The organism is Pseudomonas sp. 2(2015) (assembly GCF_000955865.1).
Lineage (GTDB): Bacteria > Pseudomonadota > Gammaproteobacteria > Pseudomonadales > Pseudomonadaceae > Aquipseudomonas.
In genome coordinates, this window is the sequence record NZ_JYOF01000002.1 from 115,343 (window position 1) to 230,685 (window position 115,343).

Annotated in this window: 103 protein-coding genes (2 of these 103 running past the window's edge); 62 read left to right on the plus strand and 41 right to left on the minus strand. The window is 63.5% G+C overall.

Features of this window, described 5'->3' with window-relative positions; translation table 11 throughout:
- Positions 1-232 carry the 3' end of a 16S rRNA (uracil(1498)-N(3))-methyltransferase gene (locus UB48_RS02110; protein ID WP_045193840.1) on the plus strand. It extends 488 nt beyond the left edge of the window, so only the last 232 of its 720 coding nucleotides appear in the window; the start codon falls outside the window, past its left edge; the stop codon is at positions 230-232.
- Here UB48_RS02110 and UB48_RS02115 read toward each other — a convergent pair.
- The 8 genes from UB48_RS02115 to UB48_RS27915 are packed head-to-tail and all read right to left on the minus strand — an operon-like array spanning position 229 to position 10,447.
- On the minus strand, positions 229-846 hold the full coding sequence (locus UB48_RS02115) for a hemolysin III family protein (protein WP_045193841.1): 618 nt from the start codon (positions 844-846) through the stop codon (positions 229-231). The two genes, UB48_RS02110 and UB48_RS02115, sit on opposite strands and share 4 nt — an antisense overlap.
- A 55-nt stretch (positions 847-901) precedes the next feature.
- On the minus strand, positions 902-1,369 hold the full coding sequence (locus tag UB48_RS02120) for a chemotaxis protein CheW (protein WP_045193843.1): 468 nt from the start codon (positions 1,367-1,369) through the stop codon (positions 902-904).
- Positions 1,362-6,674, minus strand: coding sequence for an Hpt domain-containing protein (locus tag UB48_RS02125; RefSeq protein ID WP_045193844.1), 5,313 nt, complete (start codon positions 6,672-6,674; stop codon positions 1,362-1,364). The genes UB48_RS02120 and UB48_RS02125 overlap by 8 nt, the downstream gene beginning before the upstream one ends.
- Before the next feature lie 25 nt (positions 6,675-6,699).
- Positions 6,700-8,745 (minus strand): methyl-accepting chemotaxis protein, encoded by a 2,046-nt coding sequence (locus UB48_RS02130; RefSeq protein ID WP_045193845.1) that lies wholly within the window; start codon positions 8,743-8,745, stop codon positions 6,700-6,702.
- Between the two features lie 15 nt (positions 8,746-8,760).
- Positions 8,761-9,315: a chemotaxis protein CheW gene (locus UB48_RS02135; RefSeq protein WP_082075373.1), complete on the minus strand. Its 555-nt coding sequence runs from the start codon at positions 9,313-9,315 to the stop codon at positions 8,761-8,763.
- Positions 9,312-9,677: a twitching motility response regulator PilH gene (pilH, locus tag UB48_RS02140; RefSeq protein WP_045193983.1), complete on the minus strand. Its 366-nt coding sequence runs from the start codon at positions 9,675-9,677 to the stop codon at positions 9,312-9,314. Before pilH ends, UB48_RS02135 begins: the two co-directional genes overlap by 4 nt.
- Before the next feature lie 43 nt (positions 9,678-9,720).
- A complete protein-coding gene (pilG, locus tag UB48_RS02145) occupies positions 9,721-10,131 on the minus strand; it encodes a twitching motility response regulator PilG (RefSeq protein ID WP_045193849.1) in 411 nt (136 codons plus the stop codon).
- 37 nt (positions 10,132-10,168) lie between these two features.
- Entirely contained in the window at positions 10,169-10,447 is a 279-nt protein-coding gene (locus UB48_RS27915; RefSeq protein ID WP_177329128.1) for a hypothetical protein, read from the minus strand.
- Between UB48_RS27915 and gshB the strand changes: the two genes are divergently transcribed.
- The 15 genes from gshB to UB48_RS02220 all read left to right on the plus strand — a co-directional run bounded on the left by gshB (position 10,446) and on the right by UB48_RS02220 (position 25,385).
- The gene (gshB, locus tag UB48_RS02150) at positions 10,446-11,399 is read left to right on the plus strand and encodes a glutathione synthase (RefSeq protein ID WP_045193851.1); all 954 of its coding nucleotides are present in this window, start codon (positions 10,446-10,448) and stop codon (positions 11,397-11,399) included. The genes UB48_RS27915 and gshB overlap by 2 nt on opposite strands.
- 109 nt (positions 11,400-11,508) lie before the next feature.
- Positions 11,509-12,414, plus strand: a complete 906-nt coding sequence (locus tag UB48_RS02155) for an energy transducer TonB (protein ID WP_038997538.1) — start codon at positions 11,509-11,511, stop codon at positions 12,412-12,414.
- A gap of 84 nt (positions 12,415-12,498) precedes the next feature.
- On the plus strand, positions 12,499-13,482 hold the full coding sequence (locus UB48_RS02160) for an ankyrin repeat domain-containing protein (RefSeq protein WP_052676457.1): 984 nt from the start codon (positions 12,499-12,501) through the stop codon (positions 13,480-13,482).
- Between the two features lie 71 nt (positions 13,483-13,553).
- Complete coding sequence (locus tag UB48_RS02165) at positions 13,554-14,123, plus strand: YqgE/AlgH family protein (RefSeq protein WP_045193852.1); 570 nt, start codon at positions 13,554-13,556, stop codon at positions 14,121-14,123.
- Positions 14,123-14,554, plus strand: coding sequence for a Holliday junction resolvase RuvX (gene ruvX / locus UB48_RS02170; RefSeq protein WP_038997540.1), 432 nt, complete (start codon positions 14,123-14,125; stop codon positions 14,552-14,554). The genes UB48_RS02165 and ruvX overlap by 1 nt, the downstream gene beginning before the upstream one ends.
- Positions 14,555-14,616: 62 nt before the next feature.
- The gene (gene pyrR, locus UB48_RS02175; RefSeq protein WP_010221492.1) at positions 14,617-15,135 is read left to right on the plus strand and encodes a bifunctional pyr operon transcriptional regulator/uracil phosphoribosyltransferase PyrR; all 519 of its coding nucleotides are present in this window, start codon (positions 14,617-14,619) and stop codon (positions 15,133-15,135) included.
- A 12-nt stretch (positions 15,136-15,147) separates the two neighbouring features.
- Positions 15,148-16,152 carry an aspartate carbamoyltransferase catalytic subunit gene (locus UB48_RS02180; RefSeq protein ID WP_010221491.1) on the plus strand — a complete coding sequence of 335 codons (1,005 nt, stop codon included), beginning with the start codon at positions 15,148-15,150 and terminating at the stop codon, positions 16,150-16,152.
- Positions 16,149-17,420 carry a dihydroorotase gene (locus tag UB48_RS02185; protein WP_045193854.1) on the plus strand — a complete coding sequence of 424 codons (1,272 nt, stop codon included), beginning with the start codon at positions 16,149-16,151 and terminating at the stop codon, positions 17,418-17,420. Before UB48_RS02180 ends, UB48_RS02185 begins: the two co-directional genes overlap by 4 nt.
- Positions 17,421-17,597: 177 nt before the next feature.
- Positions 17,598-18,128, plus strand: a complete 531-nt coding sequence (gene hslV, locus UB48_RS02190; protein WP_028945572.1) for an ATP-dependent protease subunit HslV — start codon at positions 17,598-17,600, stop codon at positions 18,126-18,128.
- A 77-nt stretch (positions 18,129-18,205) separates the two neighbouring features.
- Positions 18,206-19,543, plus strand: a complete 1,338-nt coding sequence (hslU, locus tag UB48_RS02195) for an ATP-dependent protease ATPase subunit HslU (protein WP_045193855.1) — start codon at positions 18,206-18,208, stop codon at positions 19,541-19,543.
- A 92-nt stretch (positions 19,544-19,635) separates the two neighbouring features.
- Positions 19,636-20,013 carry a gamma-butyrobetaine hydroxylase-like domain-containing protein gene (locus UB48_RS02200; RefSeq protein ID WP_045193856.1) on the plus strand — a complete coding sequence of 126 codons (378 nt, stop codon included), beginning with the start codon at positions 19,636-19,638 and terminating at the stop codon, positions 20,011-20,013.
- Positions 20,014-20,363: 350 nt separating this feature from the next.
- The gene (phaC, locus tag UB48_RS02205; protein ID WP_045193858.1) at positions 20,364-22,043 is read left to right on the plus strand and encodes a class II poly(R)-hydroxyalkanoic acid synthase; all 1,680 of its coding nucleotides are present in this window, start codon (positions 20,364-20,366) and stop codon (positions 22,041-22,043) included.
- A 60-nt stretch (positions 22,044-22,103) separates the two neighbouring features.
- A complete protein-coding gene (gene phaZ, locus UB48_RS02210; protein ID WP_045193860.1) occupies positions 22,104-22,955 on the plus strand; it encodes a poly(3-hydroxyalkanoate) depolymerase in 852 nt (283 codons plus the stop codon).
- Between the two features lie 119 nt (positions 22,956-23,074).
- Entirely contained in the window at positions 23,075-24,757 is a 1,683-nt protein-coding gene (gene phaC, locus UB48_RS02215) for a class II poly(R)-hydroxyalkanoic acid synthase (RefSeq protein ID WP_045193862.1), read from the plus strand.
- A 13-nt stretch (positions 24,758-24,770) separates the two neighbouring features.
- On the plus strand, positions 24,771-25,385 hold the full coding sequence (locus UB48_RS02220) for a TetR/AcrR family transcriptional regulator (RefSeq protein ID WP_045193863.1): 615 nt from the start codon (positions 24,771-24,773) through the stop codon (positions 25,383-25,385).
- Positions 25,386-25,502: 117 nt separating this feature from the next.
- On the opposite strand, the gene UB48_RS02225 is transcribed toward UB48_RS02220, so the two are convergent.
- The 3 genes from UB48_RS02225 to UB48_RS02235 all read right to left on the minus strand — a co-directional run bounded on the left by UB48_RS02225 (position 25,503) and on the right by UB48_RS02235 (position 27,236).
- Entirely contained in the window at positions 25,503-26,303 is an 801-nt protein-coding gene (locus UB48_RS02225) for a phasin family protein (RefSeq protein ID WP_045193864.1), read from the minus strand.
- Positions 26,304-26,313: 10 nt separating this feature from the next.
- Positions 26,314-26,733, minus strand: a complete 420-nt coding sequence (locus tag UB48_RS02230) for a phasin family protein (protein WP_045193865.1) — start codon at positions 26,731-26,733, stop codon at positions 26,314-26,316.
- 227 nt (positions 26,734-26,960) lie between these two features.
- Positions 26,961-27,236, minus strand: a complete 276-nt coding sequence (locus tag UB48_RS02235; protein ID WP_045193867.1) for a polyhydroxyalkanoic acid system family protein — start codon at positions 27,234-27,236, stop codon at positions 26,961-26,963.
- 124 nt (positions 27,237-27,360) lie between these two features.
- Here UB48_RS02235 and ubiE point away from each other — a divergent pair, with 124 nt between their 5' ends.
- The 10 genes from ubiE (at position 27,361) to UB48_RS02285 (ending at position 35,329) form a co-directional block, all read left to right on the plus strand.
- Positions 27,361-28,131 carry a bifunctional demethylmenaquinone methyltransferase/2-methoxy-6-polyprenyl-1,4-benzoquinol methylase UbiE gene (gene ubiE, locus UB48_RS02240; RefSeq protein WP_045193869.1) on the plus strand — a complete coding sequence of 257 codons (771 nt, stop codon included), beginning with the start codon at positions 27,361-27,363 and terminating at the stop codon, positions 28,129-28,131.
- Complete coding sequence (locus UB48_RS02245; RefSeq protein ID WP_045193870.1) at positions 28,131-28,754, plus strand: SCP2 domain-containing protein; 624 nt, start codon at positions 28,131-28,133, stop codon at positions 28,752-28,754. Before ubiE ends, UB48_RS02245 begins: the two co-directional genes overlap by 1 nt.
- A complete protein-coding gene (ubiB, locus tag UB48_RS02250; protein WP_045193871.1) occupies positions 28,751-30,358 on the plus strand; it encodes a ubiquinone biosynthesis regulatory protein kinase UbiB in 1,608 nt (535 codons plus the stop codon). Before UB48_RS02245 ends, ubiB begins: the two co-directional genes overlap by 4 nt.
- 72 nt (positions 30,359-30,430) lie before the next feature.
- The gene (hisI, locus tag UB48_RS02255) at positions 30,431-30,823 is read left to right on the plus strand and encodes a phosphoribosyl-AMP cyclohydrolase (RefSeq protein WP_038997556.1); all 393 of its coding nucleotides are present in this window, start codon (positions 30,431-30,433) and stop codon (positions 30,821-30,823) included.
- 1 nt (position 30,824) lies between these two features.
- Positions 30,825-31,160: a phosphoribosyl-ATP diphosphatase gene (locus UB48_RS02260; protein ID WP_010222337.1), complete on the plus strand. Its 336-nt coding sequence runs from the start codon at positions 30,825-30,827 to the stop codon at positions 31,158-31,160.
- 25 nt (positions 31,161-31,185) lie between these two features.
- On the plus strand, positions 31,186-31,455 hold the full coding sequence (locus tag UB48_RS02265; RefSeq protein WP_045193875.1) for a twin-arginine translocase TatA/TatE family subunit: 270 nt from the start codon (positions 31,186-31,188) through the stop codon (positions 31,453-31,455).
- 3 nt (positions 31,456-31,458) lie between these two features.
- A complete protein-coding gene (gene tatB / locus UB48_RS02270; RefSeq protein ID WP_045193877.1) occupies positions 31,459-31,842 on the plus strand; it encodes a Sec-independent protein translocase protein TatB in 384 nt (127 codons plus the stop codon).
- The gene (gene tatC, locus UB48_RS02275) at positions 31,839-32,630 is read left to right on the plus strand and encodes a twin-arginine translocase subunit TatC (RefSeq protein ID WP_045193879.1); all 792 of its coding nucleotides are present in this window, start codon (positions 31,839-31,841) and stop codon (positions 32,628-32,630) included. The genes tatB and tatC overlap by 4 nt, the downstream gene beginning before the upstream one ends.
- Entirely contained in the window at positions 32,627-33,334 is a 708-nt protein-coding gene (locus UB48_RS02280; RefSeq protein ID WP_045193880.1) for a 16S rRNA (uracil(1498)-N(3))-methyltransferase, read from the plus strand. Before tatC ends, UB48_RS02280 begins: the two co-directional genes overlap by 4 nt.
- A gap of 78 nt (positions 33,335-33,412) precedes the next feature.
- A complete protein-coding gene (locus UB48_RS02285; protein WP_045193881.1) occupies positions 33,413-35,329 on the plus strand; it encodes a methyl-accepting chemotaxis protein in 1,917 nt (638 codons plus the stop codon).
- Positions 35,330-35,393: 64 nt separating this feature from the next.
- Here the strand turns inward: UB48_RS02285 and UB48_RS02290 are convergent, their stop codons facing one another.
- From UB48_RS02290 to hutC, 14 genes are all read right to left on the minus strand, one after another.
- The gene (locus UB48_RS02290; RefSeq protein WP_038999651.1) at positions 35,394-36,128 is read right to left on the minus strand and encodes an amino acid ABC transporter ATP-binding protein; all 735 of its coding nucleotides are present in this window, start codon (positions 36,126-36,128) and stop codon (positions 35,394-35,396) included.
- The gene (locus UB48_RS02295) at positions 36,121-37,083 is read right to left on the minus strand and encodes an amino acid ABC transporter permease (RefSeq protein ID WP_045193883.1); all 963 of its coding nucleotides are present in this window, start codon (positions 37,081-37,083) and stop codon (positions 36,121-36,123) included. The genes UB48_RS02290 and UB48_RS02295 overlap by 8 nt, the downstream gene beginning before the upstream one ends.
- Positions 37,084-37,159: 76 nt before the next feature.
- Complete coding sequence (locus tag UB48_RS02300; protein ID WP_176794300.1) at positions 37,160-37,960, minus strand: transporter substrate-binding domain-containing protein; 801 nt, start codon at positions 37,958-37,960, stop codon at positions 37,160-37,162.
- 251 nt (positions 37,961-38,211) lie between these two features.
- Positions 38,212-40,785, minus strand: coding sequence for a glucans biosynthesis glucosyltransferase MdoH (gene mdoH / locus UB48_RS02305; RefSeq protein ID WP_045193885.1), 2,574 nt, complete (start codon positions 40,783-40,785; stop codon positions 38,212-38,214).
- Positions 40,778-42,493 carry a glucan biosynthesis protein G gene (locus UB48_RS02310; protein WP_045193985.1) on the minus strand — a complete coding sequence of 572 codons (1,716 nt, stop codon included), beginning with the start codon at positions 42,491-42,493 and terminating at the stop codon, positions 40,778-40,780. The genes mdoH and UB48_RS02310 overlap by 8 nt, the downstream gene beginning before the upstream one ends.
- 261 nt (positions 42,494-42,754) lie before the next feature.
- The gene (gene dtd, locus UB48_RS02315) at positions 42,755-43,192 is read right to left on the minus strand and encodes a D-aminoacyl-tRNA deacylase (RefSeq protein WP_045193886.1); all 438 of its coding nucleotides are present in this window, start codon (positions 43,190-43,192) and stop codon (positions 42,755-42,757) included.
- Positions 43,189-44,160 (minus strand): prolyl aminopeptidase, encoded by a 972-nt coding sequence (gene pip, locus UB48_RS02320; protein WP_045193887.1) that lies wholly within the window; start codon positions 44,158-44,160, stop codon positions 43,189-43,191. The genes dtd and pip overlap by 4 nt, the downstream gene beginning before the upstream one ends.
- 160 nt (positions 44,161-44,320) lie before the next feature.
- Positions 44,321-45,124, minus strand: coding sequence for an N-formylglutamate deformylase (gene hutG, locus UB48_RS02325; protein ID WP_045193888.1), 804 nt, complete (start codon positions 45,122-45,124; stop codon positions 44,321-44,323).
- Between the two features lie 10 nt (positions 45,125-45,134).
- Complete coding sequence (gene hutI, locus UB48_RS02330) at positions 45,135-46,340, minus strand: imidazolonepropionase (protein ID WP_045193889.1); 1,206 nt, start codon at positions 46,338-46,340, stop codon at positions 45,135-45,137.
- Between the two features lie 15 nt (positions 46,341-46,355).
- Positions 46,356-47,759 carry an amino acid permease gene (locus UB48_RS02335; protein ID WP_045193890.1) on the minus strand — a complete coding sequence of 468 codons (1,404 nt, stop codon included), beginning with the start codon at positions 47,757-47,759 and terminating at the stop codon, positions 46,356-46,358.
- 111 nt (positions 47,760-47,870) lie between these two features.
- The gene (hutH, locus tag UB48_RS02340) at positions 47,871-49,403 is read right to left on the minus strand and encodes a histidine ammonia-lyase (protein ID WP_045193891.1); all 1,533 of its coding nucleotides are present in this window, start codon (positions 49,401-49,403) and stop codon (positions 47,871-47,873) included.
- A 67-nt stretch (positions 49,404-49,470) separates the two neighbouring features.
- Complete coding sequence (gene hutU / locus UB48_RS02345) at positions 49,471-51,150, minus strand: urocanate hydratase (RefSeq protein ID WP_045193892.1); 1,680 nt, start codon at positions 51,148-51,150, stop codon at positions 49,471-49,473.
- A gap of 298 nt (positions 51,151-51,448) precedes the next feature.
- Positions 51,449-52,018 (minus strand): HutD family protein, encoded by a 570-nt coding sequence (locus tag UB48_RS02350; protein ID WP_045193893.1) that lies wholly within the window; start codon positions 52,016-52,018, stop codon positions 51,449-51,451.
- Positions 52,015-52,725: a histidine utilization repressor gene (gene hutC / locus UB48_RS02355; RefSeq protein ID WP_176794301.1), complete on the minus strand. Its 711-nt coding sequence runs from the start codon at positions 52,723-52,725 to the stop codon at positions 52,015-52,017. The genes UB48_RS02350 and hutC overlap by 4 nt, the downstream gene beginning before the upstream one ends.
- Positions 52,726-52,868: 143 nt before the next feature.
- On the opposite strand from hutC, the gene UB48_RS02360 reads away from it, so the two are divergent.
- Positions 52,869-54,233, plus strand: a complete 1,365-nt coding sequence (locus UB48_RS02360; protein ID WP_045193895.1) for a formimidoylglutamate deiminase — start codon at positions 52,869-52,871, stop codon at positions 54,231-54,233.
- 91 nt (positions 54,234-54,324) lie between these two features.
- On the opposite strand, the gene UB48_RS02365 is transcribed toward UB48_RS02360, so the two are convergent.
- Both UB48_RS02365 and UB48_RS02370 read right to left on the minus strand, forming a co-directional pair.
- Complete coding sequence (locus UB48_RS02365; protein WP_045193896.1) at positions 54,325-54,900, minus strand: lipocalin family protein; 576 nt, start codon at positions 54,898-54,900, stop codon at positions 54,325-54,327.
- Positions 54,897-55,151 carry an outer membrane protein assembly factor BamE gene (locus UB48_RS02370; RefSeq protein ID WP_010222308.1) on the minus strand — a complete coding sequence of 85 codons (255 nt, stop codon included), beginning with the start codon at positions 55,149-55,151 and terminating at the stop codon, positions 54,897-54,899. The genes UB48_RS02365 and UB48_RS02370 overlap by 4 nt, the downstream gene beginning before the upstream one ends.
- 234 nt (positions 55,152-55,385) lie before the next feature.
- On the opposite strand from UB48_RS02370, the gene UB48_RS02375 reads away from it, so the two are divergent.
- The gene (locus UB48_RS02375) at positions 55,386-57,278 is read left to right on the plus strand and encodes a methyl-accepting chemotaxis protein (RefSeq protein WP_045193986.1); all 1,893 of its coding nucleotides are present in this window, start codon (positions 55,386-55,388) and stop codon (positions 57,276-57,278) included.
- 98 nt (positions 57,279-57,376) lie between these two features.
- Here UB48_RS02375 and UB48_RS02380 read toward each other — a convergent pair whose 3' ends face one another.
- The 3 genes from UB48_RS02380 to UB48_RS02390 all read right to left on the minus strand — a co-directional run bounded on the left by UB48_RS02380 (position 57,377) and on the right by UB48_RS02390 (position 61,580).
- The gene (locus UB48_RS02380; RefSeq protein WP_045193897.1) at positions 57,377-57,973 is read right to left on the minus strand and encodes a DUF924 family protein; all 597 of its coding nucleotides are present in this window, start codon (positions 57,971-57,973) and stop codon (positions 57,377-57,379) included.
- Positions 57,974-57,976: 3 nt separating this feature from the next.
- Entirely contained in the window at positions 57,977-58,987 is a 1,011-nt protein-coding gene (locus UB48_RS02385; protein WP_045193898.1) for a class 1 fructose-bisphosphatase, read from the minus strand.
- Between the two features lie 142 nt (positions 58,988-59,129).
- Positions 59,130-61,580, minus strand: coding sequence for a glycogen/starch/alpha-glucan phosphorylase (locus UB48_RS02390; RefSeq protein ID WP_045193899.1), 2,451 nt, complete (start codon positions 61,578-61,580; stop codon positions 59,130-59,132).
- A 145-nt stretch (positions 61,581-61,725) separates the two neighbouring features.
- Between UB48_RS02390 and UB48_RS02395 the strand changes: the two genes are divergently transcribed.
- On the plus strand, positions 61,726-62,187 hold the full coding sequence (locus tag UB48_RS02395; protein ID WP_177329132.1) for a YkgJ family cysteine cluster protein: 462 nt from the start codon (positions 61,726-61,728) through the stop codon (positions 62,185-62,187).
- 155 nt (positions 62,188-62,342) lie between these two features.
- Here the strand turns inward: UB48_RS02395 and typA are convergent, their stop codons facing one another.
- Both typA and thiI read right to left on the minus strand, forming a co-directional pair.
- A complete protein-coding gene (gene typA / locus UB48_RS02400; RefSeq protein ID WP_045193901.1) occupies positions 62,343-64,163 on the minus strand; it encodes a translational GTPase TypA in 1,821 nt (606 codons plus the stop codon).
- Positions 64,164-64,291: 128 nt separating this feature from the next.
- Positions 64,292-65,746 carry a tRNA uracil 4-sulfurtransferase ThiI gene (gene thiI, locus UB48_RS02405; RefSeq protein ID WP_045193902.1) on the minus strand — a complete coding sequence of 485 codons (1,455 nt, stop codon included), beginning with the start codon at positions 65,744-65,746 and terminating at the stop codon, positions 64,292-64,294.
- A 330-nt stretch (positions 65,747-66,076) separates the two neighbouring features.
- On the opposite strand from thiI, the gene glnA reads away from it, so the two are divergent.
- The 4 genes from glnA (at position 66,077) to ntrC (ending at position 71,290) form a co-directional block, all read left to right on the plus strand.
- The gene (gene glnA, locus UB48_RS02410) at positions 66,077-67,483 is read left to right on the plus strand and encodes a glutamate--ammonia ligase (RefSeq protein WP_038997584.1); all 1,407 of its coding nucleotides are present in this window, start codon (positions 66,077-66,079) and stop codon (positions 67,481-67,483) included.
- A 144-nt stretch (positions 67,484-67,627) separates the two neighbouring features.
- Positions 67,628-68,515, plus strand: a complete 888-nt coding sequence (locus UB48_RS27180) for a chorismate mutase (RefSeq protein WP_082075374.1) — start codon at positions 67,628-67,630, stop codon at positions 68,513-68,515.
- A 256-nt stretch (positions 68,516-68,771) separates the two neighbouring features.
- On the plus strand, positions 68,772-69,857 hold the full coding sequence (gene glnL / locus UB48_RS02425; RefSeq protein ID WP_045193903.1) for a nitrogen regulation protein NR(II): 1,086 nt from the start codon (positions 68,772-68,774) through the stop codon (positions 69,855-69,857).
- Entirely contained in the window at positions 69,854-71,290 is a 1,437-nt protein-coding gene (gene ntrC / locus UB48_RS02430) for a nitrogen regulation protein NR(I) (RefSeq protein WP_045193904.1), read from the plus strand. The genes glnL and ntrC overlap by 4 nt, the downstream gene beginning before the upstream one ends.
- Positions 71,291-71,592: 302 nt before the next feature.
- Here the strand turns inward: ntrC and UB48_RS02435 are convergent, their stop codons facing one another.
- Positions 71,593-72,030 (minus strand): hypothetical protein, encoded by a 438-nt coding sequence (locus UB48_RS02435; RefSeq protein ID WP_045193905.1) that lies wholly within the window; start codon positions 72,028-72,030, stop codon positions 71,593-71,595.
- On the opposite strand from UB48_RS02435, the gene UB48_RS02440 reads away from it, so the two are divergent.
- A complete protein-coding gene (locus UB48_RS02440) occupies positions 72,029-72,484 on the plus strand; it encodes a tRNA (cytidine(34)-2'-O)-methyltransferase (protein ID WP_045193906.1) in 456 nt (151 codons plus the stop codon). The two genes, UB48_RS02435 and UB48_RS02440, sit on opposite strands and share 2 nt — an antisense overlap.
- A 50-nt stretch (positions 72,485-72,534) precedes the next feature.
- Here the strand turns inward: UB48_RS02440 and secB are convergent, their stop codons facing one another.
- From secB to UB48_RS02455, 3 genes are read right to left on the minus strand one after another with little or no spacing between them, the layout of a single operon-like run.
- Positions 72,535-73,026, minus strand: coding sequence for a protein-export chaperone SecB (gene secB / locus UB48_RS02445; RefSeq protein ID WP_045193907.1), 492 nt, complete (start codon positions 73,024-73,026; stop codon positions 72,535-72,537).
- A gap of 40 nt (positions 73,027-73,066) precedes the next feature.
- Positions 73,067-73,321 (minus strand): glutaredoxin 3, encoded by a 255-nt coding sequence (grxC, locus tag UB48_RS02450; protein WP_045193908.1) that lies wholly within the window; start codon positions 73,319-73,321, stop codon positions 73,067-73,069.
- Position 73,322: 1 nt separating this feature from the next.
- On the minus strand, positions 73,323-73,739 hold the full coding sequence (locus UB48_RS02455) for a rhodanese-like domain-containing protein (protein ID WP_010222286.1): 417 nt from the start codon (positions 73,737-73,739) through the stop codon (positions 73,323-73,325).
- 217 nt (positions 73,740-73,956) lie between these two features.
- On the opposite strand from UB48_RS02455, the gene gpmI reads away from it, so the two are divergent.
- The 4 genes from gpmI to UB48_RS02475 all read left to right on the plus strand — a co-directional run bounded on the left by gpmI (position 73,957) and on the right by UB48_RS02475 (position 79,142).
- Entirely contained in the window at positions 73,957-75,492 is a 1,536-nt protein-coding gene (gene gpmI / locus UB48_RS02460; protein ID WP_045193909.1) for a 2,3-bisphosphoglycerate-independent phosphoglycerate mutase, read from the plus strand.
- A gap of 152 nt (positions 75,493-75,644) precedes the next feature.
- Positions 75,645-76,931, plus strand: a complete 1,287-nt coding sequence (locus UB48_RS02465) for a murein hydrolase activator EnvC (protein WP_045193910.1) — start codon at positions 75,645-75,647, stop codon at positions 76,929-76,931.
- Between the two features lie 87 nt (positions 76,932-77,018).
- A complete protein-coding gene (locus UB48_RS02470; RefSeq protein ID WP_045193911.1) occupies positions 77,019-78,347 on the plus strand; it encodes a S41 family peptidase in 1,329 nt (442 codons plus the stop codon).
- A 9-nt stretch (positions 78,348-78,356) separates the two neighbouring features.
- The gene (locus UB48_RS02475) at positions 78,357-79,142 is read left to right on the plus strand and encodes a divergent polysaccharide deacetylase family protein (RefSeq protein ID WP_045193912.1); all 786 of its coding nucleotides are present in this window, start codon (positions 78,357-78,359) and stop codon (positions 79,140-79,142) included.
- Between the two features lie 7 nt (positions 79,143-79,149).
- On the opposite strand, the gene UB48_RS02480 is transcribed toward UB48_RS02475, so the two are convergent.
- The 3 genes from UB48_RS02480 to betT form a co-directional block, all read right to left on the minus strand.
- On the minus strand, positions 79,150-83,889 hold the full coding sequence (locus UB48_RS02480) for a DUF6543 domain-containing protein (RefSeq protein WP_045193913.1): 4,740 nt from the start codon (positions 83,887-83,889) through the stop codon (positions 79,150-79,152).
- Between the two features lie 79 nt (positions 83,890-83,968).
- Positions 83,969-84,709, minus strand: coding sequence for an ABC transporter substrate-binding protein (locus tag UB48_RS02485; protein WP_045193914.1), 741 nt, complete (start codon positions 84,707-84,709; stop codon positions 83,969-83,971).
- A gap of 128 nt (positions 84,710-84,837) precedes the next feature.
- On the minus strand, positions 84,838-86,841 hold the full coding sequence (gene betT, locus UB48_RS02490; RefSeq protein WP_045193915.1) for a choline BCCT transporter BetT: 2,004 nt from the start codon (positions 86,839-86,841) through the stop codon (positions 84,838-84,840).
- Between the two features lie 422 nt (positions 86,842-87,263).
- Here betT and betI point away from each other — a divergent pair, with 422 nt between their 5' ends.
- From betI to selO, 6 genes are all read left to right on the plus strand, one after another.
- Positions 87,264-87,929, plus strand: a complete 666-nt coding sequence (betI, locus tag UB48_RS02495) for a transcriptional regulator BetI (RefSeq protein WP_045193916.1) — start codon at positions 87,264-87,266, stop codon at positions 87,927-87,929.
- A gap of 31 nt (positions 87,930-87,960) precedes the next feature.
- Positions 87,961-89,433, plus strand: a complete 1,473-nt coding sequence (gene betB / locus UB48_RS02500; RefSeq protein WP_045193917.1) for a betaine-aldehyde dehydrogenase — start codon at positions 87,961-87,963, stop codon at positions 89,431-89,433.
- Positions 89,434-89,609: 176 nt separating this feature from the next.
- Positions 89,610-91,301: a choline dehydrogenase gene (gene betA / locus UB48_RS02505; protein WP_045193918.1), complete on the plus strand. Its 1,692-nt coding sequence runs from the start codon at positions 89,610-89,612 to the stop codon at positions 91,299-91,301.
- A gap of 226 nt (positions 91,302-91,527) precedes the next feature.
- A complete protein-coding gene (locus tag UB48_RS02510) occupies positions 91,528-93,270 on the plus strand; it encodes a potassium/proton antiporter (RefSeq protein WP_045193919.1) in 1,743 nt (580 codons plus the stop codon).
- Positions 93,271-93,309: 39 nt separating this feature from the next.
- On the plus strand, positions 93,310-96,660 hold the full coding sequence (gene mscK / locus UB48_RS02515) for a mechanosensitive channel MscK (protein WP_045193920.1): 3,351 nt from the start codon (positions 93,310-93,312) through the stop codon (positions 96,658-96,660).
- Between the two features lie 58 nt (positions 96,661-96,718).
- The gene (gene selO / locus UB48_RS02520) at positions 96,719-98,179 is read left to right on the plus strand and encodes a protein adenylyltransferase SelO (protein ID WP_045193921.1); all 1,461 of its coding nucleotides are present in this window, start codon (positions 96,719-96,721) and stop codon (positions 98,177-98,179) included.
- Positions 98,180-98,189: 10 nt separating this feature from the next.
- Here the strand turns inward: selO and UB48_RS02525 are convergent, their stop codons facing one another.
- Positions 98,190-98,675: a DUF4265 domain-containing protein gene (locus tag UB48_RS02525; RefSeq protein ID WP_045193922.1), complete on the minus strand. Its 486-nt coding sequence runs from the start codon at positions 98,673-98,675 to the stop codon at positions 98,190-98,192.
- Between the two features lie 109 nt (positions 98,676-98,784).
- On the opposite strand from UB48_RS02525, the gene trxC reads away from it, so the two are divergent.
- Positions 98,785-99,219 carry a thioredoxin TrxC gene (trxC, locus tag UB48_RS02530; RefSeq protein ID WP_045193923.1) on the plus strand — a complete coding sequence of 145 codons (435 nt, stop codon included), beginning with the start codon at positions 98,785-98,787 and terminating at the stop codon, positions 99,217-99,219.
- Here the strand turns inward: trxC and UB48_RS02535 are convergent.
- The gene (locus tag UB48_RS02535; RefSeq protein WP_038997609.1) at positions 99,216-99,989 is read right to left on the minus strand and encodes a ParA family protein; all 774 of its coding nucleotides are present in this window, start codon (positions 99,987-99,989) and stop codon (positions 99,216-99,218) included. The genes trxC and UB48_RS02535 overlap by 4 nt on opposite strands.
- Positions 99,990-100,306: 317 nt before the next feature.
- Here UB48_RS02535 and UB48_RS02540 point away from each other — a divergent pair, with 317 nt between their 5' ends.
- The 17 genes in view from UB48_RS02540 to UB48_RS02620 are tightly spaced (at most 9 nt apart) and all read left to right on the plus strand, a layout consistent with a single transcriptional unit that may run on beyond the window.
- Complete coding sequence (locus UB48_RS02540; protein ID WP_045193924.1) at positions 100,307-101,023, plus strand: beta-ketoacyl synthase chain length factor; 717 nt, start codon at positions 100,307-100,309, stop codon at positions 101,021-101,023.
- Entirely contained in the window at positions 100,999-101,811 is an 813-nt protein-coding gene (locus UB48_RS02545) for a 1-acyl-sn-glycerol-3-phosphate acyltransferase (RefSeq protein ID WP_045193925.1), read from the plus strand. Before UB48_RS02540 ends, UB48_RS02545 begins: the two co-directional genes overlap by 25 nt.
- Positions 101,786-102,058 (plus strand): phosphopantetheine-binding protein, encoded by a 273-nt coding sequence (locus UB48_RS02550; RefSeq protein WP_010222262.1) that lies wholly within the window; start codon positions 101,786-101,788, stop codon positions 102,056-102,058. Before UB48_RS02545 ends, UB48_RS02550 begins: the two co-directional genes overlap by 26 nt.
- Before the next feature lie 9 nt (positions 102,059-102,067).
- On the plus strand, positions 102,068-102,322 hold the full coding sequence (locus UB48_RS02555; RefSeq protein ID WP_045193926.1) for an acyl carrier protein: 255 nt from the start codon (positions 102,068-102,070) through the stop codon (positions 102,320-102,322).
- Positions 102,319-102,864: a membrane protein gene (locus tag UB48_RS02560; RefSeq protein ID WP_045193927.1), complete on the plus strand. Its 546-nt coding sequence runs from the start codon at positions 102,319-102,321 to the stop codon at positions 102,862-102,864. Before UB48_RS02555 ends, UB48_RS02560 begins: the two co-directional genes overlap by 4 nt.
- The gene (locus tag UB48_RS02565) at positions 102,861-104,540 is read left to right on the plus strand and encodes an acyl-CoA synthetase family protein (RefSeq protein WP_045193928.1); all 1,680 of its coding nucleotides are present in this window, start codon (positions 102,861-102,863) and stop codon (positions 104,538-104,540) included. The genes UB48_RS02560 and UB48_RS02565 overlap by 4 nt, the downstream gene beginning before the upstream one ends.
- Positions 104,533-105,267, plus strand: a complete 735-nt coding sequence (locus tag UB48_RS02570; RefSeq protein WP_045193929.1) for a glycosyltransferase family 2 protein — start codon at positions 104,533-104,535, stop codon at positions 105,265-105,267. Before UB48_RS02565 ends, UB48_RS02570 begins: the two co-directional genes overlap by 8 nt.
- Entirely contained in the window at positions 105,264-106,202 is a 939-nt protein-coding gene (locus UB48_RS02575; RefSeq protein WP_045193930.1) for a glycosyl transferase, read from the plus strand. The genes UB48_RS02570 and UB48_RS02575 overlap by 4 nt, the downstream gene beginning before the upstream one ends.
- A complete protein-coding gene (gene hutH, locus UB48_RS02580) occupies positions 106,183-107,727 on the plus strand; it encodes a histidine ammonia-lyase (RefSeq protein ID WP_045193931.1) in 1,545 nt (514 codons plus the stop codon). The genes UB48_RS02575 and hutH (UB48_RS02580) overlap by 20 nt, the downstream gene beginning before the upstream one ends.
- Positions 107,720-108,145, plus strand: a complete 426-nt coding sequence (locus UB48_RS02585; protein WP_045193932.1) for a thioesterase family protein — start codon at positions 107,720-107,722, stop codon at positions 108,143-108,145. Before hutH (UB48_RS02580) ends, UB48_RS02585 begins: the two co-directional genes overlap by 8 nt.
- Positions 108,142-108,741 (plus strand): outer membrane lipoprotein carrier protein LolA, encoded by a 600-nt coding sequence (locus UB48_RS02590; RefSeq protein ID WP_045193933.1) that lies wholly within the window; start codon positions 108,142-108,144, stop codon positions 108,739-108,741. Before UB48_RS02585 ends, UB48_RS02590 begins: the two co-directional genes overlap by 4 nt.
- Positions 108,731-111,043 carry an MMPL family transporter gene (locus tag UB48_RS02595; RefSeq protein ID WP_045193934.1) on the plus strand — a complete coding sequence of 771 codons (2,313 nt, stop codon included), beginning with the start codon at positions 108,731-108,733 and terminating at the stop codon, positions 111,041-111,043. The genes UB48_RS02590 and UB48_RS02595 overlap by 11 nt, the downstream gene beginning before the upstream one ends.
- Positions 111,040-112,200 carry a hypothetical protein gene (locus tag UB48_RS02600; protein WP_045193935.1) on the plus strand — a complete coding sequence of 387 codons (1,161 nt, stop codon included), beginning with the start codon at positions 111,040-111,042 and terminating at the stop codon, positions 112,198-112,200. Before UB48_RS02595 ends, UB48_RS02600 begins: the two co-directional genes overlap by 4 nt.
- Positions 112,187-113,434 (plus strand): NAD(P)/FAD-dependent oxidoreductase, encoded by a 1,248-nt coding sequence (locus UB48_RS02605; RefSeq protein WP_045193936.1) that lies wholly within the window; start codon positions 112,187-112,189, stop codon positions 113,432-113,434. The genes UB48_RS02600 and UB48_RS02605 overlap by 14 nt, the downstream gene beginning before the upstream one ends.
- Complete coding sequence (locus UB48_RS02610) at positions 113,431-114,174, plus strand: class I SAM-dependent methyltransferase (protein ID WP_045193937.1); 744 nt, start codon at positions 113,431-113,433, stop codon at positions 114,172-114,174. Before UB48_RS02605 ends, UB48_RS02610 begins: the two co-directional genes overlap by 4 nt.
- Entirely contained in the window at positions 114,171-114,665 is a 495-nt protein-coding gene (locus tag UB48_RS02615; protein ID WP_045193938.1) for a hypothetical protein, read from the plus strand. The genes UB48_RS02610 and UB48_RS02615 overlap by 4 nt, the downstream gene beginning before the upstream one ends.
- Positions 114,662-115,343 carry the 5' portion of a beta-ketoacyl-[acyl-carrier-protein] synthase family protein gene (locus UB48_RS02620; RefSeq protein WP_045193939.1) on the plus strand. Its footprint extends 518 nt past the window's final position, so 682 of the gene's 1,200 nt are visible here — the first part of the coding sequence; the start codon lies at positions 114,662-114,664; the stop codon falls past the right edge of the window. The genes UB48_RS02615 and UB48_RS02620 overlap by 4 nt, the downstream gene beginning before the upstream one ends.

Below are 115,343 nucleotides of genomic sequence, written 5' to 3' on the forward strand. Positions count from 1 at the left end.
CCAGGACCTCAAGCTGGTCCTGCACCCGGTCGCCGAACCCATGGTCAGCCATCAGCAGCCCGCCAGCCTGGCGTTTTTGATCGGCCCAGAAGGCGGCCTCAGCGAGGCCGAAGTCGAGCAGGCCAAGGCCACCGGCTTCCATGCCGCACGCCTGGGCCCGCGCGTATTGCGCACCGAAACCGCGCCAGTCGTGGCCCTGGCCGTCGCCCAGCAGCTGTGGGGCGACTTCTAGAGCACGTAGAAGAACACCGCGATGAAGTGCAGCAGGCTGCCGGCGATCACGAACAGGTGCCAGATGCCATGCCAATGGCGAAAGCGGCTGTCGTAGGCAAAGAAGATGATGCCGATGGTGTAGAACGCGCCACCGGCCGCTAGCCAGGCAAAGCCTGCGGCGCCGAGGCTGGCCAGCAGCGGCTTGACCGCCACCAGCACGATCCAGCCCATCAGCGCATAGATGATGATCGACATGACCCGCGCTTCGGAGCGCGGCTTGATCTCTTGCAGCATGCCGATCACCGCCAGCCCCCAGACCACCCCGAACAGGCTCCAGCCCCAGGGCCCGCGCAGGCTGACCAGGCAGAACGGCGTATAGCTGCCGGCAATCAACAGGTAGATCGACAGGTGATCGAGCTTGCGCATGATCACTTTGGCTTTGCCGCGCACGCTGTGATAAAGGGTCGAGATGCTGTAGAGCAACAGCAGGGTAAAGCCATAGATCGCCAGGCTGACGATCTTCCAGGGGTCGCCTTGCAGGCTCGCCACCACCAGCAGCCAGATGGCGCCGATGCAGGCCAGAACGGCACCGACCAGATGGGTCCAGGCGTTGAAACGTTCACCGTGATACATGCAACAGGATCCTCCTGACTTAAAACAGGTCTCCCATCCTACACAGGCAAATGCTTCAAACCACCCCTGCGTCTACCAACAGTTGCTCCAGCGCGGGCAGGTCCGGCACCCGTGCCACCTGTTCGCCCACCTGTACCGCCGCCAGCTCCAGGCCGGCCAGCGGCACATCGACGTAGTTGAGCTGGCTGTCGAGCTTGCACGAACGCGGAATACCCTGCACCAGCAAGGCGACAAAGCGCAGCGGGCTGTCGCCCAGGGCATTGAGCACGACGATCCGCGCCCGCTCGCCAACCTGCAACTGGCCATCGCAGGCCGACTCGAAACTCAGCAGCGGCAGGCGCTGGCCGCGCCAGTCAATCCAGCCAAGCATCCACTCGGGTGACTCCAGCGCCGGGCTGCCGACCTGAAAGCCGATCAGCTCGGCCACGGCCACGTTGGGCAGTACCAGGCAGCGATCGCTCAAGGGCAGCAGCAGGCCGGTGAGGCTGCTGCGCCGGTTTTGCCGGGCCGGTTGTTCAAGCATCGCGGCGACTCCATTGGGCGATGCTCTGCAGCAGCACCGATTCCTGATAGGGCTTGCCCAGGTAGTCATTGACGCCGATGGCCATGGCCCGGTCGCGGTGTTTCTGGCCGGTACGCGAAGTGATCATGATGATCGGCAGATCCTTGAGCCTGGGGTCGTGGCGGATCTGCGTGGCGACCTCAAAGCCGTCCATGCGCGGCATCTCGATATCCAGCAGGAGAATGTCCGGGCGATGCTCCTGCAGCAGGGCCATGGCATCGACCCCGTCCTTGGCGGTCAGTACGTTCATGCCGTGGCGTTCGAGCAGGCGGCCGGTAACCTTGCGCACCGTCACCGAGTCATCCACCACCATCACCAGCAGCGGCCGTTGCGGCAAGCTGCCATGGCTGTCCCGGCGCAGGCCTTCGCTGCTGTGCTGGTGCAGCGCCAACTGCTGCTGCAAACCGCGCAACTGGCCGAGCAGATCGAGAATCAGCACCACCCGGCCATCGCCCAGCAAGGTCGCCCCGGACAAGCCCTGGACCGCGGCAAACTGCGGCCCCAGGCTTTTGACCACGATCTCGCGGCTGGCCGCCAGGCCATCGACCTGCACAGCGTATTGCTGGTCGTGGGAGTGCACCAGCAGCACCGGCAGCGGCAGGCTCTGGCCCAACAGTTTCGGCTGCGCCGCCCCCTGCAGCAGCTCGCCCAGGTAGCGCAGCTCGTAGCGATGCCCGGCGTACTGGTAATGCGGCGGATCAAGCTGATAGCACGCCTCGAGTTCGGCCGGCGGCACGCGGACGATGCCTTCGATGGTATTGAGCGGAATCGCGTACTGCTCTTCGCCGTAGTGCACCATCAAGCCACGGTTGATCGACACCGTGAATGGCAGGCGAATCAAAAAGCGCGCGCCCTTGCCCGGCTTCGACTCGATCACCATCGAACCTCCGAGCTGCTTGACCTCTTCATGGACCACGTCCATGCCCAGGCCGCGGCCGGAAATCTGGGTGATCTTCTCGGCGGTGGAAAACCCTGGCTGGAGGATGAACTGCATGATCTCGTGGTCACTGAGCACCGCTGCAGGGTCGAGCAAACCACGCTTGATCGCCTTGCGCCGCACGGCTTCCAGCGGCACCCCGGCACCGTCGTCGGTCATTTCAATGACGATGTCGGCGCCTTCATGCAGCAGGTTCAGCGAGATCAGCCCGTGCGCAGGCTTACCCGCTGCCAGGCGCGCCTCGCGCGACTCCAGGCCATGGTCGACGGCGTTGCGCAGCATGTGCTCCAGCGGCGCCATCATGCGTTCCAGAACGCTGCGGTCCATCTCGCCCTCGGCATTGCCGACCACCAGTTCGACCTGCTTGCCCAGCTCGCTGGAGACCTGCCGCACCACCCGCTGCAAGCGCGGCACCAGGCGCTCGAACGGCACCATGCGGGTGCGCATCAGGCCTTCCTGCAGGTCGCTGTTGACCCGCGCCTGTTGCTGCAACAGGCTGTGCGCGTCATGGGCGCGCACGCTCAGGGTTTCCTTGAGGTCGAGCAGGTCGGAGGCCGATTCGAACAACGCCCGCGACAGTTGCTGCAGCTGCGAATGGCGGTCCATTTCCAGCGGGTCGAAATCGTCGTAGGCCTGGCCGTCGCCATCGGCCTGGCGGCTGAGGATGCGCCCCTGGGTTTCGGTATCCAGGCGGCGCAACTGGTCGCGCATGCGCTCCAGGGTGGTTTCCATCTCGTTCAGGGCCACTTGCGCGTCATTGACCTGCTGCTCAATGCGGCCACGGATGATCGAATTCTCTCCGGCCAGGTTGCCCAGGTCATCAAGCAGCTCCGAGGCCACCTTGACCATATCCCCGGCGCCACGCTCAGGGGCGGTCACCGGCAGCTCTGGCGGCGCCGTATCCGGGTGCGCCTGACCAGCAGCGGTATCGGCCAATGCGGCGCTGCTGAAGTTGCGGATGTAGTCGATCAGCGCCGTGGCCGCGTGCAACGGTTGCTGCAGGCGTACTGCATCGAGCATGTGCGCCAGGCGGTCGTGGCAATTCTGCAGCAGGCTGAACAGCGCCGGGCTCGGTTGCAACTGGCCGGCGGCGAGCAGTTCGTAGAGAAACTCCAGTTCATGGGCCAGATCGCCGATCGGCCCGATCTCGACCATCCGCGCACCGCCCTTGAGGGTGTGCAGGTCGCGCAGCAGGTTCTCTACCTCAACGCCATTACGCGGCTCGGCCTGCCAGCGCAGCAAGGCCGCGCTGGAGCTTTCGACCAGGTCCAGGCTTTCTTCGAGGAAGATCTCCAGCAGCTCTTTGTCGCCGGCATCCTGCTGCGCTTCGACGGGTTTATCCACAGGCACCGGCGGCGGCGCCTCATGACGAAACTCGCGCAGCGCCGCCAGCAGCTCTACCTGGGCAGCCGGCACCTGGCCTTGCTGCAGTTGTTCGAGCATCTGCGCCAGTTGCCGGTGGCTGCGCTTGAGCAGGGCAAACAGCTCGGCGCCAGGGCTGAAGCGCCGGTCCACCAAACCTTCGTAAAGCAGCTCAAGCTCTTGTGCCAGCACCTCGAACGCGCCCATGGCGGCCATCTGCGCGCCCCCCTTGAGGGTTTGCAGGTCGCGGGCCAGCGACGACAGCGCCGAGGCGTTGTCGGTATCCAGTAGCCAGCGCGCCAGGGCCTGGTCGGCGCTGTCGAGAATGTCGCTGGCTTCATCGAGAAACAGTTCGAGCATGGCCGGGTCCGGCGCTTGGGCCGCAAGTTCGGCGGTGGCACTGGCAAGCTCGGTGATTGTCCCGCCCTGGCTGCTGACCAGGCCCATGGCCGCTGGGTCGAGGCCTTCGTCAAGCAGCTCGCGCAAGGCCTGCAGGCGTTCCGGACGCGGGTCGACTTCCTGGCCGGCGGCGATCTGGTCGAGCATGTCGATCAGCGCTTCATGGGCGCTTTGCGCCTCGCTGAAGAACCGCGGGCTGACCGCCAGGCTGCTCTCCTCCACGGCGCCATAGAGGTCGAGCAAGGCTTCACAGAGCTCATCCACCTGCCACAGGTCGGCCAGGTGTGCGCTCTGGCCGAGGGTGGTCAGTTCATCAAGCAGGGCATTGAGTTCCTGGCGCTCGCCCGGGTGCTCCTGCCAGCGCAAAAGCAACGATTCGGCGTCGAGCAGGATGTCCATGCCCTGGGCCAGGAAGCTGGCAATCAGTTGCGGGTCGCGCTTGACCCGCAGGCCCTGGCTTGGCGCCTCGAGCAAAGCTTGCAGGCGCGCATCGACCACCTGGTGAATATCGGCGATCAGCGTCGCGGCCCCGGCAATCGGCGCCAGAGGCGCGCTGGAGAGCTGCTGCACGCCACGGCGCAGCAGCGGCTCGGCAGTTTCCAGCAGGTAGATTTCTTCCAGGTCGAAGGCCAGCTGATGGGCCTTGAACTCCCGCGCCAGCAAGTCCAGGGCGCCGGCCAGCTCGGCAATCGGTACTACCCCGGCCATCGCCGCACTGCCCTTGAGGGTGTGCAGGGCACGCTGCAGGTTATCGCTGACCGCCAGCGGCAACTGCTTGTCGGCCTCGTGCAGGAAGGCTTCGAGACTGTCCAGGTGACCCAGGGCTTCGTTGCGAAAGATCTCCAGCAATTGCGGGTCGATGGCTTCGCCGGCCTCGGCCTCGCTGCGCGGATCGTTCATGGCCAGGGCGTGCAGGTGCGCGGCCAGTTGTTCAACCTGCGGATGCGCCGGCGCCAGTGCCTGGGCAAACTCGCCGAGCAAGCCAGGCAGTGTGTCCAGCGCTTGCTGCAAGGCGGCCAGGGGCGCTGCACCGATATCTACCCGGCCCTCGAGCACGCGATTGAGCAGGTGCTCCGCCGCCCAGGCCAGTTCCCCCAGCACCTGGGCGCGGACCATCCGCCCGCTACCCTTGAGGGTGTGCAGACCGCGGCGCAGTTCGATCAGGGCGTCACGATCGGCGCCGTCGGCTTGCCAGCGCGTCCACATCTGATTGAGCAAAGGCAGAAGTTCGTGGGCCTCTTCGAGGAAAATTTCCCGCAGCTCGTCGTCGATTGGTGCTTCTTCATCCGCCGCAACAACAGGCGCTTCCACCAACGCCGGTTCCGGCTCGGGCCGATAACCCAAAGCAGCCAGGCTGTGCTGCGCCGCCTCGAGGAACCGCGAAGGGTTGGCCTGGGGATCGGCAATCAGCCATTGCAGGGAGCATTCACAGGCACTCACGGCCTCGGCCAGGTGGCTCAGGGCTGCAGTATCCGCCAGGGTCTCGCTGCCCAGCAGCTGTGCATGCACGTAGTCGCCGCACTGCCCGATCAACGCCGCTGCGCGCGGCAGCATCAGCATCGCCAGCGCGCCACGCACCTGTTGCAGCAGGCCCGGCACTGGCTGCAGACGCTGCGGCTGCCAGCCGGCGTCGAGGCAATCGCCGATCAGGTCCTTGACCTGCTGCAGCACGGCGAAGGCTTCCTCCAGCACCAGCTGGCGAATCTCCGCCAGGTCGGTGCCCGGCAGCGGGCTCTGGCTGTTCTGCTCCAGCGGCCCGACCATGCCGGCCAGGGTGGCCTCGACATACAACAGCGCGCCGGCGATATCCATCAGCAGCGCATCGGCAGGCTCGCGCTGACCCTGGGCCAGGCTTTGCAGCACCAGCACCTGGTCGATGATCACCCGCCGCGGCTGGCCAAAGCCGAGGACCGCCAGGGTGTCGGCGATCTGGCGCAGCGGCGCCAGTAACGGTTCCAGTTCCTCCAGATGCTGGCGGTCGCCGCGCACGAACTGGTCGAGGCGCTCCTTGACCCGCTTGAGGTCTTCGCACAGGGCGGCGACCACCGAACGCAAGGCATCACGATCGGGCCCGGCCTGCAGGCGATCGCGCCAGGTGCCCAGGTACAGGTCGAGGTTGGCCAGCTCTTCGGCGTCGGCCGGGCTGCTGCTCAGCAGGCTGTCCTGGGCCAGGGCCTGGGCACCGCGCTCGGCACGCAATTGGTTGAGCACTGGCAACACCACCAGCGGCAAGTCGCGGCGGGCGCTGCGCAGGCGCTCCAGGTACAGCGGCAATTGCTCAAGGCCGCGAAACAACGCGCCCAGCGCTTCACCGCGCTGGCTGGCGCGGCCCTGGCGCAAGGCCAGGCCCAGTTGTTCCATTTCTTCGGCGAGCAGCGCCGCGCCGTGCAGTTCGAGCATCAGCAGGCAGCCGCGCACCTGGTGCAGCTGTTCGACAAATCCGTCGAGCACCGCTTCATCGCCGGGCTCGGCGGCAAAGTGTTCAAGGGTCAGGCGTGCCTGGCCCAGGCAGTCGGCGATCGCCCCTCTGACCCAGGCCAGCGCCACCGTATCGTGCCGATCCGCCATAACTGCTCCCATCACCATGATGCCCTCAACGCGGTGGCGTCGGCGGCAGGGTAAAACCGGACACCGAGCGGCGCATTTCACTGGCCATGCGCGCCAGGTTACCGATGCTCTCGGCGGTGGCGGTGGAGCCGGCCGAAGTTTGCGAGGTGATCTGCTGGATCACCGACATGGTATGCGAGATCTGCCCGGCCGAAGAGGTCTGCAGCTGGGCGGCGTCGGAGATACTGTGAATCAGGTCGGCGAGGGTCTGCGACACGCCTTCGATTTCGGCCAGGGCGACCCCGGCATCCTGGGCCAGGCGCGCACCGCGCACCACTTCGGCGGTGGTCTGCTCCATGGAGATCACCGCTTCGTTGGTGTCGGCCTGAATGGTACGCACCAGCGCTTCGATCTGCCGCGTGGCCGACGATGAGCGTTCGGCCAGGCGCTGTACTTCGTCGGCAACCACGGCAAAACCGCGCCCGGCTTCACCGGCCAGCGAAGCCTGGATTGCCGCGTTGAGGGCGAGGATGTTGGTCTGGTCGGCAATGTCGTCGATCAGGCTGACGATATCGCCGATCTCCTGGGACGACTCGCCCAGGCGCTTGATCCGCTTGGCGGTGTCCTGGATCTGCTCGCGGATGTTGTCCATGCCGTTGATGGTGTTGTGCACCACCTCGTTGCCCTTGTTGGCGATAGCCACCGAACGCTCGGCCACCTTGGCCGATTCGTAGGCGTGGGTGGAAACGCGGTCGATGGATTCAGCCATGTCGCCCACCGCCACCGAGGCATCGCTGATCTGCTGGGCCTGGTGCTCGGAGGCCTTGGCCAGTTGGCGCGCGGTGTTCTGGGTGTCTTGCACGGCGGCGGCAACTTCCTCGGCGCTGAGGTTGATGGTCGCCACCAGGTCGCGCAGCTGGTCGATGGAGTAATTGATCGAATCGGCAATGGCGCCGGTGAAGTCTTCGGTCACCGACACGGTTACGGTCAGGTCGCCGTCAGCAAGGTCTTCAATTTCGTCGAGCAGGCGCATGATCGCCTGCTGGTTGCGCTCGTTCTTCTCGGCAGTTTCGTGCAACTGGCGGTGGGTGGTGCGAACCATCACCAGGCCGATGAGAATGATCGACGCCAGCGCCAGCAAACCCAGTACATAGCCGCCGACGGTATCCAGGGTTCGGCCGCCAGCCAGGTTTTCAAACCCGGTGGCCAGGCGCGAGGCTTCATCGAGCAGGGTTTGCGACAGGCCGAAGATGCTCCCGGCGGCTTCGCGCACACGGAACAGCTCAGGCGAGGTTTCAAGAATTTCGTCGACGGAGCCTGCGACAAACTGGAACAGCTCGGCGATCTCGCCCAGGCGCGCGCGGGCGTCCGGATCCTGCACGCGGGTAACCTGGATCGCTTCGTTACCGCCGAGCATGGCCTCGAGTACCTGGCCGAAACGGCTGGCGTCGCGGCCGAAGGCATCGGCGGCCTGCACAGCGGTGTCGTCGCCGGCCAGTACGGTATTCACCGAGCCAAGAATACGCTCGGCCAGCAACGACTGGCGCTGGGCCACGGCCACCTGGCTGGCCGGCGCACCGCTTTGCAGGAGGATCTCGACGACCTTCTCGTATTCCACCTGCAACTGCGGCACGGTTTCGGCCAGGGTCGCGGCGACCTGGTGCAACGACAGCACGGTCTGCTCGCTGGCCAGGATGGTGTCGGTGTTCTTGCGCAGGTTTTCCCAGTCACGCAGCACTGCGTCCATTTCCTTGCGCACCGCCGGCGGCGCAGCGGGCAGGCCGGTGCTGGCATCGCCCTTTTTCAGGTAGCCCCAGCGCTGTTCGAAGTCGTTGCGCGCCTCGCTCAACAGGCGGAAGGCCACGGCCTTGCCGGCCGCCGCTTCAGTGGCGTTCTTGGCGATGCGCTGGGACAGCACCCGCAGTTCGCCGGCATGGCCGATGTACTGCTTGTCGTAGTTGGCCTGGGTGTTGAGGTAGGCGAAGTTGGCGAACAGCAGGATGATCGACAGGATCAGCACCACGAACAGCGCCGCGATCTGCGCGCTGCTGCGGGAACCCTGGGGCGATGGAGCCGTCTTGGTCGTGGTCACGGAGGTGGCATTCCTTTACAGCGCGACATCAAGGAAACCCGGCGCCTGGGCCAGGGCGAAGGGGCTGAAGATCGCCCAGCTGCGCTCACGCTGGAAATGACCCTGGACGAAGGGCGCGGCCGCACTGAGCAACGGCGTTGGCGGCGACAGGTCGAGACTGTGCAGCGGGAAATGCTGCAAACCCAGCACTTCATCGACCAGCAAGCCGGCAAACAACTCGTCATGGTCGAGCACCAGCACTCGTCGCTGCTTGCGCGGTGCCGACAGGCCCAGGGCGAAGAAACCGCAGAGGTCCATCACCGGCAGCAGCCGGCCACGCAGGTTGGCGACACCGCTGACCCAGGGCTTGACCCCGGGGATGCGGCTCAGGCGCGGCTCGTGCAGCACTTCGGCGACTTCGCCCATGGGCGCGACGAACCACTGTTCGGCAATGCGAAAGCCGATGCCGCTCCAGCTTTGCAGGCGGGTTTCCTGCAACGGCAGGTCGGCGGCCAGCAGCCGGCAGCGCCGGTCGATGTCCAGCAGCAGCTCGAAGGCCGTCAGCGACTCGCCCATGGGCTGGGTGGTCAACCTTTGAGCACGTCGTTGAGCTTTTTGATCAGGGTGTCTTCGTCCACCGGCTTGGTCAGGTAGTCCTTGGCGCCCTGGCGCTGGCCCCAGACCTTGTCGGTCTCCTGGTCCTTGGTGGTGACGATGATCACCGGGATATGCGCGGTTTCCGGGTCTTTGCTCAACTGGCGGGTAGCCTGGAAGCCGTTGACCCCGGGCATGACGATGTCCATCAGTACCGCATCGGGCTTTTCGTGGCGGGCCAGGGCTACGCCATCGGCGCCGTTTTCGGCCTTGAGCACTTCATGCCCGTGCTTTTCGAGCATACCGGTCAGTTTGTACATTTCGGTCGGCGAATCGTCGACGATCAGAACTCGGGCCATGCTGTTCCCCATAAGGAATAGACGCCTGCGCGGCGGCGCAACGTCAGGGTGCGTGTTGTTCTTCTGCGGCGAATCCGGGCACATGGGCCTTGATTGCGTCCAGCAGCTCTTCCTTGCTGAAAGGTTTGGTCAAAAATTGATCAGAGCCGACGACACGGCCACGGGCCTTGTCGAACAGGCCATCGCGGGACGACAGGAGAATCACCGGCGTGTCCTTGAAGGTGCTGTTCTGCTTGATCAGGGCGCAGGTCTGGTAGCCGTCCAGACGCGGCATCAGCACGTCGACGAAAATGATCTGCGGCTGGTGGTCGATGATCTTGGCCAGGGCATCGAAACCGTCGATGGCCGTGATGACCTCACATCCTGCTTCACCGAGCAATATCTGGGCGGTGCGGCGAATCGTCTTGGAGTCGTCGATCACCATCACCTTCAATGCCGCGCCGGGCTGTTCCATAATTGCTCTACCATCGCTGCTCGCTATGAGCGGCAAGCTACAAGTTTCTGGCGGCAAGAAAAAGCAGGGTGAACGCGGCGTGCTTTTTCTTGTGGCTTATGGCTTGTGGCTTGCAGCTGGAGACGGCCGTGCAGGCCACGTGCCAGGCCTTTTTAGCACACTCTGGGGGGTGCATTCCATCGGCCCGCGCCGACGCCCGGCGCAGCGCCGCCCAGGATGCGTTTTTCCCTTGACCGCCAGCGCTGCGAGCGCCACCCTGACGCCACTTTTCATTCGAGCCAATGCGGCCCATTGCCGCTGAGAGGATTTTGCCCATGAGCGTTCGCCTCGGGATTGTCATGGACCCCATTGCGCGCATTTCCTATAAAAAGGACAGCTCGCTGGCCATGTTGCTGGCCGCCCAGGAGCGCGGCTGGTCGCTGTTCTACATGGAGCAGCAGGACCTCTACCAGGGCGCCGGCCAGGCCCGCGCACGCATGCGCCCGCTGAAAGTGTTCGCCGACCCGGAGCACTGGTTCGAGCTGGACGCCGAGCAAGACAGCGCCCTGAGCGAGCTGGACGTGATCCTGATGCGCAAGGATCCACCGTTCGACATGGAGTTCGTCTACAGCACCTACCTGCTGGAACAGGCCGAAGCCGCCGGCGTGCTGGTGGTCAACCGCCCGCAGAGCCTGCGCGACTGCAACGAAAAGCTGTTCGCCACGCTGTTCCCGCAGTGCACGCCACCGACCCTGGTCAGCCGCCGCGCCGATATCCTGCGCGAATTCGTCAACCAGCAGGGCGACACCATCCTCAAGCCGCTGGACGGCATGGGCGGCACCTCGATCTTCCGCCATCGCCCGGGCGACCCGAACCTCTCGGTAATCCTCGAGACCCTGACCGGCAACGGCACCCAGCAAATCATGGCGCAAGGCTACCTGCCGGCCATCAAGGACGGCGACAAGCGCATCCTGATGATCGACGGCGAGCCGGTGCCCTATTGCCTGGCGCGCATTCCGGCCTCGGGCGAAACCCGTGGCAACCTCGCCGCCGGCGGCCGTGGCGAAGCCCGCCCGCTGACCGACCGCGACCGCTGGATCGCCGCACAGGTCGGCCCGACCCTGCGCGAGAAGGGCCTGCTGTTCGTCGGCCTGGACGTGATCGGCGAGCACCTGACCGAAATCAACGTCACCAGCCCGACCTGCATCCGCGAGATCGACAACGCCTTCGGCACCCAGATCGGCGTGCAGTTGATGGATGCCATTGATCGCAAGCTCAAGGCGCGCTGACAGCCGACGCGGAGCAACCGCGCAGAGTGGGGTATCATGCCGGTCGTTTTTATGACCTGGGCACCTGCTCTGCCGGTTCCCCCCGGTCTTTGCAGCTGCTGGATACCTGATGACGCTTCCTGCTGACATCCCTGCCGACTTCTCTCCACCCCGCGTACGCCCGGTGGATCGCCTGGGTTTTACCCTGTTCCTGGCAGCGCTGCTGCACCTGGCGCTGATTCTCGGTGTCGGCTTCACCTTCGCCAAGCCCGAAGAAATCCGCCGGACCATGGAAATCACCCTGGCCACCTTCAAAAGCGAGAAAGCGCCGCAGAAGGCCGATTACCTGGCCCAGGACAATCAGCAAGGCAGCGGCACCCTGGACAAGAAGGCGGTGCCGAAAACCACCGAAGTAGCGCCCTTCCAGGACAGCAAGATCAACAAGGTCACCCCGCCGCCGGCCGCCAAGCCCGAAGTACAACCGCAACCGACGCCGCCCAAGGCAGTAGTGGCGACCAAGGCGCCGAAGCCGGAAAAGGTCGAAACCCGACCCAAGGAAGCCAAGCCGCAGCCCAAACCCAAGGCCGCGACCCCGGACTTCGACAGCTCGCAGCTGTCCAGCCAGATCGCCAGCCTCGAAGCCGAACTGTCCAACGAGCAGCAGCTGTACGCCAAGCGCCCGCGCATCCACAGGCTTAATGCCGCCTCGACCATGCGCGACAAGGGTGCCTGGTACAAGGACGAGTGGCGCAAGAAGGTCGAGCGTATCGGCAACCTCAACTACCCCGACGAAGCCCGGCGCCAGCAGATCTACGGCAGCCTGCGGCTGATGGTGTCGATCAACCGCGACGGTTCGCTGTATGAAGTGCTGGTGCTGGAGTCCTCCGGCCAGCCGCTGCTCGACCAGGCCGCCCAGCGCATCGTGCGCCTGGCCGCACCGTTCGCGCCGTTCACCGGCGACCTGGCCGATATCGACCGGCTGGAGATCATCCGTACCTGGCGTTTCGCCCGCGGCGACCGGCTGCAGAGTAATTGATCTAAGGCTCCGCCTGATGGCAAAACAATAGCCATTTTGCGATGATGCGCGCCCGTATATCCCCCTCAAGAAAGGATTCTGTTGATGTCGCGCATCAATTTCGCCCGCAAAACAGCCGCCCTCGGCCTGGCCCTGGCAGCCTGCGTCCTGCCTGCTGCTGCCTTCGCCGACGCCGCCGAGCTGTCGCAGAAGCTGTACAACGAAGTTGGCGAGTACAAGTACGACGAAACCCCGGCGCGCCTGGCCAAGATCCAGGCCTTGCTCGACCAGGGTGCCGATCCGAAAGGCCAGCCAATGTTCCTGGCCGCCTCCTACAAGATCGTCGCGCCGTTCGAGCTGTTCCTGCCAAAGATCGGTGACGTCAACACACCGATCCAGGAAAACGGCGAAACCCTGCTGCTGTTCGTCCTCAACCAGGCCGAGCAATCGAAGGCCTCCGAGGCCGACCTGCGCATGGTCAAGGGCCTGATCAAGGCCGGCGCCGACGTCAACGTGCTGGCCCAGGGCGATTCCGCCACGCCGCTGAACACCGCGGCAGGCAAGGGCTCAGCCGAACTGATCAAGCTGCTGCTGGCTTCTGGCGCCGATGCCAAGGCCGTCCGGCCGAACGGCTTTACCCCATTGACCGGACCGGGTGCCTCGAACCTGGAGGTGATCAAGCTGCTGGTCGCTGCCGGCGCCAATCCCTACCAGGTAACCCTGACCGGCACGACGCCGCTGCACCATGTTTGCGAACGCGCCTTTGAGATGAACGGCCAACCTGACCCACAAGCGGCCGAGCGCATTGCCCTGCTGCTGAAAAAAGGCAGCTCGATCGATGCCTACCACGAGCAGCACGGCACCTTCCCGGTCGGTACGCCGCTGGAAGAAGCCGCCCGCACGGACAACCCAGACTGCGTCGCCGCGCTGATCAAGGCCGGCTCCAGCCTCAAGGCCCCGGCGTTCCCGGAGAGCTACCTGGCCAAGTACCCGCAGGCCAAGCAGCAAACCGTCCAGGAGTACGTGCTGTCGGCCGCTGAAGAGTCGCCAACCCTGTACACCGAAGAAGTGGTCAAGCTGTTCAAGTAACCCCGCAGTAAAGCTGACAAGGTGACGCCAGCACCTTGTCAGCGTGGCCACTCACCGCCACACTATCAGGCATGAAGAACCTCAGCCCGGATTACCTCAAGCATCAGTTCCTGATTGCCATGCCACACATGGCCGACCCGAACTTCGCGCAGACCTTGACCTACATCGTCGAGCACAACGCCAATGGGGCGATGGGGCTGGTGGTCAATCGGCCACAAGACCTCAACCTGGCCGATATCCTCGAACAGCTGCGCCCGGACGTCGAACCGCCGGCCAGTTGCATTCATGTACCAATCTATATGGGCGGCCCGGTGCAAACCGACCGCGGCTTCGTCCTGCACACCAGCGAGCGCAGCTTCCAGGCCACCGTCGAACTCGACGGCCTGTCGCTGACCACCTCCCAGGACGTGCTGTTCGCCATCGCCGACGGCCTGGGCCCGAAACAGAGCCTGATTACCCTCGGCTATGCCGGCTGGGAAGCCGGGCAGCTGGAAGCGGAGCTGGCCGACAACGCCTGGCTGAACTGCCCGTTCGACCCCGAGATCATCTTCGGCATGGCCTGTGAGCAGCGCCTGGCCGCTGCGGCGGCAAGCCTGGGGATCAACCTCAGCCTGCTGACCAGCCAGGCGGGGCACGCCTGATGGCCGAAGTACGTCTACTGCTGGGCTTTGACTACGGCAGCCGCCAGATCGGCGTCGCCGTCGGCCAGGTGATCACCGGCCAGGCCCGCGAGCTGTGCACCCTCAAGGCGCAGAACGGCACGCCGGACTGGGCCCAGGTGGAAAAACTGATCAAAGAGTGGAAACCCGACGCCCTGGTGGTCGGCCTGCCCTTGAACATGGATGGCAGCCCCAGCGAGATGAGCGAGCGCGCAGAAAAATTTGCCCGCCGCCTCAATGGCCGTTTCAACCTGCCGGTCCACACCCACGACGAACGCCTGACCACTTTCGAAGCCAAGGGCGAGCGCATGGCCCGTGGCGGCCAGCGCGGCAGTTACCGCGACAATCCGGTGGATGCCATTGCCGCCGCCTTGCTGCTGCAGGGCTGGCTGGAGGCCAATACCGGGGCCTGAGACCCGATCATCGCATTCAAGCCGGGCCAGCGCACCGCTCCCCGGCCTCTTGAGGAGCAAGCATGAGCCTACCCAATCCCGCCGAACTGATCCGGCAGATGGCCGTCGACCTTCGCGCCCATCTGGCCCGCCGCGCCATTGCCGAGCCGCGTTTCATCGGCATCCGCACCGGGGGTGTCTGGGTCGCCCAGGCCCTGCTCGAAGAGCTGGGCAGCGACGCCGCCCTGGGCACGCTCGACGTTTCCTTCTACCGCGACGACTTCAGCCAGAACGGCCTGCACCCGCAGGTGCGCCCGTCCGACCTGCCGTTCGAGATCGAAGGCCAGCACCTGGTGCTGATCGACGACGTACTGATGAGCGGGCGTACCATCCGCGCCGCCCTCAACGAGCTGTTCGACTATGGCCGCCCGGCCAGCGTGACCCTGGTCTGCCTGCTCGACCTGGATGCCGGCGAATTGCCGATCCGGCCGAATGTGGTCGGCGCCACCCTGTCGCTGGCTGCCCATGAACGGGTAAAATTGACCGGACCCGCACCGCTCGCCCTCGAGCGCCAGGACCTCGCCTCCGCTTCCGCCCTTTAAGAGTCCCCCGCGATGACGCCAATCGACGCCAAGCGCCCGCTGCAGCTCAATGATCAGGGCCAGCTGCGCCACTTTCTCTCGCTCGACGGTTTGCCCCGCGAACTGCTGACCGAAATCCTCGACACCGCCGACTCGTTCCTCGAAGTCGGCGCCCGGGCCGTGAAGAAGGTCCCGTTGCTGCGCGGCAAGACCGTCTGCAACGTGTTCTTCGAGAACTCCACGCGCACCCGCACCACCTTCGAACTGGCCGCCCAGCGGCTGTCGGCCGACGTCATCACCCTGAACGTGTCGACCTCTTCGACCAGCAAGGGTGAAACCCTGTTCGACACCCTGCGCAACCTCGAAGCCATGGCCGCCGACATGTTCGTCGTGCGTCATGCCGACTCGGGCGCCGCGCACTTCATCGCCGAGCACGTGTGCCCGGAGGTGGCGATCATCAACGGCGGCGACGGCCGCCACGCCCACCCGACCCAGGGCATGCTCGACATGCTCACCATTCGTCGGCACAAGGGCGGCTTCGAGAACCTCTCAGTGGCCATCGTCGGCGACATCCTGCACTCGCGGGTGGCGCGCTCGAACATGCTCGCGCTGAAAACCCTGGGCTGCCCGGACATCCGCGTGATCGGCCCGAAAACCCTGCTGCCGATTGGTATCGAGCAGTATGGGGTGAAGGTCTACACCGACCTCGAGCAAGGCCTCAAGGACGTCGACGTGGTGATCATGCTGCGCCTGCAGCGTGAGCGCATGGCCGGCGGCCTGCTGCCCAGCGAAGGCGAGTTCTACCGCCTGTTCGGCCTGACCACCGCGCGCCTGGCCGGGGCCAAGCCGGATGCCATCGTCATGCACCCGGGCCCGATCAACCGCGGCGTCGAGATTGAATCAGCGGTGGCCGACGGCGCCCACTCGGTGATCCTCAACCAGGTCACCTACGGCATCGCCGTGCGCATGGCGGTGCTGTCCATGGCCATGAGCGGGCAGACCGCGCAACGTCAATTCGAGCAGGAGAACGCCCAGTGACCCTCAGTATTATCGGCGCCCGGGTCATCGACCCGCTGAGCGGCCTGGACCAGACCACTGACCTGCACATCGATGCCGGCAAGATCATCGCCATCGGCGCCGCCCCGGCAGGCTTCAAGCCGGCGCGCAGCATCGACGCCCAAGGCCTGGTAGCCGCCCCCGGCCTGGTCGACCTCAACGTCGCCCTGCGCGAGCCCGGCTACAGCCGCAAGGGCAGCATCGCCAGCGAAACCCGCGCTGCCGCTGCCGGTGGCGTCACCAGCCTGTGCTGCCCGCCGCAGACCAAGCCGGTGCTGGACACCTCGGCAGTGGCCGAGCTGATTCTCGACCGCGCCCGCGAAGCCGGGCACAGCAAGGTCTACCCGATCGGCGCCCTGAGCAAGGGCCTTGAAGGCGAGCAGCTTGCCGAGCTGATTGCCCTGCGCGACGCCGGCTGCGTGGCCTTTGGCAACGGCCTCAATGCCTTTGCCAACAACCGCACCCTGGCCCGCGCCCTGGAATACGCCGCGACCTTCGACCTGACGGTGATCTTCCACTCCCAGGACCGCGACCTGGCCCAGGGTGGCCTGGCCCACGAAGGCGCCATGGCCAGCTTCCTCGGCCTTCCGGGCATCCCGGAAACCGCCGAGACCGTGGCCCTGGCGCGCAACCTGCTGCTGGTCGAACAGACCGGCGTGCGTGCGCACTTCAGCCAGCTGACCAGCGCCCGCGGCGCGCGGCTGATCGCCCAGGCCCAGGAACTGGGCCTGCCGGTGACCGCCGACGTGGCCCTGTACCAGCTGATCCTCACCGATGAAGCGCTGCGCGACTTCTCCAGCCTCTACCACGTGCAACCGCCGCTGCGCACCCGCGCCGACCGCGACGGCCTGCGCGAGGCGGTGAAGTCCGGGGTGATCCAGGCGATTTCCAGCCATCACCAGCCCCACGAGCGGGATGCCAAACTGGCACCGTTCGGCGCCACCGAGCCGGGCATCAGCAGTGTCGAACTGTTGCTGCCGCTGGCCATGACCCTGGTGGAAGACGGCCTGCTCGATTTGCCAACTTTGTTGCAACGTTTGTCTGCAGGCCCTGCAGCAGCGCTGCGCCTGCCAGCGGGCGAGCTGAAGGTAGGCAGTGCCGCAGACCTGGTGCTGTTCGACGCCAAGGCCTCTACCCTGGCCGGCGAGCAATGGCGCTCGAAGGGCGACAACTGCCCGTTCATCGGCCACTGCCTGCCGAGTGCGGTGCGTTATACCTTGGTCGATGGGCATATCAGTCACGAAGCCTGAGTTTGCGCTGCTACATCGCGGGTCAAGCCCGCTCCCACAGGATTTCACCCATCTCTGTGGGAGCGGGCTCGACCCGCGATAGCCATTACCACTCATCCTGCAAGGTTGAAATCCTTCCCACCACCCCCATATGAGTCTGCATCAGGCATTTTCGCCCCGCTGCGTGGAGACTCTCCCTTGACCACCATCGTTTCAGTTCGCCGCCACGGCAAAGTCGTCATGGGCGGCGACGGCCAGGTTTCTCTCGGCAACACCGTGATGAAAGGCAACGCCAAGAAAGTCCGCCGCCTGTACCACGGCCAGGTCATCGCCGGTTTCGCCGGTGCCACCGCCGACGCCTTCACCCTGTTCGAACGCTTTGAAGGGCAACTGGAAAAACACCAGGGCCATCTGATCCGCGCCGCCGTGGAGCTGGCCAAAGAGTGGCGTACCGACCGCTCCCTGAGCCGCCTGGAAGCCATGCTGGCGGTAGCCAACAAGGACGCATCGCTGATCATCACCGGCAACGGTGACGTGGTCGAACCCGAAGATGGCCTGATTGCCATGGGTTCCGGTGGCGCCTACGCCCAGGCCGCCGCCCGCGCCCTGCTGCAAAAGACCGACCTCTCGGCCCGCGAAATCGCCGAGACCGCGCTGAACATCGCCGGTGACATCTGTGTGTTCACCAACCACAACCTGACCATCGAGGAGCAGGACCTGGCCGAGTAATTCAGCTGTTCTGGCGCCCGGCCCCGGTGGCCGGGCTTTTCCACGCTGACTTATCGAGCCCAAGGACCATCACTATCATGTCCATGACCCCCCGCGAGATCGTCCACGAACTCAACCGCCATATCATCGGCCAGGACGACGCCAAGCGCGCCGTCGCCATCGCCCTGCGCAACCGCTGGCGGCGCATGCAGCTGCCGGCCGAGCTGCGCGTTGAAGTGACGCCGAAGAACATCCTGATGATCGGCCCGACCGGCGTCGGCAAGACCGAAATCGCCCGGCGCCTGGCAAAGCTTGCCAACGCCCCGTTCATCAAGGTCGAAGCGACCAAGTTCACCGAAGTCGGCTATGTCGGCCGTGACGTCGAGTCGATCATCCGCGACCTCGCCGATGCGGCGATCAAGATGCTCCGCGAGCAGGAAATCATCCGCGTCGGCCACCGCGCCGAAGATGCTGCCGAAGAGCGCATCCTCGACGCCCTGCTGCCACCGGCGCGCACCGGCTTCAACGAAGACCAGGTCGCCAGCCAGGACTCCAACACCCGCCAGCTGTTCCGCAAGCGCTTGCGCGAAGGCCAGCTGGACGACAAGGAAATCGAGATCGAAGTGGCCGAGGCCGTGGGTGTCGATATTTCCGCGCCGCCGGGCATGGAGGAGATGACCAACCAGTTGCAGAACCTGTTCGCCAACATGGGCAAGGGCAAGCGCAAGAGCCGCAAGCTCAAGGTCAAGGAAGCGCTCAAGCTGGTGCGCGACGAAGAAGCCGGGCGCCTGGTCAACGAAGACGAGCTCAAGGCCAAGGCCCTGGAAGCGGTCGAGCAGCACGGCATCGTGTTCATCGACGAAATCGACAAGGTTGCCAAGCGCGGTAACGTTGGCGGCGCCGATGTTTCCCGTGAGGGCGTGCAGCGCGACCTGCTGCCACTGATCGAAGGCTGCACGGTGAACACCAAGCTGGGCATGGTCAAGACCGACCACATCCTGTTCATCGCCTCCGGTGCCTTCCACCTGAGCAAGCCGAGCGACCTGGTGCCCGAGCTGCAAGGTCGCCTGCCGATTCGCGTCGAACTCAAGGCCCTGAGCCCGGAAGACTTCGAGCGTATCCTCAGCGAACCGCACGCCTCGCTCACCGAGCAATACCGTGAGCTGCTGAAAACCGAAGGCCTGAACATCGAGTTCGCCGCCGACGGCATCAAGCGCCTGGCCGAGATCGCCTGGCAGGTCAACGAGAAAACCGAGAACATCGGTGCCCGTCGCCTGCACACCTTGCTCGAGCGCCTGCTCGAAGAGGTGTCGTTCAGCGCCGGCGACCTGGCCAGCGCCCACAGCGAAGCGCCGATCCGCATCGACGCCGACTACGTCAACAGCCACCTGGGCGAATTGGCGCAGAACGAAGACCTGTCTCGCTACATTCTGTAGCTCAGCGGCAAGCGGCAAGCTATAAGCTACAAGCTGGACACCGGTGTCTTGTAGCTTGTAGCTTGCAGCTTGTAGCCCAAGAGCCCTTATCCATGACCAGAATCCCCACCGGCATCAACCTGCACAAAGCCTCCAAGACCCTTACCCTGACCTACGGGCCAGGCGAGGTGTACAACCTGCCCGCCGAATTCCTGCGCGTGCACTCCCCTTCCGCCGAGGTCCAGGGCCACGGCAATCCGATCCTCCAGTACGGCAAGCTTGGCGTTGGCTTGAGCGGGCTGGAACCTGCCGGCCAGTACGCACTGAAACTGACCTTCGACGACGGCCACGACAGCGGCCTGTTCACCTGGGAATACCTTGAGCAGTTGTGCCTGCGCCAGCAGGAACTCTGGGATGACTACCTTGGCGAGCTGAAAAAAGCCGGCAAATCCCGCGACCCCAACGAGTCGATCGTCAAGCTGATGCTCTAGCTCGGGCCCCTCAGGGTTTAGAGCGCATTTTCTAATTCTATTTGCTTGAATGCCTGCACCACGGCCAATGAGTGGCCGTCTTGCGCTATACCAAAAAGTCGGGTAACCAATGGATCTGGCAAGTTCCCTGCATCGGATTTAATGCAGGGTCGGGCTGGTATGTAGAGGTCGCGAGCGAAAGCAGGCAGTCTTCTCACGCAGAAAAAACCCGCATGGCTCATCGTCGTTTGCATCCGGCCGCAGGACCGCAGTTCGTTATCACTGGTCACCCGAGCAGCAGTACCGGGCGTTCGTCTGTGTAACGCGCACAGTCAAACCGGTACTCGTCTCAGGACAACGGAGCGTCGTAGATGAGTAACAAGAATAACGATGACCTGCAGCGCCAAGCCTCGGAAAACACCCTGGGTCTGAACCCGGTGATCGGCTTGCGCCGCAAGGATTTGCTGACATCTGCTCGAATGGTCCTGCGTCAGGCCATTCGTCAACCGCTGCACAGTGCCAAGCATGTCGCCCATTTCGGCATGGAGCTGAAAGATGTGATCTTCGGCAAGTCGAGCTTGCAGCCCGAGGGCGACGACCGCCGTTTTCACGACCCGGCCTGGAGCCAGAACCCGCTGTATCGCCGCTACCTGCAGACCTACCTGGCCTGGCGCAAGGAACTGCACGACTGGATCGATACCAGCAACCTCTCCGACCAGGACATCAGCCGCGGCCACTTCGTCATCAACCTGATGACCGAGGCCATGGCGCCGACCAACACCGCAGCCAACCCGGCGGCGGTCAAGCGCTTCTTCGAAACCGGTGGCAAGAGCCTGCTCGACGGCCTGTCGAACCTGGCCAAGGACATGGTCAACAATGGCGGCATGCCCAGCCAGGTGAACATGGACGCCTTCGAGGTCGGCAAGAACCTCGGCACCAGCGAAGGCGCGGTGGTGTTTCGCAACGACGTGCTGGAACTGATCCAGTACCGGCCGATCACCGAGCAGGTGCTGGAAAAGCCGCTGCTGGTGGTACCGCCGCAAATCAACAAGTTCTACGTCTTCGACCTCAGCCCGGAAAAGAGCCTGGCGCGTTTCTGCCTGCGCTCCAACGTGCAGACCTTCATCGTCAGCTGGCGCAACCCGACCAAGTCCCAGCGCGAATGGGGCCTGTCGACCTACATCGACGCGCTCAAGGAAGCGGTCGACGTGATCCTGGCGATCACCGGCAGCAAGGACCTGAACATGCTCGGCGCCTGCTCCGGCGGTATCACCTGCACTGCGCTGGTGGGCCACTACGCGGCGCTGGGCGAAAAGAAGGTCAACGCCCTGACCCTGCTGGTCAGCGTGCTCGATACCACCCTCGATACCCAGGTGGCCCTGTTCGTCGACGAGCAGACCCTCGAGGCGGCCAAGCGCCATTCCTATCAGGCCGGTGTGCTCGAAGGCCGAGACATGGCCAAGGTATTCGCCTGGATGCGCCCCAACGACCTGATCTGGAACTACTGGGTCAACAACTACCTGCTGGGCAACGAGCCGCCGGTGTTCGACATCCTGTTCTGGAACAACGACACCACGCGCCTGCCGGCCGCCTTCCACGGCGACCTGATCGAAATGTTCAAAAACAATCCACTGCTGCGCCCCGATGCACTGGAAGTGTGCGGTACGCCGATCGACCTCAAGCAGGTGACCACCGACATCTTCAGCGTCGCCGGTACCGCCGATCACATCACCCCGTGGCAGTCATGCTACAAGTCGGCGCAGCTGTTCGGTGGCAAGGTCGAGTTCCTGCTGTCCAACAGCGGCCATATCCAGAGCATCCTCAACCCGCCGGGCAACCCCAAGGCGCGCTACATGACCAACAGTGAAATGCCCGCCAGCGCCCTCGACTGGCAAGAGAACTCGACCAAGCACACCGATTCCTGGTGGCTGTACTGGCACACCTGGCTGGCCGAGCGTTCGGGCAAGCTGAAAAAGGCCCCGGCCAACCTTGGCAACAAGGCCCATGTGGCCGGTGCCGCAGCGCCAGGGACTTACGTTCACGAGCGTTGATAGCGAACACCGCCGCAGCTCGCAAGGGCTGCGGCGTTTACAAACCACAGGGCTTCGCGCATGCCGCAACCGTACATTTTCAGGACCGTCGACCTGGATGGCCAGACCATCCGCACCGCCGTCCGACCCGGCAAGCCGCACTTGACGCCCTTGCTGATCTTCAATGGCATCGGCGCCAACCTGGAGCTGGTGTTCCCGTTCATCCAGGCCCTGGACCCGGACCTTGAGGTAATTGCCTTCGACGTGCCGGGGGTCGGCGGTTCATCGACCCCGCGCCACCCCTACCGTTTTCCGGGCCTGGCCAAGCTTACCGCGCGCATGCTCGACTACCTCGACTATGGCCAGGTCAATGTCATTGGCGTGTCCTGGGGCGGGGCGCTGGCCCAGCAGTTCGCCCATGACTACCCCGAGCGCTGCAAGAAACTGGTGCTGGCTGCCACCGCCGCTGGCGCGGTGATGGTGCCGGGCAAGCCCAAGGTGTTGTGGTTGATGGCCAGCCCCCGGCGCTACGTGCAACCGTCCCATGTGATCCGCATCGCCCCGCAGATCTACGGCGGCGCCTTTCGCCGGGACCCGGACCTGGCCCTGTCGCACGCGGCCAAGGTGCGCTCAGGCGGCAAGCTCGGTTACTACTGGCAACTGTTCGCCGGGCTTGGCTGGACCAGCATTCACTGGCTGCACAAGATCCAGCAGCCGACCCTGGTGCTGGCCGGTGACGATGACCCGTTGATTCCCTTGATCAACATGCGCCTGCTGGCCTGGCGAATTCCCAATGCCCAGCTACACATAATCGACGACGGCCACTTGTTCCTGATCACCCGGGCCGAGGCCGTCGCCCCGATCATCATGAAGTTTCTCCAGCAAGAGCGCCAACGCGCCGTCATGCACCCTCGGCCCGCCCCCAGCAGCTGAGACGCCTGCCACACCCGAGCCCATGGCAGGATGCCAGGCACCCCGGGTGCGCGGCGTGAGGTTGGTGTCGCTCTTGCATTGATGTGTTTGTTGATGGCCTGACGACGGAGTGTTGCCTGATGAAAGACAAACCCGCTAAGGGATCGCCACCGGTCCCCGCCACCTATATGAACGTGCAGAGTGCAATCAGCGGTCTGCGCGGCCGCGACCTGCTCTCGACCTTGCGCAGCGTCAGCCGTCATGGCTTGCGCCATCCGCTGCATACCGCCAAGCACATGCTCGCCCTGGGCGGTCAGCTGGGCAAGGTGCTGCTGGGTGAAACGCCCTACCAGCCCGGCCCTCGCGACAACCGCTTCAAAGACCCCGCCTGGAGCCAGAACCCGCTCTACAGTCGCGGCCTGCAGGCCTACCTGGCGTGGCAGAAGCAGACCCGCCTGTGGATCGATGAAAGCCAGCTGGCACCCGATGATCGCGCCCGCGCACACTTTCTGTTCACCCTGCTCAACGATGCCGTGGCGCCGAGCAACTCGTTGCTCAACCCGCTGGCGGTCAAGGAGCTGTTCAACTCCGGCGGCCTGAGCCTGGTGCGCGGCATCAACCACCTGCTCGATGATTTGCGCCACAACGACGGTCTGCCGCGCCAGGTCAATCCGCAGGCCTTCGAAGTCGGCCGTAACCTGGCCACCACGCCGGGCTCGGTGGTGTTTCGCAACGAGCTGCTGGAACTGATCCAGTACAAGCCGATGAGCGAAAAACAGTACGCCAGGCCCTTGCTGATCGTGCCGCCGCAGATCAACAAGTTCTACATCTTCGACCTCAGCCCGGCCAACAGCTTCGTCCAGTACATGCTCAAGAACGGCCTGCAGACCTTTATGATCAGCTGGCGCAATCCTGACCCGCGCCACCGTGAGTGGGGCCTGTCGAGTTATGTCGAGGCGCTGGAGGAAGCACTCAACGTGTGCCGGGCGATCACCGGCAGCCGCGAGGTCAATCTCATGGGCGCCTGTGCCGGTGGCCTGACCATGGCGGCGCTGCAAGGCCATTTGCAAGCCAAGCGCCAACTGCGCCGGGTCAGCAGCGCCACCTACCTGGTCAGCCTGCTCGACAGCCAGATCGACAGCCCGGCAAGCCTGTTCGCCGACGAGCAGACCCTCGAAGCGGCCAAGCGCCGTTCCTACCAGCAAGGCGTGCTCGATGGCCGCGAGATCGCCCGGGTGTTCGCCTGGATGCGCCCCAACGACCTGATCTGGAACTACTGGGTCAACAACTACCTGCTGGGCAAGGCGCCACCGGCGTTCGACATCCTTTACTGGAACAACGACAACACCCGCCTGCCGGCGGCGCTGCACGGCGACCTGCTGGACTTCTTCAAGCACAACCCGCTGGCCCGCGCCGCAGGCCTTGAGGTATGCGGCACGCCGATCGACCTGCAGAAGGTCAACGTCGACAGCTTCAGCGTCGCCGGCAGCAACGACCACATCACCCCCTGGGATGCGGTGTACCGCTCGGCGGCACTGCTCGGCGGCGACAAGCGCTTCATCCTTGCCAACAGCGGCCATGTGCAAAGCATCATCAACCCGCCGGGCAACCCCAAGGCGCACTACGTCGACAACCCGCGCCTGAGCAGCGACCCGCGGGCCTGGCTCTACGATGGCAAGCAGGTCGACGGCAGCTGGTGGCCGCAGTGGCTGGAGTGGATTCAGGCACGCTCCGGCGTGCAGCGCGAAACCCTGATGGCCCTCGGCAACCAGAACTACCCTCCCATGGACCCCGCGCCCGGCAGCTACGTGCAGGCGCGCTGAACAAGAAGAACGGATGAAAACCCGCGACCGTATCCTCGAATGTGCCCTGCAACTGTTCAACCGCCAGGGCGAGCCGAATGTCTCGACCCTGGAGATTGCCAACGAAATGGGCATCAGCCCGGGCAACCTCTACTACCACTTCCACGGCAAGGAGCCGCTGGTGCTGGGGTTGTTCGAACGCTTCGAGGACGAGCTCACGCCGCTGCTCGACCCGCCGCTGGAAGTGCGCCTGGATGCTGAGGACTACTGGTTGTTCCTGCACTTGATCGTCGAGCGCATGGCCCAGTACCGGTTTCTGTTCCAGGACCTGTCGAACCTGACCGGGCGCCTGCCCAAGCTGGCCCGCGGCATGCGCAACCTGCTCAACGCGCTCAAGCGCACCCTGGCGGCGCTGCTGGCCAGCCTCAAGGCCCAGGGCCAGGTGCTCAGCGATACGCGGGCGCTGGGGCAACTGGTGGAACAGATCACCCTGACCCTGCTGTTCTCGCTCGATTACCAACGGGTGCTGGCTCGCGAAGGTGAAGTCGGAGTGGTGGTCTACCAGGTGATGATGCTGGTGGCGCCGCACCTGGAGGCGGGGTCGCGGTATGCGGCAGAGCAGTTGGCCTTGAGGTATCTGGATGGCTGACCCTAGGACTGCTTCGCAGCCCGTTCGCCGGCAAGGTCGGCTCCCACAAACCCGGTGCAACACCCATAATGAAAACGCCCGGCACAAGGCCGGGCGTAGACTGACAGCCGCCTGAAATCAGGCCTGGCTGGTCGGGCTTGCCGATGGCGACGACGCCGGTGCGACCGCTGCAGCACTGGCTGCTGGCGCCGGGCTTGGCGACGGTGCAGCGCTGGCCGCAGGGGCCGCCGGCTTCGCCGCTGCAGGTTTAGCTGCTGGCTTGGCCGCTGGCTTTTTCACTGCCGGCTTCTTCGCCGCAGCCGGTTTGGCTGCAGGCTTGGCTGCTACCGGCTTGGCTGCTGGCTTGGCCGCAGGTTTAGCCGCTGCGGTTTTCGCCGCTGGCTTGGCTGCAGGTTTTGCCGCTGCAGTTTTCGCCGCAGGCTTGGCTGCAGGCTTGGCCGCAGGTTTCGCTGCAGCCTTGGCCAATGGCTTGGCTGCGGTCTTGCTCGCTGCCGGTTTCTTCGAGATAGGCGTAACCGATGCACCGGTCAGCTTCTCGATCTGCTTGGTCAGCGTATCGACCTTCGAATGCAGCGCCTTGACCTCACTGCGGCTCGGCACGCCAAGGCGCGAGATCGCACTGTTAAGGCGCTTGTCGAAAGCACCTTCGAGCTCGTCCCACTTGCCCAGTGCGCGGTCCTTGACGTCGCTGATGCGCGAGGTCGCCGACTTGGCGGTTGCCTTGGCGGAGTCGACAGAGCCCTTGGCGAGTTTTTCAGCTTTCTCACCCTCCTTGACCAGGTTGTCAAACACCTTGCTGCCATCCTGATCGATCTTGGAGTAGATACCCAAACCAGCCAGCCAGATCTTGCGGGAATACTTCTCGATCCCCCCGACCCAGGAGCTGCCTTCTTTTTCAGTATTCTTCTTGCCAGCCATCCCGCTCTCCTTATTGTTTACGTGCGACACGTTCAAGCAATGCCGTGAGCTCATCGAGCTTGACAGAGAGTGTCTCCACGTCATGTTTAGACGGAATGCCGATGCGATTCAAGGCGCTCGCGACCCGTGTGTCGAAAGCCTTTTCGATTTTGTCGAGTTGAACCTCGACCTTGCCCTTCACGCTGCTCAGTTCGCCCTTCACCGAATCGATCTCGGAGTTGGCGGCATCGACCTTGGCATCGAGCTTTTTCTTGCCGCGTTTTTCTACCGATTCACCGGCCTTGACCAGCTCTTTCAGGTAGTCGGCACCTTCCTGGCCGACCCGGGTGTAAGCCCCGAGGCCTGCCAGCCAGATCTTGCGCGCGTAGCTGCGCACTTCACCCAACGTGCGCTGGGCGTCGTCTTTTTTCTTCAGGATAACTTTGGCCATGCTCTGCACCTCACGCTCTGAACGGAAATGGAGGAACTGCCCAGCGAAGTTGGGCTTGAGCACAAGGTAGGGGGAAAAATTAGAATTGGCACACTAATAAAAGGGGCAGAGACAAGCTTCAAGCTTCAAGCGGCAAGAAAGGCAGCGGTGATCTTGAAACTGTCGTGCCCCTCCCACTCACCGCGAACCACTTGCAGCTTAAAGCTTGCAGCTCCCCCCTTGAGCCGCTAGGCGAGCGCCTTATCCAGCGCCCGCTCGATCTCGCTTTTGATGGTCCCGCTCATCATCGACAGCATCATGCCCAGCTTCAGCTCGACCTTGATGCTGTCCTCGCCAATCTGCACGCTGCCGTTGGCGCCACTGCGCTTGACCTCGACCCTGTCGCCGTTCCAGCTGGCCTTGAGGTCGTATTCGCGGGCCAGCTTGTCGACCAGGGCCTCGGCCTTTTGCCGGGCCGCGTCGCGGCCCAGGCTGTGTTTGCGTTCAACGCTGATCTGGGTCATTCATTCAATCCTGGGTTCGAAGGCATACTTATATTATGCCCGCGCCCCACCTGCGACACACCCCGCCAAGACAAATCCGACCGTACGCCCTAGAATGGCCAGTAATTTTTTCCGGTGAAGCGATATGAACGATCAGCGCAAAGGCGACCACGCCGAACCCACCACCCACTTCGGCTACAAAGACGTGCCGGAAAGCCAGAAGGCCGAGAAAGTCGCCGAGGTGTTCCACTCGGTGGCGGCCAAGTACGACCTGATGAACGATGTGCTCTCCGGCGGCATGCACCGCCTGTGGAAGCGCTTCACCATCGAGCTGTCGGGCGTGCGTCCGGGTAACCGGGTGCTCGACATCGCGGGCGGCACGGGCGACCTGGCGGCCAAGTTCTCGCAACTGGTCGGCCCCACCGGCCAGGTGGTACTGGCCGACATCAACGAGTCGATGCTCAAGGTTGGCCGCGACCGCCTGCTCGACCGCGGCGTGGCCGGCAACATCGAGTTCGTCCAGGCCGACGCTGAAAAGCTGCCGTTCCCGGACAACCATTTCGACTGCGTGACCATCGCCTTCGGCCTGCGCAACGTCACCCACAAGGAAGACGCCATCCGCTCCATGCTGCGGGTGCTCAAGCCCGGCGGCCGCCTGCTGGTGCTGGAATTTTCCAAGCCGACCAACAAGCTGATGTCCAAGGTCTACGATGCCTATTCGTTCGCCTTCATGCCGCTGGCCGGCAAGCTGATCACCAACGACTCGGAAAGCTATCGCTACCTGGCCGAATCGATCCGCATGCACCCTGACCAGGAAACCCTCAAGGCGATGATGGTCGAGGCCGGTTTCGACCGCGTCACCTACCACAACATGACCAGCGGCATCGTCGCCCTGCACCGCGGAATCAAGCCCTGATGCTCCTGGCCGGCCTGCTCGCCAGCGTCGAACACGGCCTCAACCGTGTTTTGCGCCTGGACAGCACAGCGCTGCCGCGCCTGCGCCCGCTCGACGGCAAGGTGATTGCCATCGACTGCCGCCAGCCGGCCCTGCAGCTGTTCATCCTGCCCAGTGACGAAGGCCTGATGCTTGCCACGCACTGGGCCAATGAGGCCGACTGCACCTTGCGCGCGCCGGCCAGCAGCCTGCTGCGCCTGGCCCTGAGCCAGGACAAGAGTGCCATTCTGCACAGCCCGCAGGTCGAGCTTGAAGGCGACAGTGCGGTGCTGCTCGACCTGGTAGCGGTTCTGCAGGACCTGGAGCTCGACTGGGAGTACGAAGTCTCGCGCTGGCTCGGCCCGGTCGCCACGCAACTGCTCAGCGGCCACTTGCGCAGCCGCGCCAACTGGACCCGCCAGGGCCTGGCGGCGCTCAACCAGAACCTTTCCGAGTACCTCGCCGAAGAGGCCCGGACCCTGGTCGGCCAGCGCGAAGCCGAAGCCCGTTTCAGCGAACTCGACACGCTCAAAGTCGATATTGAACGCCTTGAGGCGCGCATCGAGCGCCTTGCCCGATCCCTTGATACCAGCGATAACGCATGAAGCTGCTTGCCGTCCGCCGTCTGTTGCGCATCCAGCGCGTCGTGATCCGTTACCGTCTCGATGACCTGCTGTTCGCCCTGCCCCTGCCCTGGTGGCTGATGGGCCTGCGCTATGCCATGCCCTGGCGCTGGCTACCGCGCAAGGAGCTGCAGCTTAGCCGTGGCGCGCGCCTGCGCCTGGCGCTGCAGGACCTGGGGCCGATCTTCATCAAGTTCGGCCAGTTGCTCTCGACCCGCCGCGACCTGCTGCCCGAAGACATCGCCGACGAGCTGATGCTGCTGCAAGACCGGGTTCCGCCGTTCGATCCGCAAAAAGCCATCGCCCTGATCGAAGAACAGCTCGGTGCGAAGATCAGCGAAGTGTTCAGCCGCTTCGACGTCGAGCCGCTGGCTTCGGCGTCGGTAGCCCAGGTCCACGCGGCCAAGCTCAAGAGCGGTGAAGAGGTGGTGGTCAAGGTCGTGCGCCCGGGCCTCAAGCCGATCATTGCCCAGGACCTGGCCTGGTTGTTCCTGATCGCCCGCGGTGCCGAACGGGTTTCGGCCGATGCGCGCCTGCTGCACCCGGTGGAAGTGGTCAACGACTACGAAAAGACCATCTACGACGAACTCGACCTGTTGCGCGAGGCGGCCAACGCCAGCCAGCTCAAGCGCAACTTCGAAGGCTCGGAGATGATGTACGTGCCCCAGGTCTACTGGGACTGGTGCCGGCCGAAAGTGCTGGTGATGGAGCGCATCTACGGTATTCAGGTCACTGACCTTGCGACCCTGGCCGACCAGCGCACCGACATGAAGATGCTCGCCGAGCGCGGCGTGGAGATCTTCTTCACCCAGGTGTTTCGTGACAGCTTCTTCCACGCCGACATGCACCCTGGCAACATCTTCGTCAGCACGGTCAAGCCGTGGAGCCCGCAGTACATTGCCATCGACTGCGGCATCGTCGGCAGCCTGACCCCCGAGGACCAGGACTACCTGGCGCGCAACCTGTTTGCCTTCTTCAAGCGCGACTACCGCCGTGTGGCGCAGTTGCACATCGATTCGGGCTGGGTACCGGCGCAGACCAAGCTCAACGAATTCGAAGCGGCGATCCGCACCGTGTGCGAGCCGATCTTCGAAAAACCGTTAAAGGATATTTCCTTCGGCCAGGTGCTGATGCGTCTGTTCCAGACCGCGCGGCGCTTCAACATGGAAGTCCAGCCGCAGCTGGTGCTGCTGCAAAAGACCCTGCTCAACATCGAAGGCCTGGGCCGCCAGCTGTACCCCGACCTCGACCTGTGGAGCACCGCCCAGCCGTTCCTCGAACGTTGGATGCGCGAGCGCGTCAGCCCCAAGACCCTGCTGCAGAACCTGCATGGCCAGGTCGAGCAGATCCCGCACCTGGCCGGCATGACCCGCGACCTGCTCGAACGCATGTCGCAGCCGCACCTGGCCGACCCGCCAGCACCCTGGCAGCACAAGAGCGATCACTGGGCCCTGCGCCTGCTCGGTGCCGGCCTGCTTGGCGGCGGCGCCACTCTGGCAGCCGGCGCGGTGAGCCTCAGCGCCCCTGCTGCCTGGCCGGCCTGGCTGATGCTGGCCGCCGGCCTCTACCTGATCGTGCGTCGATAGCCAGCCGGGCCGCTGGCTGGCACACTAACGCAAGGGTTCGGCGAAGGATCGAACCCGGTTTTGGAGTCGAAGATGAAAGACTGGCTGGACGAGATCAACTGGAACAGCGATGGCCTGGTACCGGCTATCGCCCAGGACCACAAGACCGGGCGCGTGCTGATGATGGCCTGGATGAACCGCGAATCGCTGGCGCTGACCGCCGCTGAGCAGCGGGCCATCTACTGGTCACGTTCGCGTGGCAAACTGTGGCGCAAGGGCGAAGAGTCCGGCCACGTGCAAAAACTGCACGAAATGCGCCTGGACTGCGACGCCGACGTGATCATCCTGATGGTTGAGCAACTGGGTCATATCGCCTGCCATACCGGCCGCGAAAGCTGCTTCTACCGGGTCTTCGAGCACGGTGAGTGGAAGACCGTCGACCCCGTCCTCAAGGACCCGAATGCCATCTACAGCGCAGGACACTGACATGAGCGACACCCTGACCCGCCTGGCCGAAGTACTGGAAGCGCGCAAAGGCGCCGAGCCCGACAGCTCGTACGTGGCCAGCCTGTATCACAAGGGCCTGAACAAGATTCTGGAAAAGCTCGGCGAAGAGTCGGTCGAGACCATCATCGCCGCCAAGGACGCCGCCCACAGTGGCGACTGCAGCGATGTCATCTACGAGACCGCCGATCTGTGGTTCCATAGCCTGGTCATGCTCGCCCAACTGGGCCAGCACCCGCAGGCGGTGCTGGACGAACTGGACCGCCGCTTCGGCCTGTCCGGGCACGCCGAGAAAGCAGCGCGTCAGCCGTCGGCCTAACTGAATTATTTCGAGGGATTGCACCATGGGTATTTTTGACTGGAAACACTGGATCGTCCTGCTGGTCGTGGTGGTACTGGTGTTCGGTACCAAGAAACTGAAGAACTTCGGCAGCGACCTGGGCGAGTCGATCAAGGGCTTCAAGAAAGCCATGAACGAAGAAGAGTCCAAGCCGGCCGAGCAGACGCCACCGCCAGTGCAACCGGTCCAGCCCCAGGCCGCTTCGCCGCTGAACCAGCCGCAGACCATCGACGGCCAGGCCCACAAGGTCGAAGAGCCGATCAGGAAAGATTGATCAATGTTCGGGATCAGCTTCAGCGAACTGTTGCTCGTGGGCCTGGTGGCCCTGCTGGTGCTCGGCCCCGAGCGCCTGCCGGGTGCCGCGCGCACCGCCGGGCTGTGGATCGGCCGGCTCAAGCGCAGCTTCAATGCGATCAAGCAAGAGGTCGAGCGCGAAATCGGCGCCGATGACATCCGTCGTCAGTTGCACAACGAGCACATCCTCTCCATGGAGCAGGAAGCGCGCAAGATCCTCAACCCCAACAGCGTCACGCCCGAGCCGCCGGCAACCCCGGCAGCCACCAGCGAAAGCGCCCCGGCGCCCGCCCCGGTCAGCAGCGAACCCACGCCGCCAGCCACCAGCGCGCCCACCGAACCGACACAGCCACCGCGAGCCCCATGAGCGATATTCCGGAAAACGACCAGCCGATGCCGCTGGTTTCGCACCTCACCGAGTTGCGTACACGCCTGCTGCGCTGCGTCGCGGCCATCTTCCTGATCTTCGCCGGGCTGTTTTCCTTCGCGCAGCAGATCTACACCCTGGTCTCGGCGCCATTGCGCGCGCACTTGCCGGCCAACGCGACGATGATCGCCACCGACGTCGCCTCGCCGTTCCTGACGCCGTTCAAGCTGACCATGATCGTTTCGCTGTTCCTGGCCATTCCGCTGATCCTGCAGCAGATCTGGGGCTTCATCGCGCCGGGCCTGTACCGCCATGAAAAGCGCATCGCCATTCCGTTGCTGGTGTCGAGCATCATCCTGTTCTACGCCGGCATGGCCTTCGCCTATTTCCTGGTGTTCCCGCTGATCTTCGGCTTCTTCGCCAGCGCCACCCCGGAAGGGGTGTCGATGATGACGGACATTTCCAGCTACCTGGATTTCGTCATGACCCTGTTCTTCGCCTTCGGCGTGGCCTTCGAGATCCCGGTGGCCGTAGTGCTGCTGGTGTGGATCGGCGTGGTCGACGTGAAGTACCTGAGAAAGATCCGCCCGTACGTGATCATCGGCTGCTTCGTGGTCGGCATGATCCTCACCCCACCGGACATCTTCTCGCAGACCCTGCTGGCGGTGCCGATGTGGCTGCTGTTCGAGATCGGCGTGCTGTTTGGCGGGCTGATCCGCAAGCGCAGCGAGCACCCGCAAGACGCTGCCGACGACCATAACGACCAACCGCCAGCGACCCAGCCGTGAACCTGCTGTTACTCGAAGAAGCCGATTTCATCGCGGCCGACCGTGTGGTGCTGGCTGACCGGCGCTTCACCCACATGCAGGAAATCCACCGTGTGGCAGTGGGCGACAGCCTGCGGGTCGGGCGTATCGGCGGGCTGATGGGCCAGGCCGAAGTCCTGCGCCTGGAAGGCCATGAAGCAGAACTCAAGGTCAGTTTCGACCAGCCGCCTCCGGCCAAACTGCCGCTGACCCTGGTGCTGGCGCTGCCACGGCCGAAGATGCTCCGCCGGGTGTTCCAGACCGTTGCCACCATGGGCGTGCCGAAGGTCATCCTGGTCAACAGCTACCGGGTCGAAAAGAGCTTCTGGCAAACACCGTTCCTCGAACCCGAGGCGATCCGCGAACAGCTGATCCTCGGCCTTGAGCAGACCCGCGACACGGTGCTGCCCGAGGTCATCATCGAAAAGCGTTTCAAGCCGTTTGTCGAAGACCGCCTGCCAGCCATCAGCGCCGGCACCCTCGGCCTGGTTGGCCATCCTGGCCAGTACCCGCCGTGCCCACGCGGGTTGAACGAGCCCGTTACCCTGGCCATCGGCCCGGAAGGCGGCTGGATTCCCTACGAGATTGACCTGCTGGGCAAGGCTGGCCTTGCCCCGGTACAGCTTGGCGAACGCATCCTGCGCGTCGAGACCGCGGTCACCGCGCTATTGGCACGCTTGTTCTGACTTCAGTTTTGCCGCTCCAGGCCGATGCATTGGCACCAGAACAATAATCGCCTCTGCCGATCGCAATGGAGTCCCACCATGTACCGTTGGTTAGCCCAGCACCTGGGTAACGTGAGCGTCAATCTCAAACTCGGCATCGGCTTCGGCCTGGTCCTGTTGCTGACCCTGGCCATTACCCTGACCGGCTGGCAGGGCCTGAACGGCATTACCGAGCGTGGCGACACCCTGGGCGGCATCTCCCAGGTGCACCAGGCCACCCTGGAGCTGCGCATTGCCCGCCAGGGCTTCCAGCTCAAGGGCGACGAGGCTGCAGCGCAGGGCCTGAGCAACGCCCTGGCGGCGCTTGAACGCCAGCTGCAAGCGGTCGACCAACGTATTGTCCTGCCCGAGAACCGCCGCCGTATCGAGCAGCAGCACGACGCCGTGCGCCAGTACCACCAGGCCCTGACCAGTGCCGACAAAGCCGCCCAGCAGCGCGAAGCCGCTCGCGCCGTGCTCGGCAGCAGCGCCGACGAGGCCGCAGCGCTGATCGCCCAGGTCGAGCAACAACTGCTCGGCGGTAGCGACCTGAACCTGTTCAACAGCGTGGTCGGCGCCAGCAAACTGCTGCAACAGGCGCGCTTTCAGGTGCGTGGCTATACCTACAGCGGCAAGCCCGAGTTCCAGCAAACGGCGCTTGAAGCCATCGACCAAGCCACCTCGCAGCTCAAGACCCTGGCCGAAGTGCTGCCGGCCAGTTACACCAGCAACTTCAACCAGGCCGCCCGTGCCCTGGGCAACTACCGTGGCGCGGTGGTCGAGTTCGGCAATGCGCAAAGCGCCTCCGAGCAGGCCGCGCAGCACATGATCGGGCTCGGCCAGAGCCTGATCGAGCAAAGCCAGCAACTGACCACCACCCTCACCGGCCTGCGCGATGCCGAGTCGCAGCATGCCAAGTCGATGCTAGCCCTGGCCACCGTGCTGGCCCTGTTGTTCGGCCTGCTGGCCGCCTGGGCGATTACCCGGCAGATCGTGATCCCCCTGCGCCAGACCCTCAACGCCGCCGACCGCGTCGCCAGTGGCGACCTGCGCCACGACCTCAAGGTCGATCGCCGTGACGAGCTGGGCCAATTACAGCGCAGCATGCAGCGCATGACTGTGAGCCTGCGCGAACTGATCGGTGGCATCGGCGACGGCGTCACCCAGATTGCCAGCGCCGCCGAAGAGCTGTCGGCAGTCACCGAACAGACCAGCGCCGGGGTCAACAATCAAAAGGTCGAGACCGACCAGGTCGCCACCGCCATGAACGAAATGGCCGCCACTGTGCAGGAAGTCGCGCGCAACGCCGAGGAAGCCTCCGAGGCGGCGGTGATGGCCGACCAGCAGGCCCGCGAAGGCGATCGGGTGGTCGGCGAAGCCATCGCCCAGATCGAGCGCCTGGCCAGCGAGGTCAACCACTCCAGCGAAGCCATGGGCCAGCTCAAGGCCGAAAGCGACAAGATCGGCAGTGTGCTCGATGTGATCAAGTCGGTGGCCCAGCAGACCAACCTGCTGGCCCTCAACGCCGCCATCGAAGCCGCCCGCGCCGGTGAAGCCGGGCGTGGCTTTGCCGTGGTCGCCGATGAAGTGCGCAGCCTGGCCCAGCGCACCCAGCAGTCCACCGAAGAGATCGAACAGCTGATCGCCGGCCTGCAAAACGGTACCCAGCAGGTTGCCACGGTCATGGACGCCAGCCGCGGCCTGACCGACAGCAGCGTCGAGCTGACCCGCCGCGCCGGCACCTCGCTGGAAACCATCACCCGCACCGTGTCGTCGATCCAGGCGATGAACCAGCAGATCGCCGCTGCTGCCGAGCAGCAGAGCGCGGTGGCCGAAGAGATCAACCGTAGCGTGATGAATGTGCGCGACGTGTCGGACCAGACCTCGGCCGCCAGTGAAGAGACCGCGGCGTCGAGCGTCGAGCTGGCGCGGTTGGGGACGCATCTGCAGACGCTGGTCGGCAAGTTCCAGCTGTAGAAAGCATCGCGGGTCAAGCCCGCTCCCACATAAGGTGGGAGCGGGCTTGCCCCGCGATGAGGCCCTAGAGCACCTGGCGCAAAAACGCCTGGGCGCGCAGGTCCTTGGGTGAAGTGAAGAACGCCTCCGGCGGCGAATCTTCCAGCAGCTTGCCGTGATCGAAGAACAGCACCCGATCCGCCACTTCCCGGGCAAAGCCCATTTCGTGGGTGACGCAGACCATGGTCATGCCTTCCAGGGCCAGGGTCTTCATCACATCGAGCACTTCGCCGACCATTTCCGGGTCGAGCGCCGAGGTCGGCTCATCGAACAGCATCACCTTGGGGTCCATGGCCAGGGCGCGGGCGATCGCCACCCGCTGTTGCTGGCCACCGGACAAGCGTGATGGGTACTCGTTGGCCTTCTGGGCGATACCAACCTTCTCCAGCAGCGCACGGGCCTTGGCTTCGCGCTCGGCCTTGCCGCGCTTGCGCACGACTTTTTGCGCCAGGCACAGGTTCTCCAGCACGGTCATGTGCGGGAACAGGTTGAAATGCTGGAACACCATGCCGACTTCGCGGCGGTAGGCGTTGACGTCGGTCTTCGGGTCGGCCAACTGCAGGCCGTCGATGGCCACGGTGCCTTCATCGAACGACTCCAGGCCGTTCAGGCAGCGCAGGAAGGTCGACTTGCCCGAACCCGAAGGGCCGAGCACTACCAGCACTTCGCCCTTGGCCACGTCGGTGCTGACGTGATCGACCGCGCGCACCACCTGCCCACGGGTATCGAAGACTTTTACCAGGTCACGGACTTCAATCACTTTGCGCAAGCCTCCGCTCAAGCCGGCTGGCCATGTGCGACAGCGGCAGGTTGATCAACAGGTATAGGCCGGCGACGCAGAACCAGATCTCGAAGGTCGAGAACGAAGTGGTGATCGCCTCGCGACCGCTTTTGGTCAGTTCGGTGATGGCGATCACCGAGACCAGCGAGGTGTCCTTGACCAGGCTGATGAACTGCCCGGCCAGCGGCGGCAGCACGCGCTTGAAGGCTTGCGGCAGCACCACATGACGCATCGACTGGCCAGCGCTCAGGCCCAGCGAACGGGCCGCTTCACCCTGGCCCCTGGCAATCGACTGCACCCCGGCACGGACGATCTCGGCGACGTAGGCGCCGGTAAACAGCGCCAGCGCCGCCACCCCGGCAAACTCCCGGGACAGGTTGAGCACGGTGCCGATGAAGAAGTAGAAGATAAAGATCTGCACCAGCAGCGGCGTGCCGCGCACCAGCTCGACATAGACCGTCGACAGGTCGCGCAATGTCGGGTTGTTCGACAGCCGGCAGAGCCCGGCAAACAAGCCGATCAACAGCCCCAGCACACCGGAGGCGACCGAGATCCATACCGTGGTCCACAGGCCCCAGGCCAGCGGGCCCGCGGCCCAGTGGTGGGTAACGCCGATCAGGTCGCCTTCGGCCACATCGTCGCCGCGCGACAGCTGTACGCTGGCCTGCTCGACCTCGAAGACCTGCTCGCCACCGCTCTCGTCACGTACGGTGACGCTGGCCATGTCGCCCTTGCTGACGATGGCTTCGATGGTGCCGTTTTCACTCACGCGCTGGGCGACTTCGGCCTGGTAGGCGAAATACTGCGGCACCCGGTTCCAGCGCCACTCGTAGGACATCAGCGAGGTCGCGTAATACAGGCTGATCGCCAGGCCGATCAGGACCAGCGCGGTCAGCCCGTGCCAGGGCCACTGGGCTTTGTTGTGTTTGATCACGAGGGTACTTCCGTAAAAGCGAACGCGCAGGACCAGCCTGCGCGTCGGGTTTCAAGCCAGGCGTGGGGCCTTGGCCTTATTCCATGTCCTTGAGCCAGGCGGTGTCCTTGAACCACTTGTCGTGGATTCGATCGTAGGTACCGTCGTGCTTGATCTGGTGCAGGAAGTTGTTGATGAAGTTGAGGCTGTCGTAGTCGCCCTTCTTCAGGCCGAAGGCCAGCGGTTCGAAGGTGAACGGCTTGTCGAGGAACAGCAGCTTGCCAGCGCCAGCCTTGTTCACCGCCACGACGTTGTACGGCGCGTCATAGACGAAGGCGTCGGCCTTGCCGTTGACCACGTCCATCACCGCTTCCTGCTCGTTGTCATAGCCGTGGTACTTGGCTTTGCCGATCAGCTTCTTGGCGACCATTTCGCCGGTGGTGCCGAGCTTGGAGGTCAGGCGGTACTTGTCGTTGTTCAGGTCTTTGTAGGACTTGATCTCGTCTGCCAGTTCCTTGCGGATCAGCAGGGTCTGGCCGACCACGATGAAGGGTTCGCTGAAGTTCAGCTTGAGGTTGCGTTCCTGGGTCAGGGTCATGCCGCTGCCGATCATGTCGAACTTGTCGGTCATCAGCGCCGGGATGATGCCGTCATAAGCGGTGGAAACCATCTCCAGCTTGACGCCCATGGACTTGGCCATGGCCTTGAGGATATCGACTTCGAAGCCGATGATCTCGCCGCGCTTGTTGGTCATCTGGAACGGCATGTAGGTAGGGTCCATGCCGACACGCAGGGTGCCGCGCTTGACCGCGTCATCGATGGCACCAGCCGCCTGCGCGGCACTTACCGCAACCAGCGCCGTGACGCCGACCAGCAGCATCGACAGATACTTCTTAATCATCACCAGATCCCCTAGCAGGAAAGCTCGAATTTTATTTTTGGCGCGAACCGTCCTACAGCGACGGGTGCGAGATATTCGGGGTGGGATGCTAACGCATGAACGGCACGGTACATATAGCCGAAGATGACTTTGTTACGCATTGATACCAGAAAAAGCATCGCCGGCAACACCGGCTCCCCCAAGGTCAGTTGTGCATACAACCCTGTGAGAGCCGGCGTTGCCGGCGATTGCTTGAGCCTGCCAGACGATCAGGCGCTGGCCATCGAAGGCTGCGCCGCAGGCTCTGGATGCAGCGGCAGCAGCGGCGAGTGCGGATCGTTGGCGATCGACTGGCGCCAGACGCCCAGCCAGGCCTCATTCTGCCCATCCCAGACTGCTGTGTGCAGGCGCGCCAGGGCGACCGGGTCGCTGAGCAGGGCCAGGCGGGTGTTGCCGTCCAGGCCGTTCGGGCCGACCTCCAGGGCCTTGGCGATACGCTCGGCACGCAGTGCCTCGATCGGCGCCGCGACACCGTGGCGAGCGGTGGCCAGGGCACAAGCCAGGGCGTTCTGCTGCGGATCGACCACGGCACGTACGAAACCGTCGTGCATGGCATGCCAGCGGTTCTCGTGGGTGTACTGGTCGGTGGCCAGCAGCTCCTGCGGCGTGGCGTATTCCTCAGGGATCAGGAACAGGCTTTCGTCCTTGGCACGCAGGCCCAGGTGCACGCGGCTGGAGATCACCGAGACCGGGATCGACAGCATCAGCGAACCGACGATCGGCACCAGCCACCACAAAAAGCTCGGGTTGAGCCAGGCCACCAGCAGTGCCCAGGCCACGCCCAGCAGGGTTTGTGGACCATGGCGGCGTACCGCTTCGCTCCAAGGAGTGGAGTCGTCGTCACGCTGCGGCGAGTTCCAGGTCGCGGCCCAGCCGAGGAACGCGGCGAGCACGAAGCGGGTGTGGAAAATCATCCGCACCGGCGCCAGGAGCATGGAGAAGAGCATCTCCAGCAGCATCGACACGGTGACCTTGAAGCGCCCGCCGAACTCTTTCGCGCCCTTGGCCCAGATCAGGATGACGCTGAGCAGCTTGGGCAGGAACAGCAGCACGATGGTGGTGGAGAACAGCGCGATGGCTTTCTCCGGGTGCCACTGCGGCCACAACGGGTAGAGCTGGCGCGGTTCGAGGAAGTACTGCGGCTCCATCAGGGTGTTGGTCGCCAGCAACGCGGTCGACAACACCAGGAAGAAGAACCACAGCGGCGCCGACAGGTACGACATCACCCCGGTGAGGAACACCGCACGGTGTACAGGGTGCATCCCCTTGACCAGGAACAGACGGAAGTTCATCAGGTTGCCGTGACACCAGCGCCGGTCGCGCTTGAGCTCATCGAGCAGGTTCGGCGGCAGTTCTTCGTAACTGCCCGGCAGGTCGTAGGCAATCCACACGCCCCAGCCGGCACGACGCATCAGCGCCGCTTCAACGAAGTCGTGGGAGAGGATCGCACCGGCAAAGGCACCCTTGCCCGGCAATGGCGCCAGGGCGCAGTGCTCGATGAAGGGCTTCATGCGGATGATCGCGTTGTGGCCCCAATAGTGCGACTCGCCGAGCTGCCAGAAGTGCAGGCCGGCGGTGAACAGCGGGCCGTAGACGCGGGTGGCGAACTGCTGCATGCGCGCATACAGGGTGTCCATGCCCGAGGCTTTCGGCGCGGTCTGGATGATCCCGGCGTCCGGGTTGGCCTCCATCAGGCGCACCAGGCTGGTCAGGCATTCGCCGCTCATTACGCTGTCGGCATCGAGCACGACCATGTAGCGGTAGTCGCCGCCCCAGCGCCGGCAGAAGTCGTCGAGGTTGCCGCTCTTGCGCTTGACCCGGCGACGACGCCGACGGTAGAAAATCCGCCCGAAGCCCTTGGACTCGCGGCAGACTTCCAGCCAGGCCTGTTGCTCGGCCACGGCGATGTCGGTGTCGTTGGTGTCACTGAGCACGAAGAAGTCGAAACGGTCGAGGTCACCGGTGGCGGCCACCGACTCGAAGGTCGCCCGCAGGCCGGCGAACACCCGTGGCACGTCTTCGTTGCAGATCGGCATGACGATCGCGGTGCGGGCACCGGCCTCGATCGGCTCATTGCCGGCACTGCTGCCGGAGATGCGGTATTTGTCCCGCCCGGTGAGCAGCTCGAGGAAGCCCATCAGCGCGGTCCAGAAACCCGCCGAGACCCAGCAAAAGAGGATCCCGAAGAGAATCAAGATGCTGGTCTGCAGGGCATACGGCCAGACTTGCGTGGCGGTTTGCAGCAGCGGCTGGTGCATGACCTCGTCGAGGTCGACGAACGACCAGCCCTGGTACGGCAGGATGCCCTTCATGTACCAACCGGCGACGATGGTCTGGCCGAGCATCAGCGCCAGCAGGATGTAGCGGCGCATCGAGCCGACCCAGCGCCAGCGTGCCTTGGGCAGCTCGCGTTTTTCCGGGGCCGGGGCGTTGGTGCGGCCGGTCAGGCGGCGCCAGGCGCGGATCAGGATGTTGGTCCGCCACGGCTCGGGGATGACCCGGGTGCGCCGGATCGGCGGCGTGGCCTTCAGGCACACCCGGCCGCTGCCGTCCACCGCGAGCATCTCGGCGTCTTGCAGCTCTTCGGCGCAGGTCACGTGCAGGCGCTCGCCCACCGAGGCCTGGACGGCCTCGGCAGCGTCGGCGCCCGGCTGGGCAGACAGGCGTTGATGCAGCTCGCTGAACGAGGAGCAACGGGCGAGTTCCGCGCGCTGCTCGTCGCTCAGGGGCAGGTGGGCCAGGTATTCGCTGAGCGATTCTGGCCGGGTATGGGCATTACTCATCGGCAGGCAACTGATAGCTCCAGGTCTCGGTCAGCACCTGTTCGGTGGTGGCCGGTGCCCCGGTGGTGGAGGCCGCGTCGGCGGCAGGTTGCTCGGCAGGCTTGTCGGCCTTGGCGTGTTTGGCCGCGGCTTTGTCCTGCTTGCTTGGTTTGGCAGGCTTGGCCGGCTCGACCGGAACGTCACGCAGCAGGGCGGCGCGCATCTCCACGGACTTGCCCGGATCCTTGATCTTCAACCGCAGGGTCAGGCGCCAGCCCTTGATTTCCGGGTTGTAGCGCAGGTTGTTCTCGACCACTTCGGCATTGTCGCCAACGCTGACCTGGCTGCGCACGGCGGTGTCTTCCGGCAGTTTAGCCAATACCGGGCCTTCGAAGTCGACCAGGAAGGCCACGCTGCCATCGGGCTGACGGATCAGGTTGGACTGCTTGACGTCACCGGTCGAGCGCAGGGTCTGCTTGACCCAGCCCAGGTTCGGCGAATGCAGGTTGGACTCGTCGATGGTCCAGTGCAGGCGGTAGGCGTATTCGAACGGGGTGCCTGGCTCCGGCAGTTTCTCCGGGCTCCAGAAGGCCACGATGTTGTCGTTGGTTTCGTCGGCAGTCGGGATCTCGACCAGATCGACGGTACCCTTGCCCCAGTCACCGACCGGCTCGATCCAGGCGCTTGGACGCTTCTGGTAGTTGTCGTCGAGGTCTTCGAACTGGCTGAACTCGCGCTGGCGTTGCAGCAGGCCGAAACCACGCGGGTTCTCGACGCTGAAGTTGCTCACGGCCAGGTGTTTCGGGTTGTTCAGCGGGCGCCACAGCCACTCGCCGTTGCCGGCATGGATCGACAGGCCTTCGGAGTCGTGCAGGGCCGGACGGTAGTTGAGTACCTTGGACGGCTGGTTGCCGCCGAACAGGAACATGCTGGTCAGCGGGGCGATGCCCAGGCGGCTGACGTGGTCACGCAGGAACACCTTGGACTGCACGTCGACAATGGTGTCGCTGCCCGGACGCAGGGTCAGGCGGTAGGCACCGGTGGAACGCGGCGAATCGAGCAGCGCGTAGATCACCAGTTGCTTGTCGGCAGGCTTTGGCCGCTCGACCCAGAACTCGGTGAAGCGCGGGAACTCTTCACCCGATGGCAGCGCGGTATCGATCGCCAGGCCACGGGCGGACAGGCCATACACATGGCCCTTGCCGACCACGCGGAAATAGCTGGCGCCCAGCAGGGTCATGATTTCATCCTGCTTGTCGGCCTTGTTGATCGGGTAAAGCACGCGGAAACCGGCGTAACCCAGCTTCTCGGTGGCCTTGGCGTCGAACTGCAGGTCGCCGAAATCGAAACGACTCGGGTCGTACTTGATCTCTTTCACCGCCTTGGTGGTGATTTCGTTGATCTTGACCGGTGTGTCGAAATGCATGCCCTGGTGGTAGAAGGACAGCTTGAACGGCGTCTTGTCCTTGGCCCACTCGGCTTTTTCGTTGAGGAAGCGGATTTTCTGGTAGTCCGCGTACTTCATGTCACGGAACACCGCCGGCAGATTGCTTTTCGGCGCTTCGTACTTTTGTCCGGCAAGATCCTTCGCCTTGGCCGCGACATCGTCAAGGTTGAACGCCCAGAGCTGGCCTGCGCCGAGCAGGCTTACCAGCGTTGCGCCTGCCAACAGCGCCGTGCGCAGCCGATTGCCAGGAGTTCTTGGTGCATTACAGGGACTTACAATCACGAGCAACCCTCGCCGAAAACAGATCATAAAACCAACGGCCAGCGACATATGCCAGGTTGGCGAGCACTGTTCGGACTCCGAAAGGGCGCAATGATTCCCCAAACGGTTCCGGACAGTCTCAAGTCAGAGTGAAACGAACCCACGAACGCAGGCCCACATGGCGCGCGATTATCCAGCAGGCTGCGTTACAACGCATCAGGCTGATCAAACTATTTATGCTACAAAACCCCTTGTTTTCCCGCAAACAGGGGTTTTTTGCCATCAGATTTGTAACATAAATGTTACGGGGCCATCATTGACCAGGTGCACTTGCATGTCAGCACCGAACTGACCACTGGCAACCGTCGCATGTTGCGCCTGCGCCTGGGCCAGCAAATAGTCGAAAAGCTCGGCCCCTAGCGCTGGCGGCGCAGCCGTCGAAAAGCTCGGGCGCAGGCCGCTCTGGGTATCGGCGGCCAGGGTGAACTGCGACACCAGCAGCAGGCCGCCGCCGATATCCTTGAGCGACAGGTTCATCTTGCCCTGTGGGTCGCTGAACACCCGGTAGTTGAGCAGCTTGTGCAGCAGCTTGTCGGCATGGCCGCGGGTATCGCCCGGCTCGACCGCGACCAGCACCAGCAGGCCCTGGTCGATCGCGCCAACGGTTTTGCCCTCGACATCCACCCGCGCGCCACGCACGCGTTGCAGCAAGCCCTTCATGCTTCTTCCAGGGGCAGGTCGAGCAGGCGCCGGGCCATCTGGTCGGCGGCGCGCACCAGGGCGTCGGTGATGCCGGGCTCCGAGGCAGCGTGGCCAGCGTCGCGAATCACCTTAAGCTCACTGTTCGGCCAGGCCTGGTGCAGCTCCCAAGCGTTGTCCAGCGGGCAGATCACGTCGTAGCGACCATGCACGATCACCGCCGGCAGGTGGGCGATCTTCGGCATGTCGCGGATCAACTGGTCCGGTTCAAGGAAGGCATTGTTGGTGAAGTAGTGGCACTCGATGCGGGCGATCGACAGCGCGCGCTGTGGCTCGGAGAAGCGATCGACCACCAGCGGGTTGGGCCGCAGGGTCGCGGTGCGCCCTTCCCAGGTCGACCAGGCCTTGGCTGCGTGCATCTGGGCGATCTGGTCGTTGCCGGTGAGGCGCTTGTGGAAAGCCTTGACCAGGTCGCCGCGCTCTTCGGCCGGAATCGGCGCGATGTAGTCCTGCCAGTAATCGGGAAACAGGCGGCTGGCGCCGGCCTGGTAGAACCACTCGATCTCTTGCGGGCGGCACAGGAAGATGCCACGCAAAATCAGCCCATGCACGCGCTCGGGGTGGGTCTGGGCGTAGGCCAGGGCCAGGGTCGAGCCCCACGAGCCGCCGAACAGCACCCACTTGTCGATCCCCAGGTGCTTGCGGATGCGCTCCAGGTCTTCGACCAGGTGCCAGGTGGTGTTGTTTTCCAGGCTGGCATGCGGGGTCGAACGGCCGCAGCCGCGCTGGTCGAAGGTGATGATGCGGTACAGATTGGGGTCGAAGTAGCAGCGGCTCTGGGCATCGCAGCCGGCACCCGGGCCACCATGGATGAACACCACCGGCAGACCTTCCGGCGAACCGCTTTCATCGACATACAGCACATGCGGTGCTTCCACGGCCAGATCGTGCCGGGCGTAGGGTTTGATCTGCGGGTACAAGGTCTGCATTACGCACTCCGTGTGGGAATTATTCTGCCGTTGGGCATCATAAACCTGAATTGCGCTTTGAGCATGTACCTGTGATGGCTTTGGGGCCTCATCGCGGGGCAAGCCCGCTCCAACGAGAACTGTGGGAGCGGGCTTGCCCCGCGATGCAGGCGCCGCGCAATCAGCGTGAATAGCGCTCCTTGCCCCACGCCAGCAAGGTCTGGAGCAACTGCTTCAACACCACCTGGGTCGGCGCCGCGAGATCCTCGCGGTACTTGAACGGCTCGACCTCTTCCATGTAGGTGCTCTGCGCCAGCTCCAGCTGCACTGCATGAATGTTGTTGGCCGGGTCGCCATAGTGGCGGGTGATATGCCCACCCTTGAAGCGGCCATTGAGCACGTGACTGTACTGCTCAAATTTTGCACAAACACCTTGCAGCCGTTCGGCCAGTTGCGGATCACAACTGGCGCCATTGAAGGTGCCGAGGTTGAAGTCCGGCAGCTTGCCGTCGAACAGGTGCGGGATGTGTGAACGAATCGAGTGGGCATCCCACAGCAAGGCATAGCCGAACTGCTCGCGCAGGCGCGCCAGCTCGCTGCGAATGGTGTCGTGGTAGGGCCGCCAGATGGCTTCCAGGTACCCCGCCCGCTCCTGTGCCGACGGCGCCTGACCGTCCTTGAACAACGGCTCGCCCTCAAACAGCGTGGCCGGGTACAGGCCGGTGGTGGCGCCAACGTACAGCGGCTTGTCGTCGTCCGGGCGGTTCAGGTCGATGACGAAACGCGAGTACTCGGCGGCGACCACGCTCACGCCCAGGCCTTGGGCAAACTCATATAGCTGCGGAATGTGCCAGTCGGTGTCCGGCAAGCTTTGCGCCTGCCCGACCAGGCCGTCCTGCACCGCCGGGGTCAGCTTCAAACCGGCGTGGGGCATGCTGATCAGCAGCGGCAGCGTGCCCTGGTGAAATTTCAGTACCTTGTCCATACGCCCTCTCTCAATTGGAAATTTCATGGCCCAGGCGCACCACCCGCTTGGGCAGGTCGCCGCCGAGCCAGTAGGCCAGGTCGGCCGGTCGCTCGATCTGCCAGGCGACAAAGTCGGCAACCTTGCCCACTTCCAGCGAACCGTGGCTGTCGCCCAGGCCCAAAGCGGTTGCCGCATGCAGGGTGACACCGGCCAGGGCTTCTTCCGGGGTCATGCGGAACAGGGTACAGGCCATGTTCAGCATCAGCCGCAGCGACAGCGCCGGCGAAGTGCCTGGGTTGAGGTCGCTGGCAATGGCAATTTTCACCCCATGCTTGCGCAGGGCCTCCATCGGTGGCAACTGGGTTTCGCGCAGGAAGTAGAACGCACCGGGCAGCAACACCGCTACGGTCCCGGCCGCCGCCATGGCGATGGCGTCGTCTTCGGTCATGAATTCCAGGTGATCGGCCGACAGCGCCTGGTAACGCGCCGCCAGGCTGGAGCCTGCCAGCGACGACAGTTGCTCGGCATGCAGCTTGACCGGCAGGCCCAGTTCGCGAGCCTTGATGAACACCCGCTCGACCTGGGCCGGCGAAAACGCCAGGTACTCGCAGAAGGCATCCACTGCATCCACCAAACCCTCGGCCGCCAGGGCCGGGAGCATTTCGTCACAGATATGGCTGATGTAGTCGTCAGCCCGATCCTTGTATTCCGGTGGCAAGGCGTGGGCTGCCAGGCAGGTGCTGCGCACGGTGAGCGGCAGCTCCTCGCCAAGGCGGCGGATAACCTTGAGCAGCTTGCGCTCGCTGGCCAGGTCAAGGCCGTAGCCGGACTTGATCTCCAGGGTGGTGACGCCATCATGCATCAGCGCCTGCACGCGCTGGCGGGCACTGGCGAACAGCTCGTCTTCGCTGGCCGCGCGGGTCGCCCGCACGGTACTGGCGATGCCGCCGCCCTGGGCGGCGATCTCGGCATAGCTGACGCCTTGCAGGCGCTGCTCGAACTCGCCGCTGCGGTTGCCGCCAAACACCGCGTGGGTGTGGCAGTCGATCAACCCCGGAGTGACCCAGGCGCCGCCCAGGTCCACGGTTCTGTCAGCGACCAGGGCCGGCAGCTGCTGGCGCGGCCCGATCCATTCGATATGGCCGGCGCTGGTGACAATCGCCGCATCCTCGATGATCGAGTAAGTACCTTGCGCCATGCTTGCCACATGGCAATGCTGCCAGAGGGTTTTCATCCAGAGTCTCCTTGATCAGAGTTGAGAAGGTTCCTGCACCAGCGGCTGCTCGGCGGCAACCACCTGCGGCTTGCACCAGAGCTTGTAGGCCACCACCAGGAACAATACCCAGACCACGCCGACCAGCAGCGCGGCTTGAGTATCAGGGAAGTACCCGAGTACGCCAAAGACGAACAGCATGAAGGCAATCGCTGCCGCCGGGCCATAAGGCCAGAACGGTACCGGGAATTTCAGCTGGGCGACTTCTTCACGGCTCATGCTGCGGCGCATGGCAACCTGGGTCACCAGGATCATCAGCCACACCCAGACGGTCGCGAAGGTGGCGATCGAGGCAATCAGCAGGAACACGTTTTCCGGGATCAGGTAGTTGAGTACCACACCGCCGAGCAACGCTGCGCCCATGACCAGCACGGTCATCCATGGCACGCCATGCCGGGAGATCTTGGCAAAGCCTTTGGGCGCCTGACCTTGCTGGGCCAGGCCGTACATCATGCGCCCGGCGCCGAAGATGTCGCTGTTGATCGCCGAGACCGCGGCGGAAATCACCACGATGTTCAGCACGGTCGCCGCCGAGCCAATCCCCAGGTTACTGAAGATCTGCACGAACGGGCTGCCCTGGCTGCCGATCTGCGGCCATGGGTACAGGCACATCAATACGAACAGGGTCAGCACATAGAACAGCAGGATGCGCATCGGCACGGCGTTGATTGCCTTGGGGATGACACGCTGCGGGTCCTTGGCTTCACCGGCGGTGATGCCGATGATCTCGATGCCGCCGAAAGCAAACATCACCACGGCAAACGAGGCGATCAGGCCACTAATGCCGTTGGGCATGAAGCCGCCATGCTCGAACAGGTTGCTGATGCCCACGGCGTTATCGGCAGCGGCATTGCTCAGGCCGAAGGCCATGATGCCGAAACCGGCGAGGATCATCGCGACGATGGCGCCGACCTTGAGCAGCGACAGCCAGAATTCCATCTCGCCGAACACCTTGACGTTGCACAGGTTCAGGCCGCCGATCAGGAAGACGATGCCCAGCACCCAGATCCAGCGCGCCACCTCCGGAAACCAGAAGCCCATATAGATGCCGAAGGCGGTGACGTCGGCGAGGCAGACGATGATCATTTCAAAGGCATAGGTCCAGCCGAGGATAAACCCCGACATCGGCCCCAGGTAGGTACTGGCGTAGTGGCCGAAGGAACCGGACACCGGGTTGTGCACGGCCATTTCGCCCAGCGCGCGCATGACCATGAAGACCGCTGCACCACCGATCAGGTAGGCCAGCAGTACTGCAGGGCCGGCCATCTGGATGGCCGAGGCGGAGCCGTAGAACAGCCCGGTACCGATCGCCGAGCCCAGCGCCATGAAACGAATGTGTCGCGCGGTCAGCCCGCGCTTGAGTCCTTGAGCTTCTTGCATGTCACGTCCTTATTCTTGTTCTGGTCGTGAGAATGAACGGGCGCGCCAATCCCGGCGCAAGCCCGCCCCAATGAGGGAGCGGGCTTGCCCCGCGAAGGGCCCCGGGAGCAATTACAGGCTAGGCAGGACCTTGGCCGGCAGCAGGCCGGTCAGGCGCCCTTCGGCCAGCAGGGCGATGGCCGCCTCGATGTCCGGGGCGAAGAAGCGGTCTTTGTCGTAGTAGGCAACCTTGCTGCGCAGGGTTTGACGCGCCTGTTCCAGCTTCGGCGAGGTCTTCAGGCCTTCGCGCAGGTCCAGGCCCTGGCAGGCAGCCAGCCATTCGATGGCAAGGATACCGCGCACGTTGTCGCTCATTTCCCACAGGCGCTTGCCGGCAGCCGGGGCCATCGACACGTGGTCTTCCTGGTTGGCAGACGTTGGCAGGCTGTCGACACTGTGCGGGTGCGCCAGGGCCTTGTTCTCGCTGGCCAGGGCCGCGGCGGTAACCTGGGCGATCATGAAGCCGGAGTTGACCCCGCCATTGGCAACCAGGAACGGCGGCAGCTGGGACATGTGCTTGTCCATCATCAGCGAGATGCGGCGCTCGCTCAGCGAACCGATTTCGGCGATGGCCAGGGCCATGTTGTCGGCGGCCATGGCCACCGGCTCCGCGTGGAAGTTACCACCGGAGATCACGTCACCTTCGGCGGCAAATACCAGCGGGTTGTCGGACACGGCGTTGGCTTCGATCACCAGCACTTCGGCGGCCTGGCGGAACTGGGTCAGGCAGGCGCCCATGACCTGTGGCTGGCAACGCAGCGAGTACGGGTCTTGGACTTTGCCGCAGTTCTCGTGGGAGGCGGAAACTTCGCTGCCATCACCCAGCAGGTCGCGGTAGCACGCGGCTGCATCGATCTGGCCGCGCTGGCCACGGGCTTCGTGGATGCGCGCATCGAACGGCGAACGCGAACCGAGCACGGCTTCGACGGTCAGGCCACCGACCGACATGGCCGCGGCGAACAGGTCTTCACCTTCGAACAGGCCGCGCAGGGCAAAGGCGGTGGAGGCCTGAGTGCCGTTGAGCAGTGCCAGGCCTTCTTTGGCCGCCAGGGTCAGCGGCTCAAGGCCAGCAACCGCCAGGGCTTCGGTGGCCGACAGCCATTGGCCGTTGTGACGCGCCTTGCCTTCACCCAACAGTACCAGCGACATGTGCGCCAGCGGGGCGAGGTCGCCGGACGCGCCGACCGAACCCTTGAGCGGGATGTGTGGATAGACTTCGGCGTTGATCAGCGCGATCAGGGCGTTGATCACCTTGCGGCGGATGCCGGAGAAACCACGGCTCAGGCTGTTGACCTTGAGCACCATGATCAGGCGCACCAGGGCGTCGTCGATCGGTTGGCCGACGCCAGCGGCGTGGGACAGCACCAGCGAACGCTGGAGGTTTTCCAGGTCGTGGCTGGCGATACGGGTCGAGGCCAGCAGGCCGAAACCGGTGTTGATGCCGTAGGCGGTGCGGTTTTCCGCGAGAATCTGCTCGACGCAGGCGACGCTGGCGTCGATCTGCTGGTCAGCGCTGGAATCCAGCTTGAGTTTTACCGGCTGCTGGTAGATCGCACGCAGCTGAGCCAGGGTCAGGGTGCCAGGCTTCAGGGTCAATTCAGTCACGTTAATGCTCCGTACTCGTGAGGCGTAGGCGCCTGCATAGATATCAGTATCAACCATTTAGCGCAGATCAGCGCGTGATCATCGGCAGGTTCAAGCCTTGTTCCTTGGCGCAGTCGATGGCGATCTGATAACCGGCATCGGCGTGACGCATGACACCGGTAGCCGGGTCGTTGGTCAGTACCCGGGCGATCCGCTCGGCAGCTTCGTCGGTACCGTCGCAGACGATGACCATGCCCGAGTGCTGGGAGAAGCCCATGCCTACGCCACCACCGTGGTGCAGGGACACCCAGGTCGCACCGCTGGCGGTGTTGAGCAGGGCGTTGAGCAGCGGCCAGTCGGAGACGGCGTCGGAGCCATCCTGCATCGATTCGGTTTCACGGTTGGGGCTGGATACCGAGCCGGAGTCCAGGTGGTCGCGGCCGATAACGATCGGCGCCGACAACTCGCCGCGGCGGACCATTTCGTTGAACGCCAGGCCCAGCTTGGCGCGCTGGCCCAGGCCGACCCAGCAGATACGCGCCGGCAGGCCCTGGAAGCTGATGCGCTCGCGAGCCATGTCCAGCCAGTTGTGCAGGTGGTCGTCGTCCGGGATCAGTTCCTTGACCTTGGCGTCGGTCTTGTAGATGTCTTCGGCATTACCCGACAGCGCCGCCCAGCGGAACGGGCCGATACCACGGCAGAACAGCGGACGAATGTAGGCCGGTACGAAGCCCGGGAAGTCGAAGGCATTGGCAACGCCCTCTTCCTTGGCCATTTGACGGATGTTGTTACCGTAGTCGAAAGTCGGCACGCCCTGCTTCTGGAACTCGAGCATGGCTTGAACGTGGACAGCCATCGATTGCTTGGCGGCCTTGACCACCGCAGCCGGTTCGGTCTGCGCACGGTCGCGGTATTGCTCCCAGGTCCAGCCGGCTGGCAGGTAGCCATTGAGCGGGTCGTGGGCGCTGGTCTGGTCGGTGACCATGTCCGGGCGCACGCCACGCTTGATCAGTTCAGGCAGGATTTCGGCGGCGTTGCCCAGCAGGGCAATGGAGATGGCCTTGCCTTCGGCGGTGTATTTGGCGATGCGCGCCAGGGCGTCGTCCAGGTCCTTGGCTTGCTCGTCGACATAACGGCTGCTCAGGCGGAAGTCGATGCGGCTCTGCTGGCATTCGATGTTCAGCGAGCAGGCGCCGGCCAAGGTCGCCGCCAGTGGCTGGGCGCCGCCCATGCCGCCCAGGCCCGCGGTCAGTACCCACTTGCCCTTGAGGCTGCCGTTGTAGTGCTGGCGGCCGGCTTCGACGAAGGTTTCGTAGGTGCCCTGGACGATGCCCTGGCTGCCGATGTAGATCCAGCTGCCGGCGGTCATCTGGCCGTACATGGCCAGGCCCTTGGCATCCAGTTCGTTGAAGTGTTCCCAGTTGGCCCAGTGCGGTACCAGGTTGGAGTTGGCGATCAGTACGCGTGGGGCGTTGCTGTGGGTCTTGAACACGCCGACCGGCTTGCCCGACTGCACCAGCAGGGTTTCGTCGTCGTTCAGGTTGGTCAGGCTCTCGACGATCTTGTCGTAGCACTCCCAGTTACGCGCGGCACGGCCAATACCGCCATACACCACCAGCTCTTTCGGGTTCTCGGCGACTTCCGGGTCGAGGTTGTTCATCAGCATGCGCAACGGTGCTTCAGTCAGCCAGCTTTTGGCGGTCAGCTTGTTGCCGCGCGCTGCGCGGATTTCGACGTCACGGAATTTCTTGAAGTTGTTGTCAGTCACGGAAATGGCTCCTAAGCGATCGGTCCAGAGCAACCCAGGCATTGGGTGGGTCATGGCACTTATACAAACACATCTTTACTTGTATGTACAAGCATAGGCAATTGAAGTGCCAACTCCTGATCAGTGCGCTTTCCCCGGCGCCAACGCAGGTGCTAGAGCCCCGCGATGCGCGGGCTGTGGCGAATTAAAATTTTTTCCAGGAGATGAGCGGTCGAACCAAGGGGATCAGTGGCGTTGCACCACTTTGGGTCAATCGGTAACAGCCTCGGCCGCGCTGAACGGCCGAGGCGTAACACACTCAGCGCGGGCTGAGCTCGATCAGGCAGCAACGCCCCTGAATGCTCAAGGTCTGCAGGCCCTGGCTCGCCTCCAGGTGCAAGCAGTCATAGCGCCCAAGCAGCTGCACACCGCTGTCCAGCGTCACCTCGACCTGGGAAGCCACGGCAAACAGCAGCACGGTCGTGGCCGAACTGAACAGCCGCTGGCTGCCATCGAGCCACTGCAGGCGCGCGTTGTAGCGCTCGGGAGAATAGATCAGGTTGAAATCGCGAATTGCACCACCGAGCAGCGTGCAACTGACCTGACTCTGGCCGCTGAAGGCAAAGGCGTCGAACGGCAGCAACGGCCGCGTCGCTTGGCCATCGACCTGCAGGCGCATGCCCTCGCCCTCGAGCACGGTGATGATCCGCTGATACCCGGCAAAGCTGGAAAAACCACCGGACTCGCTGATATCGGCAATCGACAGGCGCCAGCCGAAGCCGTCCAGGCCGACGCCGGCATCGCGGGCAATCTCTTCGGTGCTGCCGCCGCCGTTCTTCCATGGCATGCGGGGGTAGTCTTTGGCGCGTAATACCTGCAACTGGCTCATTTGCTGAAGCGTCCTTCCAAGCGATGACGGGATCCGGGATGAATCAGACGAGCGGCAGTCACTGGCTGGCGCCCCGACCAGGTGCGGCGGCGGATCAGCAGGCACGGCTCGCCCGGTTCGATTTGCAGCAGGCGGCATTCATCCGGGTCGGCAAGAATCGCCTCGACCACGTGTTCGCCCTCGGTCAAGGGTGCGACTTGGGACAGGTAGGCGTAGGGCGTTTGCCGGGTGAAGTCCTGCTGGAGGTATTCGGGCGCTACCGCAGCATTAACGAAGCGGTCCTCGATCTGCACGGCGACGCCGTTCTCGTAATGCACGATCAGCGAGTGGAACACCCGCTGGCCTTCACGCATGTCCAGGGCCAGGGCGCGCTCGGAACCGGCGGCCTCTTCGGCGAGGATGATCACCTTGCAGCTGTGCTCGTGGCCACGGGCGGCGATCTCGTCGGCAATGTTGTTGACCTCGAACAGCGCCGAACGGCTCTTGGGCTCGGCCACAAAGGTGCCGACGCCCTGCATGCGCACCAGCAAGCCTTCGGCAGTGAGCTCGCGCAAGGCGCGGTTGATGGTCATGCGGCTGAAGCCCAACTGGTTGACCAGTTCGCTCTCGGACGGCACCCGGTGATGCGGCGGCCAGCTGCCATTCTGGATCTGCTGGGCGATCATCTGTTTGACCCGGGCGTACAGCGGCGCCGGACCCTCGCCCATCTGGGCAACCAGCGCGGAGACAGGAGGTGTCGGCACGGAAGATATCCTTGTTCGGTTGAATGAACGGTAGCTTGCCGGAGTTTACCCAGCAGGCAAACGTCTGTATATGTATATACAAATAATCACAATGAGGTGCCGTGCCGATGTCCGTCTTCTTTGCCGAACGTGCTTTGCTGCCTACAGGCTGGGCCGAAAACGTCCGAATCGAGGTCGGCGCCGACGGCCTGCTGACCCGCATCGAGGCCAATGCCTCGGCCGAAGGCGCCGAGCACCTGGCCGGCCCGCTGCTGCCGGGCATGCCCAACCTGCACTCGCACGCCTTCCAGCGCGCCATGGCCGGGCTTGCGGAAGTGGCCGGCAACCCCAATGACAGTTTCTGGACCTGGCGCGAGCTGATGTATCGCCTGGTCGGCAAGATCAGCCCTGAGCAGCTGCAGGTCATTGCCCGCCAGCTGTACATCGAGATGCTCAAGGCCGGCTATACCTCGGTCGCCGAATTCCACTACGTTCACCACGACACCCAGGGCCAGGCCTACGCCGACCCGGCGGAGCTGTCGCTGCGCATCAGCGCTGCGGCGCGCGCCAGCGGCATCGGCCTGACCCTGCTGCCGGTGCTGTACAGCCACTCCGGCTTTGGCGGGCAAGCACCGAACGAAGGCCAGCGGCGCTTTATCAACAGCACCGAACAGTACCTGAACCTGCAGGCGCGTCTGGCGCCGCTGCTCGCCGAGCAGCCGGCGCAGGCCCTGGGCCTGTGTTTCCATTCGTTGCGCGCGGTGACTCCGGAGCAGATCGCCGAGGTCATGGCTGCCAGCGACAAGGCCTGTCCGGTGCACATCCATATCGCCGAGCAACAGAAAGAAGTCGACGACTGCCTGGCCTGGAGCGGGCGCCGGCCGTTGCAGTGGCTCTACGAGAACACCGAGGTGGATCAGCGCTGGTGCCTGGTGCATGCCACCCATGCCGAGCCCGACGAAGTCGAGTTGATGGCCCGCAGCGGCGCGGTCGCCGGCTTGTGCCTGACCACCGAGGCGAATCTGGGCGACGGCATCTTCCCGGCCGTGGATTACCTGGCCCGCGGCGGGCGCCTGGGGATTGGTTCGGACAGCCATGTGTCATTGAGCGTGGTAGAGGAATTGCGCTGGCTGGAATATGGCCAGCGTTTGCGTGACCAGCGCCGTAACCGCCTGTACCGCGGCGATCAGCCAATGGTCGGGCGCACCCTGTACGACGCCGCCCTGAGTGGCGGCGCCCAGGCCATGGGCCAGCCGATTGGCGAACTGGCGGTGGGCAAGCGCGCGGACTGGCTGGTGCTCGATGGCAACGACCCGTACCTGGCGACAGCCAGTGAAGACGGCATTCTCAACCGCTGGCTGTTTGCCGGCGGTGACCGTCAGGTGCGCGATGTGATGGTCAACGGCCAGTGGGTCGTGCGCCAGGGTCGCCATGCCCAGGAAGAAGACAGCGCACGGGAATTTGCCGGGGTGCTGCGCAGCCTGTTGGGCTGATCCACAAACGCGGTAGGGCCATCGCTGGCAAGCCAGCTCCCACAAGAGCAATGCAATCCCTGTGGGAGCTGGCTTGCCAGCGATTTGGGTATCAAGGCTTGTGCGCCGCCATGTCCTTGTCCGTCACCCGCCAGATCAGCCGCTGGGTGTCGTAGCCCTGCTGGCGCGCCTTGGCCAGCAGGCTTTCGCGCTGCAACGCCGGAATGGTCGGGGTGCGCGAAAGTATCCACAGGTACTTGCGATCCGGATTGCCGACCAGCGCAGTCTGGTACTTGTCGTCGACGTAAAGGATCCAGTAGTTGCCCTTGGCGACCCCAGGCAGCAAGGTCGAGAACCAGTTGTCGAACTCCACCCAGAGCTTGTCGGTCTTGCCCGGCACCTGCGCAGTGGCCGTGCCGCTGGCCTCCTGCCATTCACCTTGCAGGGTCTGGCAGCGGTTGAGCACCCCGACATTACCGTCCGGCTTGAGGTTGTAATGAGCCTCGGACTGGGCGCAGTCGCGCTGGAAGAACATCGGTAGCCGCGCCAGTTCATACCACTTGCCCTGGTAGCGCTTGAGGTCGACGCTGCCGGCAGTCTTGGGCTCCAGCGAGCCTGCGCCGGTGCTGGCACAGCCGCCGAGGATCAACCCGGCGCACAGCGCCAGCAGCAGATGCAACCGCTTCATTTGAGGCCCTGCCCGGAATACATCAGCACTTTGTCACCGGCGTACTGGACACTGATAAAGGTCTTCTCGTCGCCCCAGGTGCAGCTGGACATGCCCAGGGCGCCCGAGCAATCGGTCGGCGCGCCGAGCAGTTTTTCGACCTCGGCCTTGGCCATCCCGGACTTGAGCTGTGAATAGTTTTCCTGGTTGATCTTGTTGCACGCAGTGAGGAACACGCACAAGGACAGCAGGGCGAGGGAACGCAACGACATGAAGGGTCACTCCTGGACATGAGGGTGCAGGCGCGGTGGCCTACCGACAGCTTAGAAGGGAAAAAGCTCATCCGGTTCCCGAGCGCCCAGGTTTTGTTGGCGTCAAAGCCCCGCCATTGGTCGACTGGTGAGTTCTGCGATTAATCTTTTGCCCATAACGGACGACACAGGAAGGCGCTGCGACCGATTGCCGCGCCCCACCCGTTGACCCGCCTTGTGCAGACAGACCTCGCAATGACAAAAAACCTGAAGTTCAGCCACAAGATTCTGCTCGCCGCCGCCCTGGTGGTCGCTGTCGCCTTCACCTGTTTCATCCTGTTCAACGATTACCGACAGCGCCAGACCCTGCGCAGCAACACCGAAGCCTCGATGCAGGAGCTCGGCAGCCTGACCAGCAGCAATATCCAGACCTGGCTGCAAAGCCGCATGCAGCTGCTGCAGTCGCTGTCCCAGCAAGTCGCCATCGATGGCGCCAGCAAGGACAGCCTGACCCGCAGCCTGAGCTTGCCGGTGTACGGCAGCAATTTTTTGCTGACCTACTTCGGTGGCCAGGACGGCTACATGCAGTCGGTGCCGCTGGGCAATCGCGCCGCCGACTACGACCCGCGGGTGCGCGGCTGGTACAAGGCCGCCACCAGCGCCGGCCAGACCATCATTACCGAGCCGTACATTTCAGCGTCGGCCAACAAGCTGGTGATCACCCTGGCCACCCCGGTGCAGCACCAGGGCCGGCTGATCGGCGTCAACGGCGTCGACACCGACCTGGACAGCATCAGCGCGATCATCAACGCGCTGAACTTCGACGGCCACGGCCAGGCCTTCATCGTCAACGGCGCCGGCAAGATCCTCGTCCACCCGAAAGCCGACCTGGTGCTGAAGGACCTCAGCGACGCCTACCCGCAAGACACCCCGCAGGTCGGCAGCGGCCTGAAAGAAGCCGAGCTCAACGGCCACAAGCAGTTCATCACCTTCACCAAGGTCAACGGCGTGGCGTCGGCGGACTGGTACGTGGCGCTGGAGCTCGACCAGGATTTCGCTTTTGCCATGCTCAGCGAACTGCGCACCTCGGCAGTGGTGGCCACGGTGATCGCCGTGCTGATCATCATCGCCCTGCTCGGCGTGCTGATTCGCGTGCTGATGGAGCCGCTGCACGTGATGGGCCGGGCCATGCACGACATCGCCGAAGGCGAAGGCGACCTGACCCGGCGCCTGCGCATTCATGGCCAGGACGAATTCGGTAGCCTCGGCCAATCGTTCAACCGCTTTGTCGAGCGTATTCACGAGTCGATCCGCGAAGTGGCCTCGGCCACCGGCCAGGTCAACGAAGTGGCGCTGCGCGTGGTCAGTGCCTCGAACGCCTCGATCCACAATGCCGACCAGCAGTCGAGCCGCACCAGCAGCGTCGCTGCGGCGATCAACCAGCTTGGCGCCGCCGCCCAGGAAATCGCCCAGAACGCCGCCCTCGCCTCGCAGCACTCCAGCGACGCGCGCAACCTGGCAGCGCAGGGCCAGCAGGTGGTCGAGCAGACCATCGAAGTGATGAACCAACTGTCGGCGAAAATCAGCGACTCGTGCGGCAACATCGAGACGCTCAATGCCAACACGGTGAACATCGGCCAGATTCTCGAGGTGATCAGCGGCATTTCCCAGCAGACCAACCTGCTGGCGCTCAACGCCGCCATCGAAGCGGCCCGTGCCGGCGAGGCCGGGCGCGGCTTTGCCGTGGTGGCCGACGAAGTCCGCAACCTCGCCCACCGCACCCAGGATTCGGCGCAGCAGGTTCAGCGCATCATCGAAGAGCTGCAGGCTGGTGCTCAGGTGGCGGTTAGCACCATGACCGAAAGCCAGAGCCACAGCCAGCACAGCGTCGGCATCGCCAACCAGGCCGGCGAGCGGCTGGGCAGCGTAACCCTGCGTATCGGCGAGATCGACGGCATGAACCAGTCGGTAGCCACCGCCACCGAAGAGCAGACGGCCGTGGTCGAGTCGATCAATGTCGACATCACCGAAATCAATACGCTGAATCAGGAAGGGGTAGAGAACCTGCAGGCAACCTTGCGCGCCTGCAATGACCTGGAGAATCAGGCCAATCGTTTGAAGCAGTTGGTGGGGAGTTTCAGGATCTGATGTGAAGCTGATCGCGGGGCAAGTCGAGTCGTCGCACCGCCGCTCCCACAGGCAATGCAAATCTCTGTGGGAGCTGGCTTGCCAGCGATGAATTCAACTCAAAACCTTGAGCCCGGCTCCAGCAGAAAATCCATCTCTTCATCGGTACTCGGCCGATTCAGCAACAGATTGCGATGCGGGAAGCGGCCAAAGCGGGCAATCACCCGCTGGTGCTGCTCGGCGTAGTCAAGGAACCCTTCGAACAAGCGCCGATCGGCATCCGGCTGGGCATCGAGCAGCAACTGGTAACGCTCGACGCTGATGTTCTGCCAGTCCAGTACCTCGGCATGCTCCAGCACCAACAGGATGAACACCCGCTGGATCGGCAGCAGCTGGTAATCCCAGGCCTTGTCCAGCCCCTGCATCACCAGCACCTGGGCACGTCGGTCGCCATCGAAGGCGCGCGGCGTGTCGCGGTGGATCATGCGCGGCAACTGGTCGAGCAGCAACACCAGGCCAAGCCAGCCCTGCGGGCTTTGCAGCCACTCATCGAGGCCGCCGGCCAGCGCTTGCTCGACCAGCTCGCCGAAGCGCTCACGCGCTTCGTCGTCGTGGTGCTTGCCGAACCACAAGGTGCTCTTCTCGTCAGCCACATCCTGGGGGCTGGTGCCCCAGCCAAACCACCACTCCAGCAAAGGCTGCCAAGGTGCGAGCATGATTTACTCCTTGTGATAACCGGTAACGCGCTCGACTTCCTGCTTGGAGCCGAGGAACACTGCCACGCGCTGGTGCAGGCTCTCTGGCTGGATGTCGAGGATGCGCTGGCGACCGTCGGTGGAAGCACCGCCGGCCTGCTCGATGATGAAGGACATCGGGTTGGCTTCGTACATCAGACGCAGCTTGCCCGGCTTGGATGGTTCGCGGGCATCGCGCGGGTACATGAACAGGCCGCCACGGGTCAGGATGCGGTGCACATCGGCAACCATCGAGGCGATCCAGCGCATGTTGTAGTTCTTTTTCAGCGGACCGGTTTCACCGGCCAGCAGCTCGCCCACGTAGCGGGTCACCGGCTCTTCCCAGTGGCGCTGGTTGGACATGTTGATGGCGAATTCGGCGGTGGTTTCCGGCACCTGAATGTTCTCGTGGGTCAGTACGAAACTGCCCAGTTCGCGGTCCAGGGTGAAGCCCTTGACGCCGTTGCCCAGGGTCAGGATCAGCATGGTTTGCGGGCCGTAGATCGCGTAACCGGCGGCAACCTGCTTGGTGCCTGGCTGCAGGAAGGCCTGCTCGTTGAGGCTCTCGTTCTGGCTCAGGTATTCGTTCGGGCAGCGCAGTACCGAGAAGATGGTGCCGACCGAGACGTTGACGTCGATGTTCGACGAACCGTCCAGCGGGTCGAAGACCAGCAGGTAGGCGCCTTTCGGGTATTTGCCCGGGATCTGGTAGGCGTTGTCCATCTCTTCGGAAGCCATGCCGGCCAGGTGACCGCCCCACTCGTTGGCTTCGAGGAGGATGTCGTTGGAGATCACGTCGAGTTTCTTCTGGACTTCGCCCTGCACGTTCTCGGTGCCCATGCTGCCCAGGACACCGCCCAGCGCGCCTTTGGAGACGTTGTGGCTGATTTCCTTGCACGCACGCGCCACCACTTCGATCAGGAAGCGCAGATCGGCAGGGGTACTGTTGCTGCGGGTCTGCTCAATCAAATAGCGACTCAGGGTAACGCGGGACATGTAAGGCTCCGAAGGAAGGGGGTAATAAAAACCCACGCAGTTTACAGGGAGAGTGAAGCGCTAGCGAGCAATCAGACACGCTTGGCCGATCAGACGGCACATCGGCCCGAGAGTTCAGCGCTCCCGGGCCGGCCTTTGCAGCTTAGTCGAGGGCTTTCCAGATATCGGTTGCGTACTCGCGGATGGTCCGGTCCGAAGAGAACCAGCCCATGCGCGCGCTGTTGAGCACTGCCATGCGCCACCACTGCCTGGGCTCGCGCCAGAGCGCTTCGACGCGCAATTGCGCTTCCCAGTAGGCATCGAAATCGGCGCACACCAGGAAGCGGTCATAAGCCACCAGCGAGTCGACCAAACCGACATAACGGGCCGGGTCATCCGGTGAAAACACCCCGCCACGAATGGCCTGGAGCACGTCGTTGAGCCGATGGGAGGCACCGATCGCGGCACTGGCGCCAAAGTCGCCGCTGCGCTTGCGCGCCTCCACCTGCTGGGAGGTCAGGCCGAAGATGAACATGTTCTCGGCACCGACCTGCTCGCACATTTCGACATTGGCGCCGTCCAGGGTGCCGATGGTCAGCGCGCCATTGAGGCCGAATTTCATGTTGCTGGTGCCCGACGCCTCGTAGCCGGCGGTGGAAATCTGCTCGGACAGATCGGCCGCCGGAATGATGCTCTCGGCCAGGCTGACGTTGTAGTTGGGCAGGAACACCACCTTGAGCAAGCCGCGCACGGTCGGGTCGTTGTTGACCACCTTGGCGATGTCGTTGCTCAGTTTGATGATCAGCTTGGCCTGGTGATAGCTGGCGGCAGCCTTGCCGGCGAAGATCTTCACCCGCGGCGCCCAGCCGCTGCCAGGTTCGGCGCGGATGGCCTGGTACAGGGCCACGGTGTGCAGCAGGTTGAGCAACTGGCGTTTGTACTCATGGATGCGCTTGACCTGCACATCGAACATCGCCTCGGGGTTGAGGGTAATGCCCAGGCGCTCCTGGACCAGGCTGGCCAGGGCCTTTTTGCTGTGCAGGCGCTGTGCGGCGAACTGCTTGCAGAACGACGCCTTGTCGGCAAACGGCTCAAGGTCGCGCAGGCGTCCCTGCGGGTCATCGAGCAGGTCGGCGCCGAGGGCCTCGACCAGCATGCCGGTCAGTTGCGGGTTGGCCTGGAACAGCCAACGACGGAAGGTGATGCCGTTGGTCTTGTTGTTGATTCGCTCGGGGTAGAGCTTGTGCAGTTCGGCGAACACCGTGCTGCGCATCAGCTTTGTGTGCAGCGCCGACACACCGTTGACGCTGTGCGAACCGAGGAACGCCAGGTTGCCCATGCGCACCCGGCGGCCGTTGTCTTCCTCGATCAGCGACACCGCGCGCAGCACGTCGAAGTCGTGGATGCCCTTGGCGCGCAAGGCGTCGATATGAAAGGCGTTGATCAGGTAGATGATCTGCATGTGCCGCGGCAACATGCGCTCCATCAAACCCACCGGCCAGGTTTCCAGGGCTTCGGGCAGCAAAGTATGGTTGGTGTAGGCCAGGGTCTCGACGGTCAGCTGCCAGGCGGTGTCCCAGGGCACTTCGTGCTGGTCGACCAGCAGGCGCATCAGCTCGGCGACCGCGATCGAGGGGTGGGTGTCGTTGAGCTGGATCGCCGCCTGCTGCGGCAGGTTGAGCAGGCTGTCATGCATGTTCAGGTGCCGGCGCAGCAGGTCCTGCAGCGAGGCGGAAACAAAGAAGTACTCCTGCCGCAGGCGCAGCTCCTGGCCGGCCTCGGTACTGTCGGCCGGGTACAGCACCCGCGAGATACTTTCGGCGCGCGCCACTTCGGCGACAGCGCCAAGGTGATCGCCGGCATTGAAGCGCTCCAGGTGTAGTTCTTCCAATGCCCGCGCCCGCCACAGGCGCAAGGTGTTGACGCTGGCACCGCGCCAGCCGACCACCGGCGTGTCATAGGCCACCGCACGCACCGTCTCGGCCGGCCACCACACCTGGCGCTGCTGGCCACTGGCATCGTGCACGGTCTCGACACTGCCACCAAAGCTGATCGGGTAGATCACCTCGGCCCGCTCGAACTCCCAGGGGTTGCCGAAATCCAGCCAGTTCTCGGTCTGCTCCTGCTGCCAGCCATCGACTACCGCCTGGCGGAACAGGCCGTGCTCGTAACGAATGCCGTAACCGTGGGCGGCGATGCCAAGGGTCGACATGCTCTCCATGAAACACGCCGCCAGACGCCCCAGGCCGCCGTTACCCAGCGCCGCATCGGGCTCCAGCAGGCGAATGCGCTCAAGGTCAACGTTAAGCCCGTCCAGCGCTTCACGGGCAACATCGAGCAGGCCGAGATTGCTCAGGCTGTCGTACAGCAGACGGCCGATCAGGAACTCCAGCGACAGGTAATACACCCGCTTCTGGCTCTTGCGGTAGATCTGCCGGGTATGGTCCATCCAGTGGTCGACCATGTGATCGCGGGCAGCCAGGGCAATGGCTTCGAACCAGTCGTGATCGAAGGCATGCTCCGGGTCCTTACCGACCGCGTAGGTCAATTTATCCAGCACAGCGGTGCGAAAAGCGGCCACCTCTGCGTCACGAGCGAGCGGTTCCTGAGACATGCGACGTCCTCGGGCAAGTTGACGAATGCGGATGGAGATTTCTCAGCCTAGACCGTTCGACACAGAGGGGAAGCTCTGGTTCGCGACTTTCTTGCGGCCAGCGGCAAACAAACCCGGAATAAAGCGGCAAATGGTTGTTCACAATTTGATCAACTCCGGTATCATCGCGCGCCCACAAGACTCTTCTAGCCTGAGCCCGATGAAACCGACCCTGATTGCCGCCGCCGAAGTCGACCGACTGGAAACCTGGCAGAAGTACCAAAGCCATATGTGCGGAGGCTGCAACTCGACCTGCTGCACCTTGCCGACGGAAGTGAAAATCAAAGACCTGATCCGCATGGGCGTGGTGGATGAGTTCGAGGTGGGCGAGCCGCCGAAGAACATTGCCAAGCGCTTGCAGAAGGACGGGATCATCCAGCGCTTCAACCAGAAGTCGGGGATTTTCACCCTGGCGCAGATGAGCAACGACGATTGCCTGTACCTGGACCGTAAAAGTCGCATGTGCACCATTTACGACAAGCGCCCGGACACCTGCCGCAACCATCCACGGATCGGCCCGCGGCCGGGTTATTGCGCGTACATCCCCAAGCCAGCGGCGCGCCGCTAAAAGCATCGCTGGCAAGCCAGCTCCCACAAGGTTGTACATGATCCTGTGGGAGCTGGCTTGCCAGCGATGAAGCCAACCCGGTTTCATGTCCCGCACAAACAAAAACGCCCCCGGCCTTGCGACCGGGGGCGTTTTCATTCAGCCGGAACTAAGACTCAGTTCTTGGCTTTCTTGGCAGCGCGGGTACGCTCGCCTTCGTCGAGGATCTTCTTGCGCAGACGGATCGACTTAGGGGTCACTTCGCACAGCTCGTCGTCCTGGATGAATTCCAGAGCCTGTTCCAGGGTGAAGCGAACAGGTGGAACCAGGGCGATGGTTTCGTCTTTACCCGAAGCACGCATGTTGTCGAGCTTCTTGCCCTTGGTAGGGTTGACGCCCAGGTCGTTGTCACGGCTGTTCAGACCAACGATCTGACCGTTGTAGATCTCCTGGCCGTGCTCGACGAACAGCTTGCCGCGCGCCTGCAGGGTTTCCAGGGAGTAGGTCAGGGCCTTGCCGGTTTCAACCGAAACCAGTACGCCGTTCTGACGGCCGGACATGTGGCCGGACTTCATCGGAGCGTAACGGTCGAAGATCGAGGTCAGGATGCCTGCACCGTTGGTCAGGGTCAGGAACTGGTTACGGAAACCGATCAGACCACGGGCTGGAATGTTGTATTCCAGGCGTACACGGCCCTTGCCATCCGGAACCATGTTGGTCAGGTCGCCTTTACGCAGACCCATTTCTTCCATGACCTTGCCCTGGGAGTCTTCAGGGATGTCGATGGTGACGTTTTCGAACGGCTCGTGCTTGGCACCGTCGACTTCACGGATGATCACTTCCGGACGACCAACACCCATTTCGAAGCCTTCGCGACGCATGGTTTCGATCAGAACCGAGAGGTGCAGCTCACCACGGCCAGAGACCTTGAACTTGTCAGCCGAGTCGCCTTCTTCAACGCGCAGTGCAACGTTGTACAGCAGCTCTTTGTCCAGACGTTCCTTGATGTTGCGGGAAGTCACGAACTTGCCTTCTTTACCGCAGAACGGCGAGTCGTTGACCTGGAAGGTCATCGAAACGGTTGGCTCGTCAACGGTCAGCGGCTTCATCGCTTCAACTGCGTCCGGGGAGCACAGGGTGTCGGAGATGAACAGCTCGTCGAAACCGCTGATGCAGACGATGTCGCCAGCCTGGGCTTCTTCGACGTCAACGCGGTGCAGGCCGTGGTGACCCATCAGCTTGAGGATACGACCGTTGCGCTTCTTGCCATCGACGTCGATAGCCACCACCGGGGTGTTCGGCTTGACGCGACCGCGAGCGATACGGCCAACACCGATAACACCGAGGAAGCTGTTGTAGTCCAGTGCCGAGATCTGCATCTGGAACGGACCGTCACGGTCAACAGCAGGGGCCGGTACGTTGTCGACGATCGACTGGTACAGCGGGGTCATGTCTTCGGCCATTTCGGTGTGGTCCAGACCGGCAATGCCGTTCAGGGCCGAGGCGTAGACGACTTTGAAGTCCAGCTGTTCGTCGGTGGCACCGAGGTTGTCGAACAGATCGAAGATCTGGTCCAGAACCCAGTCAGGACGCGCGCCCGGACGGTCGACCTTGTTGATCACCACGATTGGACGCAGGCCGGCTTCGAAAGCCTTCTTGGTCACGAAACGGGTTTGCGGCATAGGGCCGTCTTGAGCGTCGACCAGCAGCAGTACGGAGTCGACCATCGACATTACACGTTCAACCTCGCCACCGAAGTCGGCGTGGCCGGGGGTGTCGACGATGTTGATGTGGTAGCCGTTCCAGTTGATGGCGGTGTTTTTCGCCAGAATGGTAATACCGCGCTCTTTTTCCTGGTCGTTGGAGTCCATGACGCGCTCGTCGTTGAGCTCGTTACGCTCCAGAGTGCCGGACTGACGCAGGAGTTTGTCGACCAGGGTGGTTTTACCATGGTCAACGTGGGCGATGATGGCGATGTTACGCAGATTTTCGATCACGTGTGTATCTCGATCAGAGGATTCGGGTTGCCGCCCAGTCTAGGCGGCGAATATGAATGAATGGCGCTCAAACGGCCCGGTGGTCGGGAGGGCGATGGCGGATGCTCCCGCCATATAGCCCCGGCGTCTTATGTCGGACGATAAACGCGCACATTGGCATGTCCCTCACTGAGCAGATGATGGGCATGCAGGCGACTCATTACTCCCTTGTCGCAATACAGCAGGTACTGGCGCGTGGCATCCAGCTCCTTGAAGCGACTGTTCAGGGCGTAGAACGGCAAGGCCTGGACCTCGATGCCGTCCAGTTCCAGGGGCTGGTCTTCCTGGGCATCAGGGTGGCGAATGTCGATCACCACCTGCCCGGCCAGCGCCTGGCTGACTTCTTCGATCTGGATATCCTGGCTGAGTTCATCGATCACGTGGTCGATGGAGATCAGCCGAGCGCGCTCCAGGGCACGCTCGAGCACCGCCATGTCGAACTGCTTCTCTTCATGCTCGAGGCGATGACGCTTGGCGCAAGTGGTCGGGTTCACCGAAATCACGCCGCAGTATTCAGGCATGTGCTTGGCGAACTCGGCGGTGCCGATCTGCTGGGCCTGGTCGATGATGTCCTGCTTGTGGCTGGCCAGCAGCGGGCGCAGCACCAGCTTCTCGGTGGCCGAGTCGATCACCGCAAGGTTCGGCAGGGTCTGGCTCGAGACCTGGGAGATGGCTTCACCGGTCACCAGGGCGTCGATCTGCAGGCGGTCGGCGATATTGGTCGCCGCGCGCAGCATCATGCGCTTGAGGGTCACGCCCATGTAGCTGTTGTCGACCTTGCCGAGGATCTCGCCGACCACTTCTTCGAACGGCACGCTGACGAACAGCACGCGCTGGCTGCTGCCGTACTTTTTCCACAGGAAGTGGGCGACTTCCATCACCCCCAACTCGTGGGCGCGGCCGCCAAGGTTGAAGAAGCAGAAGTGGGTCATCAGGCCGCGACGCATCATCTGGTAGGCGGCGACGGTGGAGTCGAAACCACCGGACATCAGCACCAGGGTCTGCTCCAGCGCGCCCAGCGGGTAACCGCCGATGCCTTTGTGCTGGTTGTGGATGACGTACAGGCGCTTGTCGCGCACCTCGATGCGTACCTCGACTTCGGGCGTGCGCAGATCGATACCGGCGGCGCCGCATTGCTGGCGCAGCTGGCTGCCGACGTAGCGGTCGACGTCCATCGAGGTGAAATCGTGGTGACCGCCGCGCTTGCAGCGTACGGCGAAGCGCTTGCCCGCCAGCAGGTAACCGAAGTGCTGCTTGCACTTGGCGACGATGTCGTCGAAATCACCCAGCGGGTATTCGTCGACCTGCAGGAAATGGGCAATGCCCGGCGTGCAGCTCAGACGCTCGGTCATCTCGCGCAGGACCTTCTCGTCCTCGATGTGAGTGATCACTTCGAGGTTATCCCAGACACCGTTAACCGCGAGCGCAGGATCGAGGTCCTTGAGCACGTTGCGGATGTTGCGGGCCAGTTGACGGATGAAGCGCTTGCGAACCGGCCGGCTCTTGATGGTGATCTCTGGGAAGACTTTTACGATTAGTTTCATGAAAAACAGCGCGCGAGGTGCCGACTAAAAAAGTGGGGCGCGGATTATAGCGGAAATTGCTCAAGCTTTGAGCAACTTTTGTACAGAAGGTTTTTCTCGCACCGTTATGGTGCATCATGGCTATTTAGCGCATCGTAAGGGTGCAGAAAAAACCGCTGATTTCAGCGAATCGGGCGAAAACGCTTGGGTTTGGGGCAAAAATCCCAACTCGGGGCACTGGCATGCAATTTGCTCCCTTGTGAGGCAGGTTGCCTTGGCCGACTATTCGCGCCCGGCATCACCCAAATTAAAGGGCTGCACAGGCAAGCTCTACCCCACCCGGAGGACACTATGTCGAAGTCGGTTCAACTCATCAAAGATCATGACGTTAAATGGATTGATCTGCGCTTCACTGACACCAAAGGCACTCAGCACCACGTGACCATGCCAGCTCGTGATGCGCTGGATGAAGATTTCTTCGAAGCCGGCAAGATGTTCGACGGTTCCTCCATCGCTGGCTGGAAAGGCATCGAAGCCTCCGACATGATCCTGATGCCGGACGACTCCTCCGCCGTGCTCGACCCGTTCACCGAAGAGCCGACCCTGATCCTGGTCTGCGACATCATCGAACCTTCGACCATGCAAGGCTACGACCGCGACCCACGCGCCATCGCCCGCCGCGCCGAAGAGTACCTGAAGACCACCGGTATCGGTGACACCGTGTTCGTCGGCCCAGAGCCTGAGTTCTTCATCTTCGACGAAGTGAAGTTCAAGTCCGACATTTCCGGCTCGATGTTCAAGATCTACTCCGAGCAAGGCTCGTGGATGTCCGACCAGGACGTCGAAGGCGGCAACAAAGGCCACCGTCCAGGCGTCAAAGGCGGCTACTTCCCGGTACCACCGTTCGACCACGACCACGAAATCCGTACTGCCATGTGCAACGCCATGGAAGAAATGGGCCTGGTCATCGAAGTCCACCACCACGAAGTGGCAACTGCCGGCCAGAACGAAATCGGCGTGCAGTTCAACACCCTGGTGAAGAAGGCTGACGAAGTTCAGACCCTCAAATACTGCGTGCACAACGTTGCCGACGCCTACGGCCGCACCGCTACCTTCATGCCTAAGCCACTGTACGGCGACAACGGCTCGGGTATGCACGTGCACATGTCCATCTCCAAAGATGGCAAGAACACCTTCTCCGGCGAAGGCTATGCCGGCCTGTCCGACACCGCCCTGTACTTCATCGGCGGTATCATCAAGCACGGTAAGGCCCTGAACGGCTTCACCAACCCGGCTACCAACTCCTACAAGCGTCTGGTACCAGGCTTCGAAGCACCGGTCATGCTGGCCTACTCGGCGCGCAACCGTTCCGCCTCGATCCGCATCCCGTACGTTTCCAGCCCGAAAGCCCGCCGCATCGAAGCGCGCTTCCCGGACCCGGCTGCCAACCCGTACCTGTGCTTCGCAGCACTGATGATGGCCGGCCTGGACGGTATCCAGAACAAGATCCACCCAGGCGATGCCGCCGACAAGAACCTGTACGACCTGCCGCCTGAAGAGGCGAAAGAGATCCCACAGGTTTGCGGCAGCCTGAAAGAAGCCCTGGAAGAGCTGGACAAAGGCCGTGCGTTCCTGACCAAGGGCGGCGTGTTCTCCGACGACTTCATCGATGCCTACATCGCGCTGAAAAGCGAAGAAGAAATCAAGGTCCGCACCTTCGTACACCCACTGGAATACGAGCTGTACTACAGCTGCTAAGCCAGTGACGCTCGCGCAAGCGGCGTAGCTCGAAAAAAGGCCTCCTTCGGGAGGCCTTTTTCATACATATTCTTCAGATATTCCCGATAGGTCAGCCTCCTGACCTCGACCATGCTGGCTCAGCAATCCACGCCCGAGCCCATCATGACCCGCACCCCGATCACACTCACCCTGCTTGCCTTGCTGACAGGCTGCAGTACCCCGCCAGCACCGCTCGAATCACAGGTGCTGCTACGCACCAACACCGCCTGGGACGGCAGCCCCTACCCGCGCTACCCCGACGGGCCAGCGGAACTGACCCTGGTTAAAATCCACGTTCCGCCTGAAACAACCCTCGACTGGCACAGCCATCCGCTGCCCAACGCCGGCTACCTGCTTGCAGGTGAACTGCTGGTGGAAACCCGCGACAGCAACAAACAGGTAAGCATCAAGGCCGGAGACGCCCTCGCCGAGATCGTCGATGGCGTGCATCGCGGGCGTACAGGCGCGCAAGCGGCCGAACTGATTGTTTTTTATGCCGGCAGCCAGGGTGTGCCGCTTTCCCAGCCCGCGCCAGCCACCACACCACTCACCGCCTTGCTCGACAGCATCGACCAGCGCCTGCACATCGCCCACGCGGTTGCCCTGAACAAATGGGACTCGGGCCAGCCAGTAGAAGCGCCTGAACGCGAGCAGCAGGTGATTGCCAATGCCCAGTCCCAGGCCCTGCGCTTTGGTGTCGACGGGCAACGGGCAGCGCTGTTCTTCGCCGACCAGATCGAAGCCAACAAGCTGCTGCAGTACAGCGCGCTGTCGCGCTGGCATGCCGTCGGCAGCGCACCGCAAACCCCGCGGGTCGATCTGGGCAGCCAGCTGCGCCCGCAGCTGGATCGCCTGCAGCGCACCCTGCTCAGCCAGTTGGCCGAGTTTGATCGCAACCGCCCGGCCCACTGCCCGGCAACCCTTGCCCAGGCCATCGCGCAACGAGCCCGAGACCCGCAGCAATCCTTGGCGCTGATCCGCGCCACCACGCATTTGTGCTCGCCGCAGTAATCCTTCCTCTATGCTCTATATTGGTGCACGCATCTGCCTGCACCTGAGCAACTCAACCCATTTTGGTTCACAAAAAGCCGTGCCTCGGGACTTTGTAGGCGTTTTACGCGCAAATACAGGTCTTAATCCGGAAATTCCGCTTCTTTTCGGAGCCTTGGTTTGCTTTTTGCATTTTCTTTGTACCAGCGGATTACCAGCGACCGCGACTTGGGCCCAGGCCGAGGTTGTATGAGCCAAAAGAGGTCAACGACGCCCCATGACCATCAGCGATGCACTGCACCGACTGCTACTGGACAACCTGACCACCGCCACCATCCTGCTCGATGCCGAACTGCGCCTTGAGTACATGAACCCGGCAGCGGAGATGCTCCTGGCCATCAGCGGCCAGCGCAGCCATGGTCAGTTCATCAGCGAGCTGTTCACCGAATCGCCCGAGGCGCTGAACTCCCTGCGCCAGGCAGTGGAACAGGCGCACCCCTTCACCAAGCGCGAAGCGCAACTGACCTCGCTGACCGGCCAGACCCAGACCGTCGACTACGCGGTAACGCCGATCCTCAGCAAGGGCGCGACCCTGCTGCTGCTCGAGGTGCACCCGCGTGACCGCCTGCTGCGCATCACCAAGGAAGAGGCCCAGCTGTCCAAGCAGGAAACCACCAAGATGCTGGTGCGCGGCCTGGCCCACGAGATCAAGAACCCGCTCGGTGGCATTCGCGGCGCCGCCCAGTTGTTGGCCCGCGAACTGCCCGAGGAAGGCCTGAAGGATTACACCAATGTAATCATTGAAGAGGCCGACCGCCTACGCAACCTGGTCGACCGCATGCTCGGCTCGAACAAGCTGCCGTCGCTGGCCCTGACCAATATTCATGAGGTGCTGGAGCGGGTCTGCAGCCTGGTCGAGGCCGAAAGCCAGGGTGGCATCACCCTAGTGCGCGATTACGACCCGAGCCTGCCGGACGTGCTGATCGACCGCGAACAGATGATCCAGGCGGTGCTCAACATCGTGCGCAACGCCATGCAGGCCATCAGCGGCCAGAATGAGCTGCGCCTGGGCCGCATCAGCCTGCGCACCCGGGCCATGCGCCAGTTCACCATCGGCCACACCCGTCACCGCCTGGTGGCCCGCATCGAGATCATCGACAACGGCCCGGGCATCCCTGCCGAGCTGCAGGAAACCATCTTCTACCCCATGGTCAGCGGCCGCCCGGACGGTACCGGGCTGGGCCTGGCCATTACCCAGAACATCATCAGCCAGCACCAGGGCCTGATCGAATGTGACAGTCACCCTGGCCACACCACCTTCTCGATCTTCCTGCCGCTGGAACAAGGAGCCACCGCCTCATGAGCCGAAGTGAAACTGTCTGGATCGTCGACGATGATCGTTCCATCCGCTGGGTGCTGGAAAAAGCCCTGCAACAGGAAGGCATGACCACCCAGAGCTTCGACAGCGCCGACGGGGTCATGAGCCGCCTGGCCCGGCAACAGCCGGACGTGATCATTTCCGACATCCGCATGCCCGGCGCCAGCGGCCTGGACTTGCTCGCGCAGATCCGCGAGCAGCACCCGCGCCTGCCGGTGATCATCATGACCGCCCATTCCGACCTCGACAGCGCGGTGGCGTCCTATCAGGGCGGCGCCTTCGAATACCTGCCCAAGCCATTCGATGTCGACGAGGCGGTATCGCTGGTCAAGCGCGCCAACCAGCACGCCCAGGAGCAACAGGGCCTGGACGTCGCCCCGAGCCTGACCCGCACCCCGGAGATCATCGGCGAAGCGCCGGCAATGCAGGAGGTGTTCCGCGCCATCGGCCGCCTGAGCCACTCCAACATCACCGTGCTGATCAACGGCGAGTCCGGTACCGGTAAAGAACTGGTCGCCCACGCCCTGCACCGTCACAGCCCGCGGGCGGCGTCGCCGTTCATCGCCTTGAACATGGCGGCGATCCCCAAGGACCTGATGGAATCGGAACTGTTCGGCCACGAGAAAGGCGCCTTCACCGGCGCTGCCAACCTGCGCCGCGGACGCTTCGAGCAGGCCGATGGCGGCACGCTGTTCCTCGACGAGATCGGCGACATGCCGGCCGATACCCAGACCCGCCTGCTGCGGGTGCTGGCCGATGGTGAGTTCTACCGGGTAGGCGGCCATGTGCCGGTCAAGGTTGATGTGCGAATCATCGCCGCCACCCACCAGAACCTGGAAACCCTGGTGCAGGCCGGCAAATTCCGCGAAGACCTGTTCCACCGCCTGAACGTGATCCGCATCCACATCCCGCGCCTGGCCGATCGTCGCGAAGACATCCCGACCCTGGCCCGCCACTTCCTCGGCCGCGCCGCCCAGGAACTGGCGGTGGAGCCCAAGCTGCTCAAGGCCGAAACCGAGGAGTTCATCCGCAACCTGCCGTGGCCGGGCAATGTGCGTCAGCTGGAGAACACCTGCCGCTGGATCACGGTGATGGCCTCGGGACGCGAAGTGCATATCGGCGACCTGCCGCCCGAGCTGCTCAACCTGCCGCAAGATTCAGCGCCGGTGACCAACTGGGAACAGGCCCTGCGCCAATGGGCCGACCAGGCCCTGGCCCGTGGCCAGTCGAGCCTGCTCGACAGCGCCGTGCCGAGCTTCGAGCGGATCATGATCGAGACCGCCCTCAAGCACACCGCCGGCCGCCGCCGCGATGCCGCAGTGCTGCTGGGCTGGGGCCGCAACACCCTGACGCGCAAGATCAAGGAGTTGGGGATGAAGGTCGATGGCGGCGACGAGGAAGGTGACGACGAGGCCTGACCTGTGGGAGCTGGCTTGCCAGCGATCGAGCGCGAAGCGGTCGTCCGGCCTGTAGAGTGCACAGACTGCATTGACCTCATCGCTGGCAAGCCAGCTCCCACAAGATTGCAATTTGCCCCATTGATGCACCGACCCTGCTATCGGTGCACCGCCTGAAGGCACAAATCCCCGGCAAAACCCCGCCTAACCCCTTAAAACCCGCCATTTCCCGCACTGCAACAAAACTGGCACACACCCTGCATTAGTATCAGTACTTCCAGTTTTGGGGACCTTGGTACAGGCAGGCCGGGGAATCCCCTCTTTTATTCGCGCAGTTTCACCTGCACCCGCCAGCGTCCGCCCTCCTCTGCACCGGCCCATTCGCCATGCAGAGGGCGGGCCGCGACCAGGGTCACAAGCAAGCCGCCGTCACTGTGTTGCACCCGCCAGCTCACCGGTTTGCCCTGCAACTGCAACTGACCCCGCGCAACCTTGCCCTCGGCCTCGAACAGCAGCGCCAGGGTACCTTCGACTTCTTCGCCGTGCAGTTTGGGCTCTTCGTTGAACCACAGGTTCAACCCCGCCTCGACCACCTCGACCTGCTCCAGCACCCGTGGCTCTGGCGCAGTCAGGCGACCGATCATCAGCCCCACCAGCATGCCGAACAGCGCCAGGGAAAACAGCACGCGCGGCCATAGCTGCGAACGCGGGTCCGGTTCAGGAGTAGAATGCTCGACATCTTTATGTTCGGAGCCGTGCATGTTTCACGTCATCCTCTTTCAACCAGAGATTCCGCCGAATACCGGCAACATCATCAGACTGTGCGCCAACAGCGGCTGCCACCTGCACCTGATCGAGCCGATCGGCTTCGAGCTGGACGACAAGCGCTTGCGCCGGGCCGGTCTGGACTACCACGAGTATGCCACGCTCAAGCGCCACCCAGACCTGCCCAGTTGCCTGGAAAGCCTTGGCCAGCCGCGGCTGTTCGCCTTCACCACGAAGGCCTCGCACCCTTACCACGAAACCACCTTCCAGCCGGGCGACGCTTTCCTGTTCGGCCCGGAAAGCCGTGGCCTGCCGGCCGAGGTGCTGGACAGCCTGCCCGCCGAGCAGCGCCTGCGCCTGCCGATGCGCCCGGGCTGCCGCAGCCTGAACCTGTCCAACACGGTGGCGGTGACGGTGTACGAAGCCTGGCGCCAGCAAGGGTTTGCCTGAGCCAAGAAAAAAGCGCCCCGAGGGGCGCTTTTTGCTTCATCGCAACAGGCTTATTGCAGCGAAGGGGCTTCGCCAGCTTCCTGCATGCGTTGCATTTCCTGAGCGTACAGGGCGTCGAAGTTGACCGGCGAGAGCATCAGCGCCGGGAACGAACCACGGGTCACCAAGCTGTCCAGCGCTTCACGGGCGTACGGGAACAGGATGTTCGGGCAGAACGCGCCCAGGGTGTGGCTCATCGACGCCGGGTCGAGGTTCTTGATCAGGAAGATACCGGCTTGTTGCACTTCAGCGATGAAGGCCACTTCGTCGCCGTTCTTCACGGTCACCGACAGGGTCAGCACGACTTCGTGGAAGTCGCCTTCCAGGCCTTTCTGCTTGGTGTTCAGGTCCAGGGCAACGCTTGGTTCCCACTGCTGACGGAAGATCGCCGGGCTTTTTGGCGCTTCGAACGACAGGTCGCGCACGTAAATGCGCTGCAGGGAGAATTGCGGAGCGTTGTCGTCGGCTGCGGCTGCGGCGTCGTTGTTCTGTTGATCAGTCATGACAGATCCTTCTTTCCAGAGTCTTTAATGGGTTTCTGATTCAGGCCTTGAGCAGCGCATCGAGCTTGCCGGCGCGCTCCAGGGCATACAGGTCGTCGCAACCGCCGACGTGGGTGGAGCCGATCCAGATCTGCGGCACCGAGGTACGACCGGCCTTCTGGCTCATTTCGGCGCGCACCTGAGGCTTGCCATCGACCTTGATCTCTTCGAAGGCCACGCCTTTGCTTTCAAGCAGGTATTTTGCCCGCGAGCAGTAAGGGCAGTAATCGCTGGAGTAGACGATGACGTTGCTCATGTCACTTCACCAACGGCAGGTTATCGGCCTTCCAGCTCGACACGCCGCCCGACAGCTTGGCAGCGGTAAAGCCGGCCTTGAGCAGTTCGCGCGCGGTGGTGCCGGCGTGCTGGCCCATGGCGTCGACGATGATCAGGGTCTTGTTGGCCTTGTGCTTTTCCAGCTCGCCGATGCGCGCGGCGACCTTGTCCTGGGGAATGTTCACGGCGCCCACGATGTGACCGGCGGCGTAGTCCTTGCTCGAACGGATGTCGATCACCAGGCCCTTGTCGGCGTTGACCAGCGCGGTCAGTTCGCCAGTGCTGAGGCTGCGGCCGCCCTTGCGTGCTTCGGTGACGATCAGCAAAACCAGCAGAACGACGAAGATACCGACCAGCAGATAGTGATTTGTTGCGAATTCAATCAGGTGAGCAACCATCGGAGGGTGTTCCAGGCCATTAAAAATGTTGGCCAGTATACACAGCCCCCAAGGTCGGCCAAAGCCCGCCGGGCAGGGTTATCGCCAGTAATTCTCATTGCCGGGCTACAGCCCGTCGGCCCGCGCCGTCGGGCCTGCAAGGTTAATTCGTCATTCGTGGCCAATTTGCCCTAAAATGCGTGTCTTTATCATCTGAACAACCGTGAGTGTGGGATTGATGACGAGCACGCCAAAACCCTTGGTCCTGATCATCCTCGATGGTTTCGGTCACAGCGAAAGCCACGAATACAACGCCATCTATTCGGCCAACACGCCAGTCTACGATCGCCTGCGCGCCACCCAGCCGCACGGCTTGATCTCCGGCTCCGGCATGGATGTCGGCCTGCCGGACGGGCAGATGGGCAACTCCGAGGTCGGCCACATGAACCTCGGTGCTGGCCGCGTGGTTTACCAGGACTTCACCCGGGTGACCAAGGCGATCAAGGACGGCGAGTTCTTCACAAACCCCGTGCTATGCGGCGCGATCGACAAGGCCGTCGGCGCCGGCAAGGCGGTGCACATCCTTGGCCTGCTGTCCGATGGCGGCGTGCACAGCCACCAGGACCATCTGGTGGCCATGGCCGAGCTTGCCGCCAAACGCGGTGCCGAGAAAATCTACCTGCACGCCTTCCTCGACGGTCGCGACACCCCGCCGAAAAGCGCGCAATCCTCGATCGAACTGCTCGACGCCGCCTTCGCCAAACTGGGCAAGGGCCGCATCGCCAGCCTGATCGGCCGCTACTACGCCATGGACCGCGACAACCGCTGGGACCGCGTATCGGCTGCCTACAACCTGATCGTCGACAGCAGCGCCGAATTCACTGCCGACACCGCCCTGGCCGGCCTTGAAGCCGCCTACGCCCGCGACGAGAGCGACGAATTCGTCAAGGCCACGCGCATTGGCGAAGCGGTAAAGGTCGAAGACGGCGACGCGGTAATCTTCATGAACTTCCGTGCCGACCGCGCCCGCGAGCTGTCGCGGGTGTTCGTCGAACCGGACTTCAACGAATTCCCACGGGCACGCCTGCCAAAACTGGCTGCCTACATCGGCCTGACCCAGTACTCGGCAAAAATCCCCGCCCCGGCCGCCTTTGCCCCTGGCAGCCTGAACAATGTGCTCGGCGAATACCTGGCGAAAAACGGCAAGACCCAGCTGCGCATCGCCGAAACCGAGAAGTACGCCCACGTCACCTTCTTCTTCTCCGGTGGTCGCGAAGAGCCGTTTGAAGGCGAAGAGCGCATCCTTATCCCGTCGCCGAAGGTCGCCACCTATGACCTGCAGCCGGAAATGAGCGCACCGGAAGTCACCGACCGCATTGTCGAAGCCATCGAGCAGCAGCGTTACGACGTGATCGTGGTCAACTACGCCAACGGCGACATGGTCGGCCACAGCGGCGTGTTCGAGGCCGCGGTCAAGGCCGTCGAGGCCCTGGACCTGTGCGTCGGGCGCATCGTCGAGGCGCTGGACAAGGTCGGCGGCGAAGCGCTGATCACCGCCGACCACGGTAACGTCGAGCAGATGGAAGACGAATGCACCGGCCAGGCGCACACTGCGCACACCACCGAGCCGGTGCCGTTCATCTATGTCGGCAAGCGCAAGGTGCAGGTCCGCGAAGGCGGCGTGCTGGCCGACGTGGCGCCGACCATGCTCAAGCTGCTGGGCCTGGAAAAACCGGCAGAAATGACTGGCACCTCGATTCTGATCGACGGCTAGAGCCGTTAGCGACAAGCTGCAAGCCGCAAGAAAGAGCCCATTGACCCGCTTTTCTTGCCGCTTGTGGCTTGCCGCTTGTAGTTAAAGCCGTTTTTTTTGCCGCCTATGGCGGGCATACTAGGCCAGTCTCTATGCCTGGTGCCGCCCACCCCATGTTTCGCGCCCTGATCGTACTCGCCCTGTCTTGCCTGCTCAGTCCGGCTTTTGCCGATGAGCGCGCGCAAACCCAGCAGCAACTGGACGCTACGCGCCAGGACATTGCCGAGCTGAAAAAGATGCTTGGCAAGCTGCAGGAAGAAAAATCCGGCGTGCAGAAAGACCTGCGCTCAACCGAAACCGACATCGGCAAGCTGGAAAAGCAGGTGGAGGCCCTGCAACTCGAACTAAAAAAGACCGAAGGCGAACTGGATCGCCTTGATACCGAGAAAAAAAAACTCCAGAGCGCCCGCATTGAACAGCAACGACTGATCGCCATCCAGGCCCGTTCGGCCTACCAGAATGGCCGCGAGGAGTACCTGAAGCTGCTGCTCAACCAGCAGAATCCGGAAAAATTCGCCCGCACCCTGACTTATTACGATTACCTGAGCCAGGCACGCCTGACCCAGCTGCGTAATTTCAACGAGACCTTGCGCCAATTGGCCAACGTCGAAAAAGACATCAACCTGCAGCAGGCCCAGTTGCTGGCCCAGCAAGGCACCCTCGACAGCCAGCGCCAGGCGCTGGAAAAAGTCCGCACCGAGCGTAAAGAGGTGCTGGCCAAGCTCAACAACGACGTCAAGGCCCGCGACCAGAAGCTGCAGGCCCGCGAGCAGGACCAGGCCGACCTGAGCAAGGTGCTCAAGACCATCGAGGAAACCCTCGCCCGTCAAGCCCGCGAGGCCGAAGAAGCACGGCAAAAAGCCCTGCTCGCCGCCCAGGAAGCGGAAAAACAACGCCAGCGCGAAGCCCTCGCCGCCAACAGCAGCGACGCGCCGAAAAAGCCCAAGGCGCTTCCCGGCCCGCTGGTGTCCAGCAGCGGCGAAACCTTCGGCGGGGCTTTTTCTGCTGCACGGGGAAAACTTCCATGGCCCGTCAATGGTCGATTGCTGGCACGCTTTGGCGAAACCCGCGGCGATGACTCACGGGCCAAGTGGGACGGGGTAATGATCAGCGCCTCCCAAGGCAGCCAGGTGCGCGCCGTGCATGGCGGCCGGGTAGTGTTTGCCGACTGGTTGCGCGGCGCTGGACTTCTGGTCATTCTCGACCATGGTAATGGTTACCTGAGCCTGTACGGCCATAACCAGAGCTTGCTCAAGAGCGCCGGCGATGTGGTCAAGGCCGGTGAGGCCATCTCCACCGTCGGCAACAGCGGTGGCCAGGACAGCTCGGGGCTGTATTTCGCCATCCGCCAGCAGGGCCGCCCCAGCGACCCCGCACAATGGTGCCGTGCCCAGGGATAGGCAACCCCCCTTATTTGACGGCGTAGCGCAACTTCGGGCTGCGCCGATGCTCTACGGAGCGCTACCAGGATCAGGAGTTCGTTCGACATGCTGCAATCGCCTCGCCTCACCTCGCTGGCCCTGACCATCGCCATGGTCCTCGGCGCGCCCCTGGCCCGCGCGGCCGAGCCGGCCAAGCCCGCCGCGATTCCAGCGACGACGGTCTCGGCACCCTCGGCCAAGGCACCGCTGCCGCTGGAAGAGCTGCGCACCTTCGCCGAGGTCATGGACCGCATCAAGGCTGCTTATGTCGAACCGGTAGACGACAAGACCCTGCTGGAAAACGCCATCAAGGGCATGCTCAGCAACCTTGATCCGCACTCGGCCTACCTCGGCCCGGAGGACTTCCTCGAACTGCAGGAGAGCACCAGCGGCGAGTTCGGCGGCCTGGGCATCGAAGTGGGCATGGAAGACGGCTTCATCAAGGTGGTCTCGCCGATCGACGAGACCCCGGCCTCGCGCGCCGGCATCGAAGCTGGCGACCTGATCGTCAAGATCAACGGCCAGCCGACCCGTGGCCAGACCATGACCGAAGCGGTCGACAAGATGCGCGGCAAGGTCGGCGAGAAAATTACCCTGACGTTGGTGCGCGACGGCGGCAACCCGTTCGATGTCACCCTTGCCCGTGCGGTCATCCAGGTCAAGAGCGTCAAGAGCCAGATGCTCGAAGACGGCTACGGCTACATCCGCATCACCCAGTTCCAGGTCAAGACCGGCGAAGAAGTCGGCAAGGCCCTGGCCAAGCTGCGCAAGGACAACGGCAAGAAGCTGCGTGGCCTGGTCCTGGACCTGCGCAACAACCCAGGCGGCGTACTGCAATCAGCCGTGGAAGTGGCCGACCACTTCCTCACCAAGGGCCTGATCGTCTACACCAAGGGCCGCATCGCCAACTCCGAGCTGCGCTTCTCCGCCGACCCGGCCGATGCCAGCGAAGGCGTGCCATTGGTGGTGCTGATCAACGGCGGCAGCGCCTCGGCCTCGGAAATTGTCGCCGGCGCCCTGCAAGACCAGAAACGCGGCGTGCTGATGGGCACCGACAGTTTCGGCAAGGGCTCGGTGCAAACCGTACTGCCGCTGAACAACGACCGCGCACTGAAGATCACTACCGCGCTGTACTTCACCCCCAACGGCCGCTCGATCCAGGCCCAGGGCATCGTCCCGGACATCGAGGTGCGCCGCGCCAAGATCACTGCCGAGCAGGACAGCGAGAACTTCAAGGAAGCCGACCTGCAAGGTCACCTGGGCAACGGCAACGGCGGCGCCGACCGTCCGTCAGGCAAGGCCGGCAGCGCCAAGCCGCGCCCACAGGACGATGACTACCAGCTGAGCCAGGCCCTGAGCCTGCTCAAGGGCCTGAGCATCACCCAGGGTAAATAAGGCCAGTCGATGCGTTACCTGCTGTTGACCCTGTTGTACCTGATGAGCGGCGTCGCCCTGGCGGCGCCGGCTCATGCGGGCAAGGCCTACCTGACACTGATCATCGACGACCTGGGGCAGAACCCTGCGCGCGACTCACGCACCCTGGCCCTGCCCGGGCCGGTGACCCTGGCGATCATGCCCGATACCCCGCATGCCACCGACTTCGCCCGCCAGGCCCATCGCGCCGGCAAGACGGTGATCCTGCACATGCCCATGGACCCGGCGACCGGCCCCTACGCCTGGCACCCCGGCACGCCGCTGCCGGAGCTGGAACGACGGCTGAACGCGGCGCTCGACAAAGTCCCCTATGCCGTCGGCATCAACAACCACATGGGCAGCCGCATGACCGCCGAGCCTGCGGCTATGGCCTGGTTGATGGGAGAATTGCAGCGCCGCGGCCTGTTCTTCGTCGACAGCCGCACCAGCGCCGCTACGGTAGCCGCCAAATCCGCGCAGGACATCAGCCTGGCCAGCGTCTCGCGGGATGTCTTTCTCGATGACGTGCGCACCACCGACGCCATTGCCGGCCAGCTGCAACAGGGCATCGCCCTGGCGCGCAAGCAGGGCACGGCAGTGCTGATCGGTCACCCTTATCCACAGACCCTGGAAGTCCTTGAGCGCGAACTGCCCAAGCTCAAGGCCCAGGGCATCGAATGGATCGAAATTGCGCAGATGATCGCCGAGCGCGGCAATCGGGCGATGCCGGCTCACGGCAAGCAGGGCCTTTACAGCCCTGCTCGTGCGGCCCAGTGAGCCTTCGTCAATCCCAGGGAAGGATTCGTTCGAGCTGACTGGCCTTCAGGTCTGCCCGATAGATCTCCAGGAACTGCTGGTTAGTCTTCGCCGCCTGCAACTGTGTCTCGCGTCCCCACGTGCGCTCGGCCCAGAGTTTCAGATGGCCTTTGCTGAACTGACGCCGGTTGGCGGCCTGGGAGCTGTAGTGCAGATGCACTTCCCATAAACCGCTGTCCCGCACAGGCCCTTGCGCCTTGCGTACCTCATAGACATCCAGGTAATCGTCAGCTGCCAGCCTCTTGCGCTCAATGGTCCTTGCGATGGTGATCTGCCCTTCAGCGTGAAGGTAGGCAAGACTTTCACCCGTCGGTCGACTGCTGGCCAGATGCAGCGTCTTCAGCAGAGTGCGCTTGCGCTCATTCAAGTGGCTGATGCTCTGCTCCACAGTTGCTCGCAATGCACTGTCATTGGCTGCGGCGTCTGTGCCTTCAAGCATTTTGGCTACGCGCTGCAGTTTCTCGACATGACGTTCGATGACAAAAGACAAGCTGTGTGGTTCGTTCGAGGCGATGTAGCGCTTTGCCAGGGCGATTACACCGGCAACCTCGTTGTTCAGGCGCAGAGCCTGGGTACGTGCCTGCACCCGCTGACTGGGGGTCACGGGGGCGGACTCAACCGGGAGCGTGGCCGGCACCACTTCGACCCAGACGTCACCCTGCTGGTGGTAGGTGCCGAGCACCTTTTTGCTCACGGGGTCACGCTGCTCAACCACTAGCTCGCCGAGCAGTTGCGTCTCTTCGCCGACCAGTGTTTTGCCACCTCGTAAATGGACCACACGACGCAGGCCGGTCCGTGGCTTGTACGGCAAACGCTTGAACGGTAGCGGGGTCTTCCATTGCTGCTCACGAACGGCCGCCTCCAGCTCAAGCTCCGCCGTCGCTTTAACCAGCCGCACCTGCTCCTTGTAATAGTTGAGTGCCTGCTTGTTTACCGCCACACCACCAAAGCGTTCCAGATAGTCGACCATGGTCAAGACATTGGCATACTCACGCTGCACGGTTTGCAGGCCGCTGATGGTTTCTTCGGGGGTAAAGTTGCCGCTGATCAATTCATCCAGGGTACTGCCAGCACCGCTGACGGACGTGCCAATCAGGTAATCATTGGTGGAAACAAGGGTCTGCTCATCGGCGCCCGATAGTCGTTCAAGCGAGAGCTCGGCAAAATCCCCGATCAAGCCGATTCTCAGTTGCAGGGTCGTCACTGAGCGCTGGCCAACAATATTGTGGACCTGCTCCTGCTTGCCGTCATAGGCAATAGTGCCGTCGGTCAATGTATCAATCAGCAGCACGTCCAGTTTTTCCATTACCTCCTGTAGACGCAGCTGCAATGGCACCACCGCCATATGCCTCGCTCGGTAGGTGTTGTACGCCGCTACCTGTTCCGGGGTTGCCGGCAAGGTTACTACCTGTTTGCGAAGCGCAGCTAACTCATCGAGCCCGACCAACAATATCAGTTCATCATGGAGCAACACATAGTTCCTGAGGATCTGCCTACGCACCGTACCCCGTCGCTGTTTCATCGGCCTTGCCGCGACTTCGGGCATGAATTTGGCGAACTTCGGCGTGAGCAGCTCTTTCATGCTGACCTCCACCTTCAGGTCAATACTGATTGACTGTTCCAACGTGTCGATCAGCGCCCTGCGTGTCGTGTCCAGCATGCTCTTCTTATCAGCAATCTTCATATCTGTACTGTCGACCAATGCGCCCAGGCCTACAGCGCTATCGCCTTGATCAATACGCGCCTGCAAGCTATCGCGCAGGTTCAGCAACCTCTGCAACGCACTCGAATGCTCCGCCATCGATTCCCACGTCGGTCTCAGTTGGGCAGCCAGTACATTGTTCTTCAAGTCCAGTTCACCGATCTCGGACTGCAGCTTGCGGACCGCTTCCTGGTTGACGTCCTGTTGCCCGGCCACTCGCCGCTTGGGCCCCCCACCTCTGAGCCGCAGCCTCAGGTCAAACTGCCATGAATTGTTGTCCAGGGTCAGCCAGGGGCCAGGCTGGCTTTGCTCGTCGACTACCTGCACCCCCTGGGCGTCCGCCCTGACGGCATAAACATGACCTTCAATCGACGCGTAGTATCGTTCCCCAAGCAGGTAAAGCCCCCGGTACGACCCTTGGCTCAACGGCGGATGATTCTCCAGTGAAGTCGCTGAGCGGTAACTGGAGAGCGGTCGAGGATAATCCATCGAGCTCGACTTGAGCCCCCGTGGCCCATACCAGGAAAAGTCCAGCTCCAGGTCCGCTTTCCCCCGCAGAGCAGCGCGCGGAAAGGTTTTGCCCTGGACAGCATTGACCCGGGGGAGGGAGGGAATGACCCGGCGACCCGGACCAAAGACCGCGATCTCACGCTTGTCTGCGGCAACTGGCGGCTCGACCTTCGGCAGGCTGGCGTGAAACAACACCATGACCAGGTTGAGCAGCAGATCGACCACTGCCGTTGATTTTTCGAACTCATTGCCATTTTTCAATGCACCTGCATCAGCATGCACCGTCAGCGCGCCCTGAACGAGCCAGGCAACCACAGCCACTGGACCCCGTAAAAACGGCGTCGCCACGCTGAACAGCAGGTTGAACAACAGGCCCGCACCCTCGAGCAGCATCGCCCAGCGGTCCTCGGCATTGGAAATTGTCTCGCGCTCGGCCAGTTCCACCAGCATCTGCGTATTGGCCATGTACAAGTTGGTGTCCGCCCCCGGTTGCCAGCCCTGCAAGTCCAGCTGTGCCGGCTGGACGGGCTCCAGGTCCAGCTGAGTATCGAGGATTGGCCGACGTAAATGCGGCTCCTGGAAACCGCCATGGGCATATACCCGCTGAGCGTCGCTGCTCATCCAGGCCAAAATGCCTTGCTGCAGACCCTCGTCTGCCAGGATCTGTTCAAGCAACGCCTGCTGGTTGGCAAACTCCTGGAAAGGTTTTTCAGCGCTCATTGGCCGGTAGAGCACGACGTTTCCCGCAGCGTGCGCCGAGATAAACACAAAGGTGTTGGTCACTCGATCGGCTTCGCTGGCAGCCTCCTCACGCTTGAACGCCAAAGGCGCCAACAGGCTTTGACCCTCACCGCTGTCCGCTCGAAAGAACGCGACAACACGCTGGTAACCGGTTTCAGACAGGTCTCCATCGATTTTGGCCTTGAGCGCAAGGAGCGGCAACTGGCTTGCCTGCTCCATGGCAAACAGGCTTATCCGCTCAACGTTCTGCTCCGCATCCTGAAGTTTTTTGCTCAGGTACTGGGGGTAGGTGCGACCGATATCTGCACGCTGCACCAGCGCTTTCAGGTAATCGGTAGTCAACCAGGACCACAGCTGCTGGTCGGTTTTGTGCGTGATTTTTTCCAACCTGGCGCCCTTGGCCGAGCCCAGGTTGCCAATGGCAAATTCAGTCAGGGACAACCGTTTGATCTCAACGCTCCCTGACGATGTACCCGCAACCCCACGTGCCAACCAGAACTCCAGCACCAGGTCGTCGGCATCATAATTGGCCTCAGTCAGATGGTCAGCGCGCATCAGTTCAAGCAGGGACTTGCGCGTAAAGGCGCGTAGATCAAGGATGCCATCAAGGGAGGATCTGCCGTTGGAGCTGGCTTGCGCGACCAGCAGATCCAGCACCCGCGCACGGTACTCCAGTCGATCAGCCAGGGAAGCTTGACGCAACCATTGCGGCAGTTCGGATTCGCCCTGGCGTAACTGCAAGAGCCGGTAAGGATGTGCGCTGAAGAAAGACGCTGGATCGGTCAACGCAGCGTACCCCTGCTCCAGCTCGACTACGGTACTGAAATGCCGCCCGCTCACGGGCTCCAGACCTTCAAGCAGCAGGTTCAGGAGCACTGCCCCCTGCATCGCGAACATGTCGGTGGTGATGGGATATCGATCCCAACCGAGTGAATCAAGCTGATACTGATGGGCTAGCCCATCACTCAGGCCCTGGGCCATGCTGTCCAGCGAATCAAAGGCATCGATATGCCCACTGGGCTTGCACAACAGAACGATGTTGCGATTTGCCAAAGTCCGCGTCACCAACAGGTCCGGCAGCAACTGCTGGTAACGGGCCTCGCCACTAGCCACCGTGACATCAAGCAAAAAAACTTCAGGCACCCCGCTGGGGTTGTGCCACGTGGTGCTGTTACTCGCCGCCAACAGCGCATAGATGCAGTTGCGTTGTTCATCATCCAGGCCTTGTGCTTCAACCCCGCTGGCCAGGGCGGCCTTGAGCATGTGACCCACCTCCTGCAGAGGCGTACCACCCAAACGGCTTCGCGCCTGCCAGAAATCGACCTGGGCGCGTTGAAGAAACGGCTCGACATTGGTCAGCAGCTCATTGAGCGCGTCAGTGACCAGGGTCAGATCGGGAAGTCTGTCCAGACCACTGGCCGGGTCGCGGTCATAAATGGGTCGGGGCGTAGGGGTAAAGCTCAGGAACAAATTGGTCAGCGCAATCCCGGCGAAATTGAAGGTTGTTTGCGAGATGAGCTTTTCGAGAAAGACTTCGGCCAGTGACTTTATCGTCACTGTGTCGAGATCTTCAGGCGCTCGCGTACAGAGATAAATCTCTCTTGACTCGCGCAGTTGCGGGTAGTTTTTGTCGATTTCGGGGTATTGCTTGGCCAGCCGCTGCACCAATTGCTGATGCACTACAGCGCGCAGCGTTGGCCGGGAAGCAAACGCCAGGCCGACGGCTTGCTCAAAGGAGTCCAAAGCGATGGTCATTGTCGTTGTCTCTGGGTAAGGGACCCGTGACGATAACGACACCTACCGCATTGCCTGCGTTAACTATTGCTCAGGACTTTTACAGGTAACGAGCGAACACCTGCTCGACAAAGCCGTCGCGGCGCATCTGCTCAAGGGCCTGCTGCAGCTTGTTCACCACCTCGTCCGACACTTCGCGGTTGAGCGCCAGGTACAGCTCGGCACCGTGAAAACGCAGCACCGTCTTGAGCTTGCTCACACCTACCTGACGCGCCAGGTAGCGACCAGCCGGATCGCCACTGGCCCACAGGTCGATTTCGCCGTTCAGCAGTTTTTTCGCGTTGTCGCGGTCGCGCAGCACCAGTACCGGGCTAAGGCCTTGCGCGGCCAGGTACTCGGCGATCGCATCGCCCTTGTAGGCCCCGATGCGGTAGCGCTTGGCTTCCTGGAGGGTGCTGACGGCAATCGGACTGCCTTCGGGGGCCAGCAAAATCCAGTCATCCGGCCCCAACGGCCCGACCCACTTGAACAGCTTTTCCCGCTCGGGCTGGCGGGCCATGACGAATACGCCGTAGCCGGGGGTTTGCAGGGCCTGCTCGTAGATGCGCTGCCAGGGGAAGCGCAAGGTCATGCTGTAGGGCACCCCGGCGCGCTTGAACATCTCGCGCACCAGGTCCGCGGCAATGCCGTTGATGCCATCGTCACGGGCGAAGCTCTTGCCGTTGATGGCCATGTTGTAGGGCGGGAAGTTTTCGGTGAGCAGCACCACAGGCTCGCTGGCGCGGGCGAGATGGCTGAACGACAGGCAACTGCACAACAACAGGACAAGACGCTTGAACATGATGGCACCGGGCTCCTTGGCAACGCCAAGAGTGCCGGGGCCTGCTGCGCCTGTCCAGTCTGCACCGGTATCACAACAAAAAGGGCCCTGTTCCTGCGAACAGAGCCCTTGCGGTGCATCAGCCGTTATCAGCTATAGACACGCCCCAGCAGCTGGCGGTGGCTTTCGAACTGATCGAGCACATCACGGGTGATCTGCTCCGGAGTGAAGCCCATCAAGTCGTACTCCTGGCTGCCGTTGTGCAAGTACACCTCGGCGCGGTAGAAGCGCTGGCGCACTTCCGTCTCGCCTTCCACCGGTGCCTCGCTCGGCGCGGCCAGGTAACCGTCCAGGCTCACTTCATAAACGAACGGATTGCCTTCTTCCATGTCGATGCGCAGGCCCATGGCCGAGCGCGACTGGCCGACCCGGGTCTGCACCTGGAAGCCCAGGGTCTGCAGCTGCGCAGCCGCTTCCTTGAGCGCCGGGCTGACGCGCTTGTCCATGAAGCGCTGAACGATGGCCTGGGTTGGCTGCAGGTCAAGCTGGCTCAGGCGCTCGCTGAAACCGCGACGACCACGGGCAGCCAGTTCTGCCTGCTCCTGCTCGACCTGGCTGTCCTGCTTCATGGCCTTGTACAGGCCGAACATGAACAGTACCAGCACCACCGAGAACGGCAGCCCCGCCAGTACCACCATGGTCTGCATGGCCTGGAAGTTACCGGCCAGAAGCAAACCGATGGTGACCACGGTAATGATCGCCGACCAGAGGATACGCAGCCAGTTCGGTGCATCTTCGTCGACATGGCCGCCTTTGCAGGAAAGGTTGGCCATCATCACCGCGCCGGAGTCGGCCGGGGTCAGGAACAGTACGAAGCCAACGAAAATCGCGACACCGACCACGATCTTGGCGAACGGATAGTGCTCGAGCAACTGGTAGATCGACATCGCCGGCTGTTCCAGCGCTGTTCGCCCAAGCTCCACCGCGCCCTGGTTCATGACCAGGTCCAGCGCCGAGTTGCCGAAGATCGACAGCCAGGCCAGGGTGAAGCCCAGCGGGATCAGCAGCACGCCAGCGACCAGCTCGCGCACGGTACGACCGCGCGAGATGCGGGCAATGAACATACCGACGAACGGGCCCCAGGAAATCCACCAGGCCCAGTAGAACACGGTCCACAGGCCCAGCCAGCGCTCGGACTTGTCACTGTCGCCTTCATAGACGTACAGGTCGAAGGTCTTGAGCACCACGCCGTTGAGGTAGTCGCCGATGTTCTGCACGAAGCTGTTGAGCAGGTGCAGGGTCGGGCCGTTGAGCAGCACGAACAGCAGCAGGCCGCTGAACAGGATGATGTTGAGGTTGGACAGGCGGCGGATGCCGTTCTCCACACCCGACACGGCGGCGATGGTCGCCACGGTGCTCATCACCAGAATCACGATCAGCAGGTTGGTGTCGCTGTGCTGCATGCCGAACAGGTACTCAAGACCCGAGGACACCTGCATCGAACCGATGCCCAGGTTGGTCACCAGGCCCAGCAGGGTCACGAACATGCCGAAGATATCGACAGTGTGGCCTGCGGCGCCCTTGACCCAACGCTCGCCGACCAGCGGGTACAGCGCCGAGCGCAGGGCCAGCGGCTGGTTGTGGCGGTAAGCGAAGTAGGCAACGGACAGGCCGACCAGGGCATAGATCGCCCAGCCATGCAGGCCCCAGTGCAGGAAGGTCAGTTGCAGGCCTTCACGGGCCGACTGCAGGCTGGCCGGTGCGCCTTCAGGCGGGTTGAAGTAGTGATCCAGCGGCTCGGACGCACCGAAGTACAGCAGCGAGATACCGATACCGGAGGAGAACAGCATCCCGGCCCAGGCACCGTAGCTGAAGTCCGGCTTGTCATCCTTGCCGCCAAGCTTGAGCTTGCCGAAGTTGGAGAAGGCCAGAACGATGACGAACAGCAGGTAGCCGCCAATCACCAGCATGTAGTACCAGCCGAAGCTGCGCGACAACCAGGCCTGAGCCTCGTTCAGCACGCGGCCGGCGGTTTCGGGAACTGCGATCAGCAAGGCAGTCAACAACAGGATCAGCAACGTCGAGGTGAAGAACACCACGCTGTTGACCCGGACCCTCTCGGCAGGGGTCTTGATTAGGGAGGCAGAACTCATTGCACATATGCTCCGGGCAGTGCGAGAGAAACACGAAACAATCGTTACCCGAGCAAATGGTGCAATAGCCCCACAGCTGCAGGTGTTATAAAAGCACCTTGAAAAAACCGTGATCCCGAATCGATTGCGTTGAAAAAAACAGGCCGAAAACCCCGTCCCGAGGGTTGGCCGCGCGGTGCTATACCGCTCGGCAGATCTGTTCAACGCGCCGTTTACACCCGTCAACACCTTGTATTCCGGGGGTTCCACGTCTTTTTGGGGTGCCAATTTGTGCAAACCGCAGGTAGGAAAAACCTGTCAATTGCACAGATTGTCGCAGAGCTTATTCTTTGTTGATTGAACGTTCAATCAAAACAAAATAGACTGGCCTTCGCCGAGGCAGCCGCTCGTCGACTGCTCGCAGGCCTGAGGAGATTTGCAAGATGCCCAAGGTCGGTATGCAACCCATCCGCCGTCAGCAGTTGATCGAAGCCACGTTGCTGGCCATCGACCAGGTCGGCATGGGTGACGCCAGCATTGCGCTGATCGCCCGTTTGGCCGGTGTGTCGAATGGCATCATCAGTCACTACTTTCAGGACAAGAACGGCCTGATCGCAGCGACCATGCGGTACTTGATGAGCGTGCTGAACGAGAACGTCGTCGCCAACCGGCAGGCGCTCAAGGACAACAGCCCGCGCGCCCACCTGCAGGTGATCATCGAAGGCAACTTCGACGCCAGCCAGGTCAACGGCCCGGCAATGAAAACCTGGTTGGCCTTCTGGGCCTCCAGCATGCACCAGCCGTCTTTGCACAGGTTGCAGCGGATCAACGATCACCGCTTGTATTCCAACCTGTGCTGCCAGTTCCGCCGCGCCCTGCCGTTGCCAGAAGCACGCAGCGCGGCCCGCGGGCTGGCAGCCTTGATCGACGGTCTGTGGCTGCGCGGTGCGCTGTCCGGAGACGCTTTCGACACCGACCAGGCGAAACAAATCGCTTACGAATACATGGATTTACAACTGGCGAAACAGACGAGCCCGGACACGCAAAACCAGGCCTCTGAACCACCGCGCGCCGCGATTGCCAAACAAGCAGGAGCGCTGCACGGATAGCCAAACACACATATGCACTTGCGAGGACACTATGGCCCGTTTCGAACTGCAAAAACTCTACATTGATGGTGGTTATGTCGACGCTTCCAGCGACGCTACCTTCGACGCCATCAACCCGGCCAACGGCGAAGTCCTCGCCCAGGTGCAACGCGCTACCGAAGCCGATGTCGAGCGCGCGGTAGAAAGCGCCGAACGTGGCCAGAAAGTCTGGGCAGCGATGACCGCCATGCAGCGTTCGCGCATCCTGCGCCGCGCCGTCGACATCCTGCGCGAGCGCAACGATGAACTGGCCGCCCTGGAAACCCTGGACACCGGCAAGTCGTACTCCGAAACCCGCTACGTCGACATCGTCACCGGCGCCGACGTGCTGGAATACTACGCAGGCCTGGTACCGGCCATCGAAGGCGAGCAGATCCCGCTGCGCGACAGCTCGTTCGTCTACACCCGCCGCGAGCCGCTGGGCGTGACCGTCGGTATCGGCGCCTGGAACTACCCGATCCAGATCGCCCTGTGGAAATCCGCACCAGCCCTGGCGGCCGGTAACGCGATGATCTTCAAGCCGAGCGAAGTCACCTCGCTGACCACCCTGAAACTGGCCGAGATCTACACCGAAGCCGGCCTGCCGGACGGCGTGTTCAACGTCCTGACCGGCAGCGGCCGCGAAGTCGGCACCTGGCTGACCGAGCACCCGCGCATCGAGAAAATCTCCTTCACCGGCGGTACCACCACCGGCAAGAAAGTCATGGCCAGCGCTTCGAGCTCGACGCTCAAGGAAGTCACCATGGAACTGGGCGGCAAGTCGCCGCTGATCATCTGCGACGACGCCGATCTGGATCGCGCCGCTGACATCGCCATGATGGCCAACTTCTACAGCTCGGGCCAGGTCTGCACCAACGGCACCCGCGTGTTCGTTCCTGCCTCGATGAAAGCGGCTTTCGAAGCCAAGATCGCCGAGCGCGTTGCACGCATCCGCGTTGGCAACCCTGAAGACGAAAACACCAACTTCGGCCCGCTGGTCAGCTTCGCCCACATGGAAAGCGTGCTGGGCTACATCGCCAAGGGCAAGGAAGAAGGCGCACGCGTTCTGTGCGGCGGCCAGCGTCTGACCGAAGGCGAATTCGCCAAGGGCGCATTCGTGGCACCGACCGTGTTCACCGACTGCCGCGATGACATGACCATCGTCAAGGAAGAAATCTTCGGCCCAGTAATGAGCATCCTCTCCTACGAGACCGAAGAAGAAGTCATCCGCCGTGCCAACGACACCGAATACGGCCTGGCCGCGGGCGTCTGCACCAACGACATCAGCCGCGCCCACCGCATCATCCACCAGCTGGAAGCCGGTATCTGCTGGATCAACGCCTGGGGCGAGTCGCCAGCCGAAATGCCGGTTGGCGGTTACAAGCAATCCGGTGTTGGCCGCGAAAACGGCGTGAGCTCGCTGGCTCAGTACACTCGTATTAAATCGGTGCAGGTGGAACTGGGTGCGTACAACTCGGTTTTCTGAGGTGACACGTAGCCAGATGCTCTGAAGCCTCAAGCTTCGAGCTGCAAGCTGCAAGTAAAAGCCGGTGCGCGTTATGCCAACCGGCACTTGCAGCGCCCACTAAATCGCGAGCCTTGCACGACCGCTTTTTCTTGCGGCTTGTAGCTTGAGGCTTGCAGCTGCTTTCGGAGAAAGCCATGGAATATGATTACATCATCGTCGGTGCCGGCTCTGCCGGTAACACCCTGGCGACCCGCCTGACCGAAGACGAAGGCGTTACCGTCCTGCTGCTCGAGGCCGGTGGCCCAGACTACCGCATGGACTTTCGCACCCAGATGCCAGCCGCGCTGGCTTTCCCGCTGCAAGGCCGTCGCTACAACTGGGCCTACGAGACCGACCCGGAGCCGCACATGGACGGCCGCCGGATGGAATGCGGTCGCGGCAAGGGCCTGGGTGGCTCGTCGCTGATCAACGGCATGTGCTACATCCGCGGCAACGCCATGGACTTCGACGGCTGGGCAAAACTGCCAGGCCTGGAAGACTGGAGCTACCTGGACTGCCTGCCGTACTTCCGCAAGGCGGAAACCCGCGACATCGGCGCCAACGACTACCACGGCGGCGAAGGCCCGGTCAGCGTGACCACGCCTAAAGCCGGCAACAACCCGCTGTTCCACGCCATGGTCGAAGCCGGCGTACAAGCCGGTTACCCGCGCACCGAAGACCTCAACGGCTACCAGCAGGAAGGTTTCGGCCCAATGGACCGTACCGTCACGCCTAAAGGCCGTCGCTCCAGCACCGCTCGCGGCTACCTGGACATCGCCAAGAAGCGTTCGACCCTGACCATCGTCACCCACGCCCTGAGCGATCGCGTGCTGTTCGACGGCAAGCGCGCCGTTGGCGTGAGCTACCTGGTCGGCGCCAGCGAAGAGCGTGTCGAAGCCCGTGCGCGCAAGGAAGTGATCGTCTGCTCCGGTGCCATCGCCTCGCCGCAACTGCTGCAACGCTCCGGCGTTGGCCCGCGTGCTCTGCTCGAAAGCCTCAACGTGCCTGTGGTTCACGACCTGCCGGGCGTGGGCGAAAACCTGCAGGACCACCTTGAGCTGTACCTGCAGTACGCCTGCACTCAGCCGGTATCGCTGTACCCGTCGCTGCTCTGGTACAACCAGCCGGCCATCGGTGCCGAGTGGCTGTTCAAGGGCACCGGTATCGGCGCCAGCAACCAGTTCGAAGCGGGCGGTTTCATCCGTACGCGCGAAGAGTTCGAATGGCCGAACATCCAGTACCACTTCCTGCCAGTAGCGATCAACTACAACGGCAGCAATGGCGTACAGGAACACGGCTTCCAGGCCCACATGGGGTCGATGCGCTCGCCTAGCCGCGGCCGTATCCAGCTCAAATCGAAAGACCCGCGCCAGCACCCGAGCATCCTCTTCAACTACATGGCCACCGAGCAGGACTGGCAGGAATTCCGTGACGGCATCCGCCTGACCCGCGAAATCATGGCCCAGCCGGCACTGGACGCCTACCGTGGCCGCGAAATCAGCCCGGGCGCCGACGTGCAGACTGACGAAGAACTGGACAAGTTTATCCGCGAGCACGCCGAAACCGCGTTCCACCCGTCCTGCTCGTGCAAGATGGGCGACGACGACATGGCCGTGGTCGACGGCCAGGGCCGCGTGCATGGCATGCAGGGCCTGCGTGTGGTCGATGCCTCGATCATGCCGATCATCATCACTGGCAACCTCAATGCCACCACGATCATGATCGCCGAGAAAATCGCCGACAAGATCCGCAACCGCCAGCCGCTGCCACGCAGCACCGCCAAGTACTATGTCGCCAACGGCGCGCCGGTCAAAGGCAAGGCGATGCGTGAGGTCAAGCAGGCCTAAGCCTTTTTCGCGGGGCAAGCCCGCTCCTACCTGTGGGAGCGGGCTTGCCCCGCGATGAGGCCCGCAAGTAGCAACACAATAAGGCACTCCAAGGAGTGCTTTTTTTGTCCCCGCGATTAACCCTTTACAGCCCGCCAACCCCTCAGGTTAGAATCCTTGGCACGCGACCTGCTTGATATTCAAAGCAAACCGCCCCTCCTTCCTGCTTTTCCCCGGAGTACTGCCTTTGGATGCGTCCACCATCAATAGCCTGTTCTTGATCGGCGCATTGCTGGTAGGTGCAAGTATTCTGGTCAGCTCACTGTCATCGCGCCTGGGCATCCCGATCCTGGTCATCATCCTTGCGGTCGGCATGATTGCCGGGGTCGACGGTGGCGGCATCATCTTCAACAATTACCCGACCGCCTACCTGGTGGGCAACCTGGCGCTGGCGGTGATCCTCCTCGACGGCGGCCTGCGCACGCGGGTAGCGAGTTTCCGCGTGGCCCTGTGGCCGGCGCTGTCGCTGGCCACAGTCGGCGTGCTGATCACCACCGGCCTGACCGGCATGGTCGCCGCCTGGCTGTTCGACCTGAGCCTGATCCAGGGCCTGCTGATCGGCGCCATCGTCGGCTCCACCGACGCCGCAGCGGTATTCTCGCTGCTCGGCGGCAAAGGCCTGAACGAGCGGGTGACGGCAACCCTGGAGATTGAATCGGGCAGCAACGACCCGATGGCGGTGTTCCTCACCGTGACCCTGATCGAGATGATCGCCAGTGGCCAGACCGGCCTGCACTGGAGCCTGCTCACCCACCTGCTGCGCGAGTTCGGCATCGGCGGCCTGCTGGGCCTGGGTGGCGGCTGGCTGCTGCTGCAACTGGTCAACCGCATCAACCTCGCCGGCGGCCTCTATCCGATCCTGGTAGTGGCCGGCGGCCTGGTGGTGTTCTCGCTGACCAACGCCCTGCACGGCAGCGGCTTCCTCGCCGTGTACTTGTGCGGCCTGGTGCTGGGCAACCGGCCGATCCGTAGCCGCCATGGCATCTTGCACATGCTCGACGGCATGGCCTGGCTCGCGCAGATCGGCATGTTCCTGGTCCTCGGCCTGCTGGTCACACCGCACGACCTGCTGCCCATCGCCCTGCCGGCACTGGGCCTGGCGCTGTGGATGATCATCTTCGCCCGGCCACTGTCGGTAATCGCCGCCCTGCTGCCGTTCAAGGCTTTCCATGGCCGCGAAAAAGCTTTTATTTCCTGGGTCGGCCTGCGCGGCGCGGTACCGATCATTCTCGCGGTGTTCCCGCTGATGGCCGGGCTGCCCGATGCGCAGCTGTTCTTCAACCTGGCGTTCTTCATCGTGTTGGTCTCGCTGCTGGTGCAGGGCACCAGCCTGCCGTGGGTGGCCAAGCTGCTGAAAGTGACAGTACCGCCAGACCCGGCGCCGATCTCCCGCTCGGCCCTGGAAGTGCACATCACCAGCGAGTGGGAGCTGTTCGTCTATCGCCTGGGCGCCGAAAAATGGTGCATCGGCGCCGCCCTGCGCGAGCTGAAAATGCCCGAAGGCACCCGCATCGCCGCACTGTTTCGCGGCCAGCAACTGCTCCATCCGTCGGGAAGTACCACCCTGGAAGTCGACGACCTGCTCTGCGTGATCGGCCACGAACACAACCTGCCGGCCCTCGGCAAGCTGTTCAGCCAGGCACCGCAGCGAGGCCTGGACCTGCGCTTCTTTGGTGACTTCGTGCTCGAAGGGGACGCAGAACTGGGGGCTGTAGCGGCGTTGTACGGTTTGCAGCTCGACGGTCAGGACCCGCACACGCCACTCAGCCGCTTCATCGCGCAGAAGGTTGGCGGCGCGCCGGTGGTCGGCGACCAGATCGAATGGAACAGCACCTTGTGGACGGTTGCAGTGATGGAAGGGAACAAGATCCTCAAAGTGGGCGTCAAATTCCCCGAAGGTACTCGACCCGGCCCAGGGTTGTTCCTTTAAACTCCGTTCTTCGCCTCTGCCTGTACGAATTTTCTGCCTATGTCCCTGCGCACGTTTTTAAGCGCAGCCCTGATCGGGCTGTGCCTGTCCTTCTCCCCGGTGTGGGCGGCGGAACCGCCGACCACGGCAGCGATCCAGAAAAGCCTGGACAAGATCGCCGAACGCAAGCTGCCCGAGGCTGAACAGAAAGCCCTGCAGCAGGTGCTCGAAAAGACCCTGGCCTTCCTCGGCAACAAAGAGGACAGCGAGAAGAAGCTCACTGCGCTCAAGCACCAGCTCAACGACGCGCCGCGCCAGACCAGCGAAAACCAGCGCGAGCTGGCCAAGCTCAAGGACAGCAAGGTGATCCCGGTCACCCAGCGCTACGCTGCCTCCAGCGTGCCGCAGCTGGAGCAATTGCTGGCCGAGCGCACCACCGAGCAGGGCGAACTGCAAAAAGCGCTGTCCGAGGCCAACAGCCTGACCATCACCGCGCAGACCCGCCCCGAACGGGCCCAGGCAGAAATCAGCGCCAACCAGACCCGCACCCAGCAGATCAACACCAGCCTGAAGATCGGCAAGGACGGCGGCAAGCCGCTCAGCGCCGACCAGCGCAACCAGCTCAACGCCGAACTGGCCGCGCTCAACGCCCTGACCCTGCTGCGCCGCCAGGAACTGGCCGGCAACAGCCTGCTGCAAGACCTGGGCAACAGTCAGCATGACCTGTTGATCGAGCGCGCCGCGCGCCTGGAACAGGAGATCCAGGACCTGCAGACGCTGATCAACCAGAAGCGCCTGGCCCAGTCCCAGCAAACCGTCACCGAACAGTCGATCGAAGCCCAGAAAGCTGGCGGCAGCACCCTGCTGGCCACCGAAAGCGCCGCCAACCTCAAGCTCTCCGACTACCTGCTGCGCAGCACCGACAGCCTCAACGATCTGACCCAGCAGAACCTCAAGACCAAGCAGCAGCTGGACAGTCTGACCCAGAGCGACCAGGCCCTCGACGAGCAGATCAGCGTGCTCAAGGGCAGCCTGCTGTTGTCGAAGATCCTCTACAAGCAAAAGCAGGCGCTGCCGCACCTGAAGCTCGACCGCGACCTGGCCGACCAGATCGCCGACATCCGCCTGTATCAGTTCGAGATCAACCAGCAGCGCGAGCAGATCAGCAGCCCGAGCAGCTATGTCGACAAGCTGCTCACCGCGCAACCGCCCGAGACCGTCACCCCGCAACTGCGCAAGGCCCTGCTGGAAGTGGCGATCACTCGCAGCGACCTGCTCGAACGCCTGAACCGTGAACTGAGCGCGCTGCTCAACGAATCGATCACCTTGCAGTTGAACCAAAAGCAACTGTTCAGCACCGCACAAAACCTGCGTGCAACCCTTGATGAGCAGATGTTCTGGATTCCCAGCAACAAGCCACTGGACCTGGAATGGCTGCGCAGCGTGCCCGAGCGCCTGCAAAAACAGGTTGTCAGCCTGCCCTGGGGTTCAGGCCTGCGCGAGCTGACCGATGGCCTGGCCCAGCGCCCGTTGCTGTTCCTGCCCTTGCTGTTGCTGATCGGCACCCTGCTGTGGCGGCGCAAATACCTGTATGCGCGCCTGACCAAGGTTCACCAGGATGTCGGCCACTTCAAGCGTGACAGCCAGTGGCACACGCCCCAGGCGATCCTGATCAACATCCTCCTGGCCATGCCCCTGAGCCTGGGCCTGGCCCTGTGCGGCTATGCCCTGCAGGTCGACGCCCGCGGGCAGAACGCCAACCTCGCCTCGGCGCTGTTCCAGGTGGCCCAGGCCTGGCTGGTGTTCTACACCGCCTACCGAATACTCGCCCCGGGCGGCGTGGCCGAGCTGCACTTTCGCTGGGAAAAGCCCCAGGTCGAATTCCTCCGTGGCTGGATCCGCCGCCTCGGCACCGTGGTCCTGGCCCTGGTCGGGGTGGTGGCGGTGGCCGAACATCAACCCTCGGCGCTGGCTGAAGACGTGCTCGGCATCGGCGTGGTGCTGACCTGCTATGCGCTGATGGCCTGGTTGCTCAGCCGCCTGTTGCTGAGCAGCCCCACCCACCGCAACACCTCGCTGTTTCGCAAGGCCGTGGGCGTGGCCTTTACCGCGTTGCCGGTGGCGCTGTTCATCGCCGTGTGCTTTGGCTATTACTACACCGCGCTCAAGCTCACAGACCGCCTGATCGATACCCTCTACCTGCTGATGTTCTGGCTGGTGATCGAAGCCGCCTTCGTCCGCGGCCTGGCCGTGGCCGCCCGGCGCCTGGCCTACCAGCGGGCGCTGAGCAAGCGCCAGGCAGCCAAGGAAGGCCTGGATGGCGAAGTGCTGGTCGAAGAGCCGACCCTGGACATCGAACAGGTCAACCAGCAGTCCCTGCGCTTGATTCGCCTGGCCCTGCTCGGCGGCTTCATCGCCGCCCTCTACTGGGTCTGGTCGGACCTGATCAGCGTGTTTGCCTACCTCGACAACATCACCCTGTACGAGTACACCAGCGGCACCGGCGCATCCATGAGCATGGTGCCGATCAGCCTGCGCGACCTGCTGGGTGCACTGGTGATCATCGGCATCACCATTGCCCTGGCTGGCAACCTGCCGGGCCTGCTCGAAGTACTGGTGCTGTCACGCCTGAACCTGGCCCAGGGCAGTGCCTACGCCACCACCACGTTGCTGTCCTACGTGATTGCCGGGGTCGGCTTTGTTTCCACCCTGTCAGCCCTGGGCGTCAGCTGGGACAAACTGCAATGGCTGGTGGCGGCGCTGTCGGTGGGCCTGGGCTTCGGCATGCAGGAGATCTTCGCCAACTTCATCTCCGGGATCATGATCCTGTTCGAGCGCCCGGTGCGCATCGGCGACACCATCACCATCGGCAACCTCTCGGGCACGGTGAGCAAGATCCGCATCCGCGCCACCACCATCACCGACTTCGACCGCAAGGACATCATTGTCCCGAACAAGACCTTCATCACCGGGCAACTGATCAACTGGTCGCTGACCGACACCATCACCCGGGTAACCCTCAAGCTCGGCGTCGACTACGGCTCGGATCTGGACCTGGTGCGCACCCTGCTGCTCAAGGCCGCCAACGACAACCCGCGGGTACTCAAGGAGCCGGCGCCGATCGTCTACTTCCTGAACTTCGGCGAAAGCACCCTGGACCACGAGCTGCGCATGCACGTGCGCGACCTGGGCGACCGCAATCCGGTGCTCGACGAGATCAACCGCTACATCAACAAAGAGTTCAAGAAGCAACACATCAACATCTCCTTCCGGCAGATGGAGATCTACCTGAAGAACATGCAGGGCCAGGAATACAAGATGGTCCCGGTGGAGAACCTCGACAAGACCGTGCTGCCAAACGCCAGCAATGGCGAGAAGCCCGGCGACGAGGCCAGCGGCAAACCGGCCTGACTGGACGCCAGCGGCCATACCCTTGCAGAATACTCAGGTTTTCTTCAGGAGATGGCCGTTGAAAGCCCTCGACGAACTGACTTTCGATAACCGTTTCGCCCGCCTGGGCGATGCCTTCTCTACTTCGGTGCTGCCCGAGCCGATTGCCGAGCCGCGCCTGGTGGTCGCCAGCGAGGCAGCCATGGCGCTGCTCGACCTTGAGCCCACCGAGGCCCATTCGCCGATATTTGCCGAACTGTTCAGCGGCCACAAGCTGTGGGCCGAGGCCGAACCGCGGGCTATGGTTTACTCCGGGCATCAGTTCGGCTCCTACAACCCGCGCCTGGGCGATGGCCGCGGGCTGTTGCTGGGCGAGGTGCGCAACGACGCCGGCCAGTCCTGGGACCTGCACCTCAAGGGCGCCGGGCAGACCCCTTACTCGCGCATGGGCGATGGCCGCGCCGTGCTGCGCTCGTCGATCCGCGAGTTCCTTGCCAGCGAGGCCCTGCCGGCCCTGGGCATCGCCAGCAGCCGCGCGCTGTGCGTGATCGGCTCGAGCACGCCGGTATGGCGCGAAACCCAGGAGCGCGCCGCCATGCTGCTGCGCCTGGCGCCGAGCCATATCCGCTTCGGGCATTTCGAGTACTTCTACTACACCCGCCAGCCCGAGCAGCAGCGCATCCTCGCCGAGCACGTGCTCAACAGCCACTTTGCCGAGTGCACGGACGAACCCGAGCCGTACCTGGCGATGTTCCGCACCATCGTCGAGCGCAATGCCGAGCTGATTGCCCGCTGGCAGGCCTATGGTTTTTGCCACGGGGTGATGAACACCGACAACATGTCGATTCTGGGCATCACCTTCGACTTCGGCCCCTACGCCTTCCTCGACGACTTCGACGCCAATTTCATCTGCAACCACTCCGATGACCAGGGCCGCTACAGCTACAGCAACCAGGTACCCATCGCCCACTGGAACCTCAGCGCCCTGGCCCAGGCCCTGACGCCGTTTATCAGTGTCGAAGCGCTGAAGCAAACCCTGGAGCTGTTCTTGCCGCTATACGAGGCCCATTACCTGGACCTGATGCGCCGACGCCTGGGCCTGACCCAGGCAGAAGACGACGACAAGCTGCTGATCGAACGCCTGCTGCAACTGATGCAGCCCGGCGCGGTGGACTACACCCTGTTCTTCCGCCATCTCGGCGACCAGCCTGCCGAGCAGGCCCTGCAGGTGGTGCGCGACGACTTCATCGATCTGGCCGGTTTTGACCTGTGGTCAGCCGATTACCTGGCGCGCCTGCAGCGCGAACCCGGCAACGCCGAGGGCCGGCGCGAGCGCATGCATGCGGTCAACCCGCTGTACATCCTGCGCAACTACCTGGCCCAGCGCGCCATCGAGGCGGCCGAGGGGGGTGACTACGAGGAAGTACGCCGCCTGCACCAAGTGCTGAGCAAACCGTTCGACGAGCAGCCGGGCATGCAGGCCTATGCCCAGCGGCCGCCGGAATGGGGCAAGCACCTGGAGATCAGTTGCTCGTCGTGAGGCTTACGCCTCAGCTGTCGAGCCACCAGTTGAGCAGGGTTTCATCCTCATCATCGTCCAGGTTGCGATAGATATTGGCGTAGTACCACTCGACACCGGTGCATTGGCGAAAGCGGTCGAACACTTCACGGATGGCTGCAAAACCGTTACACGAGGGGATGGCAAGAGTCAGGTTGCCCTTGTAGCGACCATCCAGAGTACCACCGAGCAGCGTCTGCACTTCGCCTTGCAGCGTGTCGACAGCCTCCTGGGGCAGGTCGTCGGCATAAATATGAATGCAGAAGTTGCCACCGCGCTGCAGCACTTCGGCACGCTGGTTCGGGTGGTTGATGCGGATGGTATCGCCACGAGCCAGGTCGAGTGCCAACCCTGGTGACGACAGCAGCTCAAAGGTATTGGCATCGATCTGACGGACCGGCACGCTCTCGAAAGCTGGTTCGCCATTGGATCGGAAATCGACAAAAATGCGGATATGCGCTGAATGCTGGCAATCCATCGGGCACTCCATGGCCGGTGTACAAGGCGCACATGCTAAACCATTGAACATAAAGGCGCGGGCTTGAACCGCGGACGACCGTAAACCGGTCGCAATTCCCGGAGCTGTCATGACTGACCCATTACTTATCCCCTGCCCCCACTGCAACGGCCTCAACCGCATCCCCGGCGAGCGCCTCGGCGACAGCCCTAAATGCGGCCGCTGCAAGAAACCGGTGCTGCTGAGCACGCCGTTCGATCTGCAACAGGGCGATTACGCCAGCCAGATCAAGGGCGACCTGCCGTTGCTGATCGATGTCTGGGCCGACTGGTGCGGGCCGTGCAAGTCGTTTGCGCCGATCTTTGCCCAGGCCGCCGCTCAGCTGAGCGGGCGCTGCCGCCTGGCCAAACTGGACAGCGAGGCCAACCAGCAACTGGCCGGGCAATTGGCGATTCGCTCGATCCCCAGCCTGATCCTGTTCAAAAACGGCCGGGAAGTGGCGCGCCAGAGCGGTGCATTCCCACTCCAGCAACTGCTGGAGTGGCTGCGCAGCCAGGGCGTCTAGGCGTTTTCTTCGAGCAGAGCGTGCAGCTCGACAAACTGCTGGGTCAGTTTATGCCGAGGCTCCAGGTGAATCAGCGGCAGGCTGGCCTGGTGTGATTCGCGCATCTTCACCGAGCTGTTGAGGTACACCGGCAGCACCGGCAGGCCCTCGGCGATCAACTCGTCGAGCATCTGCTGGGGCAGGCTGGCGCGGGCCTGGAACTGGTTGACGACGATGCCTTCGACCTGCAGCTCTTCGTTGTGATCGTCCTTTAGTTCTTCGATCTCGGCCAGCAGGCCATACAGGGCCTGGCGAGAGAAGCTGTCGCAATCGAAGGGGATCAGCACACGATCGGCAGCGATCAGCGCCGAAACCGCATAAAAATTCAGCGCTGGCGGAGTGTCCAGGTAGATCCGGTCATAGTCCTCGTCCAGCTCATCGAGCAGTTTGCGCAGCTTGTTGATCTTGTGCTTGGCCTCAAGCTTGGGCTGCAGGTCGGCAAGCTCGGCGGTGGCGGTCACCACATGCAGGTTGTCGAAGGGCGTTTCGTAGATATCGACCTTGTTCTTCTTGGCAAACGGCCCGGACGACAGGGTCTGCTTGAAGAAGTCGGCAATGCCCATGGGAATGTCCTCGCCGGTCAGCCCGGTGAGGTACTGGGTCGAATTGGCCTGGGCATCCAGGTCGATCAGCAGGGTCCGATAGCCTTCATTGGCACTCACCGCTGCCAGGTTGCAGGCAATGCTCGACTTGCCAACGCCACCTTTCTGATTGAATACCACGCGCCGCATGGAAAGACCTCCGTGTGTCTGGGGATGAGCGAGTATGTGCGGCCAATGACGGCTTGACCAGCCGCCAATGGCTCAAGTTTTCGGCGATCCGACCGAATAAACAACACCGCCATTGGTCGGGAAACCTCGGATCGGTCCGACGAATCTTCGGGACCGCTGTCTGTTGCAGACGACAATCCGTACAACCAATATTTGCTACACACCAACTCCACCGGGATAATGCGCGCCACTCGGCGATTGCGCCACACCCCTGTCAGGTCGTTGTTCCGAGTCACTCCCTCGGCAAGGAAGTCCCTCAGGGCGGGAAGTACAGCTAAGTGATCACATTCAATATCAGCCAGTGGCGCGCGTGGGCGCCAGGCCTGCAGACGGCTGCCGATTGGCAGGCCTGGAGCCAGGCACAGCACTGCCCGGCAGTGGCTGAACAGGCACCGGATGTGTCGTTTTTGCCGGCCATGCAGCGCCGGCGCCTGAGCCGACTGGCGCGCATGGCCTTTGCCGTGGGCTGGCCATTGGCCGAAGGAATGCAGGATTTGCCGCTGGTGTTCGTCTCCCGGCATGGCGAAACCCCACGCACCTTCGAGATACTCAGCGACCTGGCCAACGAGCAGCCGCTGTCGCCAACCCAGTTCAGCCTGTCGGTACACAACGCGGTGATCGGCCTGTGGTCGATCATGCGTGGCGAAACCAGCGAAATGACCGCCCTGGCCGCTGCCGGTGACGGTTTCGAACACGGCGTGATGGAAGCCGCCTGCCTGCTGCGCGAAGGCGCCCCGGCAGTGCTGCTGATAATCACTGAAGAACAGCCGCCCGCGGCCTACGGCCCGTGGATCGATGACGTGCCGTTTGCCTACGCCCTGGGCCTGCTGCTGACGCCTGGCGACGACTGGCAACTGACCCTGGGCGATAACAGCGCGGGCGCGGCTGCGAGCGAACCCCATGCCCTGAGCTGGTTGCGTTGCCTGCTCAAGGGCGAAAGCACCTATACCCACACCTGGAAGAGTCGCACATGGAACTGGCAACGCAAGCCATAAGCAGACCGCGCGACGCCTATTACTGGCGCCTGCTCGCCACCGCCGTCAGCTTCCTGCTGTTCGGTGTCGGCGGCCTGTGCCTGCGCCTGCTGGTGTTCCCGCTGCTGGCCTGCCTGCCCGGCGACGGCGTACGCCATCGCCAGCGCGCCCGGCACACCATCAGCTGGCTGTTCTGGCGTTTCATTCGTTTCATGGCCGCCAGCGGCGTGCTCACCTATGAGGTCAAGGGCGCGGAAAAACTCGGCCGCCCGGGGCAGATGATCATTGCCAACCACCCGTCGCTGATCGACGTGGTGTTCCTCATCGGCCTGGTACGCCAGGCCAACTGCGTGGTCAAGCAGAGCCTCTGGCACAACCCCTGCACCCGCGGCCCGGTGCGTTCGGCCGAATACATCAGCAACGACGGCAGCATGGACATGCTCGACAGCGCCGTCGGCGCCCTACAAGGCGGCCAGACCCTGATCATCTTCCCCGAAGGCACGCGCACCCAGCCGGGCCAACCGCCGGCCTTCCATCGCGGCGCAGCGGCCATCGCCCTGCGCGGTGCGCAGATCATTACCCCGGTAACCATCAAGGTCACCCCCAGCACCCTGACCAAGGCCGAACCCTGGTACCGCATACCCCAGCGCCGGGTGCATTTCAGCCTGCAGGTCGGTGCCGACATCGACCCGCAGGCCTTCGCCGCACAAGGCCCCGCCCCGCAGGCCTCGCGCAAACTCAACGACTATTTGCATCAGCACTTCACCAAGGAGCTCGCCGAAGATGAGCGATCCACAGAACACCCTTAACCACGACATCAAGCTGTTGATCATCGACGCCCTGGGCCTTGAAGACATCAGCGCTCAGGACATCGGTGACGAGCAGACCCTGTTCGGCGAAGGCCTGGGCCTGGATTCGGTGGACGCCCTCGAACTCGGCCTGGCGATCCAGAAGAAGTACGGCATCAAGATCGACGCCGACGCCAAGGACACCCGTAACCATTTCACCAGCGTGGCCAGCCTTGCGGCTTTCGTCACCGCCAAACAGGCAGCCTGAGACAGCACCATGCAAACCCGCGAAGACATCTTCAACACCCTGCGCGATGCCCTGGTCGAACTGTTCGAACTGGACCCGGCCAGCATCAGCCTGGAATCGAACCTGTACCAGGACCTGGAAATCGACAGCATCGACGCGGTCGACCTGATCGATCACATCAAGCGCCAGACCGGCAAAAAAATCGCCGCCGACGAGTTCAAGGCCGTACGTACGGTCAACGACGTGGTCGAGGCGGTCTACCGCCTGGTCAACAACGCGGCATGAAACGCCTGATCGGCCTCGGCCTGCTGCTGGCCGGTCTGCTGTACCCCTTTGCGGTGCATTTTGGCATGGCCCACTTTGCCCCCTGGCAGTTCGGCCTGTTGCTCGGCGGCCTGTGGCTGGCGCGCGCCTTGAGCGAACCGCAGCGCCCCGGCGGGCACTGGATGGCCGTGGCGGCGATTGCCTTCTGCGCGTTGCTGGCGCTGTTCAACAGCCCGCAGCTGCTGCGTTGGTACCCGGTGTTGATCAGCGCGTTCATGCTTGGCCTGTTCAGCCTGAGCCTGAAATTCGGCCCGCCGGTGGCCGAGCGCCTGGCGCGCCTGCGCGAGCCGCAACTGCCCGAGGTGGCGATCCACTACACACGCCAGGTGACCAAGGTCTGGAGCCTGTTCTTCCTGGCCAACGGCCTGGTCGCCGCCGCCCTGACCCTGTGGGCGCCGCTGAGCTGGTGGACCCTGTACAACGGCCTGATCGCCTACGGGCTGATGGGCCTGCTGTTTGCCATTGAATGGCTGATAAGACAACGCGTGCGAGGACGCTCATGAAATGGATTGCTCTTGAGCAACTGCTGCACCCGAGCGACGCGCCGCGCCCGGTAACCTTCGCCCCGGCGCTGGACCACGCGGGCCTGCGCCAGCAAGCCCTGCAACTGGCCGCTGGCCTTGAGCGCCGTGGTGTGAAGCGCATTGCCGTGCACCTGGAAGACGCCGCCGAGTTGGCCGTGGCCCTGCTCGGCGCCTGGCGCGCCGGCGTACAGGTGCTGCTGCCGGCCGACCTGCAAGTCCAGACCCGCCAGCGCTGGCAAGGCGAAGTCGAGCTGTGGCTGAGCGACCAGGCGCAAGACACTGCGCTGGATGCACTGCTGGAAACGCCCCTGGCCGCTGCCCAACTGGACCTGGACGCTTGCCTGCTGAGCCTGTGCACCTCCGGCTCCAGCGGCGAACCCAAGCGTATCGACAAGAGCCTGCGCCAGCTGGCCAACGAAGTGCAGGCCCTGGAACAGCTATGGGGCACAGAGCTGGGCGCTGCGTGCATCATCGGCAGCGTCGCCGCCCAGCACATCTACGGCCTGCTGTTTCGCGTGCTCTGGCCGCTGTGTGCCGGGCGCCCGTTCGTGCGTCGGCAGTTGCCCTTCCCCGAAGACCTGCAGCGCGCCAGCCGCGAGCACCCGGCCTTTGCCTGGGTGGCCAGCCCGGCGCTGCTCAAACGCATGGGCGACAACCTCGACTGGCCCGCGTTAAGCGCGGTACGCCGGGTGTTTTCCTCCGGCGGCGAGCTGCCGGCCAGCGCCGCCCAGGCCTTGCACCAGCGCCTGCAGCAATGGCCGAGCGAAATTCTCGGCAGCTCGGAAACCGGCGGCATTGCCTGGCGCCAGGGCGACAGCCTGTGGCAACCCTTTGCCGAGGTGCGCCTGAGCCAGAATGAACAGGGTGCGCTGCGTATCGAATCGACCTATTTGCCACCCGGCCATATCGAGCAAAGCGCCGATGCCGTCGAGTTCACCGCTGACGGGCGCTTTCGCCTGCTGGGGCGCCTGGACCGGATCGTCAAACTGGAAGAAAAACGCATCTCCCTACCAATGCTCGAACAGGCCCTGGTCGCCCACGATTGGGTCGAGGAAGCGCGCCTGGCGGTGATCCAGGAAAACCGCGCCAGCCTTGGCGCCCTGCTGGTGCTCAGCGCCGCAGGCCTGCATGCCCTGCGCAATCAGGGCCGACGCGCACTCACCGAAGGCCTGCGCCAGCACCTCAGCCAGCACTGCGAAGCCCTGGCCCTGCCCCGACGCTGGCGGCTGCTGCGGCAACTGCCGTTCAACGCCCAGGGCAAACTGCCCCAGGCCGAGCTCGAAGCCCTGCTGCTGGCACCACGGCCCAAAGGCCCGGAAGTGCTGAGCCAGGCCGAGGTCAACGGCGAACTGCAGTTGCAACTGGCGGTGTCGGCAGACCTTGCCTATTTCAACGGCCACTTCCCGCAGACGCCGGTACTGCCGGGGGTAGTCCAGGTCGACTGGGCGCTGGCGCTCGGGCAACAACTGCTCGACCGGCCACGCCAGTTCGCCGGCATGGAAGTGCTGAAGTTCCAGCAACTGGTGCGCCCTGGCGACCCGCTGCAACTGACCCTGCGCTTCGATGCCGAGCGCGGCAAGCTCTACTTTGCCTACAGCAATGCCGGGGCAGCCTGCTCCAGCGGCCGCATCGTGCTGGAGGCCATCGGTGAATAAACCCTGCGCGGTGATCCCGGTGTACAACCACGAACTGGCGGTGCCAGCGGTAGTTGCCGACCTGCTCGCAGCCGGCCTGCCTTGCGTACTGGTCGACGACGCCAGCAGCCCGGCCTGCGCCGCCGTGCTGCGCCAGCTGGCCGAACAGCAGCAGGTTTATCTGGTGACATTGCAGGTCAACCAGGGCAAGGGCGGCGCGGTCATGGCCGGCCTGCGCGAAGCGGCGCGCCTGGGCTTCAGCCATGCCCTGCAGGTGGATGCCGACGGCCAGCACGACCTGGCCGATGTCAGCCGTTTTCTGCAGCAGTCGCAGGCTTATCCACAGGCGCTGATTTGCGGTTATCCACAGTACGACGCCAGTGTGCCCAAGGGCCGCCTGTACGCGCGCTACCTGACTCACGTGTGGGTGTGGATCAACAGCCTGTCGCTGCAGATTCCCGATTCGATGTGCGGCTTTCGCGTCTACCCGCTGCCGCCAACCCTGGCGCTGATCGACGCGGTCAAGCTCGGCAAGCGCATGGACTTCGACCCGGAGATCCTCGTGCGCCTGGCCTGGCGCAACCAGCCGATGCGCTGGCTGCCGACCAAGGTGCATTACCCGGCCGATGGCCTTTCGCACTTTCGCCTGTTCCACGACAACGCCTTGATCTCGAAGATGCACACCAAGCTGTTCTTCGGCATGTTGCTGCGTGCCCCGGCGATCCTCTGGCGGCGGTGGCAGGCATGAGCAACGGCGAACAACACTGGGCCGACCACCAGGAGCGCGGCAGCTTCTGGCTGATGAAGCTGACCGCCTTCGGTATCAAACTGCTCGGCCGACGCCTGCTCAGCCCGGTGCTGTATGGCATCGTCCTGTACTTCTTCGTGTTTGGCCGCCGCGCCCGGCAGAGCATCTGGCAATACCAGCAGCGCCTGGCCGACTGGAGCGGGCAAGCCGGCCTGCGCCCCAGCCAGCGGCGGGTGTTCGGCCAGTTCATGGCCTTTGCCGAGGCCCTGCTGGACAAGCTCGACGTGTGGAACGGCAAGCTGCGCCTGGAGCAGATCGAAATCGTCGACCCGGCACAATTGCGCACTCAACTGCGCGCCGAGCGCGGGCAGATGCTGGTCGGCGCGCACCTGGGCAACCTTGAAGTCTGCCGCGCCCTGGCCGAGCTCGGCGAGCAAGTGACCATGAACGTGCTGGTGCACACCAAGCACGCCGAACGCTTCAATCGCCTGCTCGGTGAATCGGGGGCGAGCAACCTGCGCCTGATCCAGGTCAGCGAGCTGGACCCGGCGATCATGCTGCAACTGAGCCAGCGCCTGGACCGCGGTGAATGGCTGGCGATTGCCGGTGACCGCGTGCCACTGCATGGCGCGCGCACGGTCGAGACGGATTTTCTCGGCCACCGCGCCGCCTTCCCGCAAGGCCCGTGGTTACTGGCCGGGCTGCTCAAGTGCCGACTCAACCTGTTCTTCTGCCTCAAGCAGCAAGGCCGCTACCAGGTGATTCTCGAACCCTTCGCCGAGGCCATCGAATGGCGCCGCGGCCAGCGCGATCAGGTGATCGCCGACTGGGCCGGGCGCTATGCCGAGCGCCTGGGCCACTATTGCCTGCAAGCGCCGCAGCAATGGTTCAATTTCTACCCTTTCTGGAAGACCGATGACGATGCATCCGCATAAGCCCGTGACCTTCGGCGCGTTGCCGCTGGCAATCGAAGACGTCCTCGCCCTGGCCAATCGCCAGACCGAAACCCGCCTGCAGGACGACGCCGAGTACCGCGCGCGGATTGCCCGTGGCGCGCAGTTCCTCGACTCGCTGCTGGACAAGGAAGGGGTGATCTACGGCGTGACCACCGGCTACGGCGATTCGTGCGTGGTGGCGGTGCCACTGGAGCATGTCGAAGCGCTGCCCAAGCACCTGTACACCTTCCACGGCTGTGGCCTTGGCCAATTGCTAGAGCCATCGGCCACCCGCGCGGTGCTGGCCGCGCGCTTGCAGTCGCTGTGCCATGGCGTGTCCGGGGTGCGCGTCGAGCTGCTGGAGCGCCTGCAGGCGTTTCTTGCCCACGACATCCTGCCGCTGATTCCCCAGGAAGGCTCGGTGGGCGCCAGCGGCGACCTGACGCCGCTGTCCTACGTGGCCGCCACCCTGTCGGGCGAGCGCGAGGTCCTGTACCGGGGCGAGCGCCGCAGCGCCGCCGACGTCCATCGTGAACTGGGCTGGCAGCCGCTGGTGCTGCGGCCCAAGGAAGCCCTGGCGCTGATGAACGGCACCGCGGTGATGACCGGCCTGGCCTGCCTGGCCTTCGCCCGCGCCGATTACCTGCTCAAGCTGGCCACGCGCATCACCGCGCTGAACGTGGTCGCCCTGCAAGGCAACCCGGAGCACTTCGACGAGCGCCTGTTCGCCGCCAAGCCCCACCCGGGGCAAATGCAGGTAGCCGCCTGGTTGCGCCAGGATCTGGCCATCGACGCACCGACCGCGCCGCTGCACCGCCTGCAGGACCGCTACTCGCTGCGCTGCGCACCGCATGTGCTCGGTGTGCTGGCCGACAGCCTGGGCTGGCTGCGCGGTTTTATCGAGACCGAACTGAACAGTGCCAACGACAACCCGATCATCGACGCCGAAGCCGAACGCGTGCTGCACGGCGGGCATTTTTACGGCGGCCATATCGCCTTCGCCATGGACAGCCTGAAGAACCTGGTGGCCAATGTCGCCGACCTGCTCGACCGCCAGCTCGCGCTGCTGGTCGACAGCCGCTACAACCATGGCCTGCCGAGCAACCTGTCGGGCGCCAGCGCCGAGCGGGCGATGCTCAACCACGGCTTCAAGGCGGTGCAGATCGGCGCCAGCGCATGGACTGCCGAAGCGTTGAAGAACACCATGCCGGCCAGCGTATTCTCGCGCTCCACCGAGTGCCACAACCAGGACAAAGTGAGCATGGGCACCATCGCCGCCCGCGATGCCCTGCGCACGCTCGAACTGACCGAGCAGGTTGCCGCCGCGACCTTGCTGGCGGCCAACCAGGGTGTCTGGCTGCGCGGCCGCGAAGCCGACGCCCGCGACCTGCCGCCAGCACTGGCCCAGATGCACGCCGCGCTGCTCGAAGACTTCGCCCCGGTCATCGAAGACCGTGCCCTGGAAGGCGACCTGCGCCTGTGCCTGAGCCGAATTGCCGAACAACACTGGAGGCTGCATGCGTAGTCAGGGAGTGTTGCACGTCGATAGCGAAGTGCTGGTGCCGTTCTTCGATGTCGACAGCATGCTGGTGGTCTGGCACGGCCACTACGTCAAATACCTCGAGGTGGCGCGCTGCGCGCTGCTCGACAGGCTCGAACACAACTACCTGCAGATGCAGGCCTCCGGCTTCGCCTGGCCGGTGATCGACCTGCAGCTGCGCTATGTGCGTGGCGCCACCTTCGGCCAGCGCCTGAACGTGCGCGCCAGCCTGGTGGAGTGGGAGAACCGCCTGAAGATCAACTACCTGATCAGCGATGCCGTCACTGGCGCACGCATGACCCGCGCCAGCTCGGTGCAGGTCGCGGTCGAGATCGCCAGCGGCGAGATGCAACTGGCCTCGCCGCAGGTGATGATCGACGCTGTGAACAAGGTGCTGCCATGAAGACGCTGTTGCGTGGCCTGCTGTGCCTTGGCCTGCTGGCCAGCTGCACCCTGGCCCACGCCTTTGGCCTCGATGACCTGAGCAAGCAACTGGGCGAACCTGCGGTCATCAAGGGCCCGTTCATCCAGGAAAAGCACCTGCGCGCCCTGCCACAGCCACTGGTCAGCAAAGGCCAGTTCGTGCTCGCCCGTGACCATGGCCTGCTGTGGCTGCTGCAAACGCCGCTCAAGCAGGACTACCGCCTCAACGCCCAGGGTATCGCCCGCCGCGACCCGTCCGGCTGGCAGATGCTGCCGGGCAAGAGCGCCGGCGCCGAGCAGAACCGCCTGTTCTTCGCCGTGCTGCAAGGCGACAGCAGCGGCCTGCAGCGTGACTTCGAGCTGAGCCTGCAAGGCGATGCCCAGCACTGGCAACTGCGCCTGACCCCGCGCTCGCTGCTGCTCAAGCAGGTGTTCAGCCAGATCGATATCGAGGGCGGGCGCTACGTCGAACGCATCCAGTTGCAGGAAACCCAGGGCGACAGCACGGTGCTACGCATGCCATCGAGCAGCAGCGCCAGCCTGACCGACACGGAGCGCCGCGATTTTGCCGAGTGAGCGCCTGTTGCCACGGCTGTTTTTGCTGTTGCTGATCGCTGTGCTGGCCCTCGCCGGCTGGCAATGGCACCGCGCCGCGCCGTTGTCTGCCGACCTGATGACGCTGGTGCCCGGCGCCACCCAGGACCCGCTGGTGCAACGCGCCGAACAGCGCATGCAGGAGCCGCTGAACCGCGAGATGCTGGTGCTGGTCGGCCATCCCCAGCGTGACCAGGCCATCGCCCTGGCCCAGCGCCTGGCCGGGCAATGGCAGGCCAGCGGCCTGTTCGAGAAGGTCCAGTGGAGCCTGCAAACCGACCTGCAGGCACTGCGCGAGCAGTTGCTGCAAGGGCGCCTGGCGATGCTCTCGCGCGCCGACCGCAGCAGCCTGGTCGATAACCCGCAAGGCTTTATCGAGCAGCGCGTGCAGAGCCTCTACGATCCCTTTGCCGGCTTCAGCCTGGTGCCCAGCCAGGACGACTGGCTGGGCCTGACCGGGCGCATCCAGAACAGCCAGCCACGCCCTGCTGCGGTACAACTGGACACCGCCAGCGGCGCGCTGCTGGCCGAGGCCGACGGCCAGCACTGGGTGCTGCTGCGCGCGCGCACCCTGGGCAATGCGTTCGACCTGCAACTGCCGCTGCAGGTCGCCGACCTGCTCGCCGCCAGCCGGGTTGAAGCCGGGCAGCGCGGCGCCCGCCTGCTGGCCGCCAGCGGCTTGCTGTATGCCGCCAACGGCCAGCGCCAGGCCAGCCAGGAAATCACCTGGGTTGGCGGCGGCGCCACGGTCGGCATCCTCTTGCTGTTGCTGCTGGCGTTCCGGCGCCTGCGGGTGTTGCTGGCGTTCATGCCGGTGCTGGTCGGCATGCTGTTCGGTGCGGTGGCCTGCGTGGCGCTGTTCGGCCAGATGCACGTGATGACCCTGGTGCTCGGCTCAAGCCTGATCGGTGTCGCCGTCGACTACCCGCTGCACTACCTGTCCAAGAGCTGGAGCCTGCGCCCCTGGCGTGCCTGGCCGGCCTTGCGGCTGACCTTGCCGGGCCTGAGCCTGAGCCTGGCCACCAGTTGCATCGGCTACCTGGCCCTGGCCTTCACGCCGTTCCCGGCCCTGACCCAGATCGCCGTGTTTTCCGCCGCCGGCCTGGTCGGCGCCTACCTCAGCGCCGTGTGCCTGCTGCCGGCATTGCTCAAGGGTATCGAGCTGCAGCCGGCGCAATGGCCGCTGCGCATTGCCCAATGGTTGGTGGACCTGCGTCTGAAGCTACTGAACAAGGTGCCAAGCCCGGTGTTGCTCGGCCTGCTGATCCTGTTTTGCGCGGCGGGCCTGTGGCAGCTGGACAGCCGCAACGACATCCGCCAGTGGGTCGGCAGCCCGCCGCAACTGCTCGAAGAAGCCCAGGCCGTGGCACGCATTACCGGTTACCAGCCCACCAGCCAGTTCTACCTGGTTCGCGGCGCCGACCAGACGCAGTTGCTGGGTCGCCTGCAAGCGCTGAGCACGCGGCTCGATGAACTGGTCGAAACCGACAAGCTCAAGGGCTACATGGCCCTCAGCCAACTGGTCGCCAGCCCTGCCGAGCAGCAACAGGTACGCGATGCACTGGGCAGCCTGCCACTGCAGCCGCTGCTGGCCCTGGGCGTACCGCAAAGCGCGTTACAGGCGGAACTGGCAAAAGTGCAGGCCTTGCCTACCCTCGACATCGATCACGCCCTCAGCGGCCCGCTGGGCGAGCCCTGGCGCACCCTGTGGCTGGGCGCCGATGGCCAGGGCGTGGCCGCCATCGTCAGCCTCCAGGGCTTGAACGATCCGGCATTGCTGCGCCTGCAAGCCGACGACCTCGACGGCGTGCAACTGGTCGACCGCCTCGGCGACCTCAACCGGGTGTTTGCCGCCACCCAGGTCAGCGCCGCCGAGCTCAAGCTGTTGTCGTGCGCGCTGATCGTGGTGTTGCTGATCCTGCCGTTCGGCCTCGGCGGTGCCCTGCGCATCGTCGCCCTGCCGCTACTCGCCGCGTTGTGCAGCCTGGCCTGCCTGGGCTGGCTGGGCCAGCCGCTGACCCTGTTCAGCCTGTTCGGCCTGCTGCTGGTGACCGCCATCAGCGTCGACTACGCGATCCTCATGCATGAGCAAATCGGCGGCGCCGCCGTCAGCCTGCTCGGCACCCTGCTGGCGGCGACCACCACCTGGCTGTCGTTCGGCCTGCTGGCGGTGTCGAGCACCCCGGCGGTGAGCAACTTTGGCCTGGCGGTGAGCCTCGGCTTGGCCTTCAGTTTCGTCCTGGCGCCCTGGGCTGCCACCGGCCACAAGGAACAGGCGGCATGAGTATCGTGTTGTTCTGGGTCCTGGCCCTGGCACTGTTCTGGATCGCCAGTGAGCTGGGCCGGCGCCTGGGGCTGATCCCGATTGTCAGCCAGTTGTTGCTGGCGACCCTCGGCCTGCCGCTGCTGATGCTGTTCTGGGTCGAGCCGCACTGGCAGCTCAGTGGCGCTGCGCTGGTGGCGCCGTCCTGGCTGAAAACCCTGTATGGCCTGAGTTTCGCCTTGCTGCTGGGGCATATTCTGGCTGACGTGGTGGAACTGAAGTTCGACCGCCAGAGCCTGAAGATCGCCCTGCCAAGTTTCTTCGTGCCCTTTGCCTGTGGCCTGGCCTGCGGCGCCTTGCTGCTGCCGACGCAGCCCTGGCTGACCACCCTGGCGCTCGGGCTGGTGTTCGCCATCACCGCCATTCCGGTGCTCTACCTGTACCTGCGCAACATCGACTATCCGCCCGCAGCGACCCGGCGCCTGATGCAGTCGGCGATCCTCATCGACCTGACCTGCTGGCTGCTGTTTGGCCTGGGCAAGGGTAGCCTCGACCCCGTGAGCCTGCTGCTGCCCGTGCTGGGCGCCTGCCTGCCGCTGCCACTGTACGCCCTTGGCCTGCGCCGGCCGTGGGTCTACAGCCTGGGCTTTTTCGCCCTGCTGTTCGTTGCCGAGCACTACCGCCTCAATGCGTTGATTTTCGGTATCGGCTACCTGTGCTGCCTGGCCTGGCTCAAGCTGCCACTGCACATGCCGCTGTCGGCGCTGTGGATAAAACGCCTGCAGAACGGCATTGCGATCCCGCTGATCATGACCTTCGGCATCATCCAGATCGATATCCACAACGTGCTGCAGGGCTTCGATGCCATCCAGTTGAGTGCCTTGCTGCTGTTACCGATCGTCAGCAAGCTGCTCGGCAACTGGCTGGGCCTGTGCTGGGCGACGCCGTCGTTCGCCGGCGCGAGCAAATGGCGGGAAAGCCTGCTGCTCAATATTCGCGGCTTGAGCGAGATCGTCTTTCTCAACCTGCTGCTGCAACAACAGCTGATCAGCCCGGCGCTGTACTTCGCGCTGATGCTGATGAGCCTGGTCGCCACGCTGATGCCCGCGCTGGCCGGCCTGCACCGGATTCCATTGAAGACTGCCCAACCGGCAAGGAGGCCTTATGCCGAACACTGAACTGCAACAACGGCAGGTATTGATCATCGGCGCCGGTCCGTCCGGCGCCATCGCCGGGGCCTTGCTCAAGCGCAATGGCCACGACGTACTGATCATCGAGCGCCAGCGCTTCCCGCGCTTTTCCATCGGCGAGAGCCTGCTGTCGCACTGCATCGACTTCGTCGAGGAAGCCGGCATGCTCCCGGCCCTCGAAGCGGCGGGCTTCCAGCGCAAGAACGGCGCGGCCTTCGCCTGGGGCGAGGAATACAGCGCGTTTGATTTTGGCGACACCTTCAGCAACGGCAAGCCAAGCACCTTCCAGGTCCAGCGCGCCCAGTTCGACCAGTTGCTGGCCGACCAGGCCGCTGCCCAGGGCGTGGAAATCCGCTACGAAGAAGAGATCATCGCCGCCGACTTCGAGCGCGCCCGCCCGCAGCTGCGCGTGCGCCGCCTGGATGGCAGCGAGTACCGCGTCGAAGCTGAGTTTGTCCTCGATGCCAGCGGTTATGGCCGCGTCCTGCCGCGCCTGCTGGACCTCGAAGCGCCGTCGAGCTTTCCGGTGCGCCAGGCGGTGTTCACCCACATCGAAGACCGCATCGACCACCCGGCGTTCGACCGCGAAAAAATCCTCATCACCACCCATCCGCAGCACCGCGATATCTGGTTCTGGACCATTCCCTTCAGCAACGGCCGCTGCTCCCTGGGCGTGGTCGCCGCCGCCGAGCACTTTGCCGCCGCGCCGGCTGACCTGGATGCCTGCCTGAAAGACTTCGTCGCCCAGACCCCAAGCCTGGCCAAGGTGCTGGCCAACGCCGTGTGGGACACCCCGGCGCGAACCATCGGCGGCTACTCGGCCAACGTCAAGACCCTGCACGGCCCGGGCTTTGCCCTGCTCGGCAACGCCGCCGAATTCCTCGACCCGGTGTTTTCCTCCGGGGTGACCATCGCCATGCGCTCGGCGAGCATGGCCGCCGGCGTGCTGCACCGCCAGCTGCAAGGTGAAAACGTCGACTGGCAGAGCGAGTTCGCCGAGCCGCTCAAGCGCGGCGTCGATACCTTCCGCGCCTATGTCGAAGGCTGGTACAACGGCAGCTTCCAGGACGTCATCTACCACCCGGCCAGCTCGCCGGAAATCCGCGCGATGATCAGCTCGATCCTCGCCGGTTATGCCTGGGACCCGCGCAACCCGTTCGTGGCCGAGCCCAAGCGGCGCCTGCGCATGCTCGCCGAAGTCTGTGCAAGGACGGCAGCATGAGCCAACAACCCTTCCTCAGCGACAGCTACGTCGAGGAAACCCGCTTCGGCTTCTGGTTCCTGCGTAGCCATACCTGGCAGCATCACGTGCTGCGGGTGGCGATCAACGACCTGCGCCGGCTGTTCGACGCGCCGCTGCCGCAAGCACCGGTGCTGCTCGATGCCGGCTGCGGCCAGGGCAAGTCGTTCCAGTACCTGCAGCAGGTGTTCAGCCCCGGCCAGTTGCTGGGCACCGACGCCGACCCGCACAGCCTCGAACTGAGCCAGGCCGAGGCCCGGCGCCTGGGGCTGAATGTCGAGCTGCGCGGCAGTGACTGCGCGGCCTTGCAGTTTGCCGACAACAGCGTCGACATGCTCTTTTGCCACCAGACCTTCCACCACCTGGTCGAGCAGGAAAAGGCCCTGGCCGAGTTCTACCGGGTGCTCAAGCCCGGCGGCTACCTGCTGTTCGCCGAGTCCACCGAAGCCTATATCGACACCTGGGTGATCCGCTGGCTGTTCCGTCACCCCATGCATGTACAGAAAAGCGCCGAACAGTACCTGCAGATGCTGCGCGACCAGGGCTTCGAATTCGGCGCGCAGAATGTCTCTTACCCGTACCTGTGGTGGAGCCGTTCCAGCGACTTCGGCCTGCTCGAACGCTTCGGCCTGCGCAAGCCGCCGCCCGTCGGCCAGCGCGAAGAAACCCTGGTCAACGTGGTGGCGCGCAAACCATTGAACCCCACCGAGCCGAGTGCATGAAACGCCTGTTGCTGATCCTCGCCTTTGCCCTGCTGAGCGCCTGCGCCAGCCGGGTGCCGCTGCCCACGCAAATGCCGGCGCTGACGCTACCGATGCAGCTGCATATTCAGCGCCAACAGGCGGGGCAAAGCCAGGACTGGCTGCTGGTGATCCAGCGCGAAGACGCCAGCCTGCGCTGGTCGTTGCTGGACTTGCTGGGCATTCCGCAGGCACGGCAGTTGCTCAACGACGGCCAGTGGCACGCCGATGGCCTGCTGCCACCCAACCCGGGTGCCCGTGAACTGTTCGCCGCCCTGCTGTTCGCCATGACCCCGGCCGAGCAGGTGCAAACGCTCTACCCCGGCGCCCGCCAGCAAGGCCAGCAAGGCCAGCAACGCTGGCTGGGTGAGCGCTGGCATGTCGACTACCGACAAGCCGACGACTTCACCTTGAACCTGGGCCAGGGCCTGCGTTATCTAGTCAGCCCACTGCCCAGCGAGAACACGCCATGACCGCTTACCTCAATGCCCTGGGCCTGGTCTGCGCCCTGGGGCGCGGCCAGGCCGAAGTTGCCCGCAAACTGTTTGCCGGCGACTGCTCGGGCATGCGCGTGGAGGAGGGCTGGGTAGCGCAGCGCAGCCTGCCGGTAGCAGCCGTGCACGGCGAACTGCCCGAGCTGCCTGCCGGCATGCAGGCCCACCACAGCCGCAACAACCAGTTGCTGCTGGAGGCCTGCCTGCAGATCAGCTCAGCGATCGAAGCGGCCATCGCCCGCTTTGGCCGCCCGCGCATCGGTATCGTCCTGGGCACCAGCACCTCGGGCATCAAGGAGGCCAGCGAGGGCATCGCCCACTACCTGCGCGAGCAACAGTTTGCGCCCAGCTACGACTATGCCCAGCAGGAGCTCAGCGCCCCGGCCAATTTCCTTGCCGACTGGCTGCAACTGAGCGGCCCGGCCTATGTGATTTCCACCGCCTGCACTTCCAGCGCCCGGGCCTTGATGAGCGCCCGGCGCCTGCTCGACCTGGGACTGTGCGATGCGGTGATCTGCGGCGGTGTCGACAGCCTGTGCAAGCTCACCCTCAACGGCTTCAGCGCCCTCGAGGCGGTGAGCGCCGAGCGCTGCAACCCGTTCTCGGTCAACCGCAATGGCATCAACATCGGCGAAGCTGCGGTGGTGTTTCTGATGA

Bases quoted from the DNA above. Each gene is read 5' to 3' on its own strand.
- UB48_RS02115 (WP_045193841.1), bottom strand. From the start codon at position 846: ATGTATCACGGTGAACGTTTCAACGCCTGGACCCATCTGGTCGGTGCC.
- UB48_RS02120 (WP_045193843.1), bottom strand. From the start codon at position 1,369: ATGCTTGAACAACCGGCCCGGCAAAACCGGCGCAGCAGCCTCACCGGC.
- UB48_RS02125 (WP_045193844.1), bottom strand. From the start codon at position 6,674: ATGGCGGATCGGCACGATACGGTGGCGCTGGCCTGGGTCAGAGGGGCG.
- pilH (WP_045193983.1), bottom strand. From the start codon at position 9,677: ATGGCCCGAGTTCTGATCGTCGACGATTCGCCGACCGAAATGTACAAA.
- pilG (WP_045193849.1), bottom strand. From the start codon at position 10,131: ATGGAACAGCCCGGCGCGGCATTGAAGGTGATGGTGATCGACGACTCC.
- gshB (WP_045193851.1), top strand. From the start codon at position 10,446: ATGAGCGTTCGCCTCGGGATTGTCATGGACCCCATTGCGCGCATTTCC.
- UB48_RS27915 (WP_177329128.1), bottom strand. From the start codon at position 10,447: ATGGGCAAAATCCTCTCAGCGGCAATGGGCCGCATTGGCTCGAATGAA.
- UB48_RS02155 (WP_038997538.1), top strand. From the start codon at position 11,509: ATGACGCTTCCTGCTGACATCCCTGCCGACTTCTCTCCACCCCGCGTA.
- UB48_RS02160 (WP_052676457.1), top strand. From the start codon at position 12,499: ATGTCGCGCATCAATTTCGCCCGCAAAACAGCCGCCCTCGGCCTGGCC.
- UB48_RS02165 (WP_045193852.1), top strand. From the start codon at position 13,554: ATGAAGAACCTCAGCCCGGATTACCTCAAGCATCAGTTCCTGATTGCC.
- ruvX (WP_038997540.1), top strand. From the start codon at position 14,123: ATGGCCGAAGTACGTCTACTGCTGGGCTTTGACTACGGCAGCCGCCAG.
- pyrR (WP_010221492.1), top strand. From the start codon at position 14,617: ATGAGCCTACCCAATCCCGCCGAACTGATCCGGCAGATGGCCGTCGAC.
- UB48_RS02180 (WP_010221491.1), top strand. From the start codon at position 15,148: ATGACGCCAATCGACGCCAAGCGCCCGCTGCAGCTCAATGATCAGGGC.
- hslU (WP_045193855.1), top strand. From the start codon at position 18,206: ATGTCCATGACCCCCCGCGAGATCGTCCACGAACTCAACCGCCATATC.
- UB48_RS02200 (WP_045193856.1), top strand. From the start codon at position 19,636: ATGACCAGAATCCCCACCGGCATCAACCTGCACAAAGCCTCCAAGACC.
- phaC (WP_045193858.1), top strand. From the start codon at position 20,364: ATGAGTAACAAGAATAACGATGACCTGCAGCGCCAAGCCTCGGAAAAC.
- phaZ (WP_045193860.1), top strand. From the start codon at position 22,104: ATGCCGCAACCGTACATTTTCAGGACCGTCGACCTGGATGGCCAGACC.
- phaC (WP_045193862.1), top strand. From the start codon at position 23,075: ATGAAAGACAAACCCGCTAAGGGATCGCCACCGGTCCCCGCCACCTAT.
- UB48_RS02220 (WP_045193863.1), top strand. From the start codon at position 24,771: ATGAAAACCCGCGACCGTATCCTCGAATGTGCCCTGCAACTGTTCAAC.
- UB48_RS02225 (WP_045193864.1), bottom strand. From the start codon at position 26,303: ATGGCTGGCAAGAAGAATACTGAAAAAGAAGGCAGCTCCTGGGTCGGG.
- UB48_RS02230 (WP_045193865.1), bottom strand. From the start codon at position 26,733: ATGGCCAAAGTTATCCTGAAGAAAAAAGACGACGCCCAGCGCACGTTG.
- UB48_RS02235 (WP_045193867.1), bottom strand. From the start codon at position 27,236: ATGACCCAGATCAGCGTTGAACGCAAACACAGCCTGGGCCGCGACGCG.
- ubiE (WP_045193869.1), top strand. From the start codon at position 27,361: ATGAACGATCAGCGCAAAGGCGACCACGCCGAACCCACCACCCACTTC.
- UB48_RS02245 (WP_045193870.1), top strand. From the start codon at position 28,131: ATGCTCCTGGCCGGCCTGCTCGCCAGCGTCGAACACGGCCTCAACCGT.
- ubiB (WP_045193871.1), top strand. From the start codon at position 28,751: ATGAAGCTGCTTGCCGTCCGCCGTCTGTTGCGCATCCAGCGCGTCGTG.
- hisI (WP_038997556.1), top strand. From the start codon at position 30,431: ATGAAAGACTGGCTGGACGAGATCAACTGGAACAGCGATGGCCTGGTA.
- UB48_RS02260 (WP_010222337.1), top strand. From the start codon at position 30,825: ATGAGCGACACCCTGACCCGCCTGGCCGAAGTACTGGAAGCGCGCAAA.
- UB48_RS02265 (WP_045193875.1), top strand. From the start codon at position 31,186: ATGGGTATTTTTGACTGGAAACACTGGATCGTCCTGCTGGTCGTGGTG.
- tatB (WP_045193877.1), top strand. From the start codon at position 31,459: ATGTTCGGGATCAGCTTCAGCGAACTGTTGCTCGTGGGCCTGGTGGCC.
- tatC (WP_045193879.1), top strand. From the start codon at position 31,839: ATGAGCGATATTCCGGAAAACGACCAGCCGATGCCGCTGGTTTCGCAC.
- UB48_RS02285 (WP_045193881.1), top strand. From the start codon at position 33,413: ATGTACCGTTGGTTAGCCCAGCACCTGGGTAACGTGAGCGTCAATCTC.
- mdoH (WP_045193885.1), bottom strand. From the start codon at position 40,785: ATGAGTAATGCCCATACCCGGCCAGAATCGCTCAGCGAATACCTGGCC.
- dtd (WP_045193886.1), bottom strand. From the start codon at position 43,192: ATGAAGGGCTTGCTGCAACGCGTGCGTGGCGCGCGGGTGGATGTCGAG.
- pip (WP_045193887.1), bottom strand. From the start codon at position 44,160: ATGCAGACCTTGTACCCGCAGATCAAACCCTACGCCCGGCACGATCTG.
- hutG (WP_045193888.1), bottom strand. From the start codon at position 45,124: ATGGACAAGGTACTGAAATTTCACCAGGGCACGCTGCCGCTGCTGATC.
- hutI (WP_045193889.1), bottom strand. From the start codon at position 46,340: ATGAAAACCCTCTGGCAGCATTGCCATGTGGCAAGCATGGCGCAAGGT.
- UB48_RS02335 (WP_045193890.1), bottom strand. From the start codon at position 47,759: ATGCAAGAAGCTCAAGGACTCAAGCGCGGGCTGACCGCGCGACACATT.
- UB48_RS02350 (WP_045193893.1), bottom strand. From the start codon at position 52,018: ATGAGCCAGTTGCAGGTATTACGCGCCAAAGACTACCCCCGCATGCCA.
- hutC (WP_176794301.1), bottom strand. From the start codon at position 52,725: ATGGGCGAGGGTCCGGCGCCGCTGTACGCCCGGGTCAAACAGATGATC.
- UB48_RS02360 (WP_045193895.1), top strand. From the start codon at position 52,869: ATGTCCGTCTTCTTTGCCGAACGTGCTTTGCTGCCTACAGGCTGGGCC.
- UB48_RS02365 (WP_045193896.1), bottom strand. From the start codon at position 54,900: ATGAAGCGGTTGCATCTGCTGCTGGCGCTGTGCGCCGGGTTGATCCTC.
- UB48_RS02370 (WP_010222308.1), bottom strand. From the start codon at position 55,151: ATGTCGTTGCGTTCCCTCGCCCTGCTGTCCTTGTGCGTGTTCCTCACT.
- UB48_RS02375 (WP_045193986.1), top strand. From the start codon at position 55,386: ATGACAAAAAACCTGAAGTTCAGCCACAAGATTCTGCTCGCCGCCGCC.
- UB48_RS02380 (WP_045193897.1), bottom strand. From the start codon at position 57,973: ATGCTCGCACCTTGGCAGCCTTTGCTGGAGTGGTGGTTTGGCTGGGGC.
- UB48_RS02385 (WP_045193898.1), bottom strand. From the start codon at position 58,987: ATGTCCCGCGTTACCCTGAGTCGCTATTTGATTGAGCAGACCCGCAGC.
- UB48_RS02390 (WP_045193899.1), bottom strand. From the start codon at position 61,580: ATGTCTCAGGAACCGCTCGCTCGTGACGCAGAGGTGGCCGCTTTTCGC.
- thiI (WP_045193902.1), bottom strand. From the start codon at position 65,746: ATGAAACTAATCGTAAAAGTCTTCCCAGAGATCACCATCAAGAGCCGG.
- glnA (WP_038997584.1), top strand. From the start codon at position 66,077: ATGTCGAAGTCGGTTCAACTCATCAAAGATCATGACGTTAAATGGATT.
- UB48_RS27180 (WP_082075374.1), top strand. From the start codon at position 67,628: ATGACCCGCACCCCGATCACACTCACCCTGCTTGCCTTGCTGACAGGC.
- glnL (WP_045193903.1), top strand. From the start codon at position 68,772: ATGACCATCAGCGATGCACTGCACCGACTGCTACTGGACAACCTGACC.
- ntrC (WP_045193904.1), top strand. From the start codon at position 69,854: ATGAGCCGAAGTGAAACTGTCTGGATCGTCGACGATGATCGTTCCATC.
- UB48_RS02440 (WP_045193906.1), top strand. From the start codon at position 72,029: ATGTTTCACGTCATCCTCTTTCAACCAGAGATTCCGCCGAATACCGGC.
- UB48_RS02435 (WP_045193905.1), bottom strand. From the start codon at position 72,030: ATGCACGGCTCCGAACATAAAGATGTCGAGCATTCTACTCCTGAACCG.
- secB (WP_045193907.1), bottom strand. From the start codon at position 73,026: ATGACTGATCAACAGAACAACGACGCCGCAGCCGCAGCCGACGACAAC.
- grxC (WP_045193908.1), bottom strand. From the start codon at position 73,321: ATGAGCAACGTCATCGTCTACTCCAGCGATTACTGCCCTTACTGCTCG.
- UB48_RS02455 (WP_010222286.1), bottom strand. From the start codon at position 73,739: ATGGTTGCTCACCTGATTGAATTCGCAACAAATCACTATCTGCTGGTC.
- gpmI (WP_045193909.1), top strand. From the start codon at position 73,957: ATGACGAGCACGCCAAAACCCTTGGTCCTGATCATCCTCGATGGTTTC.
- UB48_RS02465 (WP_045193910.1), top strand. From the start codon at position 75,645: ATGTTTCGCGCCCTGATCGTACTCGCCCTGTCTTGCCTGCTCAGTCCG.
- UB48_RS02470 (WP_045193911.1), top strand. From the start codon at position 77,019: ATGCTGCAATCGCCTCGCCTCACCTCGCTGGCCCTGACCATCGCCATG.
- UB48_RS02475 (WP_045193912.1), top strand. From the start codon at position 78,357: ATGCGTTACCTGCTGTTGACCCTGTTGTACCTGATGAGCGGCGTCGCC.
- UB48_RS02480 (WP_045193913.1), bottom strand. From the start codon at position 83,889: ATGACCATCGCTTTGGACTCCTTTGAGCAAGCCGTCGGCCTGGCGTTT.
- UB48_RS02485 (WP_045193914.1), bottom strand. From the start codon at position 84,709: ATGTTCAAGCGTCTTGTCCTGTTGTTGTGCAGTTGCCTGTCGTTCAGC.
- betT (WP_045193915.1), bottom strand. From the start codon at position 86,841: ATGAGTTCTGCCTCCCTAATCAAGACCCCTGCCGAGAGGGTCCGGGTC.
- betI (WP_045193916.1), top strand. From the start codon at position 87,264: ATGCCCAAGGTCGGTATGCAACCCATCCGCCGTCAGCAGTTGATCGAA.
- betB (WP_045193917.1), top strand. From the start codon at position 87,961: ATGGCCCGTTTCGAACTGCAAAAACTCTACATTGATGGTGGTTATGTC.
- betA (WP_045193918.1), top strand. From the start codon at position 89,610: ATGGAATATGATTACATCATCGTCGGTGCCGGCTCTGCCGGTAACACC.
- mscK (WP_045193920.1), top strand. From the start codon at position 93,310: ATGTCCCTGCGCACGTTTTTAAGCGCAGCCCTGATCGGGCTGTGCCTG.
- UB48_RS02525 (WP_045193922.1), bottom strand. From the start codon at position 98,675: ATGGATTGCCAGCATTCAGCGCATATCCGCATTTTTGTCGATTTCCGA.
- trxC (WP_045193923.1), top strand. From the start codon at position 98,785: ATGACTGACCCATTACTTATCCCCTGCCCCCACTGCAACGGCCTCAAC.
- UB48_RS02535 (WP_038997609.1), bottom strand. From the start codon at position 99,989: ATGCGGCGCGTGGTATTCAATCAGAAAGGTGGCGTTGGCAAGTCGAGC.
- UB48_RS02545 (WP_045193925.1), top strand. From the start codon at position 100,999: ATGGAACTGGCAACGCAAGCCATAAGCAGACCGCGCGACGCCTATTAC.
- UB48_RS02550 (WP_010222262.1), top strand. From the start codon at position 101,786: ATGAGCGATCCACAGAACACCCTTAACCACGACATCAAGCTGTTGATC.
- UB48_RS02555 (WP_045193926.1), top strand. From the start codon at position 102,068: ATGCAAACCCGCGAAGACATCTTCAACACCCTGCGCGATGCCCTGGTC.
- UB48_RS02560 (WP_045193927.1), top strand. From the start codon at position 102,319: ATGAAACGCCTGATCGGCCTCGGCCTGCTGCTGGCCGGTCTGCTGTAC.
- UB48_RS02565 (WP_045193928.1), top strand. From the start codon at position 102,861: ATGAAATGGATTGCTCTTGAGCAACTGCTGCACCCGAGCGACGCGCCG.
- UB48_RS02575 (WP_045193930.1), top strand. From the start codon at position 105,264: ATGAGCAACGGCGAACAACACTGGGCCGACCACCAGGAGCGCGGCAGC.
- hutH (WP_045193931.1), top strand. From the start codon at position 106,183: ATGACGATGCATCCGCATAAGCCCGTGACCTTCGGCGCGTTGCCGCTG.
- UB48_RS02585 (WP_045193932.1), top strand. From the start codon at position 107,720: ATGCGTAGTCAGGGAGTGTTGCACGTCGATAGCGAAGTGCTGGTGCCG.
- UB48_RS02590 (WP_045193933.1), top strand. From the start codon at position 108,142: ATGAAGACGCTGTTGCGTGGCCTGCTGTGCCTTGGCCTGCTGGCCAGC.
- UB48_RS02600 (WP_045193935.1), top strand. From the start codon at position 111,040: ATGAGTATCGTGTTGTTCTGGGTCCTGGCCCTGGCACTGTTCTGGATC.
- UB48_RS02605 (WP_045193936.1), top strand. From the start codon at position 112,187: ATGCCGAACACTGAACTGCAACAACGGCAGGTATTGATCATCGGCGCC.
- UB48_RS02610 (WP_045193937.1), top strand. From the start codon at position 113,431: ATGAGCCAACAACCCTTCCTCAGCGACAGCTACGTCGAGGAAACCCGC.
- UB48_RS02615 (WP_045193938.1), top strand. From the start codon at position 114,171: ATGAAACGCCTGTTGCTGATCCTCGCCTTTGCCCTGCTGAGCGCCTGC.